The sequence below is a fragment of the Streptomyces sp. NBC_00122 genome, assembly GCF_045160845.1.
GTDB lineage: Bacteria > Actinomycetota > Actinomycetes > Streptomycetales > Streptomycetaceae > Streptomyces.
Window position 1 is genome coordinate 2098893 of record NZ_CP108191.1, and the last position, 109999, is coordinate 2208891.

The 109999-nt window shown below is 71.1% G+C and carries 112 protein-coding genes, 5 tRNA genes, 3 pseudogenes and 1 riboswitch (2 of these 121 only partly in view); of the genes and pseudogenes, 50 read left to right on the forward strand and 70 right to left on the reverse strand.

Annotated features, from left to right (window positions below; all coding sequences use genetic code 11):
- The 3 genes in view from OG737_RS09855 to OG737_RS09865 are tightly spaced (each overlapping or abutting the next) and all read left to right on the forward strand, a layout consistent with a single transcriptional unit that may run on beyond the window.
- Positions 1-28, forward strand: partial view of a SidA/IucD/PvdA family monooxygenase gene (locus OG737_RS09855; RefSeq protein WP_328925828.1) — the 3' end only. It extends 1274 nt beyond the left edge of the window; 28 of the gene's 1302 nt are visible here — the last part of the coding sequence; its start codon lies off the left edge, out of view; its stop codon occupies positions 26-28.
- On the forward strand, positions 25-621 hold the full coding sequence (locus OG737_RS09860; RefSeq protein ID WP_328925829.1) for a GNAT family N-acetyltransferase: 597 nt from the start codon (positions 25-27) through the stop codon (positions 619-621). Before OG737_RS09855 ends, OG737_RS09860 begins: the two co-directional genes overlap by 4 nt.
- Positions 618-2399 carry an IucA/IucC family protein gene (locus OG737_RS09865; protein ID WP_405921428.1) on the forward strand — a complete coding sequence of 594 codons (1782 nt, stop codon included), beginning with the start codon at positions 618-620 and terminating at the stop codon, positions 2397-2399. Before OG737_RS09860 ends, OG737_RS09865 begins: the two co-directional genes overlap by 4 nt.
- A gap of 139 nt (positions 2400-2538) precedes the next feature.
- On the opposite strand, the gene OG737_RS09870 is transcribed toward OG737_RS09865, so the two are convergent.
- On the reverse strand, positions 2539-4128 hold the full coding sequence (locus OG737_RS09870) for a beta-N-acetylhexosaminidase (protein ID WP_405921429.1): 1590 nt from the start codon (positions 4126-4128) through the stop codon (positions 2539-2541).
- A gap of 51 nt (positions 4129-4179) precedes the next feature.
- Here OG737_RS09870 and OG737_RS09875 point away from each other — a divergent pair, with 51 nt between their 5' ends.
- The 3 genes from OG737_RS09875 (at position 4180) to glmS (ending at position 7323) form a co-directional block, all read left to right on the forward strand.
- Entirely contained in the window at positions 4180-5070 is an 891-nt protein-coding gene (locus OG737_RS09875; RefSeq protein WP_405679924.1) for a DUF4429 domain-containing protein, read from the forward strand.
- Between the two features lie 98 nt (positions 5071-5168).
- Positions 5169-5444 (forward strand): hypothetical protein, encoded by a 276-nt coding sequence (locus OG737_RS09880; protein WP_328925833.1) that lies wholly within the window; start codon positions 5169-5171, stop codon positions 5442-5444.
- A 61-nt stretch (positions 5445-5505) separates the two neighbouring features.
- Positions 5506-7323, forward strand: a complete 1818-nt coding sequence (gene glmS, locus OG737_RS09885) for a glutamine--fructose-6-phosphate transaminase (isomerizing) (protein WP_328925834.1) — start codon at positions 5506-5508, stop codon at positions 7321-7323.
- A 65-nt stretch (positions 7324-7388) separates the two neighbouring features.
- On the opposite strand, the gene OG737_RS09890 is transcribed toward glmS, so the two are convergent.
- The gene (locus OG737_RS09890) at positions 7389-7955 is read right to left on the reverse strand and encodes an acetate uptake transporter (protein ID WP_405921430.1); all 567 of its coding nucleotides are present in this window, start codon (positions 7953-7955) and stop codon (positions 7389-7391) included.
- A 206-nt stretch (positions 7956-8161) separates the two neighbouring features.
- Here OG737_RS09890 and OG737_RS09895 point away from each other — a divergent pair.
- A pseudogene (locus tag OG737_RS09895) lies at positions 8162-9393 on the forward strand (RNA-guided endonuclease InsQ/TnpB family protein).
- A gap of 35 nt (positions 9394-9428) precedes the next feature.
- Here OG737_RS09895 and OG737_RS09900 read toward each other — a convergent pair.
- Positions 9429-9962, reverse strand: a complete 534-nt coding sequence (locus tag OG737_RS09900) for a universal stress protein (protein WP_328925837.1) — start codon at positions 9960-9962, stop codon at positions 9429-9431.
- A gap of 333 nt (positions 9963-10295) precedes the next feature.
- Between OG737_RS09900 and OG737_RS09905 the strand changes: the two genes are divergently transcribed.
- The 4 genes from OG737_RS09905 (at position 10296) to OG737_RS09920 (ending at position 13176) form a co-directional block, all read left to right on the forward strand.
- Positions 10296-10730 carry a hypothetical protein gene (locus OG737_RS09905; RefSeq protein ID WP_405679922.1) on the forward strand — a complete coding sequence of 145 codons (435 nt, stop codon included), beginning with the start codon at positions 10296-10298 and terminating at the stop codon, positions 10728-10730.
- 376 nt (positions 10731-11106) lie between these two features.
- On the forward strand, positions 11107-12279 hold the full coding sequence (locus tag OG737_RS09910) for a helix-turn-helix domain-containing protein (protein WP_328925838.1): 1173 nt from the start codon (positions 11107-11109) through the stop codon (positions 12277-12279).
- Positions 12280-12405: 126 nt separating this feature from the next.
- Entirely contained in the window at positions 12406-13008 is a 603-nt protein-coding gene (gene orn, locus OG737_RS09915; protein WP_328925839.1) for an oligoribonuclease, read from the forward strand.
- Positions 13009-13103: 95 nt separating this feature from the next.
- A tRNA-His gene (locus OG737_RS09920) sits at positions 13104-13176 on the forward strand.
- A gap of 94 nt (positions 13177-13270) precedes the next feature.
- Here OG737_RS09920 and OG737_RS09925 read toward each other — a convergent pair.
- Positions 13271-14302 carry a LacI family DNA-binding transcriptional regulator gene (locus OG737_RS09925; protein WP_328925840.1) on the reverse strand — a complete coding sequence of 344 codons (1032 nt, stop codon included), beginning with the start codon at positions 14300-14302 and terminating at the stop codon, positions 13271-13273.
- A gap of 102 nt (positions 14303-14404) precedes the next feature.
- On the opposite strand from OG737_RS09925, the gene OG737_RS09930 reads away from it, so the two are divergent.
- From OG737_RS09930 to OG737_RS09945, 4 genes are read left to right on the forward strand one after another with little or no spacing between them, the layout of a single operon-like run.
- A complete protein-coding gene (locus OG737_RS09930) occupies positions 14405-15730 on the forward strand; it encodes an ABC transporter substrate-binding protein (RefSeq protein WP_405679921.1) in 1326 nt (441 codons plus the stop codon).
- Between the two features lie 52 nt (positions 15731-15782).
- Entirely contained in the window at positions 15783-16721 is a 939-nt protein-coding gene (locus tag OG737_RS09935) for a sugar ABC transporter permease (RefSeq protein ID WP_328930274.1), read from the forward strand.
- On the forward strand, positions 16718-17542 hold the full coding sequence (locus OG737_RS09940) for a carbohydrate ABC transporter permease (RefSeq protein ID WP_405679920.1): 825 nt from the start codon (positions 16718-16720) through the stop codon (positions 17540-17542). Before OG737_RS09935 ends, OG737_RS09940 begins: the two co-directional genes overlap by 4 nt.
- Entirely contained in the window at positions 17539-18897 is a 1359-nt protein-coding gene (locus OG737_RS09945; RefSeq protein ID WP_328925843.1) for a GH1 family beta-glucosidase, read from the forward strand. Before OG737_RS09940 ends, OG737_RS09945 begins: the two co-directional genes overlap by 4 nt.
- Before the next feature lie 20 nt (positions 18898-18917).
- On the opposite strand, the gene OG737_RS09950 is transcribed toward OG737_RS09945, so the two are convergent.
- The 6 genes from OG737_RS09950 to OG737_RS09975 all read right to left on the reverse strand — a co-directional run bounded on the left by OG737_RS09950 (position 18918) and on the right by OG737_RS09975 (position 22965).
- Positions 18918-19217 (reverse strand): hypothetical protein, encoded by a 300-nt coding sequence (locus OG737_RS09950; protein ID WP_328925844.1) that lies wholly within the window; start codon positions 19215-19217, stop codon positions 18918-18920.
- 74 nt (positions 19218-19291) lie between these two features.
- Positions 19292-19954, reverse strand: coding sequence for an NAD(P)-binding domain-containing protein (locus OG737_RS09955; RefSeq protein ID WP_328925845.1), 663 nt, complete (start codon positions 19952-19954; stop codon positions 19292-19294).
- Between the two features lie 16 nt (positions 19955-19970).
- Positions 19971-20642: a disulfide bond formation protein B gene (locus OG737_RS09960; RefSeq protein WP_405679919.1), complete on the reverse strand. Its 672-nt coding sequence runs from the start codon at positions 20640-20642 to the stop codon at positions 19971-19973.
- A gap of 11 nt (positions 20643-20653) precedes the next feature.
- On the reverse strand, positions 20654-20818 hold the full coding sequence (locus OG737_RS09965; RefSeq protein WP_328925847.1) for a DUF5993 family protein: 165 nt from the start codon (positions 20816-20818) through the stop codon (positions 20654-20656).
- A gap of 67 nt (positions 20819-20885) precedes the next feature.
- On the reverse strand, positions 20886-22268 hold the full coding sequence (locus tag OG737_RS09970) for a HAMP domain-containing sensor histidine kinase (protein ID WP_328925848.1): 1383 nt from the start codon (positions 22266-22268) through the stop codon (positions 20886-20888).
- A 7-nt stretch (positions 22269-22275) separates the two neighbouring features.
- The gene (locus OG737_RS09975) at positions 22276-22965 is read right to left on the reverse strand and encodes a response regulator transcription factor (RefSeq protein WP_328925849.1); all 690 of its coding nucleotides are present in this window, start codon (positions 22963-22965) and stop codon (positions 22276-22278) included.
- Positions 22966-23044: 79 nt separating this feature from the next.
- On the opposite strand from OG737_RS09975, the gene OG737_RS09980 reads away from it, so the two are divergent.
- The gene (locus OG737_RS09980; RefSeq protein WP_328925850.1) at positions 23045-23584 is read left to right on the forward strand and encodes a hypothetical protein; all 540 of its coding nucleotides are present in this window, start codon (positions 23045-23047) and stop codon (positions 23582-23584) included.
- Positions 23585-23590: 6 nt separating this feature from the next.
- On the opposite strand, the gene OG737_RS09985 is transcribed toward OG737_RS09980, so the two are convergent.
- From OG737_RS09985 to OG737_RS09995, 3 genes are all read right to left on the reverse strand, one after another.
- A complete protein-coding gene (locus OG737_RS09985; RefSeq protein WP_328925851.1) occupies positions 23591-24229 on the reverse strand; it encodes a class I SAM-dependent methyltransferase in 639 nt (212 codons plus the stop codon).
- A gap of 170 nt (positions 24230-24399) precedes the next feature.
- Positions 24400-25290 (reverse strand): fused MFS/spermidine synthase, encoded by an 891-nt coding sequence (locus tag OG737_RS09990; protein WP_328925852.1) that lies wholly within the window; start codon positions 25288-25290, stop codon positions 24400-24402.
- 71 nt (positions 25291-25361) lie between these two features.
- The gene (locus OG737_RS09995) at positions 25362-25772 is read right to left on the reverse strand and encodes a hypothetical protein (RefSeq protein ID WP_405679918.1); all 411 of its coding nucleotides are present in this window, start codon (positions 25770-25772) and stop codon (positions 25362-25364) included.
- Between the two features lie 280 nt (positions 25773-26052).
- On the opposite strand from OG737_RS09995, the gene OG737_RS10000 reads away from it, so the two are divergent.
- Positions 26053-27363 (forward strand): tetratricopeptide repeat protein, encoded by a 1311-nt coding sequence (locus OG737_RS10000; protein ID WP_328925854.1) that lies wholly within the window; start codon positions 26053-26055, stop codon positions 27361-27363.
- A gap of 42 nt (positions 27364-27405) precedes the next feature.
- Here OG737_RS10000 and OG737_RS10005 read toward each other — a convergent pair whose 3' ends face one another.
- The gene (locus OG737_RS10005) at positions 27406-28002 is read right to left on the reverse strand and encodes a histidine phosphatase family protein (protein WP_328925855.1); all 597 of its coding nucleotides are present in this window, start codon (positions 28000-28002) and stop codon (positions 27406-27408) included.
- Positions 28003-28130: 128 nt separating this feature from the next.
- On the opposite strand from OG737_RS10005, the gene OG737_RS10010 reads away from it, so the two are divergent.
- The 3 genes from OG737_RS10010 to OG737_RS10020 are packed head-to-tail and all read left to right on the forward strand — an operon-like array spanning position 28131 to position 32178.
- Entirely contained in the window at positions 28131-29288 is a 1158-nt protein-coding gene (locus OG737_RS10010; RefSeq protein ID WP_405679917.1) for a hypothetical protein, read from the forward strand.
- Positions 29285-30850: a hypothetical protein gene (locus OG737_RS10015; protein WP_328925857.1), complete on the forward strand. Its 1566-nt coding sequence runs from the start codon at positions 29285-29287 to the stop codon at positions 30848-30850. Before OG737_RS10010 ends, OG737_RS10015 begins: the two co-directional genes overlap by 4 nt.
- Entirely contained in the window at positions 30847-32178 is a 1332-nt protein-coding gene (locus OG737_RS10020) for an AAA domain-containing protein (protein ID WP_328925858.1), read from the forward strand. Before OG737_RS10015 ends, OG737_RS10020 begins: the two co-directional genes overlap by 4 nt.
- Before the next feature lie 174 nt (positions 32179-32352).
- On the opposite strand, the gene OG737_RS10025 is transcribed toward OG737_RS10020, so the two are convergent.
- Positions 32353-32826: a MarR family winged helix-turn-helix transcriptional regulator gene (locus OG737_RS10025; protein WP_405921431.1), complete on the reverse strand. Its 474-nt coding sequence runs from the start codon at positions 32824-32826 to the stop codon at positions 32353-32355.
- Between the two features lie 111 nt (positions 32827-32937).
- On the opposite strand from OG737_RS10025, the gene OG737_RS10030 reads away from it, so the two are divergent.
- The 4 genes and pseudogenes from OG737_RS10030 (at position 32938) to OG737_RS10045 (ending at position 34828) form a co-directional block, all read left to right on the forward strand.
- Positions 32938-33507: an NAD(P)H-dependent oxidoreductase gene (locus OG737_RS10030; RefSeq protein ID WP_328925860.1), complete on the forward strand. Its 570-nt coding sequence runs from the start codon at positions 32938-32940 to the stop codon at positions 33505-33507.
- Between the two features lie 173 nt (positions 33508-33680).
- On the forward strand, positions 33681-34022 hold the full coding sequence (locus OG737_RS10035; protein WP_328925861.1) for a hypothetical protein: 342 nt from the start codon (positions 33681-33683) through the stop codon (positions 34020-34022).
- 150 nt (positions 34023-34172) lie between these two features.
- A pseudogene (locus tag OG737_RS10040) lies at positions 34173-34764 on the forward strand (bifunctional DNA primase/polymerase).
- Positions 34755-34828, forward strand: a tRNA-Lys gene (locus tag OG737_RS10045). The pseudogene OG737_RS10040 and the gene OG737_RS10045 overlap by 10 nt, the downstream one beginning before the upstream one ends.
- A 71-nt stretch (positions 34829-34899) precedes the next feature.
- Here OG737_RS10045 and OG737_RS10050 read toward each other — a convergent pair.
- Positions 34900-36135, reverse strand: coding sequence for a M6 family metalloprotease domain-containing protein (locus tag OG737_RS10050; protein ID WP_328925862.1), 1236 nt, complete (start codon positions 36133-36135; stop codon positions 34900-34902).
- Positions 36136-36480: 345 nt separating this feature from the next.
- Here OG737_RS10050 and OG737_RS10055 point away from each other — a divergent pair, with 345 nt between their 5' ends.
- On the forward strand, positions 36481-38397 hold the full coding sequence (locus OG737_RS10055; protein WP_405679913.1) for a putative bifunctional diguanylate cyclase/phosphodiesterase: 1917 nt from the start codon (positions 36481-36483) through the stop codon (positions 38395-38397).
- 40 nt (positions 38398-38437) lie between these two features.
- Here OG737_RS10055 and OG737_RS10060 read toward each other — a convergent pair whose 3' ends face one another.
- The 4 genes from OG737_RS10060 to OG737_RS10075 form a co-directional block, all read right to left on the reverse strand.
- Positions 38438-39751 (reverse strand): hypothetical protein, encoded by a 1314-nt coding sequence (locus OG737_RS10060; protein WP_328925864.1) that lies wholly within the window; start codon positions 39749-39751, stop codon positions 38438-38440.
- Between the two features lie 107 nt (positions 39752-39858).
- Complete coding sequence (locus tag OG737_RS10065; protein ID WP_405921432.1) at positions 39859-41064, reverse strand: tachylectin-related carbohydrate-binding protein; 1206 nt, start codon at positions 41062-41064, stop codon at positions 39859-39861.
- A 69-nt stretch (positions 41065-41133) separates the two neighbouring features.
- Complete coding sequence (locus OG737_RS10070; RefSeq protein ID WP_405921433.1) at positions 41134-41289, reverse strand: hypothetical protein; 156 nt, start codon at positions 41287-41289, stop codon at positions 41134-41136.
- A gap of 125 nt (positions 41290-41414) precedes the next feature.
- A complete protein-coding gene (locus tag OG737_RS10075) occupies positions 41415-41615 on the reverse strand; it encodes a hypothetical protein (protein WP_405921434.1) in 201 nt (66 codons plus the stop codon).
- A 265-nt stretch (positions 41616-41880) separates the two neighbouring features.
- On the opposite strand from OG737_RS10075, the gene OG737_RS10080 reads away from it, so the two are divergent.
- Positions 41881-42867 carry a LuxR C-terminal-related transcriptional regulator gene (locus OG737_RS10080; protein ID WP_328925868.1) on the forward strand — a complete coding sequence of 329 codons (987 nt, stop codon included), beginning with the start codon at positions 41881-41883 and terminating at the stop codon, positions 42865-42867.
- 17 nt (positions 42868-42884) lie between these two features.
- On the opposite strand, the gene OG737_RS10085 is transcribed toward OG737_RS10080, so the two are convergent.
- The 4 genes from OG737_RS10085 to OG737_RS10100 all read right to left on the reverse strand — a co-directional run bounded on the left by OG737_RS10085 (position 42885) and on the right by OG737_RS10100 (position 47189).
- The gene (locus tag OG737_RS10085) at positions 42885-43145 is read right to left on the reverse strand and encodes a DUF397 domain-containing protein (RefSeq protein WP_328925869.1); all 261 of its coding nucleotides are present in this window, start codon (positions 43143-43145) and stop codon (positions 42885-42887) included.
- The gene (locus OG737_RS10090; RefSeq protein ID WP_328925870.1) at positions 43105-43953 is read right to left on the reverse strand and encodes a helix-turn-helix transcriptional regulator; all 849 of its coding nucleotides are present in this window, start codon (positions 43951-43953) and stop codon (positions 43105-43107) included. The genes OG737_RS10085 and OG737_RS10090 overlap by 41 nt, the downstream gene beginning before the upstream one ends.
- Positions 43954-44109: 156 nt before the next feature.
- Positions 44110-45801, reverse strand: coding sequence for a glycosyl hydrolase family 18 protein (locus OG737_RS10095; protein ID WP_405679911.1), 1692 nt, complete (start codon positions 45799-45801; stop codon positions 44110-44112).
- A 254-nt stretch (positions 45802-46055) separates the two neighbouring features.
- On the reverse strand, positions 46056-47189 hold the full coding sequence (locus OG737_RS10100) for an LLM class flavin-dependent oxidoreductase (RefSeq protein WP_405921435.1): 1134 nt from the start codon (positions 47187-47189) through the stop codon (positions 46056-46058).
- A gap of 261 nt (positions 47190-47450) precedes the next feature.
- Between OG737_RS10100 and OG737_RS10105 the strand changes: the two genes are divergently transcribed.
- Positions 47451-48209 carry an IclR family transcriptional regulator C-terminal domain-containing protein gene (locus tag OG737_RS10105; RefSeq protein WP_328925873.1) on the forward strand — a complete coding sequence of 253 codons (759 nt, stop codon included), beginning with the start codon at positions 47451-47453 and terminating at the stop codon, positions 48207-48209.
- Positions 48210-48318: 109 nt separating this feature from the next.
- Here OG737_RS10105 and OG737_RS10110 read toward each other — a convergent pair.
- The 5 genes from OG737_RS10110 to OG737_RS10130 form a co-directional block, all read right to left on the reverse strand.
- A tRNA-Lys gene (locus OG737_RS10110) sits at positions 48319-48392 on the reverse strand.
- A gap of 163 nt (positions 48393-48555) precedes the next feature.
- Positions 48556-50253 (reverse strand): AMP-binding protein, encoded by a 1698-nt coding sequence (locus OG737_RS10115; protein WP_405921436.1) that lies wholly within the window; start codon positions 50251-50253, stop codon positions 48556-48558.
- Positions 50254-50279: 26 nt separating this feature from the next.
- Positions 50280-50873 carry a lytic polysaccharide monooxygenase gene (locus OG737_RS10120; RefSeq protein ID WP_328930275.1) on the reverse strand — a complete coding sequence of 198 codons (594 nt, stop codon included), beginning with the start codon at positions 50871-50873 and terminating at the stop codon, positions 50280-50282.
- Positions 50874-51057: 184 nt separating this feature from the next.
- Positions 51058-52914, reverse strand: coding sequence for an SPFH domain-containing protein (locus tag OG737_RS10125; protein WP_405921437.1), 1857 nt, complete (start codon positions 52912-52914; stop codon positions 51058-51060).
- A gap of 11 nt (positions 52915-52925) precedes the next feature.
- Entirely contained in the window at positions 52926-54242 is a 1317-nt protein-coding gene (locus tag OG737_RS10130) for a peptidoglycan-binding protein (RefSeq protein WP_328925876.1), read from the reverse strand.
- 216 nt (positions 54243-54458) lie between these two features.
- Here OG737_RS10130 and OG737_RS10135 point away from each other — a divergent pair.
- A tRNA-Lys gene (locus OG737_RS10135) sits at positions 54459-54532 on the forward strand.
- An 86-nt stretch (positions 54533-54618) separates the two neighbouring features.
- On the opposite strand, the gene OG737_RS10140 is transcribed toward OG737_RS10135, so the two are convergent.
- From OG737_RS10140 to OG737_RS10150, 3 genes are all read right to left on the reverse strand, one after another.
- Positions 54619-55278: a class F sortase gene (locus OG737_RS10140; RefSeq protein ID WP_328925877.1), complete on the reverse strand. Its 660-nt coding sequence runs from the start codon at positions 55276-55278 to the stop codon at positions 54619-54621.
- Between the two features lie 10 nt (positions 55279-55288).
- Positions 55289-55900, reverse strand: coding sequence for a hypothetical protein (locus OG737_RS10145; protein ID WP_328925878.1), 612 nt, complete (start codon positions 55898-55900; stop codon positions 55289-55291).
- Positions 55901-55982: 82 nt separating this feature from the next.
- Positions 55983-56195 (reverse strand): HAD hydrolase-like protein, encoded by a 213-nt coding sequence (locus OG737_RS10150; protein ID WP_405681420.1) that lies wholly within the window; start codon positions 56193-56195, stop codon positions 55983-55985.
- 115 nt (positions 56196-56310) lie between these two features.
- Here OG737_RS10150 and OG737_RS10155 point away from each other — a divergent pair, with 115 nt between their 5' ends.
- Positions 56311-57090, forward strand: a complete 780-nt coding sequence (locus tag OG737_RS10155; protein ID WP_328925879.1) for an HAD-IIA family hydrolase — start codon at positions 56311-56313, stop codon at positions 57088-57090.
- 284 nt (positions 57091-57374) lie between these two features.
- On the opposite strand, the gene OG737_RS10160 is transcribed toward OG737_RS10155, so the two are convergent.
- The gene (locus OG737_RS10160; protein WP_328925880.1) at positions 57375-57611 is read right to left on the reverse strand and encodes a transposase; all 237 of its coding nucleotides are present in this window, start codon (positions 57609-57611) and stop codon (positions 57375-57377) included.
- Positions 57612-57694: 83 nt separating this feature from the next.
- Here OG737_RS10160 and OG737_RS10165 point away from each other — a divergent pair, with 83 nt between their 5' ends.
- Positions 57695-57832, forward strand: a complete 138-nt coding sequence (locus OG737_RS10165; protein WP_328925881.1) for a helix-turn-helix domain-containing protein — start codon at positions 57695-57697, stop codon at positions 57830-57832.
- Positions 57774-58586: an RNA-guided endonuclease TnpB family protein gene (locus OG737_RS10170; RefSeq protein WP_328925882.1), complete on the forward strand. Its 813-nt coding sequence runs from the start codon at positions 57774-57776 to the stop codon at positions 58584-58586. The genes OG737_RS10165 and OG737_RS10170 overlap by 59 nt, the downstream gene beginning before the upstream one ends.
- 376 nt (positions 58587-58962) lie before the next feature.
- Here OG737_RS10170 and OG737_RS10175 read toward each other — a convergent pair whose 3' ends face one another.
- The 10 genes from OG737_RS10175 to OG737_RS10220 form a co-directional block, all read right to left on the reverse strand.
- The gene (locus OG737_RS10175; RefSeq protein ID WP_328925883.1) at positions 58963-60495 is read right to left on the reverse strand and encodes an alkaline phosphatase family protein; all 1533 of its coding nucleotides are present in this window, start codon (positions 60493-60495) and stop codon (positions 58963-58965) included.
- 160 nt (positions 60496-60655) lie between these two features.
- Positions 60656-61732, reverse strand: coding sequence for a 2-aminoethylphosphonate ABC transporter substrate-binding protein (locus OG737_RS10180; protein ID WP_405921438.1), 1077 nt, complete (start codon positions 61730-61732; stop codon positions 60656-60658).
- 47 nt (positions 61733-61779) lie between these two features.
- Entirely contained in the window at positions 61780-62577 is a 798-nt protein-coding gene (locus OG737_RS10185; protein WP_328925885.1) for an ABC transporter permease subunit, read from the reverse strand.
- Positions 62564-63568 (reverse strand): 2-aminoethylphosphonate ABC transporter permease subunit, encoded by a 1005-nt coding sequence (locus OG737_RS10190; RefSeq protein ID WP_405921439.1) that lies wholly within the window; start codon positions 63566-63568, stop codon positions 62564-62566. Before OG737_RS10190 ends, OG737_RS10185 begins: the two co-directional genes overlap by 14 nt.
- Positions 63561-64610, reverse strand: a complete 1050-nt coding sequence (locus tag OG737_RS10195; protein WP_328925887.1) for an ABC transporter ATP-binding protein — start codon at positions 64608-64610, stop codon at positions 63561-63563. The genes OG737_RS10190 and OG737_RS10195 overlap by 8 nt, the downstream gene beginning before the upstream one ends.
- On the reverse strand, positions 64607-65269 hold the full coding sequence (locus OG737_RS10200) for a phosphonatase-like hydrolase (RefSeq protein ID WP_405922408.1): 663 nt from the start codon (positions 65267-65269) through the stop codon (positions 64607-64609). Before OG737_RS10200 ends, OG737_RS10195 begins: the two co-directional genes overlap by 4 nt.
- Positions 65270-65376: 107 nt before the next feature.
- The gene (locus OG737_RS10205; protein ID WP_405921440.1) at positions 65377-66498 is read right to left on the reverse strand and encodes a TIGR03364 family FAD-dependent oxidoreductase; all 1122 of its coding nucleotides are present in this window, start codon (positions 66496-66498) and stop codon (positions 65377-65379) included.
- A 147-nt stretch (positions 66499-66645) separates the two neighbouring features.
- Complete coding sequence (locus OG737_RS10210) at positions 66646-67410, reverse strand: GntR family transcriptional regulator (RefSeq protein ID WP_405921441.1); 765 nt, start codon at positions 67408-67410, stop codon at positions 66646-66648.
- Positions 67411-67443: 33 nt separating this feature from the next.
- Positions 67444-68196: a hypothetical protein gene (locus OG737_RS10215; protein WP_328925891.1), complete on the reverse strand. Its 753-nt coding sequence runs from the start codon at positions 68194-68196 to the stop codon at positions 67444-67446.
- 323 nt (positions 68197-68519) lie between these two features.
- Positions 68520-69611 carry an ROK family transcriptional regulator gene (locus OG737_RS10220; RefSeq protein ID WP_328930276.1) on the reverse strand — a complete coding sequence of 364 codons (1092 nt, stop codon included), beginning with the start codon at positions 69609-69611 and terminating at the stop codon, positions 68520-68522.
- Positions 69612-69738: 127 nt separating this feature from the next.
- On the opposite strand from OG737_RS10220, the gene OG737_RS10225 reads away from it, so the two are divergent.
- Positions 69739-70842, forward strand: coding sequence for a Gfo/Idh/MocA family oxidoreductase (locus OG737_RS10225; RefSeq protein WP_328925892.1), 1104 nt, complete (start codon positions 69739-69741; stop codon positions 70840-70842).
- A 96-nt stretch (positions 70843-70938) separates the two neighbouring features.
- Positions 70939-72126: an ALF repeat-containing protein gene (locus tag OG737_RS10230; RefSeq protein WP_328925893.1), complete on the forward strand. Its 1188-nt coding sequence runs from the start codon at positions 70939-70941 to the stop codon at positions 72124-72126.
- A 115-nt stretch (positions 72127-72241) separates the two neighbouring features.
- Here the strand turns inward: OG737_RS10230 and OG737_RS10235 are convergent, their stop codons facing one another.
- The 4 genes from OG737_RS10235 to OG737_RS10250 all read right to left on the reverse strand — a co-directional run bounded on the left by OG737_RS10235 (position 72242) and on the right by OG737_RS10250 (position 75214).
- Positions 72242-73099 (reverse strand): fumarylacetoacetate hydrolase family protein, encoded by an 858-nt coding sequence (locus OG737_RS10235; RefSeq protein ID WP_328925894.1) that lies wholly within the window; start codon positions 73097-73099, stop codon positions 72242-72244.
- 122 nt (positions 73100-73221) lie between these two features.
- Positions 73222-73896 (reverse strand): YidC/Oxa1 family membrane protein insertase, encoded by a 675-nt coding sequence (locus OG737_RS10240; protein ID WP_328925895.1) that lies wholly within the window; start codon positions 73894-73896, stop codon positions 73222-73224.
- A 114-nt stretch (positions 73897-74010) separates the two neighbouring features.
- Entirely contained in the window at positions 74011-74346 is a 336-nt protein-coding gene (locus tag OG737_RS10245) for a DUF6412 domain-containing protein (protein ID WP_328925896.1), read from the reverse strand.
- A 103-nt stretch (positions 74347-74449) separates the two neighbouring features.
- A complete protein-coding gene (locus tag OG737_RS10250) occupies positions 74450-75214 on the reverse strand; it encodes a class E sortase (protein ID WP_405921442.1) in 765 nt (254 codons plus the stop codon).
- Between the two features lie 113 nt (positions 75215-75327).
- On the opposite strand from OG737_RS10250, the gene OG737_RS10255 reads away from it, so the two are divergent.
- The 5 genes from OG737_RS10255 (at position 75328) to OG737_RS10275 (ending at position 82614) form a co-directional block, all read left to right on the forward strand.
- On the forward strand, positions 75328-76332 hold the full coding sequence (locus OG737_RS10255) for an SEC-C metal-binding domain-containing protein (protein ID WP_328925898.1): 1005 nt from the start codon (positions 75328-75330) through the stop codon (positions 76330-76332).
- Between the two features lie 183 nt (positions 76333-76515).
- The gene (locus tag OG737_RS10260; RefSeq protein WP_405921443.1) at positions 76516-78054 is read left to right on the forward strand and encodes an ATP-binding protein; all 1539 of its coding nucleotides are present in this window, start codon (positions 76516-76518) and stop codon (positions 78052-78054) included.
- Positions 78055-78059: 5 nt separating this feature from the next.
- On the forward strand, positions 78060-81011 hold the full coding sequence (locus tag OG737_RS10265; RefSeq protein WP_405921444.1) for a Z1 domain-containing protein: 2952 nt from the start codon (positions 78060-78062) through the stop codon (positions 81009-81011).
- Between the two features lie 72 nt (positions 81012-81083).
- Positions 81084-82061: a NaeI family type II restriction endonuclease gene (locus OG737_RS10270; protein ID WP_328925901.1), complete on the forward strand. Its 978-nt coding sequence runs from the start codon at positions 81084-81086 to the stop codon at positions 82059-82061.
- Between the two features lie 97 nt (positions 82062-82158).
- Positions 82159-82614, forward strand: coding sequence for a very short patch repair endonuclease (locus OG737_RS10275; protein ID WP_328925902.1), 456 nt, complete (start codon positions 82159-82161; stop codon positions 82612-82614).
- On the opposite strand, the gene OG737_RS10280 is transcribed toward OG737_RS10275, so the two are convergent.
- Complete coding sequence (locus OG737_RS10280) at positions 82543-83685, reverse strand: DNA (cytosine-5-)-methyltransferase (RefSeq protein WP_328925903.1); 1143 nt, start codon at positions 83683-83685, stop codon at positions 82543-82545. The genes OG737_RS10275 and OG737_RS10280 overlap by 72 nt on opposite strands.
- Before the next feature lie 599 nt (positions 83686-84284).
- Positions 84285-84821 carry a GNAT family N-acetyltransferase gene (locus OG737_RS10285; protein WP_328925904.1) on the reverse strand — a complete coding sequence of 179 codons (537 nt, stop codon included), beginning with the start codon at positions 84819-84821 and terminating at the stop codon, positions 84285-84287.
- A 176-nt stretch (positions 84822-84997) separates the two neighbouring features.
- On the opposite strand from OG737_RS10285, the gene OG737_RS10290 reads away from it, so the two are divergent.
- Together OG737_RS10290 and OG737_RS10295 are read left to right on the forward strand one after the other, a co-directional pair.
- A complete protein-coding gene (locus OG737_RS10290) occupies positions 84998-85177 on the forward strand; it encodes a hypothetical protein (RefSeq protein WP_328925905.1) in 180 nt (59 codons plus the stop codon).
- Between the two features lie 60 nt (positions 85178-85237).
- Complete coding sequence (locus OG737_RS10295) at positions 85238-85537, forward strand: hypothetical protein (RefSeq protein ID WP_405921445.1); 300 nt, start codon at positions 85238-85240, stop codon at positions 85535-85537.
- 43 nt (positions 85538-85580) lie between these two features.
- Here OG737_RS10295 and OG737_RS10300 read toward each other — a convergent pair whose 3' ends face one another.
- The 5 genes from OG737_RS10300 to OG737_RS10320 all read right to left on the reverse strand — a co-directional run bounded on the left by OG737_RS10300 (position 85581) and on the right by OG737_RS10320 (position 90577).
- Positions 85581-87158, reverse strand: a complete 1578-nt coding sequence (locus OG737_RS10300; protein WP_405921446.1) for a DUF445 domain-containing protein — start codon at positions 87156-87158, stop codon at positions 85581-85583.
- A gap of 29 nt (positions 87159-87187) precedes the next feature.
- Entirely contained in the window at positions 87188-87841 is a 654-nt protein-coding gene (locus OG737_RS10305; RefSeq protein ID WP_405679895.1) for a DUF1707 domain-containing protein, read from the reverse strand.
- Positions 87842-87940: 99 nt separating this feature from the next.
- On the reverse strand, positions 87941-88909 hold the full coding sequence (locus OG737_RS10310; RefSeq protein ID WP_405679894.1) for an ATP-binding cassette domain-containing protein: 969 nt from the start codon (positions 88907-88909) through the stop codon (positions 87941-87943).
- 2 nt (positions 88910-88911) lie between these two features.
- A complete protein-coding gene (locus OG737_RS10315) occupies positions 88912-89781 on the reverse strand; it encodes an ABC transporter permease (RefSeq protein ID WP_405679893.1) in 870 nt (289 codons plus the stop codon).
- A complete protein-coding gene (locus tag OG737_RS10320; protein WP_405921447.1) occupies positions 89774-90577 on the reverse strand; it encodes an ABC transporter permease in 804 nt (267 codons plus the stop codon). Before OG737_RS10320 ends, OG737_RS10315 begins: the two co-directional genes overlap by 8 nt.
- Positions 90578-90763: 186 nt before the next feature.
- Here OG737_RS10320 and OG737_RS10325 point away from each other — a divergent pair, with 186 nt between their 5' ends.
- Entirely contained in the window at positions 90764-93229 is a 2466-nt protein-coding gene (locus OG737_RS10325; RefSeq protein WP_328925909.1) for a transglycosylase domain-containing protein, read from the forward strand.
- 32 nt (positions 93230-93261) lie between these two features.
- On the opposite strand, the gene OG737_RS10330 is transcribed toward OG737_RS10325, so the two are convergent.
- The 3 genes from OG737_RS10330 to OG737_RS10340 all read right to left on the reverse strand — a co-directional run bounded on the left by OG737_RS10330 (position 93262) and on the right by OG737_RS10340 (position 94460).
- Entirely contained in the window at positions 93262-93582 is a 321-nt protein-coding gene (locus tag OG737_RS10330) for a multidrug efflux SMR transporter (protein WP_328925910.1), read from the reverse strand.
- A 30-nt stretch (positions 93583-93612) separates the two neighbouring features.
- Positions 93613-93684, reverse strand: a riboswitch (guanidine-III (ykkC-III) riboswitch).
- A gap of 70 nt (positions 93685-93754) precedes the next feature.
- Positions 93755-94096 (reverse strand): co-chaperone GroES, encoded by a 342-nt coding sequence (locus OG737_RS10335; RefSeq protein WP_030239046.1) that lies wholly within the window; start codon positions 94094-94096, stop codon positions 93755-93757.
- Positions 94097-94142: 46 nt separating this feature from the next.
- A complete protein-coding gene (locus OG737_RS10340) occupies positions 94143-94460 on the reverse strand; it encodes a DUF3618 domain-containing protein (protein ID WP_328925911.1) in 318 nt (105 codons plus the stop codon).
- Between the two features lie 109 nt (positions 94461-94569).
- On the opposite strand from OG737_RS10340, the gene bcp reads away from it, so the two are divergent.
- From bcp to OG737_RS10355, 3 genes are all read left to right on the forward strand, one after another.
- Positions 94570-95037, forward strand: a complete 468-nt coding sequence (bcp, locus tag OG737_RS10345) for a thioredoxin-dependent thiol peroxidase (RefSeq protein ID WP_328925912.1) — start codon at positions 94570-94572, stop codon at positions 95035-95037.
- Positions 95038-95186: 149 nt separating this feature from the next.
- On the forward strand, positions 95187-95675 hold the full coding sequence (locus tag OG737_RS10350; RefSeq protein WP_405921448.1) for an HNH endonuclease signature motif containing protein: 489 nt from the start codon (positions 95187-95189) through the stop codon (positions 95673-95675).
- 54 nt (positions 95676-95729) lie between these two features.
- A tRNA-Leu gene (locus OG737_RS10355) sits at positions 95730-95802 on the forward strand.
- A 52-nt stretch (positions 95803-95854) separates the two neighbouring features.
- Here OG737_RS10355 and rdgB read toward each other — a convergent pair.
- The 4 genes from rdgB to OG737_RS10375 all read right to left on the reverse strand — a co-directional run bounded on the left by rdgB (position 95855) and on the right by OG737_RS10375 (position 98167).
- Positions 95855-96469 carry an RdgB/HAM1 family non-canonical purine NTP pyrophosphatase gene (gene rdgB, locus OG737_RS10360; protein WP_328925914.1) on the reverse strand — a complete coding sequence of 205 codons (615 nt, stop codon included), beginning with the start codon at positions 96467-96469 and terminating at the stop codon, positions 95855-95857.
- A gap of 31 nt (positions 96470-96500) precedes the next feature.
- Entirely contained in the window at positions 96501-96905 is a 405-nt protein-coding gene (locus OG737_RS10365; protein ID WP_328925915.1) for a hypothetical protein, read from the reverse strand.
- Positions 96906-97005: 100 nt separating this feature from the next.
- Positions 97006-97731: a ribonuclease PH gene (gene rph, locus OG737_RS10370; RefSeq protein ID WP_030717976.1), complete on the reverse strand. Its 726-nt coding sequence runs from the start codon at positions 97729-97731 to the stop codon at positions 97006-97008.
- A 100-nt stretch (positions 97732-97831) separates the two neighbouring features.
- Positions 97832-98167: a PTS glucose/sucrose transporter subunit IIB gene (locus OG737_RS10375; RefSeq protein ID WP_328925916.1), complete on the reverse strand. Its 336-nt coding sequence runs from the start codon at positions 98165-98167 to the stop codon at positions 97832-97834.
- A gap of 128 nt (positions 98168-98295) precedes the next feature.
- Here OG737_RS10375 and OG737_RS10380 point away from each other — a divergent pair, with 128 nt between their 5' ends.
- Together OG737_RS10380 and OG737_RS10385 are read left to right on the forward strand one after the other, a co-directional pair.
- Positions 98296-99597 carry a PTS transporter subunit EIIC gene (locus OG737_RS10380; protein WP_405921449.1) on the forward strand — a complete coding sequence of 434 codons (1302 nt, stop codon included), beginning with the start codon at positions 98296-98298 and terminating at the stop codon, positions 99595-99597.
- A 334-nt stretch (positions 99598-99931) separates the two neighbouring features.
- Positions 99932-101143 (forward strand): PTS transporter subunit EIIC, encoded by a 1212-nt coding sequence (locus tag OG737_RS10385; RefSeq protein WP_328930279.1) that lies wholly within the window; start codon positions 99932-99934, stop codon positions 101141-101143.
- Positions 101144-101234: 91 nt separating this feature from the next.
- On the opposite strand, the gene OG737_RS10390 is transcribed toward OG737_RS10385, so the two are convergent.
- Positions 101235-101987 (reverse strand): MBL fold metallo-hydrolase, encoded by a 753-nt coding sequence (locus OG737_RS10390; protein ID WP_405679891.1) that lies wholly within the window; start codon positions 101985-101987, stop codon positions 101235-101237.
- 205 nt (positions 101988-102192) lie between these two features.
- Between OG737_RS10390 and OG737_RS10395 the strand changes: the two genes are divergently transcribed.
- Positions 102193-102612 (forward strand): hypothetical protein, encoded by a 420-nt coding sequence (locus OG737_RS10395; RefSeq protein ID WP_405679890.1) that lies wholly within the window; start codon positions 102193-102195, stop codon positions 102610-102612.
- Complete coding sequence (locus OG737_RS10400; protein WP_405921450.1) at positions 102609-102956, forward strand: DUF488 domain-containing protein; 348 nt, start codon at positions 102609-102611, stop codon at positions 102954-102956. The genes OG737_RS10395 and OG737_RS10400 overlap by 4 nt, the downstream gene beginning before the upstream one ends.
- 143 nt (positions 102957-103099) lie before the next feature.
- On the opposite strand, the gene OG737_RS10405 is transcribed toward OG737_RS10400, so the two are convergent.
- From OG737_RS10405 to OG737_RS10440, 8 genes and pseudogenes are all read right to left on the reverse strand, one after another.
- Complete coding sequence (locus OG737_RS10405; protein ID WP_405921451.1) at positions 103100-104050, reverse strand: PLP-dependent cysteine synthase family protein; 951 nt, start codon at positions 104048-104050, stop codon at positions 103100-103102.
- Entirely contained in the window at positions 104050-104337 is a 288-nt protein-coding gene (locus OG737_RS10410) for a MoaD/ThiS family protein (RefSeq protein WP_328925922.1), read from the reverse strand. The genes OG737_RS10405 and OG737_RS10410 overlap by 1 nt, the downstream gene beginning before the upstream one ends.
- A 91-nt stretch (positions 104338-104428) precedes the next feature.
- Positions 104429-104536 (reverse strand): putative leader peptide, encoded by a 108-nt coding sequence (locus OG737_RS10415; protein WP_328925923.1) that lies wholly within the window; start codon positions 104534-104536, stop codon positions 104429-104431.
- A gap of 77 nt (positions 104537-104613) precedes the next feature.
- Positions 104614-105036, reverse strand: a complete 423-nt coding sequence (locus OG737_RS10420; RefSeq protein ID WP_328925924.1) for a M67 family metallopeptidase — start codon at positions 105034-105036, stop codon at positions 104614-104616.
- A gap of 77 nt (positions 105037-105113) precedes the next feature.
- A complete protein-coding gene (locus tag OG737_RS10425; protein ID WP_328925925.1) occupies positions 105114-106556 on the reverse strand; it encodes an amino acid permease in 1443 nt (480 codons plus the stop codon).
- Between the two features lie 319 nt (positions 106557-106875).
- Positions 106876-107487, reverse strand: coding sequence for a DUF2017 domain-containing protein (locus OG737_RS10430; protein WP_405679889.1), 612 nt, complete (start codon positions 107485-107487; stop codon positions 106876-106878).
- Positions 107487-107801, reverse strand: a complete 315-nt coding sequence (clpS, locus tag OG737_RS10435) for an ATP-dependent Clp protease adapter ClpS (RefSeq protein ID WP_328925927.1) — start codon at positions 107799-107801, stop codon at positions 107487-107489. Before clpS ends, OG737_RS10430 begins: the two co-directional genes overlap by 1 nt.
- Positions 107802-107847: 46 nt before the next feature.
- A pseudogene (locus OG737_RS10440) lies at positions 107848-108052 on the reverse strand (hypothetical protein); the annotation flags it as partial.
- A gap of 59 nt (positions 108053-108111) precedes the next feature.
- Here OG737_RS10440 and OG737_RS10445 point away from each other — a divergent pair.
- Positions 108112-109440 carry a nicotinate phosphoribosyltransferase gene (locus tag OG737_RS10445; RefSeq protein WP_405679888.1) on the forward strand — a complete coding sequence of 443 codons (1329 nt, stop codon included), beginning with the start codon at positions 108112-108114 and terminating at the stop codon, positions 109438-109440.
- Between the two features lie 99 nt (positions 109441-109539).
- Positions 109540-109999, forward strand: the 5' portion of a protein-coding gene (locus OG737_RS10450; RefSeq protein ID WP_328925929.1) for an isochorismatase family protein. Its footprint extends 134 nt past the window's final position; only the first 460 of its 594 coding nucleotides appear in the window; it begins with the start codon at positions 109540-109542; its stop codon lies off the right edge, out of view.

Sequence of the window (109999 nt, forward strand, 5' to 3'; positions counted from 1 at the left end):
CGCAGCCCCGGAAGGCACGCACGCATGAGCACCACCTCCGAGATCCTGTACGCCCGCACCGACGCGGCGCTCGGGACCTTCTCCCTCCGCCCGCTGGACCCCTTCTCGGACGCGGAACTCCTGCACGGCTGGGTCACGCACCCCAAGGCCTCGTTCTGGATGATGCAGGACGCCTCGCTGCCGGACGTCGAGCGCGAGTACATGAAGATCGCCGCGGCCGAGCACCACCAGGCCTTCATCGGCCTCCACGAGGGCCGGCCGGCCTTCCTGATGGAGACGTACGACCCGGCCGAGCTGGAGCTGGTCGGCCTCTACGACGCCCAGCCCGGCGACGTCGGCATGCACTTCCTCGTCGCGCCGAGCGACACCCCCGTGCACGGGTTCACCCGCGCGGTCATCACCACGGTCATGGCGGCCGTGTTCGCGGACCCGGCGGCCGCCCGTGTGGTCGTCGAACCGGACGTCCGCAACACGGCGGTCCACGCCCTGAACGAGGCCGTCGGCTTCCTGCCGGACGGCCCGGTCCAGAAGCCGGAGAAGGAAGCCCTGCTGAGCTTCTGCACCCGTGCGCGGTTCGAGGCCGCCACCGGCATCAGCACCACGAAGGAACTCTCGATATGAGCCTCGCCGACGCCGTCTCCCACCTCTCCCCCGAGCTGTGGGCACGGGCCAACCGCGCCCTCGTCCGCAAGGCCCTCGCGGAGTTCTCCCACGAGCGCCTGCTGACTCCGAAGCCGCTGGACTCCGGCTTCTACTCGGTGCTGAGCGACGACTCCACCGTCGAGTACCGCTTCAAGGCCGACCTCCACGCCCTGGACCACTGGTCGGTGGACGAGTCCTCGATCACCCGCCACCGAGGCGGCGCCGAGCTCCCGCTGGACGCCCTCGACTTCCACATCGAGCTCAGCGGGACCCTGGGCCTCAGCGCCGAGGTCCTGCCCGTCTACCTGGAGGAGATCTCCTCCACCCTGGCCGGCACGGGCTTCAAGTACACCAAGCCGCAGGTCCCCGCGTCGGTGCTGGCCACGTCCTCCTTCCAGGACATCGAGACGGGCATGACCGAGGGCCACCCCTGCTTCGTGGCGAACAACGGCCGCCTCGGCTTCGGCGTGCACGAGTACCTCTCGTACGCCCCCGAGACGGCGAGCCCGGTCCACCTGGTGTGGGTGGCGGCCCGCAAGGACGTCTCCACCTTCACGGCGGGCCCGGACCTGGACCACGACGCGTTCATGCGCGCCGAACTGGGCGAGACGGCCATCGCCGGCTTCTCCGCGAAGCTGTCCTCCCTCGGCCTGGACCTGGCGGACTACCACCTGCTCCCCGTCCACCCCTGGCAGTGGTGGAACAAGACCACGGTCACCTTCGCGGCCGAGATCGCGAACCAGCGCCTGGTCCTGCTGGGCGAAGGCTCCGACGCCTACCTGCCCCAGCAGTCGATCCGTACGTTCTTCAACACGACCACCCCCGCGAAGCACTACGTGAAGACCGCCATCTCGGTCCTCAACATGGGCTTCATGCGCGGCCTGTCGGCCGCGTACATGGAGGCCACCCCGGCCATCAACGACTGGCTCCACCAGCTGATCGAGTCGGACCCCGTCCTGCGGTCCGTCGACTTCTCGATCATCCGCGAGCGGGCGGCGATCGGCTACCACCACCGCCAGTACGAGCGCGCCACCGACCGGTACTCCCCGTACCGCAAGATGCTGGCCGCGCTGTGGCGCGAGTCCCCCGTGAACTCCCTGCAGGGCGACGAGCGCCTGGCCACCATGGCCTCGCTCCTCCACGTGGACGCCGAGGGCAACTCCTTCGTCGGCGCCCTGATCGCGGAGTCGGGCCTGACCCCGTCGCAGTGGCTGGCGTCCTACCTCCGCGCGTACCTGGTCCCCCTCCTGCACTGCTTCTACCGGTACGACCTCGCGTACATGCCGCACGGCGAGAACACGATCCTCGTCATCGAGGGCGGCGTGGTGAAGCGGGCGATCTTCAAGGACATCGCCGAGGAGATCGTGGTCATGGACCCGGACGCGGTCCTGCCGCCCGCGGTCGAGCGGGTCCGGGCGGACATCCCGGAGGACATGAAGCTGCTGTCGGTCTTCACGGACGTCTTCGACTGCTTCTTCCGCTTCCTCGGCCCGATCCTCGTCACGGAGGGCATCTGCGACGAGGACACGTTCTGGCGGGCGGTCGCGGACTGCGCCCACGCGTACCAGGACTCCGTGCCGGCCCTCGCGGAGCGCTTCGCCCGCTACGACCTGTTCGCGGACGAGTTCCAGCTGTCCTGCCTGAACCGCCTGCAGCTGCGCAACAACAAGCAGATGGTCGACCTCGCCGACCCGTCGGCCGCCCTCCAGCTGATCGGCACCCTCAGGAACCCCGTCGCGGCCTTCGCCCGGCGGTGACCGGGGGCGGTCGCGGTCTCGATACGGTCCCTCGACGCCGCGACCGCTCCCTCACCCGCGAGGCGTGTCCGCGAAGCCCTGACCGGCCCTCTTCGCGGACACGCCTCGCGTGGATCCCGGTGCGGGACCACGACAGGTCCTAGGACCAGGGGACGTCCGGCGAGCGGTAGAAGGTGATGTCCTGGGCCTCCAGGCGGGGTGCCTGGGCCGCCAGGCGGCGGCTGTACGAGGTCCAGCCGAGTGCGGCCTGCGGGGACCAGCCCAGTTCCGCCAGGCTCAGGAGCCGGGGGAAGGCCATGAACTCCCAGTCGGCGCGCGTCGCGACGGTCTCCGTCCACAGCGGGGCCTCCACCCCCAGGACCGCGGATTCGGGGACGCCGGGCAGGTAGGAGCCCGGGTTCCAGGAGTACGACCGCCGCACCGGGACGAAGCCGGCCCAGGCCAGGCCCGGCTTCGTGGCCAGGTCGTACTTCATGTCCAGGTAGAGCCGGTCCGCCGGGGACAGGATCAACGGGTGGCCCGCCGCGGCCGCCGTCGCCACCCGTGTCCTGTCCGCCGCCGGGGTGCGGTCGTGGCCCCAGTACTGCAGCACCGCGCCCGGCGCCGGACGGGCCGCCGCCAGCTGGTGCCAGGCGACCACCGTCTTCCCGTACCGGCCCACCACCGCCTGCGCCCGGTCCATGAAGGCCGCGTAGTCCGCGGCGGGCGTCGAGTGCGCCTCGTCGCCTCCGATGTGCAGGTAGCGGCCGGGCGTCAGCTCCGCCAGCTCGCCGAGCACCTGGTCGATGAACTGGTACGTCCGCTCCTTGCCGACGCACAGCGAGCTGAAACCGACCTTGATCCCCGTGTACCGCGCGGGGGCCTTGCCGTCGCAGTTCAGCTCCGCGTACGAGGCGAGCGCCGCGTTCACGTGCCCCGGCATGTCGATCTCCGGGACCACGTCGACGTACCGCTGCCCCGCGTAGGCGACGAGTTCCCGGTACTCGTCCTTCGTCCAGTGGCCGCCGGGTCCGCCGCCGACCTCGCTGCCGCCGCCGTACTCCGCCAGCCGCGGCCAGGAGTCGACCGCCAGGCGCCACCCCTGGTCGTCGGTCAGGTGCACGTGCAGGGTGTTGACCTTGTACTGGGCGATCTGGTCGACGTACCTCTTGACCTGCTCGACCGTGAAGAAGTGCCGCGCGATGTCCACCATCGCCCCGCGGTACGCGAACCTCGGCCGGTCGGTGACCGTCCCGCCCGGCACCGTCCCGGGGCCCGCCACCGGCAGCAGCTGGCGCAGCGTCTGCCCCGCGTGGAACAGCCCCGCCGGGGTCCGCGCGGTGAGGGTGATCCCGTCCGGGCGGGACTCCAGCCGGTACCCCTCGTCGCCGACCCCCTCCGTCTCCTCGTCGATCCGCAGCAAGATCCCGTCCCCGCCGGCCCCGCCGACCACGGGCAGCGGCAGCCCGCTCGGGCCGCGCAGCTGCTCCGCGAGGAGTTCACCGACCCGCCGGACCTCCTCGTCCGGCCCCGGGCCGGTACGGATGACCGTGCCCGGCCCGACGGCGTACCCGGGGCCTTCGGCGCTCGCGGAGACGGGTGCGGGCAGGAGCCGTTCGAAGGGGGCCAGGGCGGCGGGGGGATCGTCGCCGGCCCTGGCGTCGTCACCGCGGGCGTCGGTACACGAGACGGAGACACCGAGGGCGCCGAGGACGAGGAGGGTGCCGAGCGTGCGTCGCAGGACTCTCATGAGGCAGGTATAGGCCAAGTGGGCCGTCCTGGCCGGTGCGAGAATCATCGGATGGCGGAAATCATCCAGAAGGACGGCACTTGGACCTTCGACGGGGACACGGTGCGCATCGTGCCGGGCCGCGACAAGGGGGTGGGCCCGTTGCGCCAGACGCTCGGCGAAGTGGCCGTGCCGCTGCGCGCGCTGGCCGGGATCAGCTTCGAGCCGGGGCGCAAGGCGGGCCGGCTCCGACTACGGCTGCGTGACGGCGCGGATCCTCTGCTCCAGGTGACCGGCGGGCGGCTGTCGGAGGCCTCCGACCCGTACCGGCTCACCGTGGAGCAGGACCGGACCGGGGTGGCGGAGTACTTCGTGGACGAGGTGCGGGCCGCGCTGCTGCTGGAGCAGGTGGACACCGGCCCCACCCGTGAGTACCTGCTGCCGGGTCCCGCGGTGCCGATCACGGTGGCCGCGGGCGACGGGACCGTGGCCTTCGACGGGGACCGGGTCACCCTGGAGTGGAACTGGACGGCCGAGGAGGCCAAGCGGTCCGGCGGGACGCGGGGCTTCGGCCTGGCCGACCTCCGGACGGTGGAGTGGTCCCCGTCGAAGGGTCTGAGCAACGGCTGGCTGCGCTTCCTCCCGGTGGGCGTCGCGTCGGCCGCCGCGCCCAAGTACGACCCCTTCACGGTGGAGCTCTTCGGTTTCAAGAACGACCCGCTGATGGCGCTGGTCGCGGCGGCGGTGGCGCTGCGGCTGCCCCACCCGGCGGCGGCCGCGGCCGACGGCGCCCCCGCCGCGGTCCCCGTCCTCAGTGCGGCCGCGGCGCCGCCGGAGGAGACCGCGGCGGACCACGACACGCTCCTGCGCCGCCTGCGCGAGCTCGGCGAGATGCATCAGACGGGGATCCTCACGGCTGAGGAGTTCACGGCCGCCAAGCAGGCCGTTTTGCGGCGTTTCTGACCGGATCCATCCATTCCGCTGGTCCATACCAGAAGGATCCTGCCCGGATTCGGGCAGGATCTTTTGCATTCGGCGCCATCACCCGCCAGTATCTACGGGTGCTCGATCGCCGCCCGTCGCATGACGACCTCGTCGACCACCTGGTGCGCAGCACCGCGCTGCAGCGCGGCGAGGCCGCCCGGGTGGTACTCGACGTGCTCGCGTACTTCGACGAGACGACCGAGGAGTTCGTCCGCCGCCGCCACCGGGAACTGCAGTCCGGCGGAGCGGTCAACGCGGAGATCTTCGAGCGGATCGCGGCCGAGCTGCCGCACCGCGCCGTGGCGCCCTCGGAGCTCTCGCTCCGGCAGCTGCGCCGCATCGTCTACGGCTGAGCGGCCGCCGCACGCGGCCGCGGACGAGTACAGAACCGAACTTCAGGAGGGGCAGAACCGTATGTGTGGAATCGTCGGTTACATCGGCAAGCGTGACGTGGCACCGCTGCTGCTGGAAGGCCTGCAGCGACTGGAGTACCGCGGATACGACTCCGCGGGCATCGTCGTCAACAGCCCGAAGGCCCCGGCCCTCAAGGCCGTCAAGGCCAAGGGTCGGGTCCGCGAGCTGGAGTCCCGCGTCCCCAAGCGCTTCGCCGGCACCACCGGCATCGCCCACACCCGCTGGGCCACCCACGGCGCCCCGAGCGACGTCAACTCGCACCCGCACCTGGACCCCGAGAACAAGGTCGCCGTCGTCCACAACGGCATCGTCGACAACGCCTCCGAGCTGCGCGCCAAGCTGGAGGCCGAAGGCGTGGTGTTCGCCTCCGAGACCGACACCGAGGTGATCACCCACCTGATCGCCCGCGCCCAGGCCGACACCCTCGAGGAGAAGGTCCGCGAGGCGCTCAAGGTCATCGAGGGCACCTACGGCATCGCCGTGATGCACGCCGACTTCGCCGACCGCATCGTGGTCGCCCGCAACGGCTCCCCGGTCATCCTCGGCATCGGCGAGAAGGAGATGCTCGTCGCCTCCGACGTCGCCGCGCTGATCGCCCACACCCGCCAGGTCGTCACCCTCAACGACGGCGAGATGGCCACCCTCAAGGCCGACGACTTCCGCACCTACACCACCAGCGGTACGACGACCACCGCCACGCCGGAGACCGTGGAGTGGGAGGCCGCCTCGTACGACATGGGCGGCCACGACACCTACATGCACAAGGAGATCTCCGAGCAGCCCGACGCGGTCGACCGCGTGCTGCGCGGCCGGATCGACGACCGCTTCAACACCGTCCACCTGGGCGGCCTGAACCTGGACCCGCGCGAGGCGCGCGGCATCCGCCGGGTCAAGATCCTGGGCTGCGGCACCTCGTACCACGCGGGCCTCATCGGCGCCGGCCTCATCGAGGGCATGGCCCGGATCCCCGCGGACGCCGAGCCGGCCTCCGAGTTCCGCTACCGCAACCCGGTCGTGGACCCCGACACCCTGTACATCGCGGTCTCCCAGTCCGGTGAGACGTACGACGTGCTCGCGGCCGTGCAGGAGCTCAAGCGCAAGGGCGCCCGCGTCCTCGGCGTGGTCAACGTGGTCGGCTCGGCGATCGCCCGCGAGGCCGACGGCGGCGTGTACGTGCACGCCGGCCCCGAGGTCTGCGTCGTCTCCACCAAGTGCTTCACCAACACGGTCGTGGCGTTCGCGCTGCTCGCCGTGCACCTGGGCCGGATCCGGGACCTGTCGGTCACCGACGGCAAGCGGATCATCGAGGGCCTGCGCAAGCTGCCCGCGCAGATCCAGGAGATCCTCGACGGCGAAGAGGACATCAAGAAGCTGGCCGCCGAGTTCGCCGAGGCCAAGTCGATGATGTTCATCGGCCGGGTGCGCGGCTACCCGGTGGCGCTGGAGGCCTCCCTGAAGCTCAAGGAGATCTCCTACATCCACGCCGAGGCCTACCCGGCCTCCGAGCTCAAGCACGGTCCGCTGGCGCTGATCGAGCCCTCGCTGCCGACGGTCGCGATCGTCCCGGACGACGACCTGCTGGAGAAGAACCGCGCGGCGCTGGAGGAGATCAAGGCTCGCAGCGGCCGCATCCTCGCGGTCGCCCACCGCGAGCAGGAGAAGGCGGACCACACCATCGTGGTCCCGAAGAACGAGGACGAGCTGGACCCGATCCTGATGGGCATCCCGCTCCAGCTGCTGGCGTACCACACGGCCCTGGCCATGGGCCGGGACATCGACAAGCCGCGCAACCTGGCGAAGTCGGTCACGGTCGAGTAGCCGACCCGCCCCACCACGTGAGGAACCCCCCTGCGCACCGCGCACGGGGGTTCTCCATGTGGTGCTCAGCCCGCGGCGACCGCGCCGCGCCCCGCCCTGCCGAGGGCCATCGGCCAGTGCGCCAGGGCCGCGGTGGCCCCGTACCAGGCCAGCAGGCCGGCCACGGCGGCGACCCAGCCGCCGGCCTTGGCGAGCCCGCCGCTGCCCGCGAAGGTGCCTATCGCCAGCAGGAGCAGGGACAGGGTCAGCAGGGCGTAGACGCCCTGGCTGAACAGACCGCTCGCGGCGGCGACCGTGAGGGTCAGCGCGAGCAGCGCGAAGAGGACAAGAAACGCTCCGGCGGCTTCGTCGGAGACCGAAGCTCCCGCGCCCTTGGCCCACGTGAACCAGAAGATGCCGATGCCCGCGAACGCGGTGCCGTTGAACCCGTTGCCGCCGCGGTACTCCAGGAGCCCGAGGAGGAAGAGGGCGACGCCGCCGACGTACATCGCGAGCGATACGGAACTGGCAGCGGTCACGCCGTCGATGACGCCGGTGTGGCCGATACCGAATGCGAGAAGGGTCAGACCCAGGGCGATGTTCCCCAGGGTCGAAGTCGAGGCCGTGCTTCCCGCAGAGACACCATTGTCCACGGCGGGCTCCCTTCGATCTGCAGTTGTTTGCTGCGTCCCAGCAGCATTTATCTACCCTTTACACGGGTGCATAACCCACAGCACCCGCCCCAACGCGCGCGGTCACCTGGTCGAGATGGGGAGTCGCCGACCGGATCGGCCACTCGTTCGGGGGATCGTCGGAAAATCCGGGCGGACAGCGAAGAACACGGCGTTACGGTCGCGTCATGACGACACCACGGATAGCCGAGAATGCCGGGCACGCCGCCCGGTACACCTTCAGGCTTCGGGTGCCATCCACTGCCCGTGCCTCTCTGCTGGGCGAGTGGGACGGATCCGGTGGATCTGGAACGAGTGCGTGGCCAAGTCCAAGCAAGTCCACGCATGGAACAAAGCCAGGCCCGACGGCATGGACAAGCGCACCGGCGGTCCCGCGCAACTCGACAAAATACTGACCGAAGCCCGGAAGGCGAACGCCTGGCTGAGAGAAGGCGGCTCGGTCCCGCAGCAACAACTGATATGCGACTTCGGCAGGTCCAGGGCCAAGGCGCAGAAAGACATCAGGGACCGCCTACCCATGGCGCGTCGAGCCGGGATGCCCAAGTACAAGAAGAAGCGTGAGGCCGCCCCGTCGCTGAACTACACAAAGCGCGGCTTCCGCCTGAAGAACGGCGCTCTGCACCTGGCCGGGGGGATCATCCTGACGGTGGTGTGGTCGCGCAAGCTGCCCGCCGACCCGTCCAGCGTGCGCGTCTATCAGGACAGCCTCGGACACTGGTACTGCTCATTCGTCGTCCCCGTCCAAGCCGAGCTGCTGCCTGCCACCGGGCGGGTGATCGGTATCGACTGGGGCGTGCGCGAGACCGCGACCACCACCAGCGACACCCACGATCTGCCGCACGCCGAGTACGGCAGACGAGCCGCCGCGAAGCTGACCCGGTACGACCGGATGATGGCCCGCCGGAAATCCGCAAAGGGGCGGGCAGCGTCGAAGGGCCACCGCAAGGTGAAGAGGCAGCGCGCCAAGCTGCACAAGAAGGTCGCCCGGCAGCGGCAGGACACAGCCCGCAAGTGGGCCAAGTCTGTGGTCCGCGACCACGACGCCCTTGCGATGGAGAATTTCCGGCCGAAGTTCCTCGCGAAGACCACCATGGCCAGGAAGGCCGCTGACGCCGCCATCGGCGCCACCAAGCAAGCCCTGATCGAAATGGGCCGCAAGCACGGACGCACCGTGCACCTGGTACACCCCGCGCACACCACGATGGACTGCGCGCAGTGCGGAGCGAGAGCCAAGCACGCACTGCCGCTGGGAGAGCGCACATACACCTGCACCGCGTGCGGGGCCGTGTCCCCACGGGACAAGAACTCCGCGCGCGTGATGCTCGTCCGGGCTGGTCTGACCCCGGTTGGCATTGATCGTGGAAGACCTCCCGAGGCGCCGCCCCGGGAGGCTGCGTGAGCCAGAAAATCCCCTCCCTTCAGGGAGGGGAGCAGTCAAGGAATGACAACGACGGGTCGCTGTGCGCGCTTGGCCAGCCGGCCGGCCACCGAGCCGAAGATCCGGCCCACGATGCCGTGCGTCGATCCGACCACGATGGCGTCGGCCGAGTACTCCCGGCCGACCTCCTCCAGCTCGTGGCAGATGTCCCCGCCCCGCTCGACCAGGATCCACGGCACCTCGGACAGATAGTCCGCGCAGGCCAGCTCCAGCCCGAGCACCTCGGTGCGGTGGTCCGGCACGTCCACGAACACCGGAGGCTCGCAGCCGGCCCACACGGTGGTGGGCAGCCGGTTCGCGACATGGACGATGATCAGTCCGGATCCGGAGCGGCGGGCCATACCGATCGCGTACGCGAGGGCGCGCTCACTGGAGGTGGATCCGTCGAATCCCACAACGACTCCGTGCCGGAAGGCCGGATCGCAGTGCAGGCGTGTCTGTTCCACCGCGCGCAGATCGGCGGCCGACGCGGGGTCGGCGAGGCGTTTGCGCTTGCGGTCCGCGGGATCGGAGAATTCGTGACCGGCCATGGGTGTCTCGGCGAAGAGGTCCTTGGAGGAAGCAACAGGGGCGAATTTCGGCGACGCTGGGTGACGGAGCTCTGTCCGGGAAGCATCTTCCCAAGCCCATACCCACCAGGGTACGGCGACACTCCTGTCCTGCACAGGGCAGCACAGGGCTTGCCGCCCTAGGAGAGCGTCCCAGGGAGCATGCCGGAGTGAGCGCGCCTTGGCAATGTCCGCTGTCCCCTACAGCCAGTGACATTCCGGCTCGTTGCCACCCGTGCGCGCAGTGACCGAGCCCGACCCGGCCGCGTTGGGCATGCGACCGACCGTCCAGGAAGAGCCCGCAGGGAGTACGCCGTGCCCGGCCATCCGGTTCACCCCGTCCAGCCAGCCCAGCCGACGCATTCCATCCACTACGCCGACACCGTCGCGCAGTACCCCGCCTCCGCCCGCCCCGCTCTTCACCCGTCCGTGCGTCCCGCCGGGCGCCGTCACGACGACCCCGCGGGTGACGTCGTGCGCTGGGCCGCCTTCAGCTGCCTGCTGGTCCCCGTGGTCCTCGTCGTCTACGGAACATCCTTCGGCGGGGCGGCAGTCGCCACCCTCGGCCTGCTCGCCGTCACGGCCGCGTGCCGGGTGCTGCTGCGCCAGTCGGAGAGGACACTGCGGGCCACGGCCCGGGTCCGGTCGGAGGACCGGATTCCGCCCGGCCACCGGGGCCGGCACTCGCGCGGCGGGTCCGGGACCCACCGGGCGTGCGGACGTTCCGAGCCCGTGTCCCCGCACGACTGACTCATTCGCACACCCACACCCGCACGTTTTCAGCCAACTTCCCGACAGGGTGCCCCCCTTGCCGGAATGTCCCCCCAACCCCCCTACCACCAGCGACGACAGACGCCGGGGGGTGTCTCGACCCTACGGGTACTGGCCACGGCCGGACGTGACGCACCTCCGGCAGGTAGCGGAGCGGAACGCTTCCTGATCGAATGCTTTTCGCCAAGTTGAGAAGTCGACATAGCGGTGCGTGCTGAACTTGTCACGCCGACACCACGGGACGCAGTAGATTCGATCATGTATTTACGGCGGGGGATCCACGTGCAAGGCCGAGGGGAAACGTGCAGGTGCGACCAGACCAAGGAGTCGCGACACCCAAGGGGGGCTTAGCGCCATGAGCCAGGATTCCACCGCCGTCGTCGCAGACGCCGGCCGGAAGCTCGCGGGGCGTCGCCGCAGGGAGATCGTCGCGGTGCTGCTCTTCAGCGGCGGACCGATCTTCGAGAGCTCCATTCCACTCTCCGTGTTCGGCATTGACCGGCAGGACGCGGGAGTTCCACGCTACCGATTGCTCGTGTGCGCCGGTGAGGACGGTCCGCTCAGGACCACCGGCGGACTCGAACTGACCGCGCCGTACGGGTTGGAGGCGATCGCCCGGGCAGGCACGGTCGTCGTGCCCGCGTGGCGTTCCATCACTTCACCACCGCCCCCCGAGGCGCTCGACGCACTGCGTCTGGCGCACGAGGAGGGAGCCCGGATCGTCGGACTGTGCACGGGAGCCTTCGTGCTCGCCGCCGCCGGTCTGCTGGACGGCCGGCCCGCGACGACGCACTGGATGTACGCGCCGACGCTGGCCAAGCGGTACCCGTCCGTCCATGTCGATCCGCGCGAACTGTTCGTCGACGACGGCGACGTGCTCACGTCCGCGGGCACCGCGGCCGGAATCGACCTGTGCCTGCACATCGTGCGCACGGACCACGGCAGTGAGGCGGCCGGGGCTCTGGCCCGCCGGCTCGTCGTACCGCCGCGCCGTTCGGGCGGCCAGGAGCGGTATCTCGACCGGTCGCTGCCGGAGGAGATCGGCGCCGACCCGCTGGCCGAGGTCGTCGCCTGGGCGCTGGAACACCTCCACGAGCAGTTCGACGTGGAGACCCTGGCGGCCCGCGCCTACATGAGCAGGCGCACCTTCGACCGGCGGTTCCGCTCGCTGACCGGCAGCGCGCCGCTCCAGTGGCTGATCACCCAGCGGGTGCTCCAGGCACAGCGGCTGCTGGAGACCTCCGACTACTCGGTCGACGAGGTCGCCGGCCGCTGCGGGTTCCGGTCGCCGGTCGCCCTGCGCGGGCACTTCCGGCGGCAGCTGGGGTCCTCCCCAGCCGCCTACCGCTCCGCCTACCGGGCACGGCGGCCGCAGGCCGACGTGGCCCAGGTGTCCCAGCTCTCGGAGAGCCCGGTCCCGCACCAGCGCACTCCGCAGCCCCAGCGGGCGGCGGCGGCCCTGGCCGCCACGGGCCCGACGGTGACCGAGCTGTACGCCCCGGGCCGGGTCCTGCGGGAACACGCGTAACCCTCACAACGGGTACGGCAAGAGAAGGTCCTCCATCGGTCACCTCCGATGGGGGACCTTCCGCGTGTGCGGCCGGCGACGTGCGATCAGCTCCCCGGATCCCGGGGACCGCATAAGGTGGGACACATGAACGATCGCATGGTGTGGATCGACTGCGAGATGACCGGGCTCTCGTTGACGGACGACGCACTTATCGAGGTGGCCGCACTGGTCACCGACTCGGAGCTCAACGTGCTCGGCGAAGGCGTGGACATCGTGATCCGCCCGCCGGACACCGCCCTGGAGACCATGCCCGACGTGGTGCGCGAGATGCACACGGCCTCCGGACTGCTCGACGAGCTGGCCGGCGGGACCACCCTCGCCGACGCCGAGGCCCAGGTCCTCGCGTACGTACGGGAACACGTCAAGGAACCCCGCAAGGCCCCGCTGTGCGGGAACTCGGTCGGCACCGACCGCGGCTTCCTGCTGCGCGACATGGCCGCGCTGGAGAGCTACATGCACTACCGGATCGTGGACGTGTCCTCGGTCAAGGAGCTGGCGCGCCGCTGGTACCCCCGGGCGTACTTCAACAGCCCCCCGAAGAACGGCAACCACCGGGCGCTGGCGGACATCAAGGAGTCCATCGCCGAGCTGCGCTACTACCGGGAGGCGGTCTTCGTCCCGCAGCCCGGACCCGACTCGGACACGGCGCGGGCCATCGCCGCCAAGCACGTCCTGCCCGGCGGATAGCCACCCCGGAGCGAGGGCGGCGAGAAGGGGGGAGCGAGCACCCTCCCGGACCCTGTACCCTTTTCTTCGGCCGGTCGGTTCTCCGACCGGACATGGTGGGTGTAGCTCAGTTGGTAGAGCACCTGGTTGTGGTCCAGGTGGCCGCGGGTTCAAGTCCCGTCACTCACCCTGCGAGAGGGCCCGGTCCGCGAAAGCGGACCGGGCCCTCTGCGTTTACGTCGGCGCCTCGCCCTCGCCCTCGCCCTCGCCCTCGCCCTCGCCCTCAGGACGATTCGCGGACCACCAGCCGGTTCGGCAGCACGACGGCCGCCGCCCCGCCCCCCGGCTTCCCCGAGATCCGCTCCAGCAGCACGCGCGCCATGGTCCGGCCCATCTCCTCGATCGGCTGCCGGACGCTGGTCAGCGGCGGGTCCATGTGCCGGGCCACCACCGAGTCGTCGAAGCCGACCAGCGCCACGTCCTGCGGGATCCGGCGCCCGGCCGCGCGCAGCTCCCGCCGGGCGCCCGCCGCCATCACGTCCGAGGCCGCGAAGACCGCGTCGAGCCCGGGGCGGCGCTCCAGCAGCTCCCGCATGGCCCGGCGGCCGCCGTCCTCGGTGAAGTCGCCGACGGCGATCAGCGGCTCGTCGACGGGGTGCCCGGCGGCGGCCAGGGCCTGGCGGTAGCCGTCGAGGCGGCACTGGGCCCCGTACACGTCCAGCGGGCCGGTGATCGTGGCGATCACGCGGCGGCCCCGTCCGAGGAGGTGGCGTACGGCCTCGGCGGCGCCCGCCAGGTTGTCGGAGTCCACGGAGGGCAGGGGCTCGGCGGCGGAGCGCCGGCCGCTGATCACCGTCGGGATGCCGAGCTCGGCCAGCAGGTCGGGCAGCGGGTCCCCGGCGTGGACGGAGACGAGGAGCACCCCGTCCACGCGGTGCCCGGACAGGTACTGGGCGAGGCGGCGGCGCTCGCGGTCGCTGCCGGCCAGGGTGAGGACGAGCTGGACGTCGGTCTCCGCGAGGGCGGCACCGACCCCGCGGACCACGTCCGAGAAGTACGGCTCGGCGAAGAAGCGGGCCTCCGGCTCGGGAATCACCAGCGCGACGGCGTCGGTACGGTTGGCCGCGAGGGCGCGCGCGGCGCGGTTGGGCACGTACCCCAGCTCCGCGACGGCCGCCTCGACCACCGCCCTCGTATGCTCGCTGACCTTGGAGGAACCGTTGATCACCCGGGAGACCGTGCCGCGCCCGACTCCGGCGCGTGCCGCGACCTCCTCCAGGGTCGGCCGTCCCCCGCTTCGCCCGTGCCCGCTCATGGCTTCCTCCCAGTTGTGAATCTACCTCTTGACGACCGTGGGAGCGCTCCCACACTGTGGCACACGACACCCGGCACGTTCCGTCCTCCAGGGAGGCCCCAGATGCGAGCCCGAAGAAATCTTGTCACCACGGCCGGACTGCTCGGCGCGGCGGCCGTCCTGCTCGCGGGATGCGCGCAGGACCCGGCCGAGACCCCCGGGAAGGGCGCACCGGCCGGCGGCAAGGGCCAGACCACCCTCACCGTCGGGGTCTTCGGGGCCTTCGGCCTCCAGGAGGCCGGGCTCTACGACGAGTACATGGCGCAGAATCCCGGGATCCGGATCGAGCAGACCTCGATCGAGCGCAACGAGAACTACTACCCCCAGCTCCTCACCCACCTGGGCACCGGCAGCGGGCTCGCCGACATCCAGGCCGTCGAGGTCAACAACATCGCCGAGATCACCTCCACGCAGGCCGACAAGCTGGTGGACCTGGGCAAGGCGCCGGGAGTGGACAAGGCCTCGTACCTGCCGTGGAAGTGGGCTCAGGGCACGGCGAGCGCGGCGAAGGGCGGGGCCACGGTCGGCCTCGGCACCGACATCGGGCCGCAGGGGATCTGCTACCGCAAGGACCTCTTCGAGGCGGCGGGCCTGCCGGGCGACCGGGCGGCGGTCGGGGCGCTGTGGGCGGGCGACTGGAACAAGTACCTGGAGGCGGGTAAGGCGTACAAGGCGAAGGCGGGCGAGGGGAAGGCCTTCGTGGACTCCGCCTCGGGCGTGATGGCGGCGGTGACCGGGAGCAGCGCCCAGCGGTTCTACGACGAGCAGGGCAAGGTCGTCTACAAGACCAACCCGGCCGTGCGCGGGGCCTTCGACCTGGCGGCCTCCTTCGCCACCGAGGGGCTGAGCGCCAAGCTCCAGCAGTTCACCCCGGCCTGGGACCAGGGCTTCGCCAACGGCACCTTCGCGACCGTCTCCTGCCCGGCCTGGATGCTCGGCTACATCCAGGACAAGGCGGGCCCGGCGGGCAAGGACAAGTGGGACGTGGCGCCGGCGCCGAAGCCGAGCAACTGGGGCGGCTCGTTCCTGGTGGTGCCGAAGGCGGGCAAGCACGCCGAGGAGGCGGCGAAGCTGGCGGCCTGGCTGACGGCTCCGGCGCAGCAGGCGAAGCTCTTCGAGAAGCGGGGCAGTTTCCCGAGCGCGAGCGCCGCGTACAAGCTGCCGACGGTTTCGGGCGCGCAGCACGCCTACTTCGGCGGCGCCCCGATCGGCGAGATCTTCGCGAAGGCGGCCGAAGGGATCCCGGTGACGGTGGTCGGCCCGAAGGACCTGGTGATCGCACAGAACCTGGCGGACATCGGGATGCTCCAGGTCGACCAGAAGGGCCGCAGCCCGCAGGAGGGCTGGGAGGCCGCGGTGAAGGCGATCGACAACGCCCTGGACCAGTGAGGCGCCCGTGACGGACGAGACGGCTGTCCTGTCCCCCTCGTCCTCCCGCTCCGTGCGGGGGGACGAGGGGGACGGCCGGGGCCAGGTGTGGCGCTCGCGCCGCTACCGCTGGGACCTGCGCTGGAGCCCGTACGCCTTCGTGGCGCCCTTCTTCCTCTTCTTCGCCGCCTTCGGGCTGTTCCCGCTGCTGTACACGGGCTGGGCGGCGCTGCACCAGGTGGAGCTGACCGATCCGGACTCCATGACGTGGGTGGGGCTGCGCAACTTCACCCGGCTGTGGGACGACGAGTTCTTCTGGAACGCGCTGCGCAACACCGTCACGATCGGGCTGCTGTCGACGGTTCCGCAGCTGGCGATCGCCCTCGGCCTGGCGCACCTGCTCAACTACAAGCTGCGCGGCTCCGCCTTCTTCCGGGTGGCGGTGCTCACCCCGTACGCGACCTCGGTGGCCGCGGCCACGCTCGTGTTCGTGCTGCTCTTCGGCCGGGACTACGGGATGGTCAACTGGGCGCTGTCGACGGTGGGTTTCGACGCGGTGGACTGGCAGAACGGCACCTTCGCCTCGCAGCTGGCGGTCTCCACCATCGTGATCTGGCGGTGGACCGGCTACAACGCGCTGATCTACCTGGCGGCCATGCAGGCCGTACCGGGTGAGCTGTACGAGTCCGCGGCGCTGGACGGGGCCTCGCGCCTGCAGCAGTTCATCCACGTGACCGTGCCCTCGCTGCGGCCGACGATCTTCTTCACCTGTGTCGTGTCGACGATCGGCGCGACCCAGCTGTTCGGCGAGCCGCTGCTGTTCAACGGCGGGGCGGGCGCCACGGGCGGCTCGGACCACCAGTTCCAGACGCTCGGGCTGTACCTGTACGAGCAGGGCTGGGTGAACCTGCACCTGGGGCGTGCCTCGGCGATCGCGTGGGCGATGTTCCTGATCCTGCTGGTCATCGCGGGCGCGGCGCGGCTGCTGCGCGGACGGGAGGCTTCCCGATGAGGTCCTTGCGCGCGGGCAGGCTCACGTACGCGGTACTCGTCCTGTTCACCGCCGGCTCGCTCTTCCCGCTGGTGTGGACGGCGATCGCGGCCTCCCGCAGCAACACGAGGCTGGCGCAGACCCCGCCGCCGTTCTGGTTCGGCGGGAACCTCGGCCGAAACCTCCAGGTCGCGTGGACCGACGCGAACATGGGCGCGGCCCTGCTGAACACGGTGATCGTGGCGAGCACGGTGGCGGCCGGGACGGTCGTCTTCTCCACCCTGGCGGGCTTCGCCTTCGCCAAACTCCGCTTCCGGGGCCGCCGGCTGCTGATGTCGCTGGTGGTGGGGACGATGCTGATCCCGCCGCAGCTGAGCGTGGTCCCGCTGTACATGCTCATCGCCCGGCTGTCGTGGACGGACCGGCTCCAGGCCGTGATCCTGCCGACCCTGGTCTCCGCCTTCGGGGTCTTCTTCATGCGGCAGTACCTGGCCCAGGCGCTGCCGTCGGAGCTGGTGGAGGCGGCGCGCACGGACGGCGCGAGCTCGCTGCGGATCGTGTGGCACGTGGTGTTCCCGGCGGCCCGCCCGGCCATGGCGGTGCTGGCCATGCTGACCTTCGTCATGGCCTGGAACGACTTCTTCTGGCCGATCGTCGCGCTGACCCAGAACGGCAGCCCGACGGTGCAGGTGGCCCTGACCGGGCTGGGCCGGGGCTACGTCCCCGACCAGTCGGTGATCATGGCGGGTGCGCTGCTGGGCACGCTCCCGCTCCTGCTGGTGTTCCTCGTCTTCGGCCGCCAGATCGTCGGCGGCATCATGCAGGGAGCAGTGAAAGGATGACGACTGTGCCGATGGAGAGCGTGCGGTTCCCGGAGGGGTTCCTCTGGGGCACGGCCACTGCGGCCTTCCAGATCGAGGGGGCCGCCGGACTGCGGGGGCCGTCCATCTGGGACACCTTCTGCCGTACGCCCGGCAAGGTGTACGGCGGCCACACGGGCGACGTCGCCGTGGACCACCACCGGCTGTGGCGCGAGGACGTCCGGCTGATGGCCGGCCTCGGGCTCGGGGCGTACCGGTTCTCGGTGTCCTGGCCGCGGGTGCTCTCCGGCGGGATCGGCTTCTACGACGCGCTCGTCGACGAGCTGCTCTCGTACGGGATCAAGCCGTGCGTGACCCTGTACCACTGGGACCTGCCGCAGGAGCTGGAGAGCGCGGGCGGCTGGCCCGAGCGGGAGACGGCGTACGCCTTCGCCGGGTACGCCGAGCAGGTCGCGAAGACACTGGGCGACCGGGTGGAGCTGTGGACCACCCTCAACGAGCCCTGGTGCAGCGCGTTCCTCGGCTACGCCTCCGGCGTGCACGCCCCCGGCCGCACCTCCCCCGCCGACTCGCTGCGCGCCGCCCACCACCTCAGCCTGGCGCACGGCCTGGCCGCCGCCGCCCTGCCCGCCTCGGCGCGGGTCGGGATCGCGCTCAACACGAGCGCCGTACGGCCGCTGACCGGCTCGGCGGCCGACCTGGACGCCCGGCGCCGGATCGACGCCCTGGCCAACCGGATCTTCACCGGGCCGCTGCTGCGCGGGGCGTACCCGCAGGACCTGCTCTCGGACACCGCCGCGGTGACGGACTGGTCCTTCGTCCGCCCCGGCGACGAGGCGCTGATCCACCAGCCGCTGGACTTCCTCGGCGTGAACTACTACACCCCGGCGGTGGTTTCGGCGGCCCCCGGCGGGAGCGGCCCGCGCGCCGACGGCCACGGGGCCGCGGAGCACTCCCCGTGGCCCGGCGCCGACGCGGTCGCCTTCCACCAGCCGCCGGGCGAACGGACCGACATGGGCTGGGCGATCGACCCGACGGGCCTGTACGACCTGCTGATGCGCTTCACCGAGGAGGCCCCCGGCCTGCCGCTGCTGGTCACCGAGAACGGGGCCGCGTACGCCCCGGACCTGCACGACCCCGAACGCATCGGCTACCTGGAGGCCCACCTGGCCGCCGTCCACCGCGCCCTGTCGGACGGCGCCCCGGTGCGGGGCTACTTCCTGTGGTCGCTGCTGGACAACTTCGAGTGGGCCTACGGCTACAGCAAGCGCTTCGGCATCGTCCACGTGGACTACGAGACCCAGGCCCGCACCCCGCGCTCCAGCGCCCGCTGGTACGCCCGACTGGCCCGCGACGGCGTCCTCGGCACCCGGTGACGTACCCGGCCGGACAGGAGCTAGGGCGAGGAGTGCACCGCGGCCAGACCCTTCGCCAGCTCCTGCGCGTTCATCACCGGACCGACCTCGACCTCAGCGTTGAACTCGTGGAACAGGTCCCATGTCAGCGCCGGCATCAGCGTGCTGTCCTGGAGGTCGAAGACGATCCAACAGGAGCGCACTCCCTCGTGCAGCCCGAAGTAGGCCGCCTCCGGCTTCACCTTGTCCATCAGCGTCTTGATCGCCTGGGGCAGGGCGCCGGTCGTGATGCCCTCGTTGGTGGCGGCAGTGTCCAGGTGGGCGCGGAGCATGACTTTCATGCGTGGCTCCTTCCGTCAAGCCCACCCTCGGCGCGGGTCGGGGGCGCGGCAATATTTGCGCCCCCGTCCGTGCGTCAGGCGCCCTGGACGTGGAAGTTGAAGTCGGTGTGGCCGAGGGTTCCCATCAGGCGGAGCCAGACCGGCAGGAGCATCTCGGTGCCGCGCGCCGCCTCGATGCCGCCGAGGTCGAGGATGCTCCGCTCCGGCCAGCCGAAGGAGTGGAGCAGCTCGCGTGCGGCCTTCTTCGCGTCCGCGTCCTCGCCGCAGACGAAGACGTGGTGCTCGCCCTCGACCCGGGCCGGGTCGACCATGATCCGGCAGTTCATCGTGTTCAGCGTCTTGACCACCCGCAGCCCCGGGAAGGTGCGCTGGATCAGTTCGCCGAGGCTGTCGGTGTTCACCGGGTCCAGGCTCGGCGGGAAGCCCTGCGAGAAGTCGAGGGGGTTCGCGATGTCGATCAGGACCTTGCCGTCGAGGTGCGCGGCGTCCGCCTCCGTCAGGGCGGCGATGCTGACCTGCCCGCCGGTCGCGTTGACCAGGGTGTCGCCCTCCCGCGCGGCCTCCGCGAAGGCGGCCAGCCGCACCCGCGGCTGCCCCGCCTGCCAGCCGGCGTACTCCTCGCGGGCCGCGGTGGCCGCGGGGTCCCGGGTCCCGACGACCACGTCGTGGCCGAGGTCGGCGAGCCTGGCGGCCACCGTCCGGCCGACGATCCCGGTGCCGAGGACTGCGTAGCGCATGCCTGATTCCTTCCGGTCAGCGGTGGCCGGCGCCGGTGGGCGCCGCCCGTTCCAGGATCCCCACGTCGTAGAAGAACCGGTAGCGGTTCGGGGCATCCGGCAGGAACCAGTGGAGGCCCTCCTCGAAGAACACGGCCACCAGGTTGACGGCGATGACCGCGCCCAGGAAGCCCAGTACGAACAATCCGGCCGTCCGCAGGGCCCCCGGCCTGGCAGCCGGGACGGAGCTGTCCGTCGTCGAGTGGCCGAAGGACAGGGCGATGCCGATGGCGACCACCGAGGCCTGGAAGAGGAGCCACGCCCACACGTACAGGTGCAGGCCGAGCACCTCGCTCCCGTACCCCTTGTCCTTCGGCAGGATGTGCAGCATCGTCTGCCGCCAGGACGCGAAGGAGCCGGCGATCAGCGCGACCAGGGACATGCCCCAGCCCATCATGTAGTCGCGGCTGGTCACCGCGCCGTACGCGAGTGCCGTCCGGACGATGTACGCCGCTCCCATCGCCGCCAGCAGCATGAACATCCGCTGCACGATGCAGAGCGGGCAGGGGTGCTCCCACAGTGCGAACTGGTGGAAGAGGCCACCGCAGACCACACCTGTCCAGCCGATGGCGAAGAAGCAGGCGAACCAGTACTGGACCCGGCCGAGCAGGCTGCCCGTCGGCGTCTCCTCCGGGAGGAGGGTGTGCATCACGGCCACCGTCAGTAGCTCAGGGTCAGGGCGAGGCTGCTGTTGACGTGGTGCGCCATCAGCAGGATCACGGCGAGCAGCATGGTCCACCACGCGCCCAGCATGAACGTCCGGGACGTCTCCCGGTACATGGCGATCAGCGTGGCGAGGAGGCCGCCGAAGATGAGGGTGTCCATGCCGCGGACCGTATCGACGGACGGACATACCGCCCACGAGGCGCGCCCCCGGCCCTCCTGCGTTACGTCAGTTGCTGCGCCGCTTGCGCCGGCCGTGCCGGGTTCGCACGCCGCCCGTGCCGAGGGTCCGGCCGTCCAGGGCGATCCAGACCCGCACCTCGGTGCCCCCGAGGACCGAGCGTCCCAGCCGGACGTCGCCGCCGGTCGACTCCGCGACCCTGCGCACGATGTCCAGGCCGAGGCCGGTCGAGCCGTCCCGCCCGCCGTCGTTGCCGCGGCGCAGGGCGGCGTCCGGGTCGGCGATGCCGGGGCCCGCGTCCGAGACGAGCACGATGACCGCGTCCGAGGCGTCGTGGACGTCCACCGCGAAGGGGGTGCCCTCGGGCGTGTGCCGGAAGACGTTGCCGAGCATGGCGTCGAGGGCGGCGGCGAGTTCGGGCCGCGCCACCGGGATCCGTACCGTACGGTCCACCCCCGCGAGCCGCACCTCGCGGCCCTCGTCCTCCGCGAGCGCCGACCAGAAGGCCATCCGGTCGCGGATCACCTCGGAGGCGTCGCACCCGGCGCCGGCTCCGGCGCCCGTGGCGGCGGGCGCGCGCTGTTCCCGGGCCGTGCGGATGATGGTGTCGACCTCGCGCTCCAGCTGCTCCACCGCCGCGCGGGTCTGCTCGGCGGCCGGACCGTCCCCGAGCGAGGCCGCGTTGAGCCGCAGCACCGTCAGCGGCGTCCGCAGCCGGTGCGACAGGTCGGCGGCCAGTTCCCGCTCGTTGGCGAGGAGTTCGACCACCTGGTCCGCCATCGCGTTGAACGCGACGGCGGCCGACCGGAGTTCCTTGGGTCCGCCCTCCGGAACCCGGGCCCCGAGCCGGCCCTCGCCCAGCTGGTGCGCGGCGTCCGCGAGCCGCTCGGCCGGCCGTACCAGCCGGGCGCCGAGGCGGTCGGCGACGGCCACCGAGCCCACGATCAGGGCCAGGGCGACGCCCGCGAGCACGAGCCAGGCGGTCGCGACGCCGTTGCTGACCTCGCTCTCCGGTACGAATACCTCCACCACGGCGATGTCCCCGGAGCCCAGGGCGGTCGGCTGGAGCAGCGTCGAGCCCCCGCCCGCCACCTTGGTCGTGGTGGCGCGCCCGATCCGCCGGGTCTCCGCGACGGCGCGCTCGCCCGCCCGGCCCGTGCCGATGTCCACGGGCCCGCTGTCGCCGATCGCGGGCACGTGGACGGCCATCCGCCGGGCCGCGCCCATCTGCGTGGACTCCACCGCCTTGCGCAGCTGCACGGCGTCGGTGGTGATGGACAGCGTCGGTCCGATGGTCGCGGCCTGCCGCTCGGCGTTGGAGAACGCCCGGTCGCTGGCCATCTCCTGGACGACGAGCCCGAGCGGCACGGCGAAGGCCACGACCACCATGGCCGTGACCGCGAGGCACACCTTGACCAGGGCCCACCTCATCGCGGCATCACCGGGGTGGCTCCAGCTTGACCCCGACACCCCGCAGGGTGTGCAGGTAGCGCGGGCGGGCGGCCGTCTCGCCGAGTTTGCGGCGCAGCCAGGACAGGTGGACGTCGATGGTCTGGTCGTCCCCGTACGACTGCTGCCAGACCTCGGCGAGCAGCTCGCGCCGGGCCACGACCACACCGGGCCGCCCGGCGAGGAAGGCCAGCAGGTCGAACTCCCGCCGGGTGAGGTCGAGCACCGTCCCGTCGAGTTCGGCCTGGCGGCGCAGCGGGTCGATGGCCAGCCCGCCGACGCGCAGGACCCGCGAGGGGGGCTCCGCGCCGGCGGCGGCGCGCGAGCGGCGCAGGACGGCGGCCATCCGGGCCGAGAGGTGCTCCACGGAGAAAGGTTTGGTCAGGTAGTCGTCGGCGCCGTCGTTGAGCAGCCGCACGATCTCCGCCTCGTCGTCGCGCGCGGTCGCGATGATCACGGGCACGTCGGTGATGCCCCGCAGCATCTTGAGCGCCTCCGACCCGTCGAGGTCGGGCAGCCCGAGGTCGAGGATGACCACGTCGAAACCGTGGTGGGCGACCTCGCGCAGCGCCTCCAGGGCGGTGCCGACGCTGCGCACGGTGTGCGAGGCGTCGGTCAGGTGCCGGATGAGGGCGGAACGTACGAACTGGTCGTCCTCGACCACGAGCACACTTGCCATGGCCCGCACGGTAGCCCATACGGAGGACCCACCGGGGTGTCGGGACGCTCTTGTGGCGGGTGGTGCAGTATGTCGCTTGATGCGTAGAGGACTTGTACACGCCATGGCTTGGACGCTGGCGACCGGGGCAGCGGTGACGCTGTCGTGGTGGGGCGTGCACACCGTCATGTCCGGCACGGCCTACGATCGCCCGCTCGCGGTGCCGCTGGCCGCGCAGCCGCTGTCCTCCTCGACCCACCGGGCCGGGCCGTCGCCCTCCTCCCCGGCGCCCTCGCCGAGCCCGTCGGAGTCGCCGTCGCAGAGCCCCTCGGCGTCCCCGTCGCCCACCCCCGACCGGTCCTCGCCGAAGCCGCCGCCCGGCCCGAGCCCGTACCGGCAGCCGGACGCGGGGGCCTCGGGGAACGTGAAGGCCTACCCCGTCTCCGGCGGCCGGGCGGTCTTCGACCTGGGCGCCTCCTCGGCCGACCTGGTCTCGGCGACCCCGGCGGCCGGCTGGCGCATGCAGGTGTGGAAGCAGGACTTCTGGATCCGGGTCACCTTCACCCGGGACGGCCGTGAGGTGTCGGTCTTCTGCACCTGGCACGACCACCCGCCCGTGGTGGAGATCGTCGACCCCTAGTCGAGCCTAGGTCCTGTCGGCCGCCGGGACCGTGCCCACCAGCACGAACTCGTTGTACGGGAAGACCTTGCCCATCGGGCGGGGGAAGGGGAACGAGTAGGTGCGCCGCACGGCGACCCCGGCCCGGGCCGCGTGGCCGCGCAGCTCCTCGAAGCCGACCCAGCGGATGTGGGTGGCGTCGGAGCGGAAGCCGACCTCCTGCGGGGTGATCAGCACGACCGAGCCGCCGGGCTTCACCAGCGGAAGGTACTGGGCCAGCAGCTCGGAGGCGGTCTCCTCGTCGACGTGCTCCAGCACGTGCGCGGCCAGCACGCTGTCGAAGGAGCCGGGCCCGCAGTCCGGGGCGGCGGCCAGCTCGTCGGGGGTGTAGGCGGTCAGCCCGCGCTCGCGGCAGGTCTGCACGGAGTGCGGGTTGTGGTCGACCCCGACGCTGTCCGGACCGCAGTTGAGCAGGTTCCGGCCCAGGCCGCAGCCGATGTCGAGGACCCGGCCCAGCCGTAGCCTCTGCAGGTTCCACCGGTACGGCGCCTGGGTCGGGAGCAGCCGCTTGAGACCGGAGTGCTCCAGGCGGGCGAGCCGCGCGGTGTAATCGGACGTGGCGGTGCTGGGGGCGGGGGAACCGTGAGGGGCAGGGGAATCAGACATCGTCGGCCGTCTCCTGAGCGCGTCGTAGGAAGGGCAACCCTCCTAGGAATCAACACACTACGCATGGAATGCCGCCCTTCGGGAGTCCTCTTGGGATCCGGCTTGATCAATTGTCCGAAGGCCGCCGGAAGAGCTGCCGCAGGAGCCGGTCCCAGACCTCTCGCAACCTCCTAGCGGAAGACCGAGGGCGGCGGCTGCGGCGAAGCCACCGCCGAGGCGTCGGCGACCGGCGCGGCGCCGCCCGTGAAGTCCGCCAGGGCCCGGCCGTGCTCGACCCGGCCCGGGTGCGGGTCGCTCGCGACCCGGCGGGTGAATTCCGCGACGGGCAGCTCACGGTCGGCCGCCACCAGTACCGCGTTGCCGAAGCGCTTGCCCCGCCACACCACCGGATCGGCCGCCAGTGCCAGCTCCGCGAACCGGGACGCGGCCGTCGCGACCTGCCCCCGCAGGTGCGCCAGCGGCGGACCGTCCGCGAGATTGGCCACGTACCACCCGGTGGACGCGAGGGCACGGCGTACGTCGTCCAGGAACTCGGTGCTCGTCAGGTGCGCCGGGGTGCGCGCACCGCTGAACACGTCCGCTATCACCAGGTCCGCCCAGCCGTCCGGCACCTTGGCCAGGCCCGCCCGGGCGTCCACCGCGCGGACCCGGACCCGCGCCTGCGGATCCAGCGGCAGGTGTTCCCGTACGAAGGCCACCAGCTCGGCGTCTATCTCCACGATCTGCTGGGTGGAACGGGGGCGGGAGGCGGCGGTGTAGCGGGCGAGGGTGAAGGCGCCGCCGCCCAGGTGCACCACGTTCAGGGGCTGCCGGGCGGGCGCGACGAGGTCGATCAGGTGGCCGATCCGCCGCTGGTACGCGAAGTCCAGGTACCCGGGGTCGGCCAGGTCCACGTGCGACTGCGGGGCGCCGTCGATCAGCAGGGTCCAGGCGTCCGTACGCTCGCGGTCGGGCTCCAGCTCCGCCCGCCCGCCGGCCACCTGCCCGACGACCGCCTCAGCGCCGCCGCGCCCGCGCTGCTCGGCCCTGCCTCTGCCCTTGCTTCTGTCCTTGCTCGCCACTCACCCATTGTCGCCGGTCAGCGGCTGTCCAGCGGCGTGCGGTCACCGGCGGCAGCCGTCAGCGGAGGTCGTCAGCTGCAGCCGTCAGCGGCCTCGATCAGCCGGGCCGCCTCACCCAGCGCCGCGCGCAGCACCTCGGGGTCGGTGACCGGCCCGACGGCCTCCGGCGGGAGCAGCCAGCCCGTGTCCCCCGCGATGGGCGAGGCCTGGTCGCCGAAGCGCATCCCGCGCCCGTTGGTCTGCGTACACGCGCTGCCCGGCAGGTCCCAGGCGTCGGCGGTGCCGGGCGGCACGAGGAAGCCGAGGGTGTCGCCGGATCCGTCGTGCAGGACGGGTCCGACCCCGTCGGCCACCTGGCTGGCGGCCCGGCGGATGATGTCGACCGCCTCCAGCCCCTGCCGGGCGGGCACGGTCACCAGGTCCGGAGCGGCGGTCGCGGTCGCACCGGGCTCGGGCGCGGTGTTCGTTCCAATGCTCTCCATGCCGGCCTCCACCAAGGGAACCCCTCCTCGATCCGCGTACGAGCCGGGAGCGGGCAGTCGCCTCCCACTCCGCATGGGTTCAACGCACGGGAACGTCAACGGGTGCGGCGGCAAGACGCCGCAAAGGATGGCAGTTCATGGCGGATCGTGGGTGAGATATCCGTTTTGTAGCCAATAATCGCGTGAACGACCTCTCGCTGGCGGTACGTTCATGCGCGCCGGGCCGCACCCTCACACGTCACGCACCGGCGCTGCGTTCCTTGCCAGAGAGGCCACGTCCATGGCGGCGTCCCCCCACTCACCCAACTCCACGTTCCGGCGGCTGCGCGGGCAGCACTCCCCGGCCGAGTTCGCGGCGCTGGTGCGCCGGGCCGCTAAGGAGATCGGAGAAACGGTTTCCTGCGACGCCCGCTACATCGGCCGCGTCGAATCCGGCGAGATCCGCTGCCCCAACTACGCGTACGAGCGGGTCTTCCTGCACATGTTCCCCGGCCGCGCCCTGGCCGACCTGGGCTTCTCACCGCGCGAGGCCGTACGCGGCCGCTCGGCGCAGCAGGGCCCCCGCACCACTTCCCACCTCACCAGTTCCAAGGAGAGCGACGTGCTGCGTCGCGCGTTCATGGCGGGCGGCTCCGCGACCGTGGCGGCCGCGACGATCAGCCTGACCCTGCTCGGCGACACCCGCCGACTGCCCTCCCGCGCCGGCGAGTCCGCGGCCGCGGCCGTCGAGGACGCCGTACGCCAGATCCGGCTGCTCGACGACCGGCACGGGGCGGACGCCCTGTACCGCAGGGCCGCCGAGCCGCTGCGCGCCGCCTACGCGCTGCTCGACGCGGGGGCGACGCGGCAGTCCACCGAGGACCGGCTGCACGCGGGCGCCGGCGAACTGGCCGTCTCGGTCGGCTGGCTGGCCCACGACTCCGGCCGGTTCGACGACGCCCGCTCGCACTACGCGGAGGCCCTCGCGACGGCCCGGGTCTCGGGGGACGCGGGCCTGGAGGCGCACGCGTTCAGCAACATGGCCTTCCTGGCCCGGGACTGCGGCCGCTCCCGCGAGGCGGTACGGGCGGCCCAGGCGGGCCGCCGCGCCGCCCGCTCCCTGGGTTCCCCGCGGCTGCTGTCGCTGCTCGCGCTGCGCGAGGCGGGCGGCTGGGCGGGCCTGGCCGACCGCAGGTCCTGCGAGGAGGCGCTGACCCGGGCCCACACGGAGTTCTCCCGGGGCGCGGCGGGCGCGGACCCCGAGTGGATGTCCTTCTTCGGCGAGGCCGAACTGGAATCGCTGGAGGCCAGGTGCTGGGCGACGCTCGGCGAGCACGCCCGCGCGGCCCGGCACGCCCGCCGGGCCGCCGACCTCCAGGATCCGCACTTCGCCCGGAACGTGGCCCTCTACACCGCCGAGCTGGCCGGTGACCTGGCCCACGCGGGCGCCCCCGACGAGGCGGCCTGGGCGGGCGGCCGGGTACTGGACCTGCTGGCCGAGGTGCAGTCCACCCGGGTCCGCTCGATGCTCGCGGAGACGGCCCGCGCCCTGGTGCCGCACCAGCGCTCACCTCGCGTGGGCGCCTTCCTCACCCGGCACGCGGCCGTCTGACGGCGGCGCCGGCGACCGGGCGCCCGCCGCGCGGCCGGCCGGCTACGCGTCCAGGTGCCCGGTGTCGTTCCAGCGCTCCAGCGCGGGGGCCCCGTAGGCCCAGCCGAGCACCGACAGCGAGGTCGGCTCCAGCCGGATCCGGGCGCCGAAGGAGGCCTCGAAGCCGAGCCAGCGCGCGGCCAGCGTGCGCAGGATGTGCCCGTGCGCGAAGACGAGGACGTCGCGCTCCGCCGAGCGGGCCCAGGCGACCACCTCGTCCGCGCGCGCCGCGACATCGGCGACGGACTCGCCGCCCGGGACCCCGTCCCGCCAGATCAGCCAGCCCGGGCGGACCGCCTGGATCTCGGCCGGAGTCATGCCCTCGTAGTCCCCGTAGTCCCATTCCATCAGCGCGTCCCACGGCTCCGCCCGGACCCCGAAGCCCGCCAGGTCACAGCTCTCGCTCGCACGGACCAGCGGGCTGGTGCGGACCTCCACCCCGGGCAGGCCCCGCCACGGGTCACGGGCCAGCCGCTCGCCGAGCAGCTTGGCGCCCCGCTTGCCCTCCTCCAGCATCGGTACGTCCGTGCGTCCCGTGTGCTTGCCGAGCTGGGACCACGCCGTCTGGCCGTGGCGGGCCAGCAGGATGCGGGGGGCCATGTGAGTTCTCCCGGTGCGGTTCGGACGATTTCGCGCACTTTTACGCTCATTCCGTCGTCCGCACATCATCCAACACTTGAACTGCGGGCTGCCCAGCCGCCCATTCCGCCATAAGTCCACGATTGTCAGTGGCGGATGGGACACTTCCGCCCGTGAGCTCCTACCCGCCCAGCAGCGCTCCGCAGACGACACTGCGGCAGCGGCTCGCCGGCCTGCGCGGCCCGGCCGTGCCGCCCCGCCCGCTCGACGCCCGGGCACTGGCGGCGCTCGCCGCCAACCCCGGCTGCGGCAGACGCGCCCTGCTCGACGGCGCCGGTGTGGACAAGACCGTCCTCGCCTCGGCGCTCGGCTCCCCCGCCCCCTTCGGGCAGTCGCAGTTCGCCATCGTCCGCGGGAACTCCTTCGAGGCCAAGATCAAGGGCGACGGCGGATCCGAGCTGCTGCGGCTGGTGCACGAGCACCTCGGCGCCGGGTCCGAGCCCCCCGGACGGGGCGCCCTCGTCCCCGACCTGACCGCCGCCGGCCCCGAGGGCCGTGCCGCGCGGACCGCGCTCGCCCTGCGCGAGGCCACCGCCGCCGGGCGGGACACCGGGGCCTGGACCCTGCTGGACCACCCGATGCTGGCCCTGGAGGTGGCCGGCTCCCCCGCCTACCTGGAGCCGGACGCCGTCGTCGTACACCCCGACGGCCGCTGGACCGTCGTGGAGATCAAGTCCTTCCCGATGATCGACGGATCCGCCGACGCCGCGAAGGTCGGCGCCGCCGCCCGCCAGGCCGCCGTCTACGTGCTGGCCCTGGAGAAGACCGCTGCGAAACTGGCCGGCGCCGAGGTCGGCCACACGGTGCTGCTGGTCTGCCCCAAGGACTTCTCCAACCTGCCCACCGCCGCGCCCGTCGACATCCGCCGCGAGCACTCCGTGACCCGGCGCCAGCTGGACCGGCTGACCCGGGTCGAGGAGCTGGCCGCGGCGCTGCCCGACGGGCTCAGCTTCGACCCGGCGCGCACCGCCGAGGAGCTGGCCGAAGCCGTCTCAGCGGTGGACGCCGCCTACGCCCCCGAGTGCCTGGCCGCCTGCGAGCTGGCCTTCCACTGCCGGGAGCAGGCCCGCGCCGCCGACGAGGTGACCGCACTGGGCCGTTCCGTACGGGGCGAGCTGGGCGCGCTGACCACCGTCGGGGCGGCCCTCGCGGCAGCCGCCGGGCACGGCCCCGCCGACGATCCCACCGCCGAGGCGCTGCGCCGGGCGGCCCGGCTGCGCTCCGAGGCGCTGGAGGCGTCCGGATGACCCTCCTCGGCACCCTCGCCCGGCTGGAGGCCGTCCGCACCGGCCGGGCCCAGCCGCTGGCGACGGTTCGGCACCGGCACCTCGGCGAGCGCCCGCTGGTCCTCGTACCGCTGACGACCGCCGGTGAGACCGGGGCCCCGCTCGGCGCGCTGGTCGGCACGGACCCCGGGGAGCCGCGGCTGCTGGTGGTGCCCCAGCCGCGCGACCGGAACCTGCGCTGGGCCTTCCTGGCCGACCTCGCCGACGAGGTGCTGCCGTACGTCGACTCGTACGGCGACGAGGTCGAGCTCGTGGAGCGCAACGAGACCGACCCGGAGACGGGCCGCAGGACCAAGGTCGAGGCGGAGCTCTGCCTGGACGCGCCGCAGCTGGTCGTGCCGAGCCGGGCGGGCATCGAGTACGTACGCCTGCTGGGGCGGTCGATGCGGTTCCGGCGGACGGCCGAGGAGGACCCGGAGAACCCGTATCCGGCGCCCGCGCGGGTGCCGCTGCTGGGGCGCTGGTTCACGCACTTCGGCGAGCGCTCCCGCGTCCCCGGATCCTCGATGCTGCTGTCGGCGACGGAACTGCTGGGCCGGCACTGGGCCAGCGGCCAGAGCAACCTGGAGGACCAGCACCTGGGCGCGCTGCTGTCCTGGATAGCTCCCCCGGAGGGCGAATCCGGCGCCGGGGCGGCGCTGCGGGCCGAGCTGTCCCGGGACCGGGACGGCCAGTTGCTGGTCCCGCCCGCCGGACCGGCCACCGACCCGGCCTTCGACAACCGGCTCCTCGCCCCCGCGATGGCCCGCTACGACGCGGCGCGCACCGCGGACGACCCGGAGGCGGTGGAGCGCGCGGAGCGGGCGCTCCGGGGGCTCGTCGTGGACCAGATGCGACCCACCTGGGACGCGGTGTGGCAGTCGTTGGAGCTGCTGCGCGCGCTGCCCGCCGGAGCCCGGGCCGAGGAGCGCTGGACGCGCGACCGCTGGTCGTACACCGGCCACCGGGACCGGGTCCGGGCGGGCGAGCCCCCGCAGCCGCGCCGCGACGACGCGGTGACGGCGGCGCAGAAGCTGGCCACCCGGGAGACCGAGCAGGTGCGGCTCGACGCGCAGGAGGCGCTGGACGACCCCCTGGTGATGGCGGGCCGGCGGCTGACGGGCGAGGCCTTCGCCGGCGAGGTCACCGAGGTGGTGATGGAGTGGACGGAGTCGAAGCGGCCGAGCCCGCGCCCGCTGGTGACGGTGGTCACGGAGGACCGGCCGCAGCTCGCGGAGGGCGGCGGCGGGAAGGTGTTCCGCTCGCTGGACGGCCGCCCGCAGTCGGCCGCCTTCGTACGCTACGAGGAGGACGGGCAGGTCGTGCTGCGGCTGCTGGACAAGATGGGCCGCGGCAAGGAGCCGGAGCCGGGCTCGGTGCCGGAGAAGGGCGACCGGGTGTGCTGGACGCTCTTCGAGCACGACGCGCGCGGCGGCCCGAAGCTCCCGGACCCGGAGCAGACACCGTGGACGCACGGCGGCCCGCCCGGACACCTGACCGCCCCCGCACTGCCCGACCCCGTGACCGCCGAGGACGTGCTGTGAACTCCTTCGACCCGGGGGCCGCGGCCGCCCAGGCGACCGCCGCCATCCTGCACGACACCCTGCACGGGGCCGAGCGGGGCGTGGTCGTCGACTCCCCGCCCGGCGCCGGCAAGTCCACGCTCGTCGTCCGGGCCGCCCGGGAACTGGCCGCGGCCGGGCGTCGGCTGATGGTGGTCGCGCAGACCAACGCGCAGGTGGACGACCTGGTGCTGCGGCTCGCCGACAAGGACCCGGAGCTGAAGGTGGGCCGGCTGCACAGCAGCGACGGGGACGCCTACGACCCGGCGCTGCGCGAGCTGCCCTCGGTGACGCTCTCCGCCAAGCCGGGTGACCTGGCGGAGCTGCCGATCACCATCTCCACGGCGGCTAAGTGGGCGTTCGTCAAGGACGCCGAGCCCTGGGAGCACGCCATCGTCGACGAGGCGTACCAGATGCGCTCCGACGCGCTGCTGGCCGTGGCCGGGCTGTTCGAGCGGGCGCTGTTCGTGGGCGACCCGGGGCAGCTGGACCCCTTCAGCGTGGTGGGCGCGGAGCAGTGGGCGGGGCTGTCCTACGACCCGTCCGCCTCGGCGGTGACCACCCTGCTCGCCCACAACCCGCAGCTCCCGCAGCACCGGCTGCCGGTTTCGTGGCGGCTCCCGGCGACGGCCGCGCCGCTGGTCTCGCGGGCGTTCTACCCGTACACGCAGTTCCGCAGCGGTACGGGCCCCGGTGAGCGGCGGCTCTCGTACGGGGTCCCCTCGGACGGGTCGGGCCCGGACCGGGTCCTGGACGAGGCCGCCGAGGCGGGCTGGGGCCTGCTGGAACTGCCCGCGCGGCACACGCCGCGCACCGACCCGGAGGCGGTCCGCGCGGTGGCCCAGGTGGTCCGCCGGGCCCTGGACCGCGGGGCGGTGACCTCCGACGAGCAGTCGCCGGAGCCGGCTCCGCTGACCGCGGACCGGATCGCGGTGGGCACCGCCCACCGGGACCAGGCGGCGGCCGTCCGCGCGGCGCTGGCCTCGCTGGGCGTGACCGGGGTGACCGTGGACACCGCGAACCGCCTCCAGGGCCGCGAGTACGACCTGACCGTGGTGCTCCACCCCCTGTCGGGCCGCCCGGACGCGACGGCCTTCCACCTGGAGACGGGCCGCCTGTGCGTGCTGGCCTCCCGCCACCGGCACGCCTGCGTGGTGGTGGCCCGGGCGGGCATAGCGGAACTCCTGGACGACCACCCCTCGACGGAGCCGGTCCAGCTGGGCGTGACGGTCAAATTCCCGGACGGCTGGGAGGCCATGATGGCCACGTGGGATTTCTGGTCGAACCACCGCGTCCGGTGGCGGCCGTGAGCCGAGGCGCCCCGCCACGCCCGACGCCGACCCGGGTGCGGCGCCCCGACCGCCGGACGGAGTCCGGCACGCCGCCGGAGGCGGCCAATGGATACAGCCCGGATGGATGGGAAGCGAACCATTCCGTCCTGGCGCACCTCGCGGAGCACCGGGTGCGCTGGAAGCCGTAGGGAATCAGGCCTTCCGCTCGATGCCCATACGGGTGCGCAGGGCCTCGCCCACCTCGGCGAAGGTGCGCAGTTGCTCCGGGGTCAGGATGTCGATCAGGTGGCGGCGTACGGACTCCACGTGGAGGGGGGCCGCCGAGGTGATCGCGCTCACGCCGGTCCCGGTCAGGACCACCTCCGCGCCACGGGCGTCGGCCGGTACCTCCTCGCGGCGGACCAGGCCCCGTTGCTCCATTCGGGTGAGCTGGTGGGACAGTCGGCTGCGCGACCACTGCATCAGGACGGCCAGGGCGCTGATCCGCATGCGGTGGCCCGCCGTGGAGCCGAGCACCGACAGGACGTCGTAGTCGGCTTCGGAGAGGCCGCTGTCCTGGTTGAGGTCGCGCGCGATACCGGCATTGACCAGGGGAAACATCCGCCGCCAGGCGTACCAGGCATCCATCTCGGGCTCGGTGAGCCAGCGGGGCTCGGGTGCGGTCATGGGGGCACTCTAATCAGATTGATGACACATCACCTATCTGGTTGACACGTCACACAGCTCCGGGTTTTATAGGTGACACGTCAACAACCACCGAACGGGGAACCCACTCCTATGACCCGCCTGCACGTCATCTCCGCCGCCACCCGCCCCACGTCCGCCGGCCGCCCGCTGTCCCGGTGGGTCACCGAGCAGGTCCGTGCGCGGGGCGGCTTCGAGGTCACTCCCGTCGACCTCGCGGAGATCGCACTGCCCTTCCTGGACGAGCCGGAGTACGCCTCCACTGGGGTCTACACCCACCAGCACACCCGTGACTGGAGCGCCGTGGTCGACTCCGCGGACGCCTTCCTCTTCGTCCTGCCGATGTACAACGGCGGCTACACCGCCCCCTTCAAGAACGCCATCGACTTCCTCTACAGCGAGTGGCGCGACAAGCCGGTCGGCCTCGTCAGCTACAGCGCGGGCCCCACCGGCGGCGCCCCGGCCGCCGAGATGCTGCTGCCCGTGCTCACGCGCCTCGGCATGCGGCCCGCCGAGCGGTCCGTCGCGATCCCGGGCATCTCCAAGCTGGTCGGGCCGGAGGGGTTCACCGCTCCGGAGGGGCTCGCGGGCGAGCTGGCCGGCGTACTCGACGACGTGGCGGAGCTGGCCGCGCGCCGCGCCGCGGAGACCGTCACGGCGTGACGTACCGCGCCGCGGTCGGCCATCTGCTCGACTCCCCCGCCACGGGGCCCGCACGGCTCCTCCCGCACCTCACGGGCCGTACGGACGTTCCATCCGGGCGCTGTGCGCTCTTGCGCGGCGTTGGACAATGGACGGTGGCCCGGAAGGATTTCGCACGCAGCAGGAGGACGCGCATGGCAGAGCCCGAGCGGACCGAGCGGAGGCTGCGGCCCGCACCGCTGCTCTTCGAGCCCTCGGAGGCCGCCACGGACCCGGAGCACTTCTTCGACCTGGAGAGGATCGAGGATCCTCGCGAGCTGCTGGCCCGCGCCACCGAGCTGACGCTGGCCTTCCGGGCCGCGCAGGAGCGTGCGGTGGAGTTCCAGGCACTGGCGGCGGCGCAGCTGGCGGACCCGCGGCGGTTCGACCGGCTCTCGCCGGCGGCGATCGCGGAACGGGCGGAGTGGACCGAGGACTACGCCCTCAAGATGATCGAGTTCGGCGAATCCCTGCAACACGGCCTGGACGTGCCCTGACGGATCCGGTCCCCGCACCGCCGGGCGCGGCGGTGCGGGGATGCGGCGGCGCGGCATATGCGGGGCGCAACATACCCCAGCAACAGCCACCCTGTCCCGGTTTCCGGTAACTCCTGGAAACCGGGATGTCACGCCGGGTAGATCTGGCATATGACGACCCTGACGACGGCTCCCGGCTGCCCGGCCCTCGACGCACGCACCGCCCCCGCCACCCACGTCACCCCGCAGGGCGCCGCGTGGCTCGTCTCCGCGTGCGCCGATCCGCGGCGCACCCTCGCCGCCTGGGAGGCCCGGCCCACCGCGAACGCGGTGCTGCCCTGCGGGAGCGCCTTCGACGTCGTCAACGTCCCGGCCGTCCTCGGGCGCCGCGTGCTGGACCTGCTCTGGGCCGAGGGTCCGGGCTGCGGCCCGGTCGCCGTGCACCGGGGCCGGATGCTGCTCTTCGCCGCCGCGGGCACCGCCCACCGGCTGCCCGCCCTGCTGGCGTGGGAGGAGTGGGGAGGCTCCCGTACCGTCCCGGCACCCCTGTGCCACGGGCACGGGGACGCCGTCACCGTGCCTCCGCTGGCCGACGCCCCCGGCCCCTCGCGCTGGCTCGTCGCCCCCGACGCGCGCCTGCCGTGGCTCCCCGGGCCCGAGGCCCTCCTCTGGGCGTTCGTCCGCGCCGCCCGAGCTGCGGATATCGATTTTTCGTTCCGCGGATCCGGATGCTAATGTCTACGACGTCAGCAAGCGCCGCTAGCTCAGTTGGTTAGAGCAGCTGACTCTTAATCAGCGGGTCCGGGGTTCGAGTCCCTGGCGGCGCACAGACGGAGGAAGGCCCCCACTCAGCAGAGTGGGGGCCTTCTTCGTATCCGCTCGCCTTCGCGCTCCTCCGTCACGTCGTGATCTTCACGGTGTACGCACCCGACGGGGTGCGGTCCGCCACCTCGATCGTGATCCGCTCCCCCGGCACGGTGTACGTCTCGCCCACCTCCAGCGGCGCGTCCGCCAGCGGCGGGTACACCGAGCGGTCCCAGCACGCCTCCGTCGACGGATGGGCGTCCAGGACCTCGATCGGGCCGCCGCCCGAGGCCGCCTCGTTGCGGACCCGGTAGACCAGGACCCCTTCCGTGCAGGTGTCCCCGTCGTTGCCGGCGGAGCCCCGCGCCTCGACGGCGATCGCGCTGCCGGGGCCCGTACGGATCACGGCGAGCCGGGTCCCGCCCGTACCGCCCCGCACCGGGACCTCCGCCAGCGGCTGCAGGGTGTGCAGCGAGGAGCCCGACCGCACGCAGTCCACCTGGGCGGGGTCCAGCCAGCCCAGCTTCCACTTGTGCCAGGCGAAGAGGTCCGGCGACATCCCGAACTGGCTGCCCATGACGTCCCAGTCGCCGACGTAGGTGTCCCAGTCGCCCTTGCCGTCGCTCGGCCGGTGGTAGAGGTCGGGCAGGTCGAAGACGTGCCCGGTCTCGTGCGCGAGCACGTTGCGGTCCGGCGGGTGCCGCTCGAAGACGGTGACGATCCGCCGCAGGTCCGTGCCGTCGGCCCGGAGCGGGCGGTCGAAGTTGACGACCTTGGTGGCATCGGAGTCCACCCCGGGCGCGTCCGGGTCGGCGACGAAGTAGACGACGTCGAACTTGGCGAAGTCCACCTCGGGGTCGGCGGCGGCCACCGCGTCCCGCAGGTAGGCCGCCCGGTCCTCGGGGGCCCAGTCGCGCTGTATCCCGTACGCGGCGGCCGGCTTGGGCATCCGGATCCACTGCTTCTGCGGGTGCGGGACCAGGTTGAACCTGCCGTACGAGGCCCGCTCGAAGAAGTCGCTGGTGGCGGGGAAGTAGTCGCCGGCGATCTCTTCGGGCCGCAGGGTGGTCCGGTGGTCGGGGAAGGAGAGGAAGACCATGACCGCGTCGAGGGTGCGCTCGGGCCGCGGGTAGGCGCGGTTCCAGGTGTCGAGGCCCAGCGAGTGATGGGCGTCCGTACGGGTCAGCGCGCACGGCCCGGCCCCGGGGGCGGCCACCGCGGGCCCCGCGACGAGCGACATGGCGGCGAGTGCCGTCAGGGATGTGAGCGCTGCCGCCGCACTTCGGATGCGGGAGCGGTCCACTCCCCCGGGTGTCTCCTGTCGCGGCACATCGACCTCCGGTGGTGGATTCGTACCATCTCGTCCACCTTGAGGCGCTTGTCTTACTAATGCCCTGTTCCGCTGCCCCACACGAGTGAGCGATACGGCAAGCCGGTGACCCCCGGGATTCACGCGGTTGCCTACAGAACGTCACGCCCGATCACGCGGGATCAGCAGCCGCCCCCGCACGCTCAGAGCCGCGCAGAAACGATCAACCGATCTTGGTCGGCCAATCCGTCATCACACCGAACTCCCGCCCCTCACACGGCGACGCCGCTGGATGAGGCCTCCCGGCAGCCTCTATGATCGGCACACTTTCCTGCACGGACACTCACGAGCACTGCGGGGCCAACGGTGGGCGGAACCTCAGAAGGAACCGGTTCGGCGGCCGACAGCATCCGATCGGCCACTACGGAGCGTCACGGAGCAGTGTCGGCGACGGCAGCCCCGTCGCGGACCCCGCCGCGGGACGAGTCCGAACGGCGCGACTACCGGGCCGCGTTCAACGCGGCCCACCTCCCCATGGCCGTCGTCGACCGCGACGGCTACGTCGTGGCCGCGAACCAGGCCTTCGCCGGCCTGCTCGGCGCCGAGCCGCACGCACTCGTCCACCGGTGCGCCGCCGACCTGGTGGACCTGGCCGCCGAGGCCCGCACCTGGGCCGCGTACCAGGAGGTGCTCCGCGGGCGGCAGGCGCGGCTGCGCTGCACCCGCCGCCTCAAGCACCCCGACGGGCACTCGCTGTGGACCGAGGTCACCCTGGGGCCCGTACCCGGGACCGGCGACGTCCTGCTGTCCGTCGCCGACATCAGCGACCGGCGCGACCTCCAGGCCCGCCTGCGGCACCTCCAGATGCACGACCCGGTCACCCGGCTGCCCAACCGGGCGCTGTTCTTCGAGCGGCTCTCCGCCGCCCTGGAGGCGTCCTCGTACGACCACGGCGGCGGCACCGGCCGGATCGGGCTGTGCTACCTGGACCTCGACGGGTTCAAGGCGGTCAACGATACCCTCGGCCACCGGGTCGGCGACCGGCTGCTCGCCGCCGTCGCGGCGCGGCTGACCCAGTGCGCCGACCAGTCCGGGTACGGGCGCACGAGCGGGCACCTGGTGGCCCGGCTGGGGGGCGACGAGTTCGCCCTGCTCGTCGAGGACTCCACCGGCACCGAACAGCTCGCGGACCTGGCGCGCGGCGTACTGGCCGCCCTCCAGGAGCCGTTCGACCTGGCCGGTCAGCGGCTGTCGGTCTCCGCGTCGATCGGGGTGGTGGAGCGGGCGACCGCCGGGACCTCGGCGACCGGGCTGATGCAGGCCGCCGACACGACCCTGTACTGGGCGAAGGCGGACGGCAAAGCCCGCTGGACCCTCTTCGACCCGGAGCGCAACGCCCACCGCGTGACGCGGCAGGCCCTGTCCTCCACCCTCCGGCCTGCCGTGGAGCGCGGGGAGTTCGAGCTGGAGTACCAGCCTCTGGTGGACCTGGAGAGCGGGGCGGTGCGCGGGGTGGAGGCGCTGGTGCGCTGGGTCCACCCGCAGTTCGGCACGCTCACGCCGAATCGGTTCATCGGAATTGCGGAAGAGGACGGATCCATCGTCCAGCTGGGGCAGTGGGTGCTGCGCACGGCCTGCCGGCAGGCGCGGCGCTGGCAGATCGAGCAGCCCAGCGACTCCCCGGTCTTCGTGTCGGTCAACGTCGCGGTGCGCCAGGTGTGGGACTCGGACCTGGTGGGCGATGTCGCGGAGATCCTGGCCGAGACCGGGCTGGCGCCGCAGCTGCTCCAGCTGGAGCTGACCGAGTCGGCCGTGATGGGCTCGGCGGGCCGGCCGCTCCAGGCCCTCCAGGCGCTGAGCGACATGGGCGTGCGGATCGCGATCGACGACTTCGGGACCGGGTACTCGAACCTGGCCTACCTCAGCCGGCTGCCGGTCTCGGTGCTGAAGCTGGACGGCTCCTTCGTACGGGGCTTCCGCTACGAGGAGGGCGCGCACCCGAATCCGGCCGACGAGACCATCGTCGAGGCGCTGGTCCAGCTCGCGCACCGGCTGGGTCTGACGGTGACGGCGGAGTGCGTGGAAACCGCCGGGCAGGCGGCCCGGCTGCGCCGTGTCGGCTGCGACACGGGGCAGGGCTGGCTCTACTCCCGCGCGGTGGCCCCGGACGTGATCGCCCGCATGATCGGCCGCCAGGCGGCGGCCGCGGCCGCTGCCTCGGATTCCGCTTCGGCTTCCGCCGCCGCACAGCCCGACGAGCCCGCCCCGCACCCCCTCGTCTGAGAACCGGGAGGGGCACGGGGCGGGCGGGCCGGGGTACGTGCTATCCGTTGACGACCTTGTCGTAGCGCAGGGCGACGTAGCCCGAGGCGGCGTGGCCGGCGATGCGTCCGTCGCTGCCGCCGTTGAGGTAGTCCTGACCGCGCATCATGTCGTCCGCGGTGTTGGCCTCGTGGATGTACGAGAACTTGCCGGCGGCCTTGTCGACCCACTTCTCGAAGAGCACCACGTGCCCGTCCTGGGTGTTCAGCGCGTCACCGGGCAGGAGGTCGGACTTGGAGATGGTGCTGCCGACGCCCGGCAGGCTGTAGGTCGTGTAGCTGCTGTCGGCGTGCCAGACCATGGAGACGAAGCCGGAGCAGTCGGTGCGGTAGGTGTGGTCCCCGTCCGGGTCGGTGGCGTAAGCACCCTGGTTGTAGGGGATGTCGCGGTTCAGCCAGTTCACGGCGCGGCTCATGATCTCGCTGCGGGCGATCTGCCCACCCTTGCTGGAGGGGGTGGGAGTGGGGGGCGCCGGCGGCTGGTAGGTGCAGTCGTTGGCGAAGGCGGAGAGCAGGGTCTGGGTCCAGCCGCTCGCGTCGACCGGGTCGTTGGAGTGGTAGGCGATGTCGCTGCCCTTGCCGTCCGTGGGGTCGGCGTCGTGGTACCAGTACATCCCGCCGTTCGTACGGCCGTAGTAGAGGCCGCCGCCGGGCGAGACCAGGCTGTCGACCGCCGACCAGCCGTCGCTCTTGAGCTCCGAACTCTCCCAGTCCCCGACGCCGTTGATCTGGTAGGAGAGCAGCCTGCCGTCGGCCGTGCTGGCGATGAGGACATCGTCGCCGGCGGCGGCGAGCGTCTTGAGGACGAAGCCCTCGTCGATCACCGCGTGCTTGGCGATGTGGGCGGGCCCGCTGGGCTTGGCCTGGGAGACGTTGTACCGGTGGAGCTGGCCGGCGACCGTGCCGTAGAGGTGCCCGGCGCCGTCGTAGGTCATCTTGTCGAAGGTCCAGCCGCCGTCCCAGATCTTGGTGACTCCGGCCAGGGCCAGGGCGTTGTCGTTGGTCTGGATGTCGACGCGGTACAGGTCGCCGGCCGTCGACGTCACGAGGACGGTGTTGAAGTTGAGGGTGGCCATCGCCTTGGGCGTGAAGCCGAGGTTCGCGCCGATCAGGGTCTTGACGCGGTCGCCGGTGTTGGGGGATATCGCCGTGTAGGTGAGGCGTCCGTCGGGGAGGGTGCCGTAGACCGACACGTCGCCGCCGCAGATCGCGGCGGCCTGGGCCGGCGCCGAGCTGAGGGTGACCATGCCGAGGGTGGTGGCGGCGACGGCGAGGGTGGAGGCGGCGAAGCGGTGCTTGCGGGACGACGAGAACATGGATGTCTCCGGGTTCAGGGCAGCCCTGACGTACGCGCGCCGGGCCGAGGTGTGAGGGGGGAGAAGAGGGAGAGCGAAGGGGAGAGCGAGCGTGACGCGGGGGCGGCTCAGTACCAGTTGTTGTTCAGGAAGTGGTTCCAGGCGCCGCAGGGCGTGTTGTACCGGCCGTCGATGTAGGACAGGCCCCACTTGATCTGGGTGATGGGGTTGGTCCGCCAGTCATCGCCGAAGGCGTCCATCTTGGAACCGGGCAGGGCTTGGGGGATGCCGTACGCCGTGGAGCCCGGGTTGTCGGCCCAGTAGCGCCAGCCGCTCTCCTTGTCCCACAGCTGCTCCAGGCAGTTCCACTGGGTGGTGCTGTTCCAGGCTCCGCCGTCGTGCTTGTTCATCAGGTCGCGGCCGGCCGCCTTCACAGCGGGTATGTCGGTCCCGTCGAGCGGGTCCGCGGTGGCGGTGCAACTGAAGGTCTCCGGCTGGGCGGAGAGCAGCTGCTGCGTCCAGCCGCCGGTATTGACGGGTGTGTCGTTGTGGTAGGCGATGTCGGTGCCGGTGCCATCGGCCGGGTTGGCGTCCTTGTACCAGTACATGGCGCCCGTGGTTTCGATCCGGCCGTAGTAGAGACCCCCACCGGGCGATACGACCTGGTCGAAGCCGGACCAGCCGGAGGTCTTGAGGTCGTCGCGGTCCCAGGTTCCGTCGCTGCCGATCTTGTAGGAGTAGAGCGCGCCGGCCGAGGTGGTGGCGAGCAGCCGGTCGTCGCCGGCGGCCGTGAGGGTCTTCAGGACGAAGCCGCTGCCGATCTCCTTGCGCTGACCGATGTGCGCCGATCCGGTCGGCTTGGGCTGCGAGACCAGGTACTGGAGCAGGGCGCCGCCCGCCGTGCCGTACAGATGCCCGTGTCCGTCATAGGTGAGCTTGTCGTGGGTCCAGCCGCTGTCGAAGATCTTGACGGGCGGGCGCTCCAGGACGAGGGACTCGTTGTTGGTGAGAACGTCGAGGCGATAGAGCGCGCCGGCTGTCGATGTCACCAGCACCGTATTGAAGTTGAGGGTGGCCATCGCTTTGGGCTCGAACCCCAGGTCCGCTCCGATGCGCACCTTCTTCAACTCTCCGGTGGCCGGCGTGATGGTGCTGAAGGTGAGACGGCCGTCGGGAAGGATGCCGTAGATCGAGGCGGTCCCGCTACAGGTGGTGGCGGCCTGTGCGGCCGGGGCGGCGGCGACGGTCGCGGCGGTGAGCAGTCCGGCACCGATGACACTGGAGAGGGCGGCGACCGCGCTCTTACGGGCAGCCTGACGGAGGGTGGTGGTCACTGCGTTCTCCTTGGGAACGTGCGCGGGCGGGCCGAAGGGGCGCCGGTCGGCGGCGGCGTCGCGCTGCCGTCAGTGGTGCGGGCCGGTGGTGCTGTAGCCGTGCGCCTGCAGAGGGGCGCGGGCGCCGTCGATGATGGCGTGGGCCTGGTGGAGAGCTGCGGCTTCCGAAGCGGCACGCAGGAAGAGGTAGACGTCCACACCGTCGCCGGCGGCTTTGGCCCGCAAGTGCTCGAGTCCGTACGCCGCGGGAGTGTGGGCCCAGATCAGATCGCAGACGAGGGCGAGAACCCCCTTCTCGTCAGGCTCATGACAAGATCCTGAGAGGGAAGCCCGGATGACGCGCATGCGGGCTAGTCCCAGTTGATGCTGTCCGCGATGGACGTGGGCGCCGTGTCCCAGTTGATGCTGCCATCGCCGGAGGCGCTGACGTGGCGGCTTTCGGCGGAGGCGGTCACCGAGGTGGTGGTGAAGGCGCCGGCGCAGAGGGCGGCGAAGACGGCGGCGACAGCGGCGATGCGGGCGGTGCGGGCGGTGCGGGCGGTGCGAAACATGGTTTCCCCCAAGGTCGAAAGCCGGGAAGCGATTCGTTCGGTGCGGTGTGCTGCGCGCTGTCCGGATCGTCCTTGCGGCTCTGGCCTGAGTCGGGGACTCTCGTCCCCGCCGTCCCGGTGAACACCATGTTGCTGCCCTCGCGACCTGTGAAAAAGAGGTTCCGGCTGTCACCAACAGGCCTGGCACCTTGGTGACAGACTTCGCCTACGAACACGGGGGCGGCGCTCGCCGGAGGCGGCCCAACTACAGCCGGGGGGCTGGGACATGCTGCAAACACTGGGGCTCGGGGCCGATGTGGAAGCCGTGTACCGGGGCATGCTGGCCGATCCCTCGGGAGGGATCGCCGAGCTGAGCGCCCGCCTCGGCCTCACCCAGCCGCAGGTCCGCGAGGGCCTGGACCGGCTCGTCGACCTCGACCTGCTCAGACCGTCCCGGGACAGCCCGGGCGCGCTGCGAGCGGTGAGACCCGAACTGGGCCTGGAGCTCCTGCTGCGCCGTCAGGAGGAGGAGCTGGCCCGGCAGCAGCAGGAATTGGCTCGCAGCAAGGCGGCTGCGGCACAGGTGGTCTCCGAATTCGCGGAGCTCAGCCCGAACACCGAGGTCGACGGCGCGGAACGGCTCGTGGGGATGGACGCCATCCAAAGCCGACTGGAGCAGCTCGCCCATGGACTGGCCCGGGAATGCCTGGCGATCCTGCCGGGCGGCGCGCTGTCGGAGGCAAGCCTGGAGGCCTCCCGACCGCTGGACCAGCGTGCGCTGGGCCGCGGCATCGAGATGCGCTCGGTGTACCAGGACAGCGCCCGCAACGATCCGACGACGCTGGCCTACGCCCGGTGGCTGACCGAGCAGGGGGGCCAGGTGCGCACCAGCCCGCTCCTTCCGCCACGCCTCCTGGTGTTCGACCGTACCGTGGCGGTCGTTCCCATCGACCCTGACAATTCCCGTCTGGGCGCTCTGTGCACCAGCGCGCCGGGAATCGTGGCCTCCCTCGCCACCCTGTTCGAGCAGACGTGGGACTCCGCCGTACCTCTCGGAGCCGACCGCCCCCGCCCCAGCGACACACGCCCCACCGCGACCGAACTGGAACTGCTGAAGCTCCTGGCTTCCGGGATGACCGACGAGGCAGCCGCCAAGCGCCTCGGGGTATCCATGCGCACCGTCAGACGTCAGATGTCCGCCCTCATGGAACGCCTCCATGCCACGAGCCGCTTCGAAGCCGGCCTCAAAGCAGCACAGCAGGGCTGGCTCTGAACCAGCCCTGCGTACGGTCAGAGGCTGCGGACGAAGGTGGTGAACGCCTCCGGGCCGACCGCGAAGGCGGGGCCGTCGGGGTTCTTGGAGTCGCGGACGGCGACGAGGCAGGGCTGCGCGGCCACCTCGACGCACTCGCCACCGTTGGAGCCGCTGTACGAAGCCTTGCGCCAGGCGGCGGTGCCGAGGGGAGCACACTCGACGCAATCGCCACCGCTGGAGCCGCTGTAGGACGACTTACGCCACAGCACGCTCGGCAGGTTCTGGATGCTTCCCATAGCGTTCCTCCATTACGCGAGCGATCAGCTCTGCCGACGCCCGGGGAGAGAGGGCCTCGGCCTGCAAGCGAGCGTATCCGACCGAACGCTCCTTGATCACTTGCGGATTGGCCGTCATGTGGCCGCAGTCGTAGCTCTCGCTGTAGTGGATGTCCGGGTCGTCGTCGAACCGCAGAAGGTTGAACGAGCCCATCATTGCCGCGTGCTGGCCGGCCTGGAAGGGCAGCACTTGGATTTCCAGCCACTGGCGGTCCTGAAGGTCCAGCAGGTGGGCAAGTTGGTTGCGCATGACCTCACGGCCACCGATCTCCCGATGGAGCGCCGCCTCGTCCAGCACCACCCACAGCACCGGCGGATTGTCGCGGGCCAGTATCCGCTGCCGATCCATGCGCGCCGCCACGGCGGCGTCGAGCATGTCGGGCTTCTCGACGCCCAGAACGGCCCGCGCGTAGTCCTCCGTCTGCAGGAGTCCGTACACCAACTGACACTGGAACGTGGAGATGAACGCCGCCCGGGCCTCCATCTCCGCGTACGCCTGGAACCACGTAGGCAGGACGCTCCGCAGGACCAGCCCCACCAGCCGGGAGAAGTGCCCGTCCGTGCCCAGTGCCGCGTCCACCCGTTCGGAGAAGTCCCGGGTCGGTACCCGCTTACCGTTCTCGATCATTCCGATCAGGGAACCCGTGCAGAAGATGATGCTGCCCAACTCCGCCTGCTTCAGGCCCGCCTCCTCCCTCAGCCGTCGCAACTCGTAGCTGTAGTAGTCCAGCGGCGAGGCACTGGGATCGATGTCACGGGCCTGGACCATGAGACGGCACCCCCAAGCGGAGAACGAGCTTGTGGCCGAGAGTAGCGACGTCGACACGTACCGATGTCGGGAATCCGGCAACCATGTCACACACCTCCGCCCCGCCCCCGGGAGAGGGGACAGGGCGGGGGCGTCGCTCGGCGCGGGGTGGGGGGATCAGCAGGCGCCGAGGTCCTTCCAGACACCCCATTCACCGGTGGTGCCCGGCGTCTCGTTCTGCGTCCACCACTGGGCCTTGTACTTGCGGCCGTTGTGGGAGACCTCGTTGCCGGCGGTGTAGACGGTGCCCGCGACGTAGGCCGGGGTCGAGCCGCAGCCCGTGGTCGGCGGGGTCGTCGGAGGCGTCGTCGGCGGGGTGGTAGGCGGCGTCGTGGGAGGCGTGGTCGGCGGGACCGTGCTGCCGCCCAGGGCGTCCGAGATCTGGTTCAGCAGTGTGGTGTTGCCGTCCAGGCCGAGCAGGGAGTACATCATCGCGCCGGCCAGGCCGCGCTGCTTGCCGTAGTCGACCCGGGCCTGGATGGACCGCTGGTTCAGGCCGGTGAAGAACTCGCCGTCCTTGTAGAAGTACGAGGCCTTGGCCCGGTCGTCCCAGAAGGTGGTCGCCGGGTTGTCGACGATCCCGCCGAGCTCCTTGTACAACGCGATGCCGGCCTGCTGGCTGGTGGGCCGGGCGCCGGAGGCGCCGGTGGCGGGCTGGGCGAGGCCGTTGGCGGCGCCCGCCGGGACGCCCTTCCAGCCGCGGTAGTAGAACTCGTAGCCCAGGGTCAGCTTGCTCGCGGGGAAGCCTCCCGCGATGCCGTAGGCCGGGTTGCCGTCGATCCAGGAGTCGATCGCGTTGTCGATGCTGTACTTCTCGGTGCCCGGCGCGATCGGGTCGGTGGGGTCGGCCGCCGAGGGCTGGAGCGGGGACTGGTGGTAGGTCGGCCCGTCGCCGTCCCAGGCGCCGTGCATGTCGTACGTCATGATGTTGGCGTAGTCGAGGTACGAGCCGATCTTGTCGGTCTCGATGTACTTGATCTTGTCCTGGCCGGCCGGGAGGGCCGAGGTCAGCAGGTACTTCTTGCCGCCGTTGGCCGCCCCGTAGGCGTCGAGCTGGGTACGGAACTCCTTCAGCAGGAGCGTGTAGTTGGCCTTGTCCTCGGGACCGTAGTTGTTGCCCAGGTGGCCGCCGGAGGAGCCGGGGTACTCCCAGTCGATGTCGATGCCGTCGAAGATCCCGGCCGCCGTGCCCGCGCCGCCGTAGCCGCCGTCGACCGGCAGGTTGCCCTTGATGTACTGGTCGATGCAGGAGGAGACGAACTTCTTGCGGCTGGCGTCGGTCAGCGCCGCGTTGTGGAAGTACTTCGAGTACGTCCAGCCGCCCAGCGAGATGTTGATCTTCAGGTGCGGGTACTTGGCCTTCAGCTGCTTGAACTGGTTGAAGACGCCGACGATCGGCTGGTTCCAGGTGTCGGCGACGCCGCTGACGCTGTCCACCGCGCTGAAGGACTTCTGGTAGTCGGCGTACGAGTCGCCCGCACCGTCACCGGCGTTCGGGTTGTTGTCGTCGCCCGCCGCCTTGTTCGCCTCGAAACAGGTGAGGTCGGTGGGGTGGATGTTGCCGAACGAGTAATTGATGACGTCCAGCTTGCCCGCTATGCCGCGCGTATCGAGGTGCTTGGGGTAGAAGGCGTTCCCGTACACGCTCCACTGGTCGTAGTACGCGATCTTCACGCCGCCCGCACTGACGGTGGAGGAGGCGGAGGCGCTCACGGCCTGGGCGGTACCGAGTCCGGCGAAGGAGGCGAACGCTCCGGCTGCCAGCGCAGCCGTGGCGGCGGCCGCGATGAGGGGTTTACGGATGTGCATGAACTGCCTCCGGGGGGTGGGAGGGGAGAGCGTCAGCTTCAGGTGAGAGAAGAGATAGCGATCGCCTCACGCCCCAGTCAATGGTTTGGACCAAAGAAGGACTAGACCATTGAACGGTCAAATGCCCTAGTCAGAGACCTGAGCGCACGTCAAAAACCGCTCGCCACCCCAGGTGACGAGCGGTTTAAGGGTCCCTTAGGACATGCTCCGGCAAGGTTTCGGCAAGAAACCAGCCGAACCCCGTTCGTATGGGCTCAGGTCAGGTCCGAGCCTGCCGCGGGCATCCCGTACGCATCTGCGACGAGCCCGTAGGAGTGCAACCGGGCCGCCCCGCTGTGGGCGTTGGCCGTCAGCATCAGCTCGTCCGCGCCCGTCCGCCCGGCCAGGTCGTCCAGCCCGGAGCGGACCTCGTCGGCGGTCCCGTGGACGATGTTCACGAGCCAGCCGTCCACGAACTCCCGCTCCAGCGGGGAGAAGGGGTACGCCGCCGCTTCCTCGGGCGTCGGGACCAGCCCGGGCCGGCCGCTGCGCAGCCGCAGCATCGACAGCGCCCCGGTGAGCACCTGGGCGCGCGCCTGCGCCTCGGTGTCGGCGGCCAGCGCGGAGACGCCGATGACGGCGTACGGGGCGTCCAGGACGGCCGAGGGCCGGAAGCTCTGCCGGTAGAGGTCGAGCGCGGGCAGGGTTCCGGCCGCCGAGAAGTGGTGGGCGTAGGCGAAGGGCAGGCCCAGCTCTCCGGCGAGACGGGCGCTGAAGCCGGAGGAGCCGAGCAGCCACAGCGGCGGCCGTCCGGCGGGACCCTGCACCGGGCCCGGTACGGCGTGCACGCGGGCGTACGGGTGCCCGTCGGGGAAGTCGTCGTCGAGGAACCGGGTGAGCTCCGCGAGCTGCCGGGGGAACTCCTCCGCGGCCTCGTCGAGGCGCCCGGGCCCGCGCAGCGCGGCGGCCGTGCGCCCGTCGGTGCCGGGAGCCCGGCCGAGCCCGAGGTCGATCCGCCCCGGGGCGAGCGCCTCCAGGGTGCCGAACTGCTCGGCGACGGCGAGCGGGGCGTGGTTGGGCAGCATGACGCCGCCCGAGCCGAGCCGGATCCGGGAGGTGTGGGCGGCGAGGTGGGCCAGGATCACGGCCGGGGAGGAACTGGCGACGCCGGGCATCGAGTGGTGCTCGGCGACCCAGTGCCGGTGGTAGCCGCGGGACTCTGCGAGCCGGGCGATCTCCACGCTGGTGCGCAGGGAGGCGTGGGCGGTACCGCCGGCGCCCACGGTGACGAGGTCCAGGACCGAGAGCGGTACGGGCGCCCGGCCCCGCGCGGTGCCGCGGATCACGTCGCGGCCCTCCCGCCGGCCGGCGTCCTGATCGGCGTCCCTGGCGTCCCCGACGTCACTCATCGTCGCTCCCGTCCCGCGTCCATGTCCCTACGACACCTGTTCGGCACCCGTTCGGCACCGTACGAGGAATGCGAACCATGGCCCGGTGCCGGGCATTCCCGGCGCGCCGGGGCGATGCCCGTGACCTTGGCATATGCCAGTGGCGTAGGCCCTGGCAGGGGGACTTGATTGAGCCATCAATCTCCCCAACAGGCGCTCCACACGGGCCTCTTGATGGCTATCGTGGTAGGGCAAGCGGTAACAACCTGGTAGGGGGAAACCGTGGCGCTGAAGCCCGAGCCGACCGCGCCGTTCCACTCGGTGCAGTACGCACTACGCGTACTCGAAACGATCGCACGGCACACCGGTGGTGTGACCGAGGTGCAGATCGCGCGTGAGACCGGCCTGCCCGCAGTCCATCTCGCCCCGATGCTGCTCATGCTGCGCCGGGAGGGATACGTACTGCAGGTGTCCGACGGTGCCTATGCCATAGGGGATTCCCTCGTCCTGCTCGGCTCCGGCGTCGACCGGCAGCAAGCGCTCACGGACAAGCTCCAGGAGACGCTGGACCGGCTGCGGGACTCGGTCGGCGCGGCCGTCTACATCAGCCGGTACGTGGACGGCGAGGTCAGGATCACGCAGTTCGCGGACAGTCCGCGCACCCCGAAGGTGCACGAATGGGTCGATTTCCGCTCCGCCGCGCACGCCAGCGCGGTCGGCAAGTGCCTGCTGACGCAGCTCGACCTGAACGGGCGGCGCGACCACCTGTCCCGCCACAAGATCGCACGGCTCACGTCGAAGACGATCGTGAACGAGCGGATCCTGTTCTCCAAGCTGGACGCCCAGCCGGCCACCGTGCCCGTCCTGGACCTGCAGGAGTACGCCGTGGGCACGGTCTGCGCGGCCGTCCCGATCACCGCCGGGGCTTCGGTGGGGTGCCTGGCCCTGTCGATGCCGGTCGAGCACGCGCACCGGCTGCGGGCCGCGGCGGAGGTGCTGAACCGGAAGGCCGCGCCGCTGCTGCTGTCGCTCACGCTGTAGCGCTCCCGGCACCCGCGGTACCCCTGGCGCTCCTGCGCTCTGTCGGGTACCGGCCCGAAAAACACTTCGGGCGGTTCCCGGTGAAACCGGAAACCGCCCGAAGGACAGGTGCGCCGCCAGGGACTCGAACCCCGGACCCGCTGATTAAGAGTCAGCTGCTCTAACCAACTGAGCTAGCGGCGCCTGCTGACAGAGAAAATACTACCTGGTCCTCAGGGGTGCTCCAAACCAATAGCCGAGGGGTACCCCGGCCAGGGCCTGCGTGGGGTACGCCTGGCCCCGTCCCGCCCCGTCCGGGCCCGGGCGGGCCGCTGCGCGGAGCCTTTCCTCCACGCCGCGCCGCGTCCTAGCGGTCCAGGAGGTCGAGGCGGCCCTGGGTCTCGTACGCCGCCAGGAGCGTGGTGAGGGCGGAGTGGTCCAGGGGGCGGTAGTCGCCGACGGGGGATCGGTGCCAGACCGGGTCGTCGCACCGGAAGCCGGCGCGGCGGAGGGCGACGCGGTGGACCTTGTTCGTCGCCGTGACCGGCATCTCGGGGACGATCCGCACGTAGCGCGGCGACATCTTCGTGCCCAGGTCCGGCTGCGCGGCCAGGAAGGCCTCGAAGGCCTCCGGGTCGAAGACCGCGCCCTCCCGGAGGGACAGCGCCGCCATGACCTGGTCACCCGCGACCTCGTCGGGGACGGCGTACACCGCGACCGACGCCGCGTCGGACCAGCGGGCCAGGATGTTCTCGATCACCGCGGCGGCGAGGTTCTCGCTGTCGACCCGGAGGCGGTCGTCCGTGCGGCCCGCGAAGTAGAGGAATCCGTCGGCGTCCCGGAAGAAGAGGTCCCCCGTCCAGTACCAGCCGTCCCGCGTACGGGCGGCCTCCGCGTCCGGATTGCGCCAGTACCCCTCGAACAGGCTGCGGCCCCGGTTGACCAGTTCCCCGATGGCCTCGGAGCCGTTCAGCAGGCGGCCGTCCCCGTCCAGCAGCGCCGCCGGGCATTCCGTGCCCGTCTCCGGGTCGATCACTGCCAGGTCGTCCCCCTCCCCGGCCCGGCCCAGGGCGCCCGGCGGGGTGTCCGGGGTGTTCCCCCAGCTACCGCTGGGAGGTACCCCCAGCACGGAGGCTCCGCCCTCGGTGGCCCCGTAGCCCTCCACCAGCCGGACGCCGAACCGCTCGGCGAAGCGCGCCGCGTCCACCGCCCCGGCCTCGGTGCCGAAGCCGAGCCGCAGGGTGTGCTCGCGGTCGTCGGGGCGGGGCTCGGTGGCCAGCAGGTACTGGACGGCCCTCCCGACGTAGGTGAAGTACGTCGCCCCGTACGCCCGTACGTCGTCCAGGAACGCGGAGGCCGAGAAGCGTCGGCGCAGCGCCACCGCGGCCCCGCCCGCGAGCGCCGGGAGCCAGTCGGCGATGACGGCGTTGCCGTGGAACAGCGGCATGCAGACGTAGTGGACGTCGTCGGGCGTGACCGTGAACCGGCGGGCCAGCGCGGAGCCGGCGGCCGCCAGCCGGCCCTGGGTGCAGATCGCGGCCTTGGGGGCGCCGGTGGAGCCCGAGGTGAAGTAGAGGAGCAGCCGGGAAGCCGGGCCGGGGGCGGCGAGCGTCGCTTCGCCCGGCTTGGCGGCCGCGTACGGGGCGAGCAGGGCCGCGTACTCCTCGGTGCCTGTCACCAGGAGCCGTACGCCCGGCAGGTCGAGGCCGCGCAGCAGCGGCAGGTGGGCGTGGTCGGTGATCAGGATCCGGCAGTCGGTGTGCAGGATGTCGCGGGCCAGTTCGGGGCCGCGCCGGGTGGGGTTGATCCCGGCGACGGCGGCCCCCGCGAGGGCCGCCGCGCCGAGCCAGAACGGGAACTCGGGGATGTTGTCCAGCAGCAGCCCCAGGTGCGGTTCGACCCCCGGAGGCATGAGGTCGACGAGGAGCGCGGCGCGCGCGGCCGCCTCCTGGGCGGCCCGGTGGTGGGTGAGGACGCCGTCCTCGTGCTTCAGTCCCGGCCGGTGGTCGCCCCATCGGCGCGCGATGAGTTCCGCGACGGTCTCCGGTGCAGTGGTCGTCCGCATGCCGCCGGAGGATAGCTGACGCTACGTCAGAATTGAACGTCGGAGCAGGCGTAGAAGGCGTTGCCCGTGTCGTTGATCGTCCAGACGGCCAGGATCATGTGACGGCCGGTCCGGCCGCTCGGCATGGCCCCCTGGTGGACGGTGGTCATGGCGGGCCGGGCGCCGTTGTAGGCGACGGTGAGGAAGGGCTGGGGTTCGAGGTCGGCGCGGGTGAGGGCTCTGGTGCCGTTCCAGCCGTTCTTGGTGACGTAGTACTTGAAGTCGGTGGTGGAGTGGTTGGCGGTGAACTGCCACCGGAAGCTGTAGCTCTGCCCGCTGGTGACCTTGGTGGTGGGCCAGGCGCCGCCGCGGGGGTCGTCGAGCTCCGCGAACTGCGGCAGGCCGGCGGAACATATCTTGCCGTCGGCGGGGCCGGCGGTCGGGAAGCCCTTGAGGCCCTCGACGCTCTGCGGCTCCCACTGGATGGCGCCGCAGTTCAGGACGGTCTTGTTGGCGCAGAGCTTCTGGCGGCTGATGGGGGTGTCGGTGTAGCCGTGACTGCTGGCGCTGGGGGCGCTGAGGAGGGTTATTCCGGCGACGAGGCCGAGGCCGAGCGCGGCGGCGCCGGCCCGTCCGGGCATGCGGAGGTTACGCATGATGCTCCTTGAACGTGGGGGGAGTTCGATGAGAGCGTGCGCACGCGTGGGGACACTTCAGGTCTAGACCAAGTCCCAGATTATTGACGAGAGTTGGCCATGTCCATACCAACGGAGGAACGGGCGGTCCGGTCCCTTCCGGCCACCCGTTCCCGTGTCCCCCGCCGCCCTACTCGGAGCGGCCCGTGTAGAAGGCGACCGTGAGGTCCTTCACCAGCGCCTTGCGTTCGTAGTCGTCGAGCTCGACGAGCCCGCGCGAGGTCAGCCGGTGGACGGTGTCGTCGACGGCGTCCACGACCGAAGTCAGCACCGTGTCCCGGTGCTTGGCGTCGATCGCCGCGACCCGGCGGCGGCGCATGGCTTCGGCGACCTCGGCCGCGTACTCGATCCGGGTCGGCTGGGCCGAGAAGACCTCGATCCCGACGGCCTCGGTCTCCGCCGCCAGCATCCGGGTCAGCGCGTCCCCGACGGCCTCGGCGTCGCGCAGGGTCGGGGCGTCCTCGTGGAAGGCGTCGGCGGGCAGTTGCGACAGCACTCGGGCCATGGCGGATTCGACCTGTTCGGCCAGGTACTCCACGTGGTCCTCGACGGCGAGGGTGGCCCTGGCCGTGTCCTTGACCTGCCAGACGACCTGGACGACCACCTGGAGGGCGAGGCCGCCGGAGTCCACGGCGGGCATGGGCTCGCTGCGCCAGTGACGCAGCCGTACGTCGACCCGGCGGCGCAGGAGGAGGGGGCTGACCCAGGTCAGGCCGGTGCGGCGGACGGTGCCGCGGTAGCGGCCGAAGAGGGTGAGCACCCAGGCGTGGCCGGTGCGGATGCGGCCGAGGCCACCGAGGGCGAGCAGCGCGACGATGCCGAGGAAGGCGAGCGGGGGCCAGTGGGTGGCGCGCAGGCCCTGGTAGGCGCGGGGCGTTCCCCCGAAGGCGGCCACGAGCACCGGGGGGACGACACCGGCCCGCCAGAGCACGGCCGCGCAGCCCGCGAGGGCGAGGCCGCCGACGCCCACGCCGATCCAGCCCGGCAGTACCGGGCCGCGGTGCTCCCGGAGCCGGTCGTCACCCCGGGGGACCCGGCGGCCGGGGGCGGGACGGGGGGCGCCGCGCCGCGCGCCTGCCGCGGGAGCCGAGTCGCGGGCGCGAGCGGGCCCCCGGTTCGGCTCCCCGTGGAAGGGCAGGTGCACCGGCACCTCGGTGACCGCGGTGCCGCGTTGCCGCCCGAAGCGGGGGACGCCGTGGGTGTCGTCCGGCGCCGGCTGCTCCAGGCCGCGCGCCACGGCGTGGGCGACGATCTCGGCCACACCGGGGCCGGGCACACCGGAGCGCACGGCCGGGTGCTCGGATCCGGGTTCGGGGTCGGGCTCGGGTTCCGCCTCGGACGCGTGCTCGGGCTCGGGCTCCGGCTCGACGACGGCCGCCGGCCGCACGGGCGCCGGCTTCGTGGGCGCCGGCCACGCGGGCGCCGGCTTCGTGGGCGCCGGCTTCGTGGGCGCCGGCTTCGTGGGCGCCGGCTTCGTGGGCGTCGGCCACGCGGGCGCCGGCTTCGTGGGCTCCGGTCCGGCCTCCCGCGGATGCGCCACGGCGGCCTCGGCGTCGGTGATCCGCAGGCGCAGGGTCGCCACCCCGGCGTGGGCCGCCTCGTCCTGCGGGTGCGGGATGCCCAGGCCCGTGTGGACCTGTTCGGGCTCGGCCTGGGCGCGGGCGGCCGGCACGTCGAGTCCCTGCGGCAGCGGTAGTACGGCCTCCTCCACCGTCCGGACCGCCGGCACGAAGGCCCAGCCCGTCGAGGTCTCGGCCGCGGCCACCGGTTCCGGCTGCGCCGCGACGGCGGCACCCACCAGTGCCGGCGGGGCACTCGGCCCGGCCGCCCCACGGGGCGCGGCGACGCCCCGGACCGGGGCCGGTGCCTGCCGGACCGGCCCGTACGCCGGTTCCGCCGGCGCGGCAGGGGCCACCGGGGCGACGGGGGGTGCCGCCGCCGGCACTCGGAGGGTGCCCGTGGTCGAGGTGGTGCGCGTGGGGTACATGCTTGCCTCCGTCATGCGAACAGCCGGCGCCAGGTTTCCGGGCCCGGGTAGCCGTTGGCCGAAGCCCCGCGCCAGCCCTGCGCGCGCTGGAAGGCCTCGACGTTGCGGCGGTCCGCCTCGCCCCAGCTGGGGCCCGGACCGGATGTGTAGTACTTGCCGAAGCCCTTCTTGAGCAGCTGGCGGCGCAGGGCCGTGACGGCCGCGTGGGACACGCCCGGGCGGAACACCGAGGCCCCCGGGTAGGTCCGTGCGCCTCCCGGCGCGGGTGCGGCGTCCACCGTCGGCGGGATGTCCTTGCCCTGGTGCTCGACCAGCAGGCGCCAGGTCTGCGCGCCCGGGATGCCGTCCGCGTCGGCGCCCGTCCAGCCCTGGGCGCGCTGGAAGGCCTGGGTGGCCAGCCGGTCGGCCTCCGTCCAGGTGCGGCCGGCCCCCTTCGGGTAGAAGCGGTACGCGCCGCGCTCGATCAGCATCCGGCCCAGCTGGGCCACGTGGTCGTTCGTCGCGCCCGGGCCGAACTTCGCCGTGCCCGGGAACACCGTCGAATCCCCGGGCTTCGGGCCCGGCACCGGGTCCTCCGGGAGGATCCCGCCCGTCACACCGTTGAAGCGGTAGGGGAGGTACTTCGTCGCGTTGGCCCAGTAGCCGTAGGGCGTGGCCAGCTTCCGCGTCGTGGGCCGCGTCTGCTCGTAGGCGATGTAGCTCGTGCGCGTGTCGTCGGCCCAGCCTCCGAAGATGACGACGTGCGAGCCGTTGTTGGGGTCCGCCGGGTTGTGGAAGAGCAGCATGTCCCCCGGCAGCAGGTCGTCCTTGGCGATCTTGGTGGCGAACTTGTCGAGGCTGCCGGTCCACTCGTTGGTGCCGAGGTTCCAGGCCATGGAGACGAAGCCCGAGCAGTCCTGCCGGTACCCGTCCGTCCAGTACTCGGACATGCTGTACGGGACCTTCGCGTCCAGCCACAGCTTCGCCCGGTTGATGATCGTCGTCCGGTCGATCCGCTTCACGGCGGCGGGCGCACCGGGCTGGCCGACCGGCCCGCCCTTCGGCCCGTGCAGCGGGGTACGACCGCCCTGCGGGGAGCCGGGGTCGTCCAGGGCCACGGGTCCGGGGGGCGGGGTGCTCACCGCCACCGCGGCTCCGCCGCCCGTGCCCAGGACCACTCCGGCGGCCGTGGCCAGGACCAGCGCCCGGCGGGCCCCGCGGGCGGCGCGGTGGCCCCCGTCCCGTAGCGGTATGGCCCGCGCGCGGGCGAGGGAACGGCGGCGCTGGACGCAGCCCCGGCACGCACAGTCACCCGCGGGCTCGTACTCCTGGAAAACGGGCATCGGCATCGGCACATGCGTCGGAGGCTGCATCGTCATGCGGTTCCGTCCACTCCCCTGCTCGTCCACTGGTCAGCCGGGACCGCGTCTGGCGGGGCATCAGATGCGGTACGGCGCAGACATATCGTGCACGATAAACCCGCCAAACATGGGTTAATCGGACAAGGCGGGCGTGGCTGGTTACGAGCACCCGCAGAGGTGGGGTAGAGTTTTCCCTGTCAGCAAGCGCCGCTAGCTCAGTTGGTTAGAGCAGCTGACTCTTAATCAGCGGGTCCGGGGTTCGAGTCCCTGGCGGCGCACAGACGGAAGAAGCCCCCCGCAGCGAAAGCTGCGGGGGGCTTCTTCGTCACGCTCCGTTTTCGCCCGTACGGAGGCGTCCCGTCGGCTACGCCGCCGTGCCCGGCCGGACTCCCGAGCCCGTCAGGTAGGCGGAGACCACCACGTTCGCCGTGTACTCCTTGGCCGCCTTGTCGTAGGAGCCCCCGCAGGTCACCAGCCGCAGCTCGGCCCGGCCCTTGATCCGCTGGCCGTACGCCTTGTGCGGGTCGAAGCCCGAGCGCTCGTAGACCTTTACGTCCTCGATGGTGAACTCGGCGACCGAACCGTCCGCCCGCACCACCCGCACCTTGTCGCCCGGCTGCGCCGAGCTCAGGCCGTAGAACACCGCCGGCTTGGACTTCGTGTCCACGTGCCCGACCAACAGCGCGGCCCCGGCCGCCCCCGGCCGGACGCCGTTGCCCCACCAGCCCACCGTGCCCGGGCTGTCGTACGGGGGCGGCTCGATCGCCCCGTCCGCGTCCAGGCCGCGGGATATCACCGGGGCCTGGATACCTATGGAGGGCACGTCGACGCGCTGGGGCGAGGCCGCTGCCAGCGGTGCGTGCGCCGCGGGCAGCCCCGGGCCGACCACCCCGCCGGCCTGGCCGGCGAGCGGGGCCGGGACCCCTGTGATCTGGCGGCCCCACAGCCACAGGCCCAGCACCAGCACCGACCAGGCGGCGAAGGTCAGCAGCCGGCCTCCACCGGAGGCCTTGCCCTCACTCATCGTGCCTCGCTCAGTCACCGCTGCGGCGGCGGCGCAGGGTCAGCGCCCGGCCGGCGACGGCCAGGGTCGCGACGGCGGCCAGGATGGCGCCGATCACCGTGTGCGGCATCCCCGGCCCGTCGCCCCCGTGGTCCTTCTTCGCCGCCGCGGCCAGCCGGGACGTCTCCGCGAGTTCGGCGGACATGCCGCCGCCGCCCGCGTGGACCGGCCACACCGGCGAGGCGTGGTGGGACGGCTCGCGGTGCGAGATCTGGATGGAGCCGCTCACCTTGTCGTGGCCGTCGCAGGTCACCCGGACGGAGTGCCAGCCGGGCGAGGCGTGCGAGCTGATCATGGCCTCGCCGTAGAGCGGGCTGCGGCCGCCGTCGCGGCCGAACAGCTCGACGTCCGACGTGAAGACCGGGGACTTGGCCGAGCCCCTGGTGCCGTCACAGCCGTTGACGCGCAGCTTGACCTGCGCTCCCGGAGCGGCCGGGTTCGGATCGACCGAGACGCCGCCGCGGTCGCCACGGTCACCGCGGTCCTCCTCGCCCGCGAGGGCGGTGGGCGCGGTCACCGCGGAGAACGCCGTCAGGGCGACGGCCACCCCGGCGGCACGGAGAGCGATCTGAACACTGCGCATGGTGAACCTCCTCAACAAGGAGATTCACGCGCGGCGCGCCGCTCCGCATCCGGAGCGGCGCCGTACGTGTCAGCCGTAGGCGTTAAACGAGGTCCACCAGGTCGGCGATCGAGTCGACCGTCCTGGTGGGCCGGTACGGGAACTTCTCGGTGTCCGCCACGGAGGTCAGGCCGGTGAGGACGAGGAAGGTCTGCATGCCCGCCTCCAGGCCGGCCAGCGCGTCGGTGTCCATCCGGTCGCCGATCATCGCGCTGGTCTCCGAGTGCGCGCCGATGGCGTTGAGGCCGGTGCGCATCATCGGACGCGCCTATCAATCATCAAAGAGGTCTATAGCCCCCAAGTCCGACTGCCTGCTCAGCGTGAAATGATCGACTCACGAGTTACCCCTCAACGGCAGGAGTCCGTACCCCATGGCAGAGCGCAAGCCCATCGAATCGTGGCTCACCGACATGGACGGCGTGCTCATGCACGAGGGCGTGCCCATCCCCGGTGCCGACGCCTTCATCAAGAAGCTCCGCGAGTCGGGTAAGCCCTTCCTGGTGCTGACCAACAACTCGATCTACACCGCGCGGGACCTGCACGCCCGGCTGACGCGCATCGGCCTGGAAGTGCCGGAAAAGAACATCTGGACTTCGGCCCTGGCCACGGCTCAGTTCCTCCACGATCAGGCTCCGGGCGGCACCGCCTACGTCATCGGCGAGGCCGGCCTGACCACCGCCCTGCACGACATCGGCTACATCCTCACCGACCACGAGCCCGACTTCGTGATCTTGGGTGAAACGCGAACCTACTCCTTCGAGGCGATGACGAAGGCTGTCCGCCTGATCAACGCGGGCGCCCGTTTTATCGCCACGAACCCCGACGAGACCGGCCCGTCCGCCGAGGGGGCGCTTCCGGCCACCGGCGCGGTGGCCGCGCTCATTACGAAGGCGACGGGGAAGGACCCGTACTTCGTCGGCAAGCCCAACCCGCTGATGATGCGTACCGGCCTGAACGCCATCGGGGCGCACTCGGAGACCTCGGCCATGATCGGCGACCGTATGGACACGGACGTTCTTGCCGGGCTGGAGGCCGGCATGGAGACATTCCTCGTCCTCACGGGGCTGACAGGCCGGGGCGACATCGACCGCTACCCGTACCGGCCGACCACGGTCGTTGACTCGATCGCGGATCTCGTCGACCGCATCTGATCCTCCCCATAGACACAGAGAAGGCCCTCCCGGTACCTCGAGAGAGCCCGCTCTGTTGGTGACCGCTGGTCGCCACTGGTCGTCCCGGTCTCGCCCAGGACCACGTAATCGGGCTCGTGGTCGGTCAGGATGTCCCCGGAGATCGGGGCGCCCTCGTGAATGAGGACCCGTCCATGTCGGTGAGCCAGGATTCGACCCGCTTTACTCTGCCACCAGTTCTAGCCAGGAGCAGCACCCTTCAGGGCGATAGGGAATGACTTCTCACGTCTGCTCTGACCCGCAGTTCAGAGCAGACGGTTCTGGATTTCGATGTACCGGCGGACGATCGACAGGGGGAGCCCCGCCGACTGGCGCAGGTGGTGGGAGGGGACGCCCTTGAGGAAATTGACCGGCTTGGAGACGGCGACCTTGGGAAGGAAGTTCGCCAGCAAGCGGACGTGGTTGTTCCCGCTGCTGAACTCCACCAGTTCGATCTCGAAGTCGGCGCACACTTTGCGCCGGAATGCGTCACGAAACCGCATGCACGTGCACGAGAAACGTCCACTTTCTGTCGGTACGACCGTAAGGCGCTCGCCGATAATCGAGCTGTCGTACGGTGATCTGTATGCAGCTTCGTTACCAGTACCGCGTCTACCCGACGCCCGGTCAGGCCCTACGTGCCCGCCGGGTGTTCGGGTGCCGGCGTGCGGTCTGGAACGACGCCCTGGCCATCGTCCAGGCCCGCACTTCCGAAGATCGGTGACGTCGAGGTGGAGTGGAGCCGGGATCTGCCGTCCGATCCGTCGTCGGTCACCTTGGTCAAGGACCGTTCCGACCGGTATTTCGTCTCCTTCGTGGTCGAAACCGATCCGGCCGCCGACATGCTCCCGCCCACCGACGGGGACCAGGGCATCGACTTGGGACTGACCCGCTTCGCGGTCCTGGCCGACGGGTCGCACGTCGTCTCGCCGAAGTATCTGCGGCGGGCGGAGAAGAAACTGAAGAAGCGACAGCGGGAGCTGTCGCGCAAAGCGAAGGGATCGAAGAACCGGGACAAGGCCCGTGTACGGGTCGCCCGCGCTCACGCGAAGGTCGCGGACAGCCGCCGCAACTTCCATCACCAGTGGTCCCACAAGCTGACGAGCGAGAACCAAGCCGTCTTCACGGAGACCCTGAACGTGCGTGGACTGGCGCGAACGAGGCTGGCCAAAAGCGTCCATGATGCGGGCTGGGCGCAGTTCGTGATGTTCTGCGAATACAAGGCGATCCGGCGGGGGCGGTCATTTGCGAAGGTGGACCAGACGTTCCCAAGCTCGCAGATATGTTCCGCCTGCGGGTTCCGTGACGGCCCCAAGCCGCTGCACATCCGCACCTGGACTTGCCCGAACTGCGACACCCGACACGACCGGGACTGGAACGCAGGACTCAACGTCCGCAACGAAGGCCGCCGCATCCTCATGGCGGCAGAACCACACACCCCCGGACCGGGGGCCTCACGCCGGCAACGGCGCGAGTAAACGCCTGCGGAGCGCACATAAGACCCGGCAGCAGCCAGGCAACGCGCACAACCCCGACATCCGTTGGGAGGAACCAGGAAACACCGTGGTCCACGGCCGCTCACGCGAGCCCAGGACGGACGGAGAATCCCCGTGCTTCAGCGCGGGGAGGCGAGGTCAATGGACTGTTCTCCGCTCTTGGCGGCCTGTGACCCCTGCGGCGAAAATAGATCGGTTCCAAAGTCACCAAGGTCCCGACGCCTTGAATTTGCCCGTCCCGCAGTGGGCGGTGAAGCGGCCCTGGGCCGCTGACCTGGGACCGCTGGCCTGTACCTCCCTATCGGGGCCGGGCCGGGGACGCTCCGCCCGTCCACAGCCCGGACCCCTGGGGGCTGGATCAGACCAGGCGTACGTTGTCGACGGTCCAGTACCAGTTGTTGCTGCCGGCGTAGCGGAAGCGGATCTGGACGTCGGTGGCGCCGGCCGGGATCTGCAGGGCGAGGGACTCGCTCTTCGCGACGGCGTCGGCGGTGTAGCTCTTGAGAGCCGTCGACGCACCGCCGTTGTACGAGACGAGGACCTGGGCGGTCTGCCCGGCCTCCTGGCGGTAGTGCGTCTGGAAGGTCAGGGTGCGCGTGGTGCCGCCGGTGACCGCCCACTTGGGGGTGATCAGGGTGGAGTCGTAGCTGCCCGTGTGGCTCTTGTCGTCCCACTCGTCGGAGTCGGCGACGGCGAAGACGTCACGGGAGCGGACGTTCAGCTCGCGCCACTGGTCGCGCTGGGCCTGGCTCCAGAACTCGTCGGTGGCGAAGGCCCAGCCGGCCCACTCCGTGACACCGCCCGTGCCCATCTTGGAGTTGTCGACGGACCAGCCGGCGGGCGGGGTGTGCGTGAAGCCCTTGGTGCCCGAAGGGATGCCCGTCTCGTCCACGCGCCCCTGGAGGCTGGGGCGCAGGGTGTCGAAGGGGTCGTCGTCCGGGGCGTTCAGCGGGACGCCGTCCAGCCCGGTGGTGGCGACGCCGACCTGCTGGAGCGCGGTCGCGGCCACGTCCACCAGCTTGACGTCGCTGCGCACCGAACCGGCCGGGATGCCCGCGCCCTTGGCGATCACGAAGGTGCCGCGCTCCTGGATGCTGGAGCCGCCGTGGCCGCCGGCGTCGGTGTGGCCGTGGTCGGTGGTGACCAGGATCTTCCAGTTCTCCTGGGCGTACGTCGGGCGGTTCTGGACGGCGGTGAGCAGCTGGCCGACCATCACGTCGACGCGGGCGATCGCGTCGAGGTACTGCTGGCTGGCGGCGCCGTAGGAGTGTCCGGCGCCGTCGACCTGGCCGAAGTAGACGAAGGCGGCGTCCGGGTTCTGGCCCTGCAGCTCGGCCGAGGCCGCGGCGGCGATCTTCGGGTCCTCGGGGCCGTAGCCGTCGCGGTCGCCCTTGAGGGAGAGGCGCTTGTCGACCTTGGCCGAGAAGACCGGGCCGCCCGCGTCGGTGGAGGTGATGGGCTCCCAGTCGGCGGCCGCGTACGTGTTGAGCGCCGGGTTGGCGTTCTCGATGCGGGTCAGGAAGTCCGGGTAGGCGGCGTAGTTCTTGCCGGTGAAGGAGTTGTCCTTCACCCCGTGCTTGTCGGGCCATACGCCGGTGGCGATGGTGGACCAGCCGGGGCCCGACGAGGTGGCGGCCATCGGGTTCGCGTACAGGGTGCTGCGGGCGGTCAGGCCCTGGGCCATCAGACCGTTCAGGTTCGGGGCGTTGGCGGCCTTGACGCGGTCGAGGACCGTGCCGTCGATGCCGATGACGAGGACCTTGTCGGTGGTGGCGGCCGCGTCGGCGGCGGTGGCGGTGGCGGTGTGCACGCCGAGGGCGGTGGCGAGCAGGGCCGTGGCGGTGGCGGCCACGGCGAGGCTGCCGGTGCGTCCGGGCAGGACAGTGGACACGTACTCCTCCTGGGAGCAAGTGAGCGGTGGACGTGCGGGACTGTGCGGGCACTGCGGGCACTGCGGGGACATGCGCCGGGTCCGCACCGACGTCGCGTTCGGTCCAGACCCGTTATGCATTCGTCACTGTCCCGGCCGTGGATGACCGGGGGGTGACCGGTCAGCTTCCGGTTGCCGACTTCCACGCGTCGACGTAGGTGGCGAGGTTCTTGTCGATGTCGGCCCAGTCCGGCTCGAAGATCTCGACACCCGTCATGATCTTGGTGAGTTCGACGGCGTTGGCGTCGGTGGGCTTGACGTCGGTACGCGCCGGGAAGCCGCCGCCGACCCCGCTGACCAGCTGCTGGGCCTCCTCACTGAGCAGGTGGTCCAGGAGCTTCTTGCCGTTCTCGGTGTGCGGGGCCTTGTCCACGAGGCCGGCCGTGTACGGAAGGGCGAAGGTGGTGGGCTTGCCGCCGTCCTTGGCCGGGAACCAGATGCCCAGGTTCGGCATGGACTTGGACTGCGCGAAGTTCATCTGGACGTCGCCGTTGGCGACGAGCAGCTCGCCCTTGTCGACCTTCGGCGCCAGCTTGCTGGTGGAGGAGGACGGGCCGACGTTGTTGGCCTGGAGCTTCTTCAGGTACTCCGCCGCCGGCTCCTTGCCGCCGAAGTCGTGCATCGACTTGATGAGGACGGCGGTGCCGTCGCCCGCGACGCCCGGGGTGGAGTACTGCAGCTTGCCCTTGTAGTCGGCGTCCAGCAGCTCCTCCCAGGTCTTGGGGGCCTCGGCGAGCTCCTTCTTGTTGTAGACGAAGCCGAAGTAGTTGTTGACGACCGAGGTCCACTTGCCGTCTGCGGACTTGTTCGCGCCGTTGACCTTGTCGGAGCCCTGCGGCTTGTAGGCCTGGAGGAGACCCTTGCCGTCGGCCTGCTGGATGAAGGGCGGGAGGGTGATCAGTACGTCGGCCTGGGTGTTGGTCTTCTCGCGGACGGCCCGCTGCACCATCTCGCCGGAGCCGCCCTCCACGTACTTGACCTCGATGCCGGTCTTCTTGGTGAAGTCGGCGAAGACCTTGTCGTACCAGCCGTCGCCCTTGTCGCTCTTGAGGCCGTCGGCGCTGTAGACGGTGACGACCTTCTCGCCGCCGTCCTTGGAGTCGGTGGCGGAGGCGCCGCCGCAGGCGGTGAGGGAGACGGCGAGGGCGAGGCTGCCGGTGACGGCGGCGGCGGTGCGGAGCAGGAGCTTGCTGGGCATGGAACTTCCTCACGGGGAAAGGGAGTCGGCAGGGGATCAGCAGGGGTTCAGCGGTACGAGGCTCTGGTGCGGATGCGGGAGACGGCCAGCAGGACCAGCAGGGTGGTGGCCAGCAGGACCACGGCGACGGCGGAGCCGCTGAAGAGCGAACCGCGGTCGGTGGCGGTGAAGATCCGGACCGGAAGGGGCATCCAGTCCGGCGGGTAGAGCATCATCGTGGCGCTCAGCTCACCCATGGACAGGGCGAAGCAGAGCCCGGCCGCCGCGGTGAGGGACGGCAGCAGCAGAGGCAGCTTGACCCGCCACAGCACGTACGCGGGGCGGGCGCCGAGGGAGGCCGCCGCCTGCTCGTACGCGGGGTCGAGTCGTACGATCGCGGCCGCGACCGACTGGTAGGCGAACGCCGTGACAAGAATCGTGTGCGCCAGGATGACGAGGGAACTGGTGCCGTTGAGGAGCAGCGGCGGCCGGCTGAAGGCGACGAGCACGGCGAGGCCGACGACCACGGACGGCACGGCGACGGGCAGCATGAACAGTGCGTCCAGGGCCCGCTTTCCGCGCTTTCGGGGGCCGGCCGCGGCCAGCGCGGCCCAGGTGCCGACGGTGAGTGCGAGCAGGCTGGCCGCCAGGGCGGTGACGAGGCTGGTGGTCAGGGCCTGGAGGGATTCGCCCCGCACCGCGGAGGCGTAGTTCCCGGTGGTCGGGCCGGAGGGGAAGGCGCCGGACCAGTGGGTGGAGAAGGAGGCCGCGACCACCACGAGCAGGGGCAGCGCGAACAGGGGAAGGAAGAGGAGACCGAACAGGCTCCAGGCGGCCCAGCGGCCGGCCTTGCTATGCACCAGCACGCTTGCTCACCACCCGGTAGAGGCCGAACAGACCTACGGAGATCGCGATGTTGACGACGGCGACCACGCAGGCGGCCGAGTAATCGGATTCGAGTATCGCCTTGCCGTAGATGAGCATCGGGAGGGTGGTGACGTCCTTGGCTCCGGTGAACAGGACGATCCCGAACTCGTTGAGGCACATGACGAGGACGAGGCTGCCGCCTGCCGCGAGGGCCGGGAGCGCCTCGGGGAGGATCACCTGCCGGACGATCCGGGCGGGCCGGGCGCCGAGGCCGGCGGCGACCTCCAGCTGGGCGGTGTCCAGTTGGGAGAAGGCGGCGAGCAGGGGACGCATCACGAACGGGGTGAAGTACGTGATCTCCGCGAGGAGGACGCCCCAAGGGGTGGTGAGGAAGTGGAAGGGCCCCTCGGCGGCGCCGGTGAGGCCGGTCCAGGCGCCGTTGGCCATGCCGACGGTGCCGTAGATGAAGAGGAGGGCGAGGGTGATGAGGAAGGAGGGGAAGGAGAGGAACACGTCGATGAACTTCGCGACGCCGCGGGACCCGGGGAAAGGCACGAAGGCGATCACCAGCGCGAGCACGAAGCCGAGGACCAGGCAGCCGGCTGTGGCGCCGACGGCCAGCCAGACGGTGGTGCCCAGCGCTTCGCGGAAGGCGTGCGACGCGAAGACCTGCGCGTAGGCGTCGAAGGCCCCGAGGCCGTTCTCGGGGGTGAGGGACTGCTGGACGACCAGCGCGAGCGGGTAGAGGAAGACCAGCGCGAGGACGGCCACGGGCGGTACGGACCAGAGCCAGCCGGGCACGGTACGGGGCGCCCGTGCGGCGGGGGCCGCGAAGCCGCCTGGGGCTCCGCCCGGGCCGTCGGGGCCGCCCGGCGCGAAGCTCCGTACGGTCCGGGTCTTGACTCCGTTCTGGTGCTCGGACCGGCCCTCGCCCTCGGACCGGGCCTGGTGCGGGACGGTCGCGGCGGCCGGGGCGGGGACCTCAGCCATCGGAGACCCCCGCCGACAGCAGGACCGCGTCCCGCGGTTCGAAGTGCAGCGTCACCGTGTCGCCCAGCGCGGGCGTCTCGCGCAGCTCCGGCAGGTCCGCCTTGACGCGGTGGCCGTCGACGTCGACGTACAGCCGGTGGGTCGAGCCCCGCCACTGCACCTCGGCGATGGTGCCGGTCAGCGCGTTGGGCCCGGCCCCGAGGCCGAGCAGGTGCGGCCGTACGCACAGGGTGGCGGTGGAGCCTGGCGCGGCCCGTCCACGGTCCAGCTGCAGCGCCCGCCCGGCGAAGAGCGCCCCCGAGTCGGCGACGGTCACCGGCAGGAGGTTGGCGTTGCCGACGAACGACGCGGTGAACTCGGTGCGCGGGGCCCGGTACAGCTCCTGCGGGGTGCCGCAGTCCTGGAGCCGGGCCTTGTCCATGACGGCGATCCGGTCGGCCAGGGTGAGCGCCTCGACCTGGTCGTGGGTGACGTACAGGATGGAGACGTCGGGCAGTTCGCGGTGGAGCCGGGCCAGTTCGGCGAGCATCCCGGAGCGCAGCTGCGCGTCGAGCGCGGACAGCGGCTCGTCCAGCAGCAGCACCCCGGGCCGGATGGCGAGGGCGCGGGCGATGGCCACGCGCTGCTGCTGGCCGCCGGAGAGCTCGCGCGGGTAGCGCTTGGCGTACGCCGCCATGCCGGTCATCTCCAGCGCCTCGGCGACGCGGCCGGGGATCTCGGCCTTGGGGGCCTTCTGCGCCTTGAGGCCGAACGCCACGTTGTCCTCCACCCGCAGGTGCGGGAAGAGCGCGTACTGCTGGACGACCATGCCGATGCCGCGCTTGTACGGCGGGAGCGCGGTGACGTCCCGGCCGCCGATCAGCACCCGGCCCGCGACGGGCCGTACGAAACCGGCGACCGCGCGCAGCGCCGTGGTCTTGCCCGACCCGGAGGGGCCGAGCAGGGCCATCACCTCACCGGGCTCGACGGTCAGGTCGAGGGAGTCCAGGACGGTGTTGCCGCCGTAGGCGACGCAGACCGAGTCGAAGCGGATGCCGCTCACGAGCCGGACTCCCGGGCCAGGAGCGCGGGGAGTTCGGCGACGGAGCCGAGGACGTGCGTCGCGCCGTGCTCCGCCAGCGCCGCGCGGTCGTGGGCGCCGGTGAGGACGCCCGCCACGATCCCGGCTCCGGCGCGGACGCCGCTGAGCATGTCGTAGGCGGTGTCGCCCGCGACGACGATCTCGCGTACGCCGGCCACGGCGCCGGTGCGCAGGAAGGCGGCCAGCACCATGTCCGGGTAGGGGCGGCCGCGGCCGCCCGCGTCGGCGGGGCAGAGCGTCAGGTCGGCGAGGCCCTGCCAGCCCAGGGCGGCGAGGATGGCGTCCTGGGTGACGCGGGCGAACCCGGTGGTCAGGACGACGGTGCGGCCGTCGGCGCGGAGCTTCTCGATGGCCTCGCGGGCTCCGGGGACCGGGGCGATCAGGCCGCTGTCGACGAGCTCGCCGTACGCCTCCTCGAAGGCGGAGTTGGCGCGCTGGGCGAGCTCCTCGGTGCCGAAGAGGTGGCGGAAGACGGAGATCTTCGACTCGCCCATGGTGTCGCGGACGTACTGGAGCTTGGCGGCGTGGTCGGGGGTGCCGGCCTCGACGCCGAGGCGCTCGGCGGCGCGCTCGAAGGCGCGCTCGACGAGGCCGCCGTCGGCGACGGTGGTGCCGGCCATGTCGAGGACGATCAGGTTCTTCTCGGTGTGCTCGGTGTGCTCGGTGTTCTTGGTGTGCTCGGTGTTCTTGGTGTGCTCGGTGTTCTTGGTGTGCTCGGTCATCTGAGTTACCAGCCCAGTTCGTCGGCGGTGGTCTCGGCTATGGCGGGCGAGCAGGTCATGCCGCGCCCGCCGGGTCCGGTCACCAGCCAGACGCCGTCGGCCACCTGCTGGCGGTGGACGACGTGGGTGGTGTCGGTGCACTGCGCGTACACGCCCGCCCAGCGGTGGCGGATCTTCGGCAGCGGGCGGCCCAGGAAGGACTCGACCACCTCGGTGAGGTGCTCGTAGGGGTCTTCGAGGGTGTCGAACGCGAAGGGGTGCTCGTACTCGTGGGTGTCGCCGATGGTCAGGCCGCCGTCCTGGCGCTGGACCATCAGCAGCTGCATCTTGTGCTCGGCGGCGACCGGCGCCTGGGCCTGCTCGGCGCCCAGCCGGTCGAGGGCGGCGGACCGGTAGGCGGGGTAGTAGCGGAAGCTGTCGGCGTCCGCGACGGAGGTGGTCAGCGGCTCGCCGAGCGGGGCGGTCTGCATCATCTGCAGCCGGACGCGGCGCACGGGAAGCTCCGGGACCAGCTCGCGGACGAGGCCGGACAGCCAGGCGCCGGTGGCCAGGACGACCGCGTCGCCGCGGTGGACGTCGCCGTGGTCGTCGCGGACGGCGCCGGGGCCGGTCACCTCGCGGACCTCGCGGCCCGGGAGGAAGGTGTAGCGGCCGGTCGCCCGGAGCGCCTCGCGCAGGTGGAGCTGGGCGGTGCGCGGTTCGACGGCCGCGTCCCGCTCGCACCACAGCGCCGCCTCGAAGTCGCCGCGCAGGGCCGGGTTGATCTTCCGCGCCTGCTCGGCGGTGACCAGTTCGTACCCGCGCGCGGCGGCGTCGGGGCGGGCCACGGCCGCCTCGGCGACCGCGTACTCAAGGGAGTTGCGGACGGGGGTGAGGGAGCCGATGGCACGGAAGCCCAGGCCGGGCACCTCCGCGCCGATGCGCTCCCAGAGCTCGCGGGCCCGCAGGGCGGTGTCGAGCTCCTCGCCCCCGGCCCGCCCGCTGACCCAGATCTGGCCGAAATTGCGCAGTGACGCGCCGCGGGCCTCCGCTTCTCGCTCGATCTGGACGACCTCGTGGCCGCGTTGGACTGCTTGCCAGGCGTGCATGGTGCCGACCACGCCGCCTCCGACGACTATGACTCTCACACCTCAACGGTGGGCACGGCCCATGACCCTTGAGGATCCGACGGGCAACGCCCCGGTGAACAGCCCTCGACACTTGGACTAGACCCGTTATCGTTCCGTGATGCAGATGCGTCCCTTTGCGCCGGGTACGGACGGATTGGCTCGGGGCTACTCGGGCCTCAGGCGGGTCGTGAAGCTGAACCGGTCGCCACGGTAGAGCGAACGCACCCGCTCCAGGGGCCGGCCGTCCTGGTCCCGCGAGAAGCGGTGGATGAGGAGCATGGGCAGGGCGGGCGGGGTGCCGATCAGCAGTGCCTCGCGGGGCGTCGCGAGGACCGTCTCCAGTTTCTCGTCGGCGTCGCCGAAGGAGATGCCGAGGCTGTCGCGGAGATATCCGTAGAAGGAGGAGTCCGGCTGGAAATCGCTGTCGAGGCGGGGGGCGCGGGCCACCCGGACGTAGGTGCTCTCCAGACCGACGCGCTCGTCGTCGGCCAGCAGGACACGCTCCAGGTGCCAGACCGCCTCGCCGGGTTCGGCGCCGATGCCGGGGGCGAGGTCGGGCGGGCAGGGGAACTGCTCCAGGCCGATGAGGTTTCGGCCGGGCCTGCGCCCCTGGCGCCGTACCCCTTCCGTATAGCTGGCCAGTGAGAGCGGCTGCTCCAGCTTCGGGCCGGCGACGACGGTCCCGCGGCCGGAGCGGCGCAGCCGGCCTTCCAGCAGCAGCTCGCGCAGGGCCTGGCGGACGGTCTCGCGGGACACCTCGTAGCGTTCGGCGAGATCGCGCTCGGTGGGCAGCGATCCGCCCTCGCCGAGCTCGTCGAGGAGCTCGGCGATCCGGGCCTTGACGGCGTAGTACTTGGGGATGCGGCCGTGCTCGGGGATGCCGGAGCGGACGGGCGAGCCGGGGCGGTGGGGCTGGATCTGTTCTTCCACGCTGGGACTCTATGCGGGGCGGATGTACGAAGATCAGCGGGTGGGGGCGCGCAGCCGCCGGCCCCCGATCACGAGTCCGCCGCCGACGGCGAGGGCGGCCACGGCGGCCGCCGCGGCCCCGACCGCCCGGCCACGGGGGCCGGTGTGCGCGAGGGACCCCGCCTCGACGGGGTCCTGCGGACCTTCCACGGAGAACCGGTAGCCGCCGGCCTCGCCGATCCAGTCGCCGTCGTCGCCCTTGCGCTGGACGAGCGCGGCGTCGGCGAGGACTTCACCGTTGGGGGCGTCGGGCGCGAAGGCGAGGCCGACCTTGACGGTCAGCGACCCGCCCGCGGCGACGGTGAAACCGGGGAAGGCGTCGCCGCCGTCGAAGACGGCGATGATCTCGTCCCGGTCGGACCGCTCCAGGCTGACGGGGAGGGTGCCGCCCGGGGCGTCGAACTCCATCCGCAGGTGGGCGGGGCGCAGGGCGCGGGCCTTGTCGGTGAAGACGACGACGGGATGGATGGCCGTGCACACGGAGTCCGTGGTGTTGGTCAGGTCCAGGTACCAGGTCTGCGGCCCGCCGCCGGTGCGGTACACGGCCGGGCCGCCGCGGATCCGGGCGCCGATCGGGAAGGCGGTGCTCTTCCCATCGCCGCAGGTGGCCTTCGCGCGGGAGGGCAGCGCGGGGGCTGGGCGGGCCCCGCCGCCGGTGCCGATGTCCGCTCCGGCGGTGGGTGCGGTGGTGGCGATCAGCGCGGCGGAGAGGACGGCGCCGAGGGCAAGGGCTTTGCGCAGTCGCATGGAAGACCTTCGCTGCTCGCCGGACGGGACGATGGTCGGACCAGGTGACAATCACCCCGGTCCTGCCCGCACCCTGCCACGCACGCGCGAACCGTCGCCGCGCACCGCGCCCGAGTCGTTCCGGTTTACGCCCGAACGGCGCACGAGGTCAAGCCAGCCGGCGAATCCAGCCCCGCCGGCGCTTGAGGCGACCTTTCAGCCCCGCCGGCGTTTGCCCGCGGGGGTCCGCGGGCAGCGCCCCCGGCAACGGCGCCGCACCCGGCACACCGCCCCGGCACCCAGCACGGTACGGCACCGGCACCGGCACCGGCACCGGCACGACGTCACCCCGCCCGCCCGAACACCGGCCCGAGCGCCAACTCCGCCGCCCCCTCCGCCACCCCCGCCTCCGCCAGGGCGACCACCGGCCGGGCCGGATCAAGCGCGCGCACCGCGAGAACGGCCCCGACCCCGGCCACGAAGACGTCCGGCGCCGCCGCCACCACACGCCCGCCGAGCAGCACACGGTCCACATCCAGCAGCGCCACCAGATTGGCCGCGGCCTCGCCCAGGATCCGCGCCGCCTCGGGAAGATCACCCCGGGCCACCGCCCCCAGGCACAGCGCCTCCACGCAGCCGCGCGCCCCGCACCGGCACGGCGGGCCGTCCAGCAGGAGCACCTGGTGCCCGAACTCCCCCGCCGCCGAGCGCTCACCGCGGTAGACCTCGCCGCCCAGCCACAACCCCGCGCCGAGCCCGGTCCCGACGTGCAGGTACACGCAGGTGCGGGGCCCTCCGCCGGCAAACGGATGGGCATACGCATCCGGCGCGGCATCGGCGACACGCCCGGCAGCCGCATCCGGCCAGGCGGCCCGGAGCCACACCCCGGCCGCCGCGGCCGCACCGGCGTTCGTGTCCTTGTCCAGCAGCACCGGCAGACCCAGCCGCCCCTGCAGCACCCCCCGCAGCGGAAAGCCCTTCCAGCTCGGGAACCCCGTCACCCGCCCCATCGTCCCGGCCCGGTGGTCGAGCGGCCCCGGTGCGGCCACCCCGACGCCCAGGGGCGGCAGCCCGGCCGGGTCTCCGACCCGCGCGACCGCCCGTACGACCGCCTCCACCACCGACTCCGGGCCGGCCCCGAAGTCCAGCGGGCCACCGCCCTCGGCGACGACGCGGCCGGTCAGGTCCACCCGTACCGCCCGGAGCTCATCGCGGTCCAGGTGCACTCCGACGGCGTGATGTACGTCCGGCACCAGCCGGAGCAGGGTGCGCGGTTTGCCGCCGGTGGACGCGGCTCGCCCGGCCTCGGCGACCAGCCCGTCCGCGCCGAGCCGGGCCGTGATCTTACTGACGGCCTGCGGGGTGAGCCCCGTACGGGACGCGAGCTCGGCGCGGCCCAGGCCCGCCGGGCCCGCGCCGCGCAGCAGATCCAGCATCAGCGCCTCGTTGTACCCGCGCAGCGCCGGCAGGTTCACCCCGCCGCGCCCGTCCCCGCTACCCCTGTTCACGAGTCCATTGTCCACCTTCCTTGCACTTCGGCAACACTGTTGCCAAAGTGGTTCCATGAGCAACCCCGCCTCCCCTTCCTCCCCCGCCCCCCTCCGCGTCGGCCTCATCGGCTACGGACTCGCCGGTTCCGTCTTCCACGCCCCCCTCGTGGCGGCCACCGACGGCCTCGTCCTCGACACGGTCGTCACCTCCGACCCGGGCCGGCAGGCCCAGGCCCGCGCCGAGTTCCCCGACGTCGAGATCACCGCCTCCGCCGACGAGCTGTGGGCGCGCGCCGGCGGCGCGGACGCCCTCGGCCTCGTGGTGATCGCCTCCCCCAACAAGACCCACGTCCCGCTCGCGACGGCCGCGCTCACCGCCGGGATCCCCGTCGTCGTGGACAAGCCGCTCGCCGCCACGGCCGCCGAGGCGCGCGAGCTCGCCGAACTCGCCGAGCGGACCGGCACGTTCCTGTCCGTCTTCCAGAACCGCCGCTGGGACAACGACTTCCTCACCCTGCGCCGCCTCCTCGCGGACGGCGAACTCGGCGAGATCCAGCGCTTCGAGTCCCGCTTCGAGCGCTGGCGCCCGCAGCTCAAGGGCGGCTGGCGGGAGTCGGGCGCGCCGGAGGAGATCGGCGGGCTGCTGTACGACCTGGGCAGCCACGTCGTCGACCAGGCGCTGGTGCTGTTCGGACCGGCGGTACGGGTCTACGCGGAGACCGACGTGCGCCGCCCGGGCGCCGAGGCCGACGACGACACCTTCATCGCGGTCACGCATGCGAACGGGATCCGCTCGCACCTCTACGTCAGCGCCACCACCGCCCAGCTCGGGCCACGCTTGCGGGTCCTGGGCTCCCGGGCCGGCTACGTCAAGTACGGGCTCGACCCGCAGGAGGGCGCCCTGCGCGAGGGGCTGCGGCCGGGGGCGGACGCGCCATGGGGCGAGGAGCCCGAGCACCTCTGGGGCCAACTGGGCTCCGGCGAGTCCCCGTTGACCGGGGGCGGGACTCCGGTTCCGACGGCTCCGGGCGACTACCCGGCGTACTACGCGGCGGTGGCCGCCGCGCTGCGCGAGGGCGGGCCCAACCCGGTCACGGCGTACGAGGCCGCGCGGTGCCTCGACGTGCTGGAGGCGGCCCGCAGGTCGTCCCGGGACGGCGCGGTCGTCGAGTTGTGAGCCGCTTCATCCCGAAAACCAGTACTTCGTGCTTGATAAACGATCTATCCTGCACAGGTTGTCGATCATCACACATGTGAAGAACGGACTCACCCTGTGAAGCTGCCCCGGATCGCGTCGGTCGTGGCGGCCGCCGCGATAGCCCCGGCCGTCCTGCTCTCCTCCCCCGCCTTCGCGGCTGACACCGGATCGCCGTCCGCACCGTCGGCGCCGAGCGCGCCGACCGCGCCGAGCGCGCCGACCGCGCCCGACAAGGGACCCGCGGAGGAGAAGCCTGCGGAGGGCACCCAGGCCGCGCAGGACCGGGCCAAGATCCAGGCGATCCTGGCCGACCCGGCGAGCGGACCGGGCGTGCGCGCGGCTGCCGAGAAGGCGCTCAAGGGAACGGCCGCGCAGATGCGGCACTTCCTGGAGGTCGTCTGGCAGCAGGAGCAGTACACCGACGACCAGGTGCGGGTCAGCCAGATCCACAACGCCGGCGGCGTCGCCGTGAAGCGTGAGGCCCAGAAGGCGCTCAAGGCGGGAACGCACGCCGCCCTGAAGGAGTTCCTGACGGTCGGGCAGCACAAGGCCCGGTACGAGGACGACCAGGTGGAGCTCTTCCGGATGCTGAACGGCGCGGGCAAGGGCATCCACGACGCCGTCGTGAAGCTGCTGCGCGACGGGACTCCGGAGCAGGTGCGCCAGTTCATCGAGACCGGCCAGCACGACGTCCGCGCGGGCGACGACCGCGTGGAGATCGCGCGCATGCTGAACGGTGCCGGCCCGGGCCTGAAGGCCGCCATCAACGCACTCCTCGACGGGAACCCGTCCAACGCGGTCCTGCGCGAGTTCGTGAAGACCACGCAGCACACGCTGCGCGACGAGGACAACAGCGTCCTGATCTGGTCGATGCTGAACAACGCCGGTCCGGAGCTGAAGAAGGCCGCGATCGCCGCGATCAAGGGCACGCCCGAGGACCGCGCCGCGTTCCTGAAGACCGGCCAGCACGAGGCGCGCGCCAAGGACAAGGCCGCCGAGGACGCGGCGCGCAAGACGGGCAAGGACGGGTCCGCCGGTACGGGGACGGGTACTGGCTCCGGGACGGGGACGGGGACCACGCAGGCCGTGTCCCACACCACCGGCAACACGAACGTGGCCCCGGCGGGCGGATCCACCTCGCTCGCGAACACCGGCGCCGGTTCCGAGAACGTCTGGCTCGCGGGCGGCAGCGCCGCCGCGCTCGCCGCGGGCGCCGGCCTGGTGCTCGCCAACCGCCGTCGCCGCACCTCGTCCGAGGGCTGACCCAGGACCGCGACGGCGACGGGACCGGAACGGAACGGACCCGGAGCCGGAGCCGGACCGCATGTGCGCGAGGGGCGGGCTGCCGGTGGCGGCCCCGCCCCTCGCGCATGCGCGGCTAGGCGCTCTTGAACTCCTGGCGCTGGCGGCCGAGGCCCTCGATCTCCAGCTCCACGACGTCACCGGCCCGCAGGTACGGCTTCGGCTCCGGCTGGCCCATGGCCACGCCGGCCGGCGTACCGGTGACGATGACATCGCCGGGGTACAGGGTCATGAACTGGCTCAGGTACCGGACGACCTCGCCGACCGGGAAGATCTGGTCCGCGGTGTTGCCGTCCTGCTTGAGCTCGCCGTTGACCCACAGCTTCACATCGAGGCCCTGCGGGTCCGGGACCTCGTCGGCCGTGACCAGCCACGGGCCGAGCGGGGTGAAGGTCTCGCAGTTCTTGCCCTTGTCCCAGGTGCCGCCGCGCTCGATCTGGAACTCGCGCTCCGAGACGTCGTTGACCAGCAGGTACCCGCCGACGTGCGCGAGGCCCTCCTCGGCGGACCCCAGGTAGCGGGCGGTGCTGCCGACGACGACGCCGAGCTCGGCCTCCCAGTCGGTCTTCACGCTGCCGCGCGGGATCAGCACGGTGTCGTCCGGGCCGACCACGGTGTCCGCGGCCTTCAGGAACAGGATCGGCTCGGCCGGCGGCTCCGCGCCGATCTCGGCCGCGTGCCCGAAGTAGTTCAGCCCGATGCCCACGATCTTGCCTATGCGGCCGACCGGGGCGCCGATCCGCAGCCCCTCGGCGTCCAGGACCGGAAGCTCGGCCGCTTCCGCCGCGTCCCGTACCCGGGAGAGGACGGAGCCGTCGGCGAGGAGAGCCCCGTCCACATCCGTGATCAGGCCGGACAGGTCACGCACGGTGCCGTCCTGGTCGAGAAGCGCGGGGCGCTCCGACCCGACGGGTCCGACACGCAGCAGCTTCATGGGCATTCTCCCGTGGTCGTGGGTGGTCGGCCCATGGGCGTGCCACGGGCCGGCCGATGGGTTGCGGCCATCGGAGGATTGGTTGATCCTCCAAGATGCCCGACCAATCCGCAAGACCCTGTTCACAGGCTGGAACGCGCCGCTCCGGCAGCCCGGCGCTGGAGCCAGGCGCGCTCCGCCACCGACCACGCGGTGGTCGTCAGCAGGTAGAGCCCGGCGGCCAGCGGCACCACGGCTGCGGTGATCAGCGTCCCGAACGACAGCAGAGGCAGTACGCCGCCCAGCTTGCGCATGACCTGCTGCTGCTCGGCACTCAGCTCGGCCACCGCCCCGGCGCCGGCCTTGGCCTTGGCGTTGCCCCGCCCGGTGAGCGCCGCCGGGGGCGCGGCAGCCGCCGACGCGGCAGCCCGGCGTCCCCGTACCGCGCTCCACGCGGCCACCCCCGCGATCGCCGCGAACAGCCCGAGGAACACCAGCCCCTGCGCGCCGAACAGGCCGCCCTCGCCCAGCGCCTCGGTCCACCGGGCCCCGAGCGGCGCGGCGAACAGCCGGTGCGCCAGCAGCTCGTCCGCCGAGGAGAAGGCCCGGTACATCAGGAAGAACACCGGCAGCTGCAGCAGCACCGGCAGGCACCCCGCCACGGGCGTCGCCCCGCGGAACGCGGCCCGGCTCAGCGGATGCAGGGCGAGCCGTACGAGCACGGTGAACAGCACGATCGCGGCAGCGGTCGCGGACTCGGCCAGTACCGGCTCCAGCAGCCGGCCCAGCTCAACAACAAGATGGGTGAAAACGGACACGCGGGCCCTCCGAAGGGTCTCGTCGAACGTCGAAAGAGATGCGTTTCGGCGTGACGACCCGCGAGGGGCGACAACAGTGTTCAGTCAGCAGAAGGCGTGAGGTACTGCGCGCCCCTACGCGGCCGTCGGGACGAGACGGCCGGGCGCCCTGGGCCGCGACCGGCCCGAAGCGTCGGGATCGCGCTGCGGCAGGAACGCCGTGCGCTGCTCGCGATCACGGATCGCGGTGCGTATTCGGTGCGGCGGCACGGGCCGCACCAGCCGTGCGGCGGCGGCCAGGGCCTCGGCTCCCACGGCGACGGTGACGGCGAGAGCGACAACGACCGCTCCCAGCCCACCCCCCTCGCCGGCGAACAACCCGAGTGCTCCCCCGAGCAGCACCAGCACGGGCAGCAGCAGGGCCGCCGCCCGCGAGGCCCGGGAGACGAACAGGAGGAAGTGCCGAGCCATACGGACCTCCCCCTTCCACTCCCGCGGCACGAACCTCCGTACGAGATCCGCCACTTGCGATCGATACTAACCGGGCCCACTGACAACGGTCCGGGGGCGGGGGTCAGGACCTGAGGGTCCCCCACACCACCAGCCGGTACTTGGAGGTGTACTCGGGCGTGCACGTGGTGAGCGTGATGTACGCGCCGGGCTCGCTGTACCCCTGGCCCGGCTTCACCACGCTGTGCGGCACGGGCGCGATCACCCCGGTGTCGCGCTCGGTCGTCTCGTTCAGGACCTTCCCGACCACGTACACGTAACGCCGCCCCTGCACGTCGACGATCAGCTCGTCCCCCTCCCGCAGCCGGTTGATGTACCGGAAGGGTTCCCCGTGCGTATTGCGGTGCCCGGCCAGCGCGAAGTTCCCCTGCGCCCCGGGCCGTGCGGTCCCGGGGTACTGCCCGGCGTACCCCTTGTCGAGCACGGTCCGCTTGTCGACCCCCTGCGCCACGGGGACGACGAGGCCGAGGCGGGGGATGCGCAGGACGGCGTACGCCTGCTCCCGGGCGGTCCGGGCCGGGCCCGGCGCCGGCCCCGACCCCCGCCCCGGCGCGCCGGCGGCGGGCGAGCGCGCGGGTGACGGCGACACGCCGTGCTCCGCGCCCCCGGAAGAAGCGGACGGCACGACGGACGGAAGGACGTCAGGGGCTTCCTCGACCGGCCCGGAAGGGGAGCCGGCCCACTCGCTCTCCAAGGCCCTGACCTGCTCACGCGCGGCGGCCGCAGCCTGCCGGTTGGTCCACCACACCTGGTGCACCACCAGGAGCGCCACCACCACACCCACCGTGGTGATCACCTCGGCGCACACCCACAGAACCCGCGCGAACACGACCCGCCGCTCCTGCCCGCCGCGCCCCTGAACCACCACACGCATGGGATCCCGCACGGGCGGCACCTTAAGACCTCCCCCGTCAACTGACCAGCGGCAGTACGGTGTGAACCATGCGCCCCGACACGCCTGCCGAGCACATCGCCGAAGCCGAGCGCCTCATCCGCACGGCGACCCGCTACCCCGAGGACCAGGAGCCGCTGCTCCTCCAGGCCGCGGCCCACCTCGAGTTGGCCGACGCACGCGATCGGGCGAGCAGCTTGTACGACCAACTACTCTCCGCTTCTCCCGCCAACCCCCATCTGATCAAGGCCCTCCAGGCGGCGAACCTCTGGGAGTACGGTCACGAGGCCGAAGCCCGCGCCCTCATCAACGGCATCCGCGCCGCCGCGCCCAAGGACCCGGCGCCCTGGGAAGTCATCGCGGAAGCCCTGGAGACCCACGACGAACTGGAAGCCTCGCACGACTGCTTCACCGAGGCGGCGGCCCTCCTCATCGCGGACGACGCACCGCTGACCCCGGCCACCACCGCGCTCCTGACGGGCCGCCACCGCGTACGCCGCCTCCTCGCCCTCCCCCACGACGACTGGGACATGGTCGCCGACACCCGCCACATCGGCCCGATCCCGCTCGACGAACTCCACGATCCCAAGCGCATCTGGGCCCTGGGCTCCGACGACCCGGCCGAACTCCGCGCCGAGATCGCCCGCCTGCGCGCCGAACTGGGCGACCGCCGCGCCGCGCTCTCCCGCCCCTTCCCGGTGGCGATCCTCCACTGGCCCCAGCGCGAACTCGCCGAGCTCCTGACCAGCTACCCCACCCTCGCCGTGGAGTACCCCTCGCACGAGGCCCACCTGGCGCAGGTGGAATCCTCCCTGCGCACCCTCGCCGCCTCGGGCACCACCAACCTCGGCATCGTCACGGGCAGCGTCCCCTCGTACGAGGCCTTCGCCGCTTCGGAGAAGACCTCCCCGGCCTCCCCGTCCCTCTTGGCCGAATACGCCACCACCCTCGCGGCCCGCGGCAAAGCCACCCCCTGGCCCCCCACCCCCACCTCCCCGTGCTGGTGCACCTCGGGCAAGCCGTACGCGGAATGCCACGGGACGCCGCTGCGGTAGCCCGGTCAGCACCGCCGAACACGCTCAGCGCAACACCGCGAATCGCATCCCGGGAAGACCTGACATGGGACTGCCCGAGATCGTCTCCGTGCGTTAGCGTCGTCTGACATCCGCGGATATCGAGGGAAACATCCTCCACTTCCGGATGCATCCATCCCTGCGCTCCAGAGGTTTGCCGCCCACATGCCCTATTCCCCCTCCGGCGACTGGCAGTTCGACATACCCACGCTGGGGAGCAAACAGCTTCCGCCCGCTGCACGCTACGTCGAGTCCCTGGCACACCAGGGGTACGGATTCGAGGCGGCGATAGCCGACCTCGTCGACAACTCGATCGACGCGGGCGCCCGCAATGTCGTCGTCAGTTTCCTGCGCGACCGCGACCGGCTCGTCAGCCTGCTGGTGATCGACGACGGTCATGGGATGGATGACGCCGCTCTCGACGTCGCCATGGTCGTCGGAGGCCGTGAGGGCTACGGCGAAGGGGCGCTGGGGCATTTCGGAGCGGGCCTGAAAGCAGCCTCTCTCTCCCATGCGGACTCGTTGACCGTTATCAGCCGCACGAAGCGCAGTCCTGCCACCGGAAGGCGCTGGCTGACCGCTCAGGCACAGCAGGACTTCAGCTGCGACATCGTGGATCCGCGCTACTGCCAGGACCTGGTCGACCGCTACGACGGCGTCATCGGATGGCACGGCACCATCGTCCGCTGGGATGGCGTCCGCGCCTTCGATACCGTGCTTTCCGGCCAGAGCGACCGGTTCCTGAACGAACAGATCGAGAAGCTGGAGACCCATCTTGGTCTCTACCTGCACCGGTTCCTCGCCCGGGACGGGTTCCACATAGACCTCGTCGTGGAGGACGTCCGCACCAAGGAGGAACTCGACCACCGCGGAGTAGAGCCGATCGACCCCTTCGGCTACCGGATTCCGGGGCGAGCGGGCTACCCGCGGACCTACACGGCTCCCATCGAGGGCGTCGGCGACGTCGCTCTTCAGGCCCATGTGTGGCCGCCCCGGTCCCAGCTCGTTTCCTTCCGGGGCATCGGCCCCCTGGCGGACCGGCAGGGCTTCTACATCTACCGCAACGACCGCCTCGTCCAGGCCGGCGGCTGGAACGGCATCCGCAGTGCGGAGACGCACCACAGCCTGGCCCGGATCTCGCTAGATCTTCCCTCGTCAGCGAACGGCGTGTTCAGCCTGACCGTGAAGAAGGACGGGGTGAGCGTCACCCCGGCATTCGCCCGCGGTATCGAGAAGGCCGCTGACGCGGACGGCCATTCCTTCGCCGCCTACGTGGCAGAAGCGGAAGCGGTCTATCGCGAGGCTGCCCGTCGTTCCACTGAAGTGCAGCGCACGAGTGCCGTTCCGCCAGGAAAGGGCATCGATCCCAAGCTCAAGCGCACCCTCCGGGACGAGCTTCCGCAGATCGAGGGCGAGGACCCGATCACCTTCCGCTGGGAATCACTTCCGCCGGACGTCTTCTTCGACATCGACCGCGAGGATCACGCCGTCCGGCTCAACAAGGAGTTCCGCCCAGCGTTCAGCAACGGCCGGAGAGCCGGGGCGAATGACGCTCCGGCGCTGAAGGGCCTGCTCTACCTGATGCTCGAAAAGAACTTCCGGATGGGCCGGTCAAGCGCCCAGCGCAACGACGAGATGGCCTTGTGGAACAGTGTGCTGCTGTCTGCCGCGCGTTGTGAAATGTCTCGCGGACTGGAGCCGTAGCCCCTGTGACTGACCATCTGCTCAACCTTCACACTGATGTGCTCGCCGCCATGCGCCGCGCCCCGAAGGGCTTCAGCCGGATCGCGGCCGGGCTGTCGGAAACGGACGACGGCCACGACGCCGACCTGGACGTCTTCCGGGCACGCCTCGCCGCGAACGACCCGGGTCTCATCACGGTCTGGAGCCGCTCCCTGGCCCAATGGGACGCCGCACTGACCGCCGACTGGTCCAGCACACCGCCCTGCTCGGACGCCCGGCGGGCCGACGTGTACGCGCTCCTGCGCTTCGATGACGACCTGTCCAAGGCGCTGGACGCCGCGGTTCCCGTCGACAAGGGCCCCCAACCCGTAGTGATCAGCGAGAGCAACCAGGCCTGGTACACCCGGGATAAGGCGCTGGCCCGTGCGTTCTACTGGCCGGCGTACGAGGACCTCCTGCGGGGCAAGGGCTGGAGCGAGACGGCGATCACCAGCCTCTCGGAGGCGGCCCACAACGTCGTCGAGCGGCTGGCGGACCCGGCACGGCCGGAGGCGTACGCGGCCCGGGGCCTGGTCGTCGGCTATGTGCAGTCCGGCAAGACCGCCAACTTCACCGGTGTCATAGCCAAGGCTATGGACGCCGGGTACCGACTGGTCATCGTGCTGGGCGGCACGCTGAACCTGCTGCGCGGCCAGACGCAGCGGCGGCTCGACATGGAACTGATCGGACAGGAGAACATTCTCCGCGGCGCGGATCCTGACGACATCGACGCGTTGATCGGTGTCGACTACCAGGACGACGAGGACTGGCCCGCGAAGTTCGTCTCGCACGGCGGCAGGCCTTCGCATCGCGGAGCGTTCGACATCGAACGCCTCACGACGAAGGACAAGGACTACCAGTCCCTGGAACGGGGCATCCGGGCCCTCGATATCGAGAAGGTGGAGAAGGCTCTCCCCCTCCATGACCCGGCGAACCTGCACCATGCGGCAGCCCGCGTGATGGTGGTCAAGAAGAACAAGTCGGTCCTGACGAAGCTCGTCAACGATCTCAAGAAGATCGGCCCGATCCTCGGCGAGGTGCCGGCACTCATCATCGATGACGAGTCCGACCAGGCGTCCGTCAACACCACGAACCCGGCCGCATGGGAAGAGGGCAAGGCCAACCGGTCCGCCATCAATGGTCTGGTCTGCGAACTTCTGCGCCTGATGCCGCGAGCCCAGTACATCGGCTACACGGCGACCCCTTTCGCCAACGTCTTCGTCGACCCCGACGACTCCGCCGACCTCTTCCCGCGCGACTTCCTGATCTCCCTCCCCCGCCCGGCCGGTTACATGGGAGTGGAGGACTTCCACGACCTGCACTCCGACCTGCCCGCCTCCGAACGGACGGTCACCACCTCGCAGGAAGCCGCTCATGTGCGCGGCATCGGCGAGGGTACCGGTGACCGCCTGCTGGAAGCGATGGACGCGTTCGTGCTGGCCGGGGCGCTGAAGCTCTACCGTGTGGCGAACGGGGTTCCCGAAGGTGCCTTCCGCCACCACACCATGCTGGTGCACGAGTCCGTACGGGTAGCGGACCACGCGGTACTCGCCGACCGCATCAGGGCGCTCTGGGATTCCTCCTACATGAGCACCGAATCTCACCTCCGTCTGGCCGCTCTCTTCGAAGCGGACCACGCGCCGGTGTGCGGCGCCCGTGCTGACGGTCTGCCCGTCCCCGGCTCGTACGAGGAGCTGCGCCCCCACGTCAGCCGCGCCCGGCAGCTCATCGCATCTGGCGGGAGTCCCGTCCTCGTCGTCAATGGCGCGAACGAAAAGGACTATGCGCAGCCCGGACTTGACTTCGACCGCACACCGAACGTGTGGAAGATCCTCGTCGGCGGCACCAAACTCTCCCGCGGTTTCACCGTGGAGGGTCTGACCGTCACCTACTACCGCAGGAAGACCCAGCAGGCCGACACCCTGATGCAGATGGGCCGCTGGTTCGGGTTCCGCGCCGGCTACCGGGATCTCGTCCGCCTCTACATCGGCCGCGAGGAACCCTTCGGGAAGGACAAGACGCTCGACCTGTACGAGGCGTTCGAAGCGATCTGTCAGGACGAGGAGGCATTCCGCTCCGAACTCGCCCAGTACGCGGAGATGATCGACGGCGAGCCCCAGCTGACGCCTCGGAAGGTGCTCCCGCTGGTCTCGCAGCACCTCGGTCTCGTCAAGCCGACAGCACGCAACAAGATGTTCAACGCGGAACTGACGGAGATCCGCTCTCCGGGGCGGCCGATCGAGCCGGCGGCCTATCCCCGGGATGCTGCGGTGATCGAAGCCAATGTAAAGCGCTGGCTGCCGCTCCTCGACGTGTTCGGCCATGCCGCGCAGACTCTGGAGCTGCCGCCGGACGAGACAAGTCCTCTCACCCGGAGGTTCGAGGCCAGGACGTCACTGATCCCGCATGCCAGCCTCGTCGCAGTCCTGCGTCAGCTGGAGTGGGAAGGCGACAACCACTTCGCCCCGCACCTCAACTACCTCTCCAAGCTCGACGGCGAGCTCGCCAAGGTGGACGACTGGCTGCTCGTCGCACCGCAGACGACATCGAACCGGCGGGTGGAAGCGAGTCTGCTGGGCTCCGCGCCGACCTCGCTGGTCCGGCGTAAGCGTCAGCTCGACAAAGCCGCATTCGGCCGTATCTCCGGTATGGAGCACCGCCGATGGGCCGAATCCCTCATCAAGGAAGCGGGCGAGGACGTCAACAGCGCCCGTGCGGGCGTCATGGGAGTAGGGCCTCGCACGGGCATCGTCCTGCTCTATCCGGTGGTCGACACGTCCAACGACTCAGGGCTCCTGTCCGCCGTCACGGACGGCACAGCAGATCCCAAGCAGGTCATCATGGCGTTCACGGTCGTCTCCCCCACCGCAGCCAACGACTCGTCGAATCGCCTGCTCCGCTTCCGGGCGATGCGCTCCGGCAGCGGACCCAGCGAGTGATGATGGCGGCCCGGCCCACGGGCCGGGCCGCCCCTACTCGGCAAGAGAATCCGACCGAACAGGACCCTGCTCATGTTGCCCCTGGACATCTCCGCCGCTACGAACATCCACGCGCAACGCCTCGCGCACGGTGACCCGGAGCTCGCGGCAGTCGAGGCGGAGATCCGGCGTCTGGACCCCACGGGGCAGCGGTTCGCCTCAGTGCTCCGGGACACGATCGACCAGCTCCTGAACGGGGAGGTCACAGGGCGGTTCGACTGGAAGACCCTGTTCAAGACGGAGAAGACGCACGCCGGGACACTCGTCGAGATCAACCTCCAAAGGGCGTTCAAGTTCGACGACGGTGTCGAGATGGACTACCGGATCGCCGGAGTGGACGTCGACTGCAAGTACTCGCAGGCATTCGGCGGCTGGATGATTCCGCCCGAGGCCATGGGGCATCTGTGCCTGCTCGTCTGGGCAGATGACTACACCAGCCGCTGGAGCGCCGGACTGCTGCGCATAGACGAGGCCTGGCTGAACCGCGGCAGCAACCGCGACCTCAAACTGACCGTGAAGGCGGAGCACAGGAACAAGATCCTTTGGCTCTGGCACGAAGCGGAGCTCCCGGAGAACGTCCTGCTGCACCTCACCGCACAGACGAGGGACGCGATCCTCTCGTCGGCTTCCGGGCAACAGCGAGTGAACGAACTCTTCCGCCGGGTGCAGAACCGGCGGATCGGCCGCGGAGTGGTACGGACGGTCGCGACGCAGCGGGACTACATGGCCCGGGTACGTGAGGCGAAAGGCCGGGCACGCACCGTGCTACGTGAAGAGGGCCTGCTGATCCCGGGCCATTTCAGCAGCCACCAGGCCATCGCACGGACCCTGGGCGCCGCGGTGCCCCACCTGGGGGAACTGGTCAGCTTCCGCGTCGCGCAGGCGCGGCCCCATCACGGTGACCGGCCGCGCGTCGAGCTGGACGGCCGGACGTGGGTACTGGCCGAGGCCAGCGATCCGGTGGAAGCGGCCCCTTTCCTGCCCAAGCACACGGACGCCGCCGCACTGTAAGGCCCCGCGCACCGCGTCGTAGATTGAAGGAGTGCCCTCCGGGATTTTCGAGGGCACGGCTGAGCCAGAGCTAGCCCTGGAAGCAGGACGACCGACGATGACCGAAGACTGGGACCGCCCGGAAGGGTCCTGGGCCTCCTCGGCGGCACGCCGCCGGAACATGCAGGCGATCCGGAGCCGGGATACCAAGCCCGAGCAACTGGTGCGCAAGCTGGTGCACGCGCGGGGGCTCCGCTACCGGGTGGCAGCGAAGCCCTTGCCGAAGGTCCGGCGGACGGCGGACATGGTCTTCCGCCCCACGAAGGTGGCGGTCTTCATCGACGGGTGTTACTGGCACGGATGCCCTGAGCACTACGTGCCACCGAAGATCAACCAGGGGTACTGGTCAGAGAAGGTCGCGCGCAACATGGCCCGCGACCGTGACACCGACGCGCGGCTGCTCGAGGCGGGCTGGACCGTGCTGCGCTTCTGGGAGCACGAATCACCCGAGGCGAGCGCTGACCACATCGTCCTCACGGTGGCCAGCATCAGAGGGGCTGGGGATCGAAGCTGACAGGCTCCCGTCCTGCTTCGACAGCCGGGGACCGGCCTCAAGAGCGGCCTTGATCTGCAGACCCACGGCCTTGGCCACGGGGGGCGGAAAGGCATTGCCCACCTGCCGGTAAGCAGCAGTCTTGCGCCCCTGGAAGATCCATCCCTCCCCGCCCTCCTCCTCCGGGCCGAAGCCCTGGACGAGCGCGGCCTGCTTCACCGTGATCATGGGCAGGGTCTTGCCGGGCTCACCGAGGTCACGCGCGGGGTTCTTGGTGTTGCCTTCCTTGTCCGGCTCGTCCGCGACGCCCAGCCCGGACACGCCGAGGTTCTCCCAGGCCCTCTTCGCCCGGGTGGGACCGAGGTCAGCACCGCCGTGCTTCTTGGAACCGCCCACCAGTGTCGGGGCGATGCCGCTGGAGGCCTTCTGGTACCAGTTCTCGAGAGCGGCCCCCTTGAGGCCACGCTCCACCATCGAATCCCGCAGGAGCTCGCCGATCGTCAGCGGCTTCTCCTGGCCAGGCTGCGGCTTGTACCAGCCCTCGACGTCGAAGTGCTCCCAGTACTCGGGCTTCAGCGCGACGAGCAGGCTGCGGGGACGGAGCTGCGACACTCCGAAGTGACTGGCCTGGAGCTCCTGCCAGTCACACTTGTAGCCGAGCAGTTCAAGCTCGGCGACGATCTCCGCACGGTAGTCGTCGAACTTGGACTGCATGAGCCCGCGAACGTTCTCGATCATCACCGCGGAAGGGTCCAACTGCCGCGCCAGTTTGATCATCGTCGGGAACAGGTCACGTTCGTCGTCACGGCCGAGCTGCTTGCCCGCCAGCGAGAAAGGGGGGCAGGGCACGCCTCCGGCGAGGAGATCAATCTGGCCCTTCATCTGAAGGGCCTCTTCACTCTCCACGTAGACGCGGAGGTCCTGCTCCAGCACCTGCCATTCCGGTCTGTTGGCCCGGAGGGTCTCGCACGCGCTGGCGTCCATCTCGATGAGAAGCCGGTGCCCGAAGCCCGCCCGCTCAAGCCCGAGCGCCTGACCGCCCGCACCGGCGCAGATCTCGACCGAGGTGAACTCGTACTCAGTGCTGGTCATGCACCCTCCTCCAGAACTCTCGCGGCGGAAACGCTTTGTACTCCGCCCTCACAGAGGGTGACAGAAGGCACTGACAACACCCTTTCCCACGATCTGACCGCCTGCCAGGAAGGCACCACTGGCCACAGCGAACCAACCTACGATATCCGGCCGGCGGGGCAGCGGTGGAACAAGACGTACCCCTTGCCTCTGTGACCGCGCTCTCCCCGTTCCGTCCGGCCGCATCAGAACGGCAGTGGGAGCTGTTGGCGTCCGCAGGCCAGGGCTGTGGGTGGGGTGGGGCGGGGGGGTGGTGAGGGTCAGGAGGGTGCGGAGGGCCGCTACGACCTCCGTGGGGGTGTCGCGGATCATCGACGGGGTGGCGCTGACCACCAGGACGCCGTGGGACTCCAGGCGGAGGCGGCGGCGGAGGGTGGCGTGCCTGGGGGTACCTCCCAGCGGTAGCTGGGGGAGCGTCGCGGGTGCAGTGGTACTCCGCCGAGTCGATCTCCAGGGCGACGCCCTCGTCGGGCCAGTAGGCGTCCGGGCTGGCCAGGAAGGCGCCCCCGAACCGGCCGGACCGGCCCTCGCAGGCCTGGCGGCTGGCGGTCGTGGCCGTCCTAGCGGCTCGGGTGGTCCGGGGACAGGAAGACGATCACCCCCGTCTGCGTGCCCGGCCGGGCCTCGACCTCGTGCCAGCCGAGGCGGCGGTAGGTGGCCACGGTGTCGGTGGCCAGGCGGGAGGTCAGCAGCCACGCGCGCCGGTCCGGGGCGTCGGCGGTGATCTCCGTGAGCAGGGCCCGGCCGGTGCCGTGGCCGCGCGCGTACGGGCGTACGGCGAGTTCGTCTATCTCCAGGGCCCCGGTCAGGAGCTCCTTCACACGGCCCGCGCCGAGCTGCGCGGCGACCTGGGCGTACGCGCGGTTCCTGGGGAAGGCGGCCGGCGTGATCCAGCCCGTGGCGAAGCCGTCGATGCCGGTCGCGGACTGGGCGATGGCCGTACGGAATCCACGGCGCCTCGCGTCGACCGGGAGGCGGGTGGCGAACTGGCGAATGGTTTCTTCGCCCTCGTTCCAGGGTGGGCCGGAGAAGACGTCGGCGTAGGCGTCGACCAGTTCGTCCGCGAGGTCGAGGACGGCCTGTCCGTAGCAGATCACGATGTCCTGGCTCCTGAAGTCGAGTGGGGAGGCGGGATTTCCCCCTTTGGGTGGGGAGAGTCAATTTATGCGCTTCGGGTTCCTGCGGGCGGACATCGCACGGATCCGGCGAGTGTGCGACAAATCCCCTCCCCACCGTCCGTGTCGGGAAACCCGGCACCCGCGTTGAGCAGCTCGTGGACAGACTGCTTCGGGCGGCCGGCCGGTGCGCGCTCGCCTTCCTTCTCGTCCTGGGCGTCGTGGCGTTGCTGCCGCGCGCGCTGCGGGACGCGGTGCCGGACGCCGTGATCGGCGGAGCCGTGCTGGTGCTGGGGTGGGTGCTGGGCGCCCATCGGATGGCCGGACGGCCGCGTTAGCCTCGTATCCGAACGACGATCGACGAACGACGAACGACAAGAAGAGCGAAGGAGTTCGACATGGCGCGCGTACCGAGTTCCGTGGTGGCCGCCGCCGGGCTGGTCGGCGGATACGCCGTCGCCCGGTGGACCAAGAAGCGGCCCCTGGGCGGTGTCGTCCTCGGCGCCGCCGGGATCACGGCCGGACGGGAGTGGCACCGCCGGGGCGGTGCGCCCGCGGCGGCCGGGCTCGGGGCGCTGTACCTGGCCGGCTTCGCGGGCGCGCACCCGCTGGCCAAGAAGGTCGGCGCATGGCCGGCCGTCCTCGGGGCCGCGGGCGTCGTGGCCGCCGCGTCCTGGGCCGTCGCCGACCGCGGCTGACGGCCCCGCCCCAAGGACCCGGGCCCTACTCCCTACGGGAGCCCTACGCCCCGAAGGCCCGGGACACCGTGTAGATCAGCAGGCCCGCCAGGGCGCCGACCACCGTTCCGTTGATGCGGATGAACTGCAGGTCCCGGCCGATGTGGGCCTCGATCTTGCGGGACGTGTGCTCGGCGTCCCAGCCCGCCACCGTGTCCGTGATCAGCGAGGTGATCTCGGTCCGGTAGTTGGTGACGACGTACACCACCGCGCCCTCGATCCAGCCCTCCACCTTGCCCTGGAGACGGCCGTCCGTGGCCAGCCGCGCCCCCAGGGACATCAGCGAGGACCGGACGCGCAGGCGCAGTTCGCTCTGCTCGTCCTCCGCCGCCGAGATGATCAGCGAGCGGATCGCGGTCCAGGCGGAGGCGATCACGTCCTGGATCTCGCCGCGCGCCAGCAGCTCGGACTTGAGCCGTTCGACCCGGGCCCGGGTGTCCGTGTCCGTTTGGAGATCGGCCGCGAAGTCCGTCAGGAAGCGGTCCACGGCGCCGCGCGCCGGGTGCTGGGGCATGTCCCGCATCTCCGTGACGAACCGCAGCAGCTCCTTGTAGACGCGGTCGCCGATCTTGCGGTCCACGAACCGGGGGGTCCAGCCGGGCGCCCCGCCCTGGACCGCGTCCATCACCGACTCCCCGTGCGTGACGAGCCAATCGTGGGCCTTGGCGCACACCAGGTCGACGGCACGGTGGTGGCCGCCGTCCGCGACGACCCGCTCCAGGGTCTTGCCGATGCCGGGCGCGATCTCGGCCGTCTCGGCACGCCGGGTGATGGCCTCGCCCACGACGGCCTGCACATCGGAGTCGCGCAGTACGGTCAGGGCTCCGCGCAGGGCGGTGGCCAGTTCCGCGGTGACCCGGTCGGCGTGCGCCGGCTCGGCCAGCCAGGTGCCGAGGCGGCCGCCGATGCCGAGGGAGTGGAGGCGGGCCCTGACCACGTCGGAGGAGAGGAAGTTCTCGCCGACGAACTCGCCGAGGGAGACGCCGAGCTGGTCCTTCTTGGTCGGGATGATCGCGGTGTGCGGGATGGGCAGGCCGAGGGGCCGCCGGAAGAGGGCGGTGACGGCGAACCAGTCCGCGAGCGCGCCGACCATGCCGGCTTCGGCGGCCGCCGCGACGTATCCGGCCCAGGCGCCCGCGTCGGCGTCCCGCGCCCACGTGGCCAGTACGTAGACCAGCGAGACCAGGATCAGCAGGCCGGTCGCGGTGGCCTTCATCCGGCGGACACCGCGGCGGCGCTCCTCGTCGGCGGCGCTGAACACGAACGCGCCGCGGGCGGGCGGGGCAGGGGTCGGTGCCGTCGCCGCTCCCCCGCGTGGTGGCGGTGGGGCGGCACCTCCGACTGTGGTGCGGTCGTCCACGTGCTCCTGCCTTCCCCCGGGGGCGCCGGTTTTGTCTGCATAGCATCCGACTACTGGGAGGCGCGAGGAGTTCCCGGCACGCCGTTTCGCTCCCGCGAGGGGGGTAGTGGTCCCGCGGTCGCGGCCACGCCGGGACCGGTACGGCCGCAGGCCGCAGCCGCGGCCCGGGCCGTCGGAGCCAGGCCCCGCCCCGCTCGACCCAGGCCCCGCCCACCCCCCCATGGGACGGACGGGACGGACGGGACGGAGCGCTACAGCTCCTTGCTCAGCTTCGGCCGCTTCGGCGTCTTAGGCGGCTTGACCTTGATCTCCACCCCGCCCCAGAAGGCGAAACCCGTCACGATCACCCGCGGCGCCCCCGGCTGCGCCGGGCCGCTGCCCACGCGCTGGTCGAAGGCGCCCATGACGCCGATGCCCCGTACGTCGACCTCCACGCCCGGCGGCACGGTGATCTGGATGCCGCCCATGACCGCGACGCAGTTGATCACCACCTCGCGCTGCGCGAAGTTCGCCTCGCGCAGGTCCAGCTCACCGCCGCCCCAGAACGCCACCGCGTCGAAGCGGGCGGGCACCGTCCACGGACCCTTGCGCTGGAACCCCGACATGACCGCGACCGCGTTCGTCGACGTCCCCGACCCGCCGATCCGGGCCGGCCAGGACGAACCCGAGGCCGCCACGGGCGTCGGCAGCGGCGCCGCGGCGCCCTCCGTCGGCAGGTCCCGCGTCAGCGGCTCCAGTTCCGCGTACGTACGGGACTTGTACGCCGCCTCCAGCCGCTCCTCGAATTCCTCCATGTCGAGCCGACCCTCGGCGACGGCGTCCCGCAGACGCTCCACCACCCGGTCCCGGTCGGCATCCGACGCCCTCAGCTCCGGCAACGGCTTCTCCGGCCGCTCGTCACTCATGCCGCCCAGACTATGCAGGGATTCCCGGGAGTTGTACGGCTTGACCCCCTGTCCTACCCCCGGGATGACCCTGATTTCCCCCCGCCGCCACGTCCCCCCTCACCCCCGCCCCGCGTACATCCGCGCGATCACGTCCTCGATGTCCGGTTCCCGCACCGACAGGTCCACCAGCGGATACCGCGCCGCCACCTCCGCCACCAGCGGCGCCGCCGAAGCCCCCGCCGGGAACGCCAGCCACTGCCGCGGCCCCTCCACCCTCACCACCCGCGCGCCCGCCAGCTCGATCGGCGCGAGCTCCCGCTCCAGGTCCACCACCAGCGTCCGCTCGCTCTCCCCGGCCGAACCCGCCGCATGCAGCCCGGCCAGCGGCCCGTCGTACATCAGCCGCCCGTGGTCGATCACCATCACCCGCTCGCACAGCTGCTCGATGTCCTGGAGGTCGTGCGTGGTCAGCAGCACCGTCGTGCCGAGCTCCGCGTTCAGCTGCCGCAGGAAGCCCCGTACCTTCGCCTTGCTCACCACGTCCAGGCCGATCGTCGGCTCGTCCAGGTACAGCACGTCCGGATCGTGCAGCAGCGCCGCCGCGATGTCCCCGCGCATCCGCTGCCCCAGCGACAGCTGCCGCACCGGCACGTCGAGCAGCTCGGCCAGGTCCAGCCGGTCCACGCAGCGCTCCATGTTCTCCTCGAACCGCGCCCGCGGGATCCGGTACATCCGCCGCATCAGCCCGTACGAGTCCTTCAGCGGCAGGTCCCACCACAGCGTGGTCCGCTGCCCGAACACCACCCCGATCCGGTGCGCGAGCCGCATCCGCTCCCGCGCCGGGTCGATGCCCGCCACCCGCAGCCGGCCGCCGCTCGGCGTCAGGATCCCGGTCAGCATCTTGATCGTGGTCGACTTCCCGGCACCGTTGGGCCCGATGTAGCCGACCATCTCGCCCCGCGCCACCTCGAAGCTGATCCCGTCCACCGCCCTGACCTGGCGTTTCTCCCGGCGCATCAGCCCCACCCGGCGCCGTACGTCGAAGACCTTCTCGACCCCGTCCAGCGAGATCAGCGCATCCACCACCACTAGCTCCCCGTGCTTCGGTACGAACGGACACCCGCGCGCCACGCCAGCGACGCGGGCAGGAACACGGCGAAGGCCACCAGCGGGCTCAGGTACGCGGCCCACCCCGGCAGCCCCAGCGGATCGGGCCGCCCGAGCACGTACAGCGCGGGCAGCCAGTTGACGAAGGCCAGCGGCACGATGAAGGTCACCCCGCGCAGCAGGTCCTTCGCGAAGACGGTCGGCGGGTACTGCAACATCGCGCAGCCGCCGTAGGTGAACGAGTTCTGCACCTCCGCCGCGTCCCCCGCCAGGAACTGGAACGCCGCCCCGGCCACCATCACCGCACCGAAGATGCCCGCCCCGGCCAGCACCATCACAGGCACCAGCAGCACCTTGCCGGCCGTCCACTCCACTTGCGGACCCAGCGCCCAGACCGCCCAGGCCAGCACCCCCACCCCCTGCCCGACGCGCCCCAGCCGGCGCAGCGCGAACCGGTCCGCCGCGACCTGCGCCAGCACCGGCACGGGGCGCACCAGCATGGTGTCGAGCGAGCCGTCACGGATCCGGACACCGATCCGGTCCGTGTTGCCCAGCAGCAGGTCCGCCAGGCCCAGGGAGGCCGAGCAGGATCCGTAGAGCAGGGCGATCTCGGGGAGGGTGAAACCGCCGAGCTCGTCGACGTGGGAGAACATGATGCAGACCGCGACGAAGTCGAGGAGGGTGATCGCCGCGTTGCCGACGACCGACAGGGCGAAGGACGTCCGGTACGTCATCGTCGACCGGATCCACATCGCCACGATCAGCCCGTAGCCGCGCAGCCCCTCCCGCGCCCGACCGCGCCGGGGCACCTCGACGGCCGCGAACTCCCGCTCCAGTACCGCCTCAGCCACCCTGGACCACCACCTTCCGCGTCGCGGCCGACTGCAACAGCCGCCCCGCGCCCAGCAGCACGAACGCCCACACCGCCTGAAACCCCAGCGCACCCGCCGCGCTCCCGGCCCCCGCGTGCCTGCCCAGCAGCACGTCCATCGGGACCTGGAGCATCGCCGCCCACGGCAGCGCCTGCACGAACTCGCCGAAACCGCCCGGGAATACGGTCAGCGGCAACAGCATCCCGGAGAAGAAGATCGTGACGACGGTCGCCATCATGTTGATCCCCGACCCGTCCATCAGCCAGAACGCCGCCAGCCCCAACAGGTAGCGCACCGCGAAGCTCACCGTCAGCGCGAGCAGGACGGAGACCAGGAACAGCAGCCAGCGCAGCGGATCGGCGGGCAGCGCCAGCCGGAACGCCAGCGCCCCGACCACCAGCGGAACCACCCCGCGCCCCGCCAACTGGAAGGCCGCCCGCCCCAAGTCGGCCGCGAGCCACCACATCTGCAGGTCCGCCGGCCGGTACAGGTCGACGGCGATGTCGCCCGTACGGACACGCTCCTGGAGCTCCTCCTGGAAGCCGCCCCCGATCAGCGCCCCTGCGGCGAGCAGTGACTGACTCACCCATACGAAGGTCAGGGCCTGTGCCTGGTCGTAGCCGCCGAGTCCGGGCCGCTCGTCCCACAGCGCGATGTACGTGTACGCGACGATGAACCCGAACACGGTGTTGGTGAACACACCGGCCGCCGTCGCCGTCCCGTAGGTGGCGTACCGGCGGAATCCGCCTGCGGCGACGGCCAAGTAGAGCCGCACTCTCCGACGCACCGTATCCCTCCGTTTCCCACGTCGTTCCTACGTCGGCCAAAGCGCGCGAGCTTAGTGCGGAGGGGCGAGCCACGCGACCGATTTACCCCCGTCCGGCGCGTAATCACCGGCCATCGGGTAGACACCATGAGGTACAGAAGTGGATATTTCGCACAGCGTCGAGGAGTTCTGGAGATGAGCGACCAGTCACCGCCCCCGGGCTGGACCCCTCGCGATCCGGACACTCCGCCGGAGGGACCCCCGACGCAGCCGCAGACACCCGGCACAGGGCAGAGGCCCGGCACGGCACGGGAGCCCGGAAAGCAGGCCCGCAGCAAGCGGACCGGCTGGCGACGCGCCCTCCCCACCTGGCGCATGCTGCTGGGCGGCTTCCTGCTCCTCGCCCTGCTGCTCATCGGCGCCCTCGTCGCCGGCTACCTGCTCGTGGACATCCCGCCCGCCAACTCCGCCGCCACCGCGCAGTCCAACGTCTACCTCTACTCCGACGGTTCGCAGCTCGCCAGCGACGGCGAGGTCAACCGCGTCAACGTCCCGCTCTCACAGATCCCCCGGACCGTGCAGGAGGCCGTACTGGCTGCCGAGGACCGGGACTTCTACTCCGAACGGGCCGTGGATCCCAAGGCGATGGTCCGCGCCGCCTGGAACACCGCGACCGGCAAGGGCACCCAGTCCGGTTCGACCATCACCCAGCAGTACGTCAAGAACTACTACCTGGGCCAGGAACAGACGATCAAACGGAAGGTCAAGGAGTTCTTCATCGCGATCAAACTCGGTCGCGAGAAGTCGAAGGACTACATCCTGGAGGGGTATCTGAACACCAGTTACTTCGGCCGCAACGCCTACGGCATCCAGGCCGCCGCCCAGGCCTACTACGGCAAGGACGCCGCCAACCTCACCACCGCCGAGGGCGCCTACCTCGCCACCCTCCTCAACTCCCCCAGCGCCTTCGACGTCGTCTCCCACCCCCAGAGCCGCCCCCGCGCCCTCGCCCGCTGGAACTACGTACTCGACGGCATGGTCAAGAAGAACTGGCTGCCCGCCGCCGATCGCGCGACGACACGGTTCCCCGAGCCGGGCAAGGTCCGCGCCGCCGCCGGACTGTCCGGGCAGCGCGGATACCTGGTGGAAGCCATCAAGGACTACATCGTCGATCACAAGATCCTCGACGACAAAACCCTCGCCGAGGGCGGCTACCGCATCACCACCACCATCGACAGACGCCGCCAGAACGCCTTCACCGAAGCCGTCGACGCCCAGATGGTCCGCGAACTCGACCCGGAGAAGCGCAAGGCGGACCGGGTGGTGCGGGCCGGCGGAGTGTCCATCGACCCGGCCACCGGCAAGGTCGTCGCCATGTACGGCGGCATCGACTACACCAAGCAGTTCGTCAACAACGCGACCCGGCACGACTACCAGGTCGCCTCCACCTTCAAGCCGTTCGTCTTCGCGGCCGCCGTCGAGAACGACTCCCGCACCCAGGACGGCCGCCGGATCACCCCGAACACGATCTACAACGGCGACAACAAACACCCGGTCGTCGGCGGCCGCATCCGCTTCGCCCCCGAGAACGAGGGCCAGGTGTCGTACGGGAACATCACCGTCAACACCGCGACCGACCTCTCCGTCAACGCCGTCTACGCGCAGATGGCGGTCGACGTCGGCACCGCGAAGGTCAAGGACACGGCCATCGCCCTCGGCATCCCCGCGGACACCCCGAACTTCCCGCCCGTCCCCGCCATGGCCCTCGGCACCCTGCAGGCCAGCGTCCTGGACATGACCCAGGCGTACGCGACCCTCGCGGACCACGGCCGCCGCACCCCGTACACCTTCCTGGAGAAGATCACCAAGGGCGGCGACACGATCGGCCTGCCCGAGCGCACGCCCACCCAGGCCGTCAGCCGCGAGACCGCCGACACCACCACGTCCATGCTCGTCAGCGTCGTCGACAACGGCACCGGTACGGCCGCGCTCGCCGCCGGCCGCCCGGCCGCGGGCAAGACCGGGACCGGCGAACTGGACCGCTCGGCCTGGTTCGCCGCGTACACCCCGGACCTGGTCACGGTGGTCTCGATGATGGGCCAGGACCCGGACACCGGCGCCTTGGAGTCCCTGTACAACGCCCTCGGGGAGCCCCGTATCGGCGGTGGCGGCTACCCGGCCCGGATCTGGGCCGCGTACACCAAGACCGCCCTGGAGGGCAGCGACCCCGCCGACTTCGACCTGGAACTCCAGCCGGGCGCGGCCCAGCCGCCGCCCTCGCCGCCGGCCCAGACGGGCCGGCCCGAGGAGACCCCGGACGAGGACACGCCGCCCCCTCCCGAACGGCCGACCCGGCCGGGCCGGCCCACCGAGCCGAACGGCGGGCGGGACAACGGGGGCCGGGACAACGGCGGTCAGAACCAAGGCGGTCAGAACCAGGGGGGCCAGGACAACGGCGGCCAGGACAACGGCGGCCGGACACAGGGCGGGCAGACGCAGGGCGGGCAGACACAGGGCGGGCAGACCAACGGCGGCGCCACCCAGGGCGACCAGGGCGGCACCACCGCGGGCACGATGGGCACCACGGGCAGGACGGGCGGGCAGGGCGCCGACCGCGGCGCGGGCGATGGCACGCGCCCGCCCTCAGCATTCCTCGAATGATCCGAGGGGGCGGCGGGTGGTCTCCGGTCCGGTCAGTGACCGGAGGTCACCTTCAGCCCCACCACGGCCACCAGCAGCAGGCAGATGAAGAAGATCCGGGCCGCGGTGACGGGCTCACCCAGCACCGCCATACCGAGCACGGCCGCACCGGCGGCGCCGATGCCCACCCACACCCCGTACGCCGTACCGATGGGCAGGGACTTCGCGGCGATCGAGAGCAGCACCATGCTGGCGACGATCCCGGCACCCGTGAACACACTGGGCCACAGCCGGGTGAAACCTTCGGTGAACTTCATTCCGATCGACCAGCCGACTTCGATCAGACCGGCGACGATCAGCAGGACCCAGGCCATGACGGCACCTCCGAGACATCGGGCGATACGGGTGCGTCGTCTTGTCGTACCCGGTACGGCGCGTCTCGTCGGGGTCCCTCAACCGTAGCAAAGAGAGGCGAAAAGGGCTGGCGACCTAGGCCACCAGCCCTTTTCACGGCAGTTCTCAGAAGAATCAGAGGCGTCAGAGGCGTCAGAGGTAGAGACCCGTGGAGTCCTTCGACCCCTCCAGCCGCTCGGCGGCCACGGCGTGCAGATCCCGCTCGCGCATCAGCACGTACGTCGCACCCCGCACCTCGACCTCGGCACGGTCCTCGGGGTCGTACAGCACCCGGTCGCCGGGCTCGACGCTCCGTACGTTCTGCCCGACCGCGACCACCTCGGCCCAGGCCAGCCGCTTGCCGACCGCGGCCGTCGCCGGGATGAGGATGCCGCCGCCGGAGCGCCGCTCGCCCTCGGGCAGGTCGGACTTCACGAGCACGCGGTCGTGGAGCATACGGATGGGCAGTTTGTCGTGGGTGGTGTTCTCGCTCACGCCCCGAACCTACCCGCCCGCGTCGAGGCCGCGCTCCGCAGGGTCATCAGCGCTTGCGCCGCACCGAGAGCACCACTACCCCCACCACACCCGCCGCGAGCAGCGCGACGGGCACGATCCGCTCCATGCGCGGAGCCCCGTCCTCGTGGCGCAGCGCGCCATTCACGTCCGTCACGAGGCGGTTCACCGCGACGTACGCCCGCCCGACGGTGTGGTCGACCGTCGAGGCGGCCCTGGCCTTCGCGTCCCCGATGATCGTCTTCGGGTGCATGCGCACACCGATCTCGTCGAGCGTCTCGGCGAGCTGCTCGCGGCGGCGGACGATGTCCGCCTCGATCTGTGCGGGGGTCCTGGCTTCCGGCACCGCGCTGCCTCCGTCGTCGTGTCGTCTGTGGGGGCGTAGTCCGCCATGAACAGTCTGTCAGCAGCTTAGTCTCGTGCCATACCGATCCCCTCTTGAGGAGACTGCCGACATGAGCGAGCGACTTCAGCCGGGCGATACCGCCCCCGCCTTCACCCTGCCCGACGCGGACGGCAACGAGGTCTCGCTGGCCGGCCACAAGGGCCGCAAGGTGATCGTCTACTTCTACCCGGCCGCCCTGACGCCGGGCTGCACCAAGCAGGCCTGCGACTTCACGGACAACCTCGACGTCCTGGCGACGGCCGGCTACGACGTCATCGGCGTCTCCCCCGACAAGCCGGAGAAGCTCGCGAAGTTCCGCGAGAAGGAGCACCTGAAGGTCACCCTGGTCGGCGACCCGGAGAAGGAGACCCTGACGGCGTACGGCGCGTACGGCGAGAAGAAGCTGTACGGCAAGACGGTGACGGGGGTCATCCGCTCGACGGTGGTCGTGGACGAGGAGGGCAAGGTCGAGCACGCCTTCTACAACGTCAAGGCGACCGGCCACGTGGCCAAGATCATCAAGGACCTGGGCATCTGACCCAGCCCCCTGCCCCGCAGGAAGCGGCCCGCACCCAACCGGTGCGGGCCGCTCCGTTTATCGGACGAAATCGGCCGCAACTCTCCGACTATCGACCCGTTACTCCGTACGAGAGCCGCACGGGCGGCCGGGATGCGGAGGGGGCGAGGATGCCGACTTCGAGCCGGATGGGGATGAAGTGGACGAGGGAGATCCTGGCCGAGGCCGTGGCCGCGTCGACCACCATGTGCGAGGTCCTCGGGCGCCTCGGCCGTGACGTCATGGGCGGCCACCACACGCACATCAGTCGCAAGGTGAAGGCGTTCGGCACCGACACTTCGCACTTCAAACTGCCCTCACGTGCGGGACGCCCCAACACGCGGCGCACTCCGGAATCGATCCTGGTCAGGCAAGACGACACCCGTGCCCGCCGGGCCCAGAGCGAGCACCTCAAGGGTGCACTCGCCGCACTCGGCATCCCCGAGCGGTGCGCGATGTGCGGTATCGAGCCGACCTGGCAGGGCTATCCGCTACCGCTGGAGGTCGACCACATCGACGGCGACTGGCGCAACAACCAGCGGGAAAACTTGCGGCTGCTCTGCCCCAACTGCCACGCGGTAACGGACACCTGGTGTCGAGCAGGGCGGCACAGTCGTTAGACCACGGGTACATCGACCACGGCTGCGGCGCGCGCAGTAGAGTGTTCCTCGCTTGCGTCCGTACGCCACCTGGTGAGCGGCGGTCTTTAGGTGGCCGCGTATGTCGGTTCGAATCCGACCGGGCGCACTCGATGAACAGGGCCTGTTCTCCCGGACTCGGGAGAACAGGCCCTGTCTCGTCAGCCCAGGAGTTCGCGGACCACCGGGACCAGGGCGCGGAAGGCCTGGCCGCGGTGGGAGATGGCGTTCTTCTCCGCCGGGGTGAGCTCCGCGCAGGTGCGGGACTCGCCCAGCGGCTGGAGGATCGGGTCGTAGCCGAAGCCGCCCGTGCCCGACGGGGCGTGGCGCAGGGTGCCCAGGAGGCGGCCCTCGACGACGCGTTCGGTGCCGTCCGGGAGGGCCAGGGCCGCCGCGCAGAAGAAGTGGGCGCCGCGGTGCTCCTCGTCGATGTCGCCGAGCTGCGCCAGCAGGAGGCGGAGGTTGGCCTCGTCGTCGCCGTGGGCGCCGGCCCAGCGCGCCGAGAAGATGCCGGGGGCGCCGTTCAGGACGTCCACGCACAGGCCGGAGTCGTCGGCGACCGCCGGGAGGCCGGTGGCGCGGGCCAGGGCGTGGGCCTTGAGGAGGGCGTTCTCGGCGAAGGTGACGCCGGTTTCCTTGACGTCCGGGATCTCGGGGTACGCGTCCGCGCCGACCAGCTCGTGCGGCAGGCCGGCGTCGGACAGGATGGCGTGGAGTTCGGCGATCTTGCCCGCGTTGCGGGTCGCGAGGATGAGGCGGCTGGGCGTGGAGGTCATGGCCCCCATTATTTCGCGGTCGCCGGCCGGGTCAGCCCGGGGTGCAGACCTTGGAGATCTCGCTCGCCGCGTCCGCGACCGGCTGGATGTCCGGGGTGGCGTCGCCGTTCTGGATGGCGGTGCGGACGTTCTTCACCGCCGTGCTCATCGAGTCGATGGCCTTGCCCAGGTCGGCGTTGTCCGTCTGGTCGCCGATCTTCTTGAGGTTCGTCTCGATCTGGTTGAGCGCGTTCTGGGCGTCCTGCGGGCTGTTGCCGGCCTGGGAGACCGCCTGCTGGAGGTCGTTCGCGCCGTCGGTGATGGCCACCGCGGTGTTCGCGCAGTCCATCGCGGTGGAGATCGCGTCGCAGGAGGTGAGGGCGGGTATCGCCAGGGCGGCCGCGACGGCCACGGCGGCGATGCGGTGCTTCGGCTTGACGGACTTCAGCGTCTTCATCTTCTGGTCCCCGGGGAGTCGGATGCGTGGACGGGCGCACGGCTTTGACACCGTGCGCCCGTACCAGGACGGACGCGAATCCGCGCGCCGCGGTTGCCGCTTACAGTTCCAGCGCGCCCAGCTGGATGGCTTCCAGGTCCGCGCAGCCGCCGGCGGCGAGGTCGAGGAGGGCGTTCAGTTCCTTGCGGTCGAAGGGCTCGCCCTCGGCGGTGCCCTGGACCTCGACGAAGCGGCCGTCGCCGGTGCAGACCACGTTCATGTCGGTCTCGGCGCGCACGTCTTCCTCGTAGCAGAGGTCGAGGAGCGGGACGCCGTCGACGATGCCGACGCTGACGGCGGCGACGGTGCCGGTGAGCGGCTTGCGGCCGGCCTTGATGAGCTTCTTCTGCTGGCCCCAGGCGACGGCGTCGGCGAGGGCGACGTAGGCGCCGGTGATGGCGGCGGTGCGGGTGCCGCCGTCGGCCTGGAGGACGTCGCAGTCCAGGACGATGGTGTTCTCGCCGAGGGCCTTGTAGTCGATGACGGCGCGCAGGGAGCGGCCGATGAGGCGGGAGATCTCGTGGGTGCGGCCGCCGATCTTGCCGCGGACGGATTCGCGGTCGCCGCGGGTGTTGGTGGAGCGGGGCAGCATCGAGTACTCGGAGGTGACCCAGCCTTCGCCGCTGCCCTTGCGCCAGCGCGGGACGCCTTCGGTGAAGGAGGCGGTGCAGAAGACCTTGGTGTCTCCGAAGGAGATGAGGACGGAGCCCTCGGCGTGCTTGCTCCATCCGCGTTCGATGGTGACCGGGCGGAGCTGTTCGGGCGTACGGCCGTCGATGCGAGACATGGCTCCGAGCCTAGTCCCTGCGGCAGAACGCGAAGACCCCGTCCGGGTGTATCCGGAACGGGGTCTTGTCGTTCGGCGGGCGAGCCTTGTGGGGCTCAGCTCACATCATGTCTTCGATCTCGCCGGCGATCGGGTCGGCGTCGGTGCCGATGACGACCTGGATCGCGGTGCCCATCTTGACGACGCCGTGGGCGCCGGCGGCCTTCAGGGCGGCTTCGTCGACGAGGGCGGGGTCGTGGACCTCGGTGCGCAGGCGGGTGATGCAGCCCTCGATCTCGTCGATGTTGTCGATGCCGCCGAGCCCGGCGACGATCTTCTCAGCCTTGGTGGCCATGTGTTTCTCCCTGAGTTCTACGAAGAACGAGTCTCGGCGGCCAGGTATCCGGATACCCACCTGCGTGATCCGCTTTGCCACGGTAACGCACGGTTGGCCCATCTATGCGAGCGCATGACTGCTGTCTGTCGAATGATGACGATCAGCAGTCGCCTGCCCCACGACTGGTCTACACCAGTGTGCCGCACGTGCCGCAACTGCCAAAAACGGGCCGGTCAGGGAGGACGCCGATGAGTGCGAGCAGCGCTGCAGCAGCGCCGCAGCCGAAGTGGTGGAACGGCTTGTTCCAGGGGCTGCAGAAGATGGGGCGGAGCCTTCAGCTGCCGATCGCCGTCCTGCCCGCCGCGGGCATCCTGAACCGCCTGGGGCAGCCCGATGTCTTCGGTGTGGAGGGCCTCGCCTGGACGGACGTCGCCAAGGTGATGGCGGGCGCGGGCGGGGCGCTGCTGGATCCCGACCTCGGGCTGCCGCTCCTCTTCTGCGTCGGCGTCGCGATCGGCATGGCGAAGAAGGCGGACGGCTCGACGGCCCTGGCGGCGGTGGCGGGGTTCCTCGTCTACCGCGGGGTGCTGCACGCGTTCCAGAAGCCCTGCCCGGCGGGGACCAAGGACATCGGGGGCGGCTGCCTGGGGCCGAACGACACCTTCGTGTCGTACACGTACCAGAATCCCGGTGTCTTCGGCGGCATCATCATGGGCCTGCTGGCGGCCTGGTTCTGGCAGCGCTACCACCGGGTGAAGCTGGTGGACTGGCTGGGCTTCTTCAACGGGCGCCGGCTGGTCCCGATCATCATGTCGTTCGTCGCGATCGGGTTCGCGGCCCTGTGCCTGTGGATCTGGCCGCCGGTCGGTGACGCGCTGGAGAGCTTCTCCGACTGGCTGGTGGGCCTGGGCTCGTGGGGCGCCGGGATCTTCGGTGTCGCGAACCGCGCGCTGCTGGTGATCGGCCTGCACCAGTTCCTGAACGTGCCGGTGTGGTTCCAGTTCGGCAGCTTCACCACGCCGGACGGCAAGGTGGTCCACGGCGACATCAACATGTTCCTCAACGGCGACCCGCAGGCCGGGCAGTTCCTGTCCGGGTTCTTCCCCATCATGATGTTCGCCCTCCCGGCGGCGGCGCTGGCGATCACCCATTGCTCGAAGCCGCGGCGGCGCAAGGAGGTCGGCGGCCTGATGCTGTCGGTCGCGCTGACGTCCTTCGTCACCGGGATCACCGAGCCGCTGGAGTACTCCTTCCTCTTCGTCGCGCCCGTGCTGTACGTGATCCACGCGTTGCTGACGGGCGCCTCGATGGCGGTGACGTGGGCGCTGGGCGTCCATGACGGCTTCAGCTTCTCGGCCGGCCTGATCGACTACGTCATCAACTGGGGCCTGGCGACGAAGCCGGCGCTGATCATCCCGATCGGCCTGGGTTTCGCGGTGGTCTATTACGCTGTCTTCCGGTTCGCGATCACCAAGTTCGACCTGGCCACCCCGGGCCGGGAGTCGGACGAGGAGATCGACGAGATGGAGAAGGACAACATCAAGGCGTAGGCCCCGTCCGGCGGTTCACCGGACCTGCGGCCCGCCTCCCCGAGGCCCTCGGATCTCCGGATCCGGGGGCTTCGGCCATGTTCGCGGCGGACCCAAACCTGTTGTGGCGTAGACCACAGGAAATCGAAGGTTCCTTATCTAACCCTCACCGTGTTACAACTGGTCTACACCATCAATTGGTGTAGACCACGTGCGCCTGTCTGCGCTCGCGTTCCCCCCTTTTACGAGACGTCGCCGTCCCCCGGCTCACCCCCTGGCGGCGCCTTGCCCACTGGAGGAAGTTGTGACCACGGCTACCGCCCCCGCGGCGGAGAAGAAGAAGGGCGCTGGCGTGATGGCCGTCATGCAGCGCATCGGCCGGAGCCTCATGCTCCCCGTTGCGGTGCTGCCCGCAGGCGCTCTGCTCATCCGCCTGGGCCAGGACGACATGCTCGGCAAGGCGTCGCTGCCCGACTTCGTCAACAAGATCGCCACGTACATGGCGGCCGGCGGAGAAGCGATCATCGTCAACATGGCGCTGCTGTTCGCCGTCGGTATCGCGATCGGCTTCGCCAAGAAGGCCGACGGTTCGACCGCACTCGCCGCCGTCACGGGCTACCTGGTCTTCTCGAAGGTCCTGGCCACCTTCACGGATCCGAGCCTGCCGCAGATCGAGAAGGTCGTCGATCACAAGGTCGTCCTGGTGGACGCACCCGTCGACGCCAAGGTCCTCGGCGGCGTCGTGATGGGCATCGTCGTCGCGCTCCTCTACCAGCGCTTCTACCGCACCAAGCTGCCCGACTGGGCGGGCTTCTTCGGCGGACGCCGCCTGGTCCCGATCCTCTCCGCCTTCGCGGGCCTGTTCATCGGCATCGTCTTCGGCTACATCTGGCCGGTCCTCGGCACGGGTCTGCACAACTTCGGTGAGTGGCTGGTCGGTTCCGGCGCCGTCGGCGCGGGCATCTTCGGTGTCGCCAACCGTGCGCTGATCCCGGTCGGCATGCACCACCTGCTCAACTCCTTCCCGTGGTTCCAGGCCGGCGAGTACAACGGCAAGAGCGGTGACATCGGCCGCTTCCTCGCCGGTGACCCGACCGCCGGACAGTTCATGACCGGCTTCTTCCCGATCATGATGTTCGCCCTCCCGGCGGCCTGCCTCGCGATCGTCCACTGCGCCCGTCCCGAGCGCCGCAAGGTCGTCGGCGGCATGATGTTCTCCCTCGCGCTCACCTCCTTCGTCACCGGTGTGACCGAGCCGATCGAGTTCACCTTCATGTTCATCGCCCCGGTGCTCTACGCGGTCCACGCGGTCCTCACCGGTATCTCCATGGCGCTGACCTGGGCCCTGGGCATGCGTGACGGCTTCGGGTTCTCGGCGGGTCTGGTCGACTACCTGCTGAACCTCGGCATCGCCGAGAACCCGCTGGGCCTGGCCGCCGTCGGCCTCTGCTTCGCGGTGGTCTACTACTTCGTCTTCCGCTTCGCGATCACCAGGTGGAACCTCCCCACCCCGGGCCGCGAGTCCGACGAGGAGCTCGCCGAGCTGGCGAAGGCCGAGGCCAAGTAGGCCGCACCGCCTCCGGTACGACGGAGCCCCCGCTCTCCCCGAAGGGAGGGCGGGGGCTTCGTCGTACCTCGGACACGCCGGGCCTCGGACCTCAGACCTCGTACACGGCGCCCGCGTACGCCAGGTCGATCGGGCCGTCGTAGGCCGAGCGGGCGTCGGCGAGGTTCTGCTGGGCGTCCGTCCACGGCGGGATGTGGGTGAGGACGAGGCGGCCGACCCGGGCGCCGCGCGCATACTCCCCGGCCTCGTGGCCGTTGAGGTGCAGGCCGGGAATGTCCTCCTTGCCGTGGGTGAAGGAGGCCTCGCAGAGGAAGAGGTCGGTGCCCTCGGCGAGCAGGCCGAGCTCCGGGCAGGTTCCGGTGTCCCCGGAGTACGTGAGCGAGCGGCCGCCGTGCTCGATGCGGATGCCGTACGCCTCGACGGGGTGGCTGACCCTCTCGGTACGGACCTGGAAGGGGCCGATCTCGAAGCTGCCGGACTTCAGGGTGCGGAAGTCGAAGACCTCGCTCATCGAGCGCTCGTCGGGCACGTCGTCGTAGGCGGTGGTCAGGCGCTTCTCGGTGCCCTCGGGACCGTAGACGGGGATGGTGCCGCAGCGGCCGCCCTCGTGCCGGTAGTAGCGGGCCACGAAGTACGCGCACATGTCGATGCAGTGGTCGGCGTGCAGATGGCTGAGGAAGATCGCGTCGAGGTCGTAGAGACCGATGTGGCGCTGGAGCTCGCCGAGGGCGCCGTTGCCCATGTCGAGAAGCAGCCGGAAGCCGTCGGCCTCGACGAGGTAGCTCGAACAGGCCGATTCCGCGGACGGGAACGACCCCGAACAGCCGACGACGGTGAGCTTCATGGAGCGTGAACCTCCGTGGACGGTCCGTGGACGGAATGCGGGCCGTGCGTGCGTTGAGCGTAAGGCGCGAAACGGCCCGTCGCTCCTCCACGGCGGGCCGTTGTGGGGGGAATCACCTGCACTGTCACCCGGGGGAGCGACGGTGGGTACGGGCGTTGCCAAAGGTTGTCATGCCGGGGCGTTCCCGCGCGGCTACGGTCGAAACATGGACACGTCCTGGTGGCCCGCGGTGGCCGCGGTCGTGGCCGTGGCACTGGTGATGCTGCTCGCCGGGGCACGGCTGGGGCTCCCCCGCCGGGCCCCTGCCGCGCACGGCCCCGGTGCGCCGCCGGTGCCGCGGCCGGGTGAGCTGTGGTCGCTGACGGACGGCCGGGTCTGTCTGGTCCTGGCGGTGGCGCAGGTACGGGGCCACCGGGCGCGGGTCGCGTGGATCACCGGGAAGTACGACGACCGGCGGGCCGGGGTGGTCCCGCTGCCGCCGGGGACGGTGGGGGCGCAGGGCCGGGCGAGCTTCCTGGAGGCGGACCGGCCGGCGGAGGTGTCACTGTGGGAGTTCCGTGGCCGGCTGGGGGTGCTGGACCCGGCGGTGTGGGACGAGATCAAGGGGCTCGGAGGTGGCCGGTGATCCGTTTGCGGCGTGTGTACGACCCGCTGGAGCCCGAGGAGGACGGTGTCCGGGTGCTCGTGGACCGGCTGTGGCCGCGGGGCCTTTCGAAGGCGGCGGCGGGGGTGGACGAGTGGCCGCGGGCCGTTGCCCCGTCGAGCGAGCTGCGGAAGTGGTTCCACGGGGGCGGCTCCGCCGGTGAGTTCCGGCGGCGGTACGAGGCGGAACTGGCCTCCGCCGACGCGGTGGCGGAGCTGGACCGGTTGCGTGCGCTGGCCGCGGCGGGGCCGGTCACGCTCCTGACCGCCGTCAAGGATCTGGAGTCGAGCCACGCGGCGGTGCTCGCGGAAGTGCTGCGCGGCTAAGCGTCGGCTCAGCGGCCTCGGGGAGGCCGCTGAGGCGGTGCCCCCGTCCGGTGGCCTCCGGGCGAGGCCGGATGTGGCGGGGGCGGATGTGGCGGTGTTCCCGCGGCGCCACATCCGCCCGCCGGGCGACCTTCGGGGTCCGGCTACGCCCAGAGCTGGCCCTGGAGGACCTCGATCGCCTCTTCCGTCGTCGCGGCCGTGTAGACGCCGGTCGACAGGTACTTCCAGCCGCCGTCGGCCACGACGAAGACGATGTCCGCCGTTTCGCCGGCGGCCACCGCCTTGCGGCCGACGCCGATCGCCGCGTGCAGGGCGGCGCCGGTGGAGACTCCGGCGAAGATGCCCTCCAGCTGGAGGAGCTCCCGGGTCCGGGTGACCGCGTCCGCCGAGCCCACCGAGAAGCGGGTGGTCAGGACGGAGGCGTCGTAGAGCTCGGGGACGAAGCCCTCGTCCAGGTTGCGCAGGCCGTACACCAGGTCGTCGTACCGCGGTTCGGCGGCGACGATCTTGATGCCCTCGACGTTCTCGCGCAGGTAGCGGCCGACGCCCATCAGGGTGCCGGTCGTGCCCAGGCCCGCCACGAAGTGGGTGATCGAGGGGAGGTCCGCCAGGATCTCGGGGCCCGTCGTCGCGTAGTGCGCGCCCGCGTTGTCCGGGTTGCCGTACTGGTAGAGCATCACCCAGTCGGGGTGCTCCGCCGCCAGTTCCTTGGCCACGCGTACCGCGGTGTTCGAGCCGCCGGCGGCGGGCGAGGAGATGATCTCGGCTCCCCACATGGCGAGAAGGTCCCGGCGCTCCTGCGAGGTGTTCTCCGGCATCACGCAGACGATGTGGTAGCCCTTGAGCTTGGCCGCCATCGCCAGGGAGATGCCGGTGTTGCCCGAGGTGGGTTCCAGGATGGTGCAGCCGGGGTACAGCCGGCCGTCCTTCTCGGCCTGCTCGACCATGTGGAGCGCGGGGCGGTCCTTGATCGAGCCGGTCGGGTTGCGGTCCTCCAGCTTCGCCCAGATACGGACGTCGTCCGAGGGCGACAGCCGGGGCAGCCGGACGAGCGGCGTGTTGCCGACCGCGGCCAGCGGGGAGTCGTATCGCATTACTTCGATCCGCCGGCGACGGCCGGGAGGATGGTGACGCTGTCGCCGTCCGTGAGTTCGGTGGTGATGCCGGCGAGGAAGCGGACGTCCTCGTCGTTGAGGTAGACGTTCACGAAGCGGCGCAGCTCGCCGCCCTTCGACTCGTCGACGATGCGCTCGCGGATGCCCTTGTGGCGGGTCTCCAGGTCCGTGAACAGTTCGTCCAGGTTCGCGCCCTCACCGGTCACGGCCTTCTCGCCGTCGGTGTAGGTGCGGAGGATGGTGGGGATGCGGACCTCGATGGCCATGGCTGGCTCCAGTCGTGAAGGATCGTGAGGGAGGGCGTGAGAACGTGAAGCGCGCGGTTCGTCGGCCCCCCGCGCAAGAGGGCTCCGGTGCTCAGGAGGCAGGACAGATGGCGCTGGCGAGGCGGCACAGGTCGACGTGCAGCCGCGCCACGAGCAGCAGCCTGCCGGGCGTCTCGATGCTCACGTCTTGGGGAACCATGCGGTCATGTTAACGATTCCCGCTCCCCGGTTTGGAGTGTGATCCCGCATCTCGGACGCCCATTGCCCACATACTGGTCAGTAGGCCTCGACGACCTGCACTTCTTCCTCGGTGATCACACCGTCGACGATCCGGTACGAGCGGAACTGGAACTCCCCGAGACCGTCCTTGTCGGCCGTGGAGACCAGTACGTAGTGGGCGCCGGGCTCGTTCGCGTACGTGACGTCCGTGCGCGAGGGGTAGGCCTCGGTCGCGGTGTGCGAGTGGTAGACGATCACCGGCTCCTCGTCGCGGTCGTCCAACTCGCGGTAGAGCTTCAGCAGGTCCTTCGAGTCGAACTCGTAGAACGTGGGCGAGCGGGCCGCGTTGAGCATCGGGATGAAGCGCTCCGGGCGGCCGGTGCCCGCCGGGCCGGCCACGACACCGCACGCCTCGTCGGGGTGGTCCTGGCGGGCGTGCTCGACGATCTGGTCGTACAGGGCCTGGGTGAGGGTCAGCATGAGCGACAGGATAGACAGACGGGCCCTTCCGTACCGAGGGGTGGTACGGAAGGGCCCGAATGCTGGACAGGAGTGGTTCAGGAGGCCTTGGTGAAGGCCGCTCCGGCCGGGTTGCGGGCCTTGAGGACCAGGTAGGACACGCCGAGGATCAGACCCCACAGCGGGGCGCAGTACAGCGAGACGCGGGAGTCCTTGTCGATGCCCATCATCACGATGACCATGCCGATGAAGAGCAGTGCGAACCAGCTGGTCCACGGGGCGCCGGGGGCGCGGAAGGCGGACTGCGGGAGCTCGCCGCGGTCGGCCTTGGCGCGGTAGCGGATCTGGCAGACCAGGATCATGATCCAGGCCCACATGCCGGAGATCGTGGCGAAGGAGACGACGTAGTCGAAGGCCTTGCCCGGGGCGACGTAGTTGATCCAGACGCCCACCAGCATCAGCGCGGCGGAGAAGGTGGTGCCGACCAGCGGGGTGCCGCTCTTGGTGAGCTTGGTGAAGACCTTCGGGCCCTGGCCGTTGAGCGCGAGGTCGCGCAGCATGCGGCCGGTGGAGTACATGCCGGAGTTGCAGGAGGACAGGGCGGCGGTCAGGACGACGAAGTTGACGATCGCGGCGCCGACGCCGAGGCCCATCTTCTCGAAGGCCAGCACGAAGGGGCTCTCGCCCGCCTTGAAGTTCGACCACGGGATGACCGACATGATCATGATGAGCGCGCCGACGTAGAAGACGGCGATGCGCCACGGCACGGTGTTGATGGCCTTGGGCAGGGTCTTCTCGGGGTCCTTGGACTCGCCGGCGGTGACGCCGACCAGCTCGACCGCGAGGAAGGCGAACATCACGATCTGCAGCGTCATCAGCGTCTCGCCGATGCCGTTGGGGAAGAAGCCGCGGTCGCTCCACAGGTTGGAGACGGAGGCGGTGGCGGCGGCGTCGGAGAAGCCGATCGTGAGGATGCCGGCGCAGATCAGGATCATGCCGACGATGGCCGTGACCTTGACCATCGAGAACCAGAACTCCAGCTCGCCGAAGAGCTTCACGGAGATCAGGTTGGCGGCGTAGAGGATGACGGTGAAGATCAGCGCGTACGCCCACTGCGGGAAGCTGTCGTGGGTCCAGTACGACATGTACTTGGCGGCCGCGGTGACCTCGGTGATGCCGGTGACCACCCAGAACAGCCAGTACGTCCAGCCGGTCGCGTAACCCCAGAACGGGCCCAGGAACTCGCGGGCGTAGTCCGAGAAGGAACCGGAGACGGGGCGGTACATGAGCAGCTCGCCCAGCGCCCGCATGATGAAGAAGATGACCAGGCCCGCGATGGCGTAGGCCAGGATCAGGCTCGGTCCGGCCTTGGAGATGGCCTTGCCCGCGCCCAGGAAGAGGCCGGTGCCGATGGCTCCGCCGATCGCGATCATCTGGATCTGGCGGGCGCCGAGCGCACGGTGGTAACCCTCGCCGTCGCCGTCGTCCGAAGTGCCCTCGCCGGGCGTCCTGCCGTGCTGCTCGACCTGCACAGAGGTCATGTCTTGGTGCGCCTTTCTCCACGCCGACCCGCGCCTTCTGCAGGCCGCGGATCGGGTCCTCGATCCCCCCGGATACGGATGGAGTTGCACCCGGCGGTCAGCCGGTTCAAGCACGCCGCGGGACATGGGTGGCGTCCCGTCGACGGTCGTGAAGATCTATCACGTGCTCACGGGTGAACGAGGGCGGGGAAAGTGGCACAGGCCACGGCGATTCCAGGACAAAGGTCTAGAAACGAATCAGATCACCGTATGACGGTGATCTGATCGTTATCCGGATTTGAGCGTCCGCTGAGCGAACGGCGCACGCCCTTGAGGAAGATCAGAGGCTCTCGGCGAGCGTCTCGACGAGGGTCTCCTGGAGACCGCCGAGCCAGAGGTACGCCATCACCATCGGCTTGCGCGGATCGTCGTCCGGAAGCCGGAAGAGCGACTCGCTCTCGTCGTCCTCGGTGATGTCGAGGCGGGCCGCGAGGGTCAGCCGCAGGTCGTTGAGGGCGCCGAGCCAGCGCAGCGGCAGCTCCCCGGTCAGCTCCAGGACCGCCACCCCGTCACCGGCCGGGGTGAGCGCGTCCAGGCTGCGCACGACCGCCAGCGCGTCCTCCCGCTTGCGGGTGCGCAGGTCGTTCTCGGTGAACCGGCGGAACTCCGCCGACCGGGCGCGCAGCTCATCGGGGTCCTGCGCGGGCTCCGCGCCCGGCCCCCCGTACGCGTCGGGGAAGAGCCGGGCCAGCGCCGGGTCGGACGGGGGCTCGGTCGGGCCGTCGGCGGCGAACAGCGCGGCCAGCGGGTCGGCGTCCGCGGCGGGCTCCGGCTCGCCCGGTCCGATCAGCTCGAGCAGCTGGACCGCCAGGGACCGCAGGATGGAGATCTCGATCTCCTCCAGCGCCACGGCGGCGCCACCGCCCTTGAGGGGCTGGAACGTGCCGCCCATCAGTTGCGGTCCTGGGAGAGGGTCGCCCACAGGCCGTAGCCGTGCATCGCCTGCACGTCGCGCTCCATTTCCTCGCGGCTGCCGCTGGACACGACCGCCCGCCCCTTGTGGTGGACGTCGAGCATCAGTTTGTGCGCCTTGTCCTTGGAATAGCCGAAGTACGCCTGGAACACGTACGCCACATAGCTCATGAGGTTGACCGGGTCGTTGTGCACCAGGGTCACCCAGGGGACGTCGGGTTCGGGGACCGCGAAGGTCTCTTCGGCCGATTCGGTGCGTTCGATCTCTACAGGAGCAACACTCACTCGTCCCATGCTGCCACTTTGACTGCGCCCCTGCCCAAAGGGGGGGCTGCCTGGCTCACGCTGCCTGCGGGACCTGCGGTCCGGCAGGTCTTCCGCGATCAGCACCAGCCGGGTTCAGACCAGCCCGGACGTGGGGGCACCTCCCAGCGGTAGCTGGGGGACATCACACGCGCGGAGTTCTTGTCCCGTGGAGAGACGACTCCACACGCGGTGCTGTTCGAGTGAACATCGGCTTCGCTCCGGAGGGAGTGACGGGTCCGTCGCACAAACGGGCCCTACATCTCGTCACTTTGACGAGATGTGCGCTAGCATCCGTGACATGAACCCTGCGGACCTGGGCCTGCCGGTGGACGTGCCGTCGACAGCGCTCTTCACGGACCATTACGAGCTCACGATGCTGCAGGCCGCCCTGGCCAACGGCACCGCCGACCGCCGCTCGGTCTTCGAGGCGTTCACCCGGAGGCTGCCCGAGGGGCGCCGGTACGGCGTGGTGGGCGGCACCGGCCGGGTGCTCGACGCGGTGGAGAACTTCCGCTTCGACAGCGCGGTGCTGGAGTTCCTGCGCGAGCGGGCCGTCGTCGACATGCGGACCCTGGACTGGCTGTCCTCGTACCGCTTTTCGGGCGACATCTGGGGCTACCCGGAGGGGGAGGTCTACTTCCCCGGCTCGCCGATCCTGCGGGTGGAGGGCAGCTTCGCCGAGTGCGTGCTGCTGGAGACCGTGATCCTGTCGATCCTGAACCACGACTCGGCGATCGCGGCGGCCGCCTCCCGGATGTCCTCGGCGGCGGGCGACCGCCCGCTGATCGAGATGGGCGCGCGCCGCACGCACGAGCTGGCCGCGGTGGCCGCGTCGCGGGCCGCGTACGTGGGCGGCTTCACCTCCACCTCGGACCTGGCGGCCGGATTCCGGTACGGCATCCCCACGGTCGGCACGAGCGCCCACGCCTTCACGCTGGTGCACGACAGCGAGCGCGACGCGTTCACCGCGCAGGTGGCCTCGCTCGGCGGCGGAACCACGCTGCTGGTGGACACCTACGACGTGGCCGAGGCCGTACGGACGGCCGTGGAGATCGCGGGCACCGACCTCGGCGCGGTGCGCATCGACTCGGGCGACCTGCTGCTGGTGGCCCACCGGGTACGGCAGCAGCTGGACGAGCTGGGCGCGACCTCGACGAAGATCGTGGTCACCTCGGACCTGGACGAGTACGCCATCGCCTCGCTGGCGGCGGCGCCGGTGGACGCGTACGGGGTGGGCACGCAGCTGGTGACGGGCAGCGGGCACCCGACGTGCTCGATGGTCTACAAGCTGGTGGCGCGGGCGACGTCGGCGGACCCGAAGGCTCCGCTGCTGCCGGTGGCGAAGAGGTCCACCGGCGGGAAGACCTCGATCGGCGGACGCAAGTGGGCGGCGCGGCGCGTGGACGCGGAGGGCGTCGCGGAGGCCGAGGTCGTCGGGACCGGGCCGGTTCCGTCGGCCCTGGCCGACCACCAGCTCCTGACCCAGCTGGTCAAGGCCGGCGAGGTCGTCGCCCGCGAACCGCTGGAGGCCGCGCGCGACCGCCATCGCACCGCCCGCGCGGCCCTGCCGCTCTCGGCGACCCAGCTCTCCCGCGGCGAGGCCGTCATCCCGACGGAGTACGCGTAGCCCCCGGTTTCGGGTAGGGGCGGGGTGGGGGAAGAGCCCCCGCAGGGCCCGGGGGGCCGCCCGCCGCCGCACAATGGACACTGAGCCGAAGGACACGTCATGCACCGCGCACTGATCGTCGTCGACGTACAGAACGACTTCTGCGAAGGCGGCAGCCTCGCGGTCGCCGGCGGGGCCGACGTCGCCGCCGCCATCACCGAGCTCATCGGGCAGGCCACCCCCGGTTACCGGCACGTCGTCGCCACCCGTGACCACCACGTCGACCCGGGCAGCCACTTCGCGCACCCGCCGGCCGAGCCGGACTACGAGACCTCCTGGCCCGTGCACTGCGTCGCCGGGACCGAGGGCGTCGGGTTCCACCCGAACTTCGCCCCCGCCGTGGCCTCGGGCTCGGTCGCGGCCGTATTCGACAAGGGCGCCTACGAGGCCGCGTACAGCGGGTTCGAGGGGGCCGACGAGAACGGGGCGGACCTCGCCCAGTGGCTGCGGGACCGGCACGTCACCGAGGTGGACGTGGTCGGGATCGCCACGGACCACTGCGTGCGGGCCACCGCCCTGG

Bases quoted from the DNA above. Each gene is read 5' to 3' on its own strand.
- orn (WP_328925839.1), top strand. From the start codon at position 12,406: ATGAACGATCGCATGGTGTGGATCGACTGCGAGATGACCGGGCTCTCG.
- OG737_RS10405 (WP_405921451.1), bottom strand. From the start codon at position 104,050: ATGCGATACGACTCCCCGCTGGCCGCGGTCGGCAACACGCCGCTCGTC.
- OG737_RS10115 (WP_405921436.1), bottom strand. From the start codon at position 50,253: ATGCGGACGACCACTGCACCGGAGACCGTCGCGGAACTCATCGCGCGC.
- OG737_RS10260 (WP_405921443.1), top strand. From the start codon at position 76,516: ATGCCCTATTCCCCCTCCGGCGACTGGCAGTTCGACATACCCACGCTG.
- OG737_RS10215 (WP_328925891.1), bottom strand. From the start codon at position 68,196: ATGCGACTGCGCAAAGCCCTTGCCCTCGGCGCCGTCCTCTCCGCCGCG.
- OG737_RS09900 (WP_328925837.1), bottom strand. From the start codon at position 9,962: ATGGCCGGTCACGAATTCTCCGATCCCGCGGACCGCAAGCGCAAACGC.
- OG737_RS10030 (WP_328925860.1), top strand. From the start codon at position 32,938: ATGACCCGCCTGCACGTCATCTCCGCCGCCACCCGCCCCACGTCCGCC.
- OG737_RS09975 (WP_328925849.1), bottom strand. From the start codon at position 22,965: ATGGCAAGTGTGCTCGTGGTCGAGGACGACCAGTTCGTACGTTCCGCC.
- OG737_RS09985 (WP_328925851.1), bottom strand. From the start codon at position 24,229: ATGTCTGATTCCCCTGCCCCTCACGGTTCCCCCGCCCCCAGCACCGCC.
- OG737_RS10095 (WP_405679911.1), bottom strand. From the start codon at position 45,801: ATGCACATCCGTAAACCCCTCATCGCGGCCGCCGCCACGGCTGCGCTG.
- OG737_RS09995 (WP_405679918.1), bottom strand. From the start codon at position 25,772: ATGGAGAGCATTGGAACGAACACCGCGCCCGAGCCCGGTGCGACCGCG.
- OG737_RS10245 (WP_328925896.1), bottom strand. From the start codon at position 74,346: ATGGCTCGGCACTTCCTCCTGTTCGTCTCCCGGGCCTCGCGGGCGGCG.
- OG737_RS10390 (WP_405679891.1), bottom strand. From the start codon at position 101,987: ATGAAGCTCACCGTCGTCGGCTGTTCGGGGTCGTTCCCGTCCGCGGAA.
- OG737_RS09950 (WP_328925844.1), bottom strand. From the start codon at position 19,217: ATGAAAGTCATGCTCCGCGCCCACCTGGACACTGCCGCCACCAACGAG.
- OG737_RS10190 (WP_405921439.1), bottom strand. From the start codon at position 63,568: ATGGCTGAGGTCCCCGCCCCGGCCGCCGCGACCGTCCCGCACCAGGCC.
- OG737_RS10155 (WP_328925879.1), top strand. From the start codon at position 56,311: ATGGCAGAGCGCAAGCCCATCGAATCGTGGCTCACCGACATGGACGGC.
- OG737_RS10295 (WP_405921445.1), top strand. From the start codon at position 85,238: ATGGCGCGCGTACCGAGTTCCGTGGTGGCCGCCGCCGGGCTGGTCGGC.
- glmS (WP_328925834.1), top strand. From the start codon at position 5,506: ATGTGTGGAATCGTCGGTTACATCGGCAAGCGTGACGTGGCACCGCTG.
- OG737_RS09875 (WP_405679924.1), top strand. From the start codon at position 4,180: ATGGCGGAAATCATCCAGAAGGACGGCACTTGGACCTTCGACGGGGAC.
- OG737_RS09980 (WP_328925850.1), top strand. From the start codon at position 23,045: ATGCGTAGAGGACTTGTACACGCCATGGCTTGGACGCTGGCGACCGGG.
- OG737_RS09960 (WP_405679919.1), bottom strand. From the start codon at position 20,642: ATGCACACCCTCCTCCCGGAGGAGACGCCGACGGGCAGCCTGCTCGGC.
- OG737_RS10000 (WP_328925854.1), top strand. From the start codon at position 26,053: ATGGCGGCGTCCCCCCACTCACCCAACTCCACGTTCCGGCGGCTGCGC.
- OG737_RS10225 (WP_328925892.1), top strand. From the start codon at position 69,739: ATGAGCAACCCCGCCTCCCCTTCCTCCCCCGCCCCCCTCCGCGTCGGC.
- OG737_RS10080 (WP_328925868.1), top strand. From the start codon at position 41,881: ATGCTGCAAACACTGGGGCTCGGGGCCGATGTGGAAGCCGTGTACCGG.
- OG737_RS10300 (WP_405921446.1), bottom strand. From the start codon at position 87,158: ATGGGGGGGTGGGCGGGGCCTGGGTCGAGCGGGGCGGGGCCTGGCTCC.
- OG737_RS09940 (WP_405679920.1), top strand. From the start codon at position 16,718: ATGAGGTCCTTGCGCGCGGGCAGGCTCACGTACGCGGTACTCGTCCTG.
- OG737_RS10150 (WP_405681420.1), bottom strand. From the start codon at position 56,195: ATGCGCACCGGCCTCAACGCCATCGGCGCGCACTCGGAGACCAGCGCG.
- OG737_RS10090 (WP_328925870.1), bottom strand. From the start codon at position 43,953: ATGGTCCAGGCCCGTGACATCGATCCCAGTGCCTCGCCGCTGGACTAC.
- OG737_RS10025 (WP_405921431.1), bottom strand. From the start codon at position 32,826: ATGACCGCACCCGAGCCCCGCTGGCTCACCGAGCCCGAGATGGATGCC.
- OG737_RS10060 (WP_328925864.1), bottom strand. From the start codon at position 39,751: ATGTTCTCGTCGTCCCGCAAGCACCGCTTCGCCGCCTCCACCCTCGCC.
- OG737_RS10255 (WP_328925898.1), top strand. From the start codon at position 75,328: ATGCGCCCCGACACGCCTGCCGAGCACATCGCCGAAGCCGAGCGCCTC.
- OG737_RS09910 (WP_328925838.1), top strand. From the start codon at position 11,107: ATGAGCCAGGATTCCACCGCCGTCGTCGCAGACGCCGGCCGGAAGCTC.
- OG737_RS09870 (WP_405921429.1), bottom strand. From the start codon at position 4,128: ATGAGAGTCCTGCGACGCACGCTCGGCACCCTCCTCGTCCTCGGCGCC.
- OG737_RS10275 (WP_328925902.1), top strand. From the start codon at position 82,159: ATGACCGAAGACTGGGACCGCCCGGAAGGGTCCTGGGCCTCCTCGGCG.
- OG737_RS10430 (WP_405679889.1), bottom strand. From the start codon at position 107,487: ATGGGCGGCACGTTCCAGCCCCTCAAGGGCGGTGGCGCCGCCGTGGCG.
- OG737_RS10305 (WP_405679895.1), bottom strand. From the start codon at position 87,841: ATGAGTGACGAGCGGCCGGAGAAGCCGTTGCCGGAGCTGAGGGCGTCG.
- OG737_RS10410 (WP_328925922.1), bottom strand. From the start codon at position 104,337: ATGGCCATCGAGGTCCGCATCCCCACCATCCTCCGCACCTACACCGAC.
- OG737_RS10130 (WP_328925876.1), bottom strand. From the start codon at position 54,242: ATGCCGATGCCCGTTTTCCAGGAGTACGAGCCCGCGGGTGACTGTGCG.
- OG737_RS10375 (WP_328925916.1), bottom strand. From the start codon at position 98,167: ATGGGCCAACCGTGCGTTACCGTGGCAAAGCGGATCACGCAGGTGGGT.
- OG737_RS10160 (WP_328925880.1), bottom strand. From the start codon at position 57,611: ATGCGGTTTCGTGACGCATTCCGGCGCAAAGTGTGCGCCGACTTCGAG.
- clpS (WP_328925927.1), bottom strand. From the start codon at position 107,801: ATGGGACGAGTGAGTGTTGCTCCTGTAGAGATCGAACGCACCGAATCG.
- OG737_RS09965 (WP_328925847.1), bottom strand. From the start codon at position 20,818: ATGGACACCCTCATCTTCGGCGGCCTCCTCGCCACGCTGATCGCCATG.
- OG737_RS10180 (WP_405921438.1), bottom strand. From the start codon at position 61,732: ATGCCCAGCAAGCTCCTGCTCCGCACCGCCGCCGCCGTCACCGGCAGC.
- OG737_RS10075 (WP_405921434.1), bottom strand. From the start codon at position 41,615: ATGTTTCGCACCGCCCGCACCGCCCGCACCGCCCGCATCGCCGCTGTC.
- OG737_RS10145 (WP_328925878.1), bottom strand. From the start codon at position 55,900: ATGCGCAGTGTTCAGATCGCTCTCCGTGCCGCCGGGGTGGCCGTCGCC.
- OG737_RS10425 (WP_328925925.1), bottom strand. From the start codon at position 106,556: ATGACCTCTGTGCAGGTCGAGCAGCACGGCAGGACGCCCGGCGAGGGC.
- OG737_RS10140 (WP_328925877.1), bottom strand. From the start codon at position 55,278: ATGAGTGAGGGCAAGGCCTCCGGTGGAGGCCGGCTGCTGACCTTCGCC.
- rph (WP_030717976.1), bottom strand. From the start codon at position 97,731: ATGTCTCGCATCGACGGCCGTACGCCCGAACAGCTCCGCCCGGTCACC.
- OG737_RS10420 (WP_328925924.1), bottom strand. From the start codon at position 105,036: ATGCTGACCCTCACCCAGGCCCTGTACGACCAGATCGTCGAGCACGCC.
- OG737_RS10005 (WP_328925855.1), bottom strand. From the start codon at position 28,002: ATGGCCCCCCGCATCCTGCTGGCCCGCCACGGCCAGACGGCGTGGTCC.
- OG737_RS10085 (WP_328925869.1), bottom strand. From the start codon at position 43,145: ATGGGAAGCATCCAGAACCTGCCGAGCGTGCTGTGGCGTAAGTCGTCC.
- OG737_RS10270 (WP_328925901.1), top strand. From the start codon at position 81,084: ATGTTGCCCCTGGACATCTCCGCCGCTACGAACATCCACGCGCAACGC.
- OG737_RS10445 (WP_405679888.1), top strand. From the start codon at position 108,112: ATGAACCCTGCGGACCTGGGCCTGCCGGTGGACGTGCCGTCGACAGCG.
- OG737_RS09945 (WP_328925843.1), top strand. From the start codon at position 17,539: ATGACGACTGTGCCGATGGAGAGCGTGCGGTTCCCGGAGGGGTTCCTC.
- OG737_RS09955 (WP_328925845.1), bottom strand. From the start codon at position 19,954: ATGCGCTACGCAGTCCTCGGCACCGGGATCGTCGGCCGGACGGTGGCC.
- OG737_RS10365 (WP_328925915.1), bottom strand. From the start codon at position 96,905: ATGAAGACGCTGAAGTCCGTCAAGCCGAAGCACCGCATCGCCGCCGTG.
- OG737_RS10165 (WP_328925881.1), top strand. From the start codon at position 57,695: ATGCAGCTTCGTTACCAGTACCGCGTCTACCCGACGCCCGGTCAGGCC.
- bcp (WP_328925912.1), top strand. From the start codon at position 94,570: ATGAGCGAGCGACTTCAGCCGGGCGATACCGCCCCCGCCTTCACCCTG.
- OG737_RS10235 (WP_328925894.1), bottom strand. From the start codon at position 73,099: ATGAAGCTGCTGCGTGTCGGACCCGTCGGGTCGGAGCGCCCCGCGCTT.
- OG737_RS10380 (WP_405921449.1), top strand. From the start codon at position 98,296: ATGAGTGCGAGCAGCGCTGCAGCAGCGCCGCAGCCGAAGTGGTGGAAC.
- OG737_RS10385 (WP_328930279.1), top strand. From the start codon at position 99,932: ATGGCCGTCATGCAGCGCATCGGCCGGAGCCTCATGCTCCCCGTTGCG.
- OG737_RS10100 (WP_405921435.1), bottom strand. From the start codon at position 47,189: ATGAGTGACGTCGGGGACGCCAGGGACGCCGATCAGGACGCCGGCCGG.
- OG737_RS09860 (WP_328925829.1), top strand. From the start codon at position 25: ATGAGCACCACCTCCGAGATCCTGTACGCCCGCACCGACGCGGCGCTC.
- OG737_RS10350 (WP_405921448.1), top strand. From the start codon at position 95,187: ATGCCGACTTCGAGCCGGATGGGGATGAAGTGGACGAGGGAGATCCTG.
- OG737_RS10330 (WP_328925910.1), bottom strand. From the start codon at position 93,582: ATGGCCTGGGTCCTGCTGATCGTCGCCGGTCTGATCGAAGTCGGCTGG.
- OG737_RS09970 (WP_328925848.1), bottom strand. From the start codon at position 22,268: ATGAGGTGGGCCCTGGTCAAGGTGTGCCTCGCGGTCACGGCCATGGTG.
- rdgB (WP_328925914.1), bottom strand. From the start codon at position 96,469: ATGACCTCCACGCCCAGCCGCCTCATCCTCGCGACCCGCAACGCGGGC.
- OG737_RS09865 (WP_405921428.1), top strand. From the start codon at position 618: ATGAGCCTCGCCGACGCCGTCTCCCACCTCTCCCCCGAGCTGTGGGCA.
- OG737_RS10325 (WP_328925909.1), top strand. From the start codon at position 90,764: ATGAGCGACCAGTCACCGCCCCCGGGCTGGACCCCTCGCGATCCGGAC.
- OG737_RS10280 (WP_328925903.1), bottom strand. From the start codon at position 83,685: ATGACCAGCACTGAGTACGAGTTCACCTCGGTCGAGATCTGCGCCGGT.
- OG737_RS10015 (WP_328925857.1), top strand. From the start codon at position 29,285: ATGACCCTCCTCGGCACCCTCGCCCGGCTGGAGGCCGTCCGCACCGGC.
- OG737_RS10415 (WP_328925923.1), bottom strand. From the start codon at position 104,536: ATGGTTCCCCAAGACGTGAGCATCGAGACGCCCGGCAGGCTGCTGCTC.
- OG737_RS10120 (WP_328930275.1), bottom strand. From the start codon at position 50,873: ATGCCCGGACGGGCCGGCGCCGCCGCGCTCGGCCTCGGCCTCGTCGCC.
- OG737_RS10220 (WP_328930276.1), bottom strand. From the start codon at position 69,611: ATGCTGGATCTGCTGCGCGGCGCGGGCCCGGCGGGCCTGGGCCGCGCC.
- OG737_RS09925 (WP_328925840.1), bottom strand. From the start codon at position 14,302: ATGAGCGGGCACGGGCGAAGCGGGGGACGGCCGACCCTGGAGGAGGTC.
- OG737_RS10125 (WP_405921437.1), bottom strand. From the start codon at position 52,914: ATGTACCCCACGCGCACCACCTCGACCACGGGCACCCTCCGAGTGCCG.
- OG737_RS10395 (WP_405679890.1), top strand. From the start codon at position 102,193: ATGGACACGTCCTGGTGGCCCGCGGTGGCCGCGGTCGTGGCCGTGGCA.
- OG737_RS09930 (WP_405679921.1), top strand. From the start codon at position 14,405: ATGCGAGCCCGAAGAAATCTTGTCACCACGGCCGGACTGCTCGGCGCG.
- OG737_RS10200 (WP_405922408.1), bottom strand. From the start codon at position 65,269: ATGGCCGGCACCACCGTCGCCGACGGCGGCCTCGTCGAGCGCGCCTTC.
- OG737_RS10035 (WP_328925861.1), top strand. From the start codon at position 33,681: ATGGCAGAGCCCGAGCGGACCGAGCGGAGGCTGCGGCCCGCACCGCTG.